Annotated in this window: 81 protein-coding genes, 2 tRNA genes and 1 pseudogene; 46 read left to right on the plus strand and 38 right to left on the minus strand. The window is 63.2% G+C overall.

The features are described from left to right. Positions 1-178 precede the first annotated feature (178 nt). The 13 genes from P5205_13505 (at position 179) to P5205_13565 (ending at position 27,760) form a co-directional block, all read left to right on the plus strand. Positions 179-3,187: a two-component regulator propeller domain-containing protein gene (locus P5205_13505; GenBank protein ID HSA11378.1), complete on the plus strand. Its 3,009-nt coding sequence runs from the start codon at positions 179-181 to the stop codon at positions 3,185-3,187. A 2-nt stretch (positions 3,188-3,189) separates the two neighbouring features. Then, the gene (locus P5205_13510) at positions 3,190-3,813 is read left to right on the plus strand and encodes a response regulator transcription factor (GenBank protein HSA11379.1); all 624 of its coding nucleotides are present in this window, start codon (positions 3,190-3,192) and stop codon (positions 3,811-3,813) included. An 83-nt stretch (positions 3,814-3,896) separates the two neighbouring features. Then, positions 3,897-6,701, plus strand: a complete 2,805-nt coding sequence (locus tag P5205_13515; GenBank protein HSA11380.1) for an Ig-like domain-containing protein — start codon at positions 3,897-3,899, stop codon at positions 6,699-6,701. A 3-nt stretch (positions 6,702-6,704) separates the two neighbouring features. Next, positions 6,705-7,691 carry a S1/P1 nuclease gene (locus P5205_13520; protein ID HSA11381.1) on the plus strand — a complete coding sequence of 329 codons (987 nt, stop codon included), beginning with the start codon at positions 6,705-6,707 and terminating at the stop codon, positions 7,689-7,691. Between the two features lie 121 nt (positions 7,692-7,812). Beyond that, positions 7,813-10,131 (plus strand): autotransporter-associated beta strand repeat-containing protein, encoded by a 2,319-nt coding sequence (locus P5205_13525; GenBank protein HSA11382.1) that lies wholly within the window; start codon positions 7,813-7,815, stop codon positions 10,129-10,131. Between the two features lie 134 nt (positions 10,132-10,265). Further along, positions 10,266-11,798 carry an arylsulfatase gene (locus P5205_13530; GenBank protein ID HSA11383.1) on the plus strand — a complete coding sequence of 511 codons (1,533 nt, stop codon included), beginning with the start codon at positions 10,266-10,268 and terminating at the stop codon, positions 11,796-11,798. 132 nt (positions 11,799-11,930) lie between these two features. Further along, complete coding sequence (locus tag P5205_13535) at positions 11,931-12,860, plus strand: PEP-CTERM sorting domain-containing protein (GenBank protein ID HSA11384.1); 930 nt, start codon at positions 11,931-11,933, stop codon at positions 12,858-12,860. A gap of 766 nt (positions 12,861-13,626) precedes the next feature. Further along, the gene (locus P5205_13540; GenBank protein HSA11385.1) at positions 13,627-16,050 is read left to right on the plus strand and encodes a sulfatase-like hydrolase/transferase; all 2,424 of its coding nucleotides are present in this window, start codon (positions 13,627-13,629) and stop codon (positions 16,048-16,050) included. A 485-nt stretch (positions 16,051-16,535) separates the two neighbouring features. Next, positions 16,536-20,750 carry an autotransporter-associated beta strand repeat-containing protein gene (locus P5205_13545; GenBank protein ID HSA11386.1) on the plus strand — a complete coding sequence of 1,405 codons (4,215 nt, stop codon included), beginning with the start codon at positions 16,536-16,538 and terminating at the stop codon, positions 20,748-20,750. Positions 20,751-20,812: 62 nt separating this feature from the next. Then, complete coding sequence (locus tag P5205_13550) at positions 20,813-21,565, plus strand: prepilin-type N-terminal cleavage/methylation domain-containing protein (protein HSA11387.1); 753 nt, start codon at positions 20,813-20,815, stop codon at positions 21,563-21,565. Between the two features lie 81 nt (positions 21,566-21,646). Next, entirely contained in the window at positions 21,647-24,604 is a 2,958-nt protein-coding gene (locus P5205_13555) for a sulfatase-like hydrolase/transferase (protein ID HSA11388.1), read from the plus strand. Beyond that, a complete protein-coding gene (locus P5205_13560) occupies positions 24,601-26,031 on the plus strand; it encodes a sulfatase (GenBank protein HSA11389.1) in 1,431 nt (476 codons plus the stop codon). The genes P5205_13555 and P5205_13560 overlap by 4 nt, the downstream gene beginning before the upstream one ends. Before the next feature lie 7 nt (positions 26,032-26,038). After that, positions 26,039-27,760, plus strand: a complete 1,722-nt coding sequence (locus tag P5205_13565; protein HSA11390.1) for an arylsulfatase — start codon at positions 26,039-26,041, stop codon at positions 27,758-27,760. Between the two features lie 74 nt (positions 27,761-27,834). Here the strand turns inward: P5205_13565 and P5205_13570 are convergent, their stop codons facing one another. From P5205_13570 to grpE, 4 genes are all read right to left on the minus strand, one after another. Then, entirely contained in the window at positions 27,835-29,259 is a 1,425-nt protein-coding gene (locus tag P5205_13570) for a sugar MFS transporter (protein ID HSA11391.1), read from the minus strand. A gap of 165 nt (positions 29,260-29,424) precedes the next feature. Then, positions 29,425-29,637 carry a hypothetical protein gene (locus P5205_13575; GenBank protein HSA11392.1) on the minus strand — a complete coding sequence of 71 codons (213 nt, stop codon included), beginning with the start codon at positions 29,635-29,637 and terminating at the stop codon, positions 29,425-29,427. Between the two features lie 6 nt (positions 29,638-29,643). After that, complete coding sequence (locus tag P5205_13580) at positions 29,644-30,672, minus strand: SPFH domain-containing protein (protein HSA11393.1); 1,029 nt, start codon at positions 30,670-30,672, stop codon at positions 29,644-29,646. A 511-nt stretch (positions 30,673-31,183) separates the two neighbouring features. Beyond that, on the minus strand, positions 31,184-32,047 hold the full coding sequence (grpE, locus tag P5205_13585; protein HSA11394.1) for a nucleotide exchange factor GrpE: 864 nt from the start codon (positions 32,045-32,047) through the stop codon (positions 31,184-31,186). 111 nt (positions 32,048-32,158) lie between these two features. Here grpE and P5205_13590 point away from each other — a divergent pair, with 111 nt between their 5' ends. From P5205_13590 to P5205_13620, 7 genes are all read left to right on the plus strand, one after another. After that, entirely contained in the window at positions 32,159-33,049 is an 891-nt protein-coding gene (locus P5205_13590) for a diacylglycerol kinase family lipid kinase (protein HSA11395.1), read from the plus strand. 84 nt (positions 33,050-33,133) lie between these two features. Next, on the plus strand, positions 33,134-36,007 hold the full coding sequence (locus P5205_13595; protein HSA11396.1) for a malectin domain-containing carbohydrate-binding protein: 2,874 nt from the start codon (positions 33,134-33,136) through the stop codon (positions 36,005-36,007). Positions 36,008-36,454: 447 nt separating this feature from the next. Beyond that, positions 36,455-37,165, plus strand: coding sequence for a DNA repair protein RadC (radC, locus tag P5205_13600; GenBank protein HSA11397.1), 711 nt, complete (start codon positions 36,455-36,457; stop codon positions 37,163-37,165). Positions 37,166-37,596: 431 nt separating this feature from the next. Continuing rightward, positions 37,597-39,393, plus strand: coding sequence for a hypothetical protein (locus P5205_13605; protein HSA11398.1), 1,797 nt, complete (start codon positions 37,597-37,599; stop codon positions 39,391-39,393). Between the two features lie 672 nt (positions 39,394-40,065). Then, a complete protein-coding gene (locus P5205_13610; protein HSA11399.1) occupies positions 40,066-40,749 on the plus strand; it encodes a hypothetical protein in 684 nt (227 codons plus the stop codon). Between the two features lie 79 nt (positions 40,750-40,828). After that, on the plus strand, positions 40,829-41,494 hold the full coding sequence (locus P5205_13615; GenBank protein HSA11400.1) for a PEP-CTERM sorting domain-containing protein: 666 nt from the start codon (positions 40,829-40,831) through the stop codon (positions 41,492-41,494). A 475-nt stretch (positions 41,495-41,969) separates the two neighbouring features. After that, positions 41,970-44,042, plus strand: a complete 2,073-nt coding sequence (locus P5205_13620) for a tetratricopeptide repeat protein (protein ID HSA11401.1) — start codon at positions 41,970-41,972, stop codon at positions 44,040-44,042. A gap of 230 nt (positions 44,043-44,272) precedes the next feature. On the opposite strand, the gene P5205_13625 is transcribed toward P5205_13620, so the two are convergent. The 4 genes from P5205_13625 to P5205_13640 all read right to left on the minus strand — a co-directional run bounded on the left by P5205_13625 (position 44,273) and on the right by P5205_13640 (position 52,092). Beyond that, positions 44,273-45,130 (minus strand): hypothetical protein, encoded by an 858-nt coding sequence (locus P5205_13625; protein ID HSA11402.1) that lies wholly within the window; start codon positions 45,128-45,130, stop codon positions 44,273-44,275. A gap of 120 nt (positions 45,131-45,250) precedes the next feature. Next, the gene (locus tag P5205_13630) at positions 45,251-47,287 is read right to left on the minus strand and encodes a tetratricopeptide repeat protein (protein HSA11403.1); all 2,037 of its coding nucleotides are present in this window, start codon (positions 47,285-47,287) and stop codon (positions 45,251-45,253) included. 171 nt (positions 47,288-47,458) lie between these two features. Then, entirely contained in the window at positions 47,459-49,465 is a 2,007-nt protein-coding gene (locus P5205_13635) for a tetratricopeptide repeat protein (protein HSA11404.1), read from the minus strand. A 209-nt stretch (positions 49,466-49,674) separates the two neighbouring features. Further along, complete coding sequence (locus P5205_13640) at positions 49,675-52,092, minus strand: tetratricopeptide repeat protein (GenBank protein HSA11405.1); 2,418 nt, start codon at positions 52,090-52,092, stop codon at positions 49,675-49,677. Between the two features lie 455 nt (positions 52,093-52,547). On the opposite strand from P5205_13640, the gene P5205_13645 reads away from it, so the two are divergent. After that, the gene (locus tag P5205_13645; GenBank protein ID HSA11406.1) at positions 52,548-54,458 is read left to right on the plus strand and encodes a hypothetical protein; all 1,911 of its coding nucleotides are present in this window, start codon (positions 52,548-52,550) and stop codon (positions 54,456-54,458) included. Positions 54,459-54,536: 78 nt separating this feature from the next. Here the strand turns inward: P5205_13645 and P5205_13650 are convergent, their stop codons facing one another. The 5 genes from P5205_13650 to P5205_13670 form a co-directional block, all read right to left on the minus strand. Further along, positions 54,537-55,727 carry a glycosyltransferase family 87 protein gene (locus P5205_13650; GenBank protein ID HSA11407.1) on the minus strand — a complete coding sequence of 397 codons (1,191 nt, stop codon included), beginning with the start codon at positions 55,725-55,727 and terminating at the stop codon, positions 54,537-54,539. Between the two features lie 24 nt (positions 55,728-55,751). Next, positions 55,752-56,954 carry a HEAT repeat domain-containing protein gene (locus P5205_13655; protein HSA11408.1) on the minus strand — a complete coding sequence of 401 codons (1,203 nt, stop codon included), beginning with the start codon at positions 56,952-56,954 and terminating at the stop codon, positions 55,752-55,754. A 93-nt stretch (positions 56,955-57,047) separates the two neighbouring features. Then, entirely contained in the window at positions 57,048-58,961 is a 1,914-nt protein-coding gene (locus tag P5205_13660; protein ID HSA11409.1) for a glycosyltransferase family 39 protein, read from the minus strand. A gap of 60 nt (positions 58,962-59,021) precedes the next feature. After that, positions 59,022-59,393, minus strand: a complete 372-nt coding sequence (locus P5205_13665) for a hypothetical protein (protein HSA11410.1) — start codon at positions 59,391-59,393, stop codon at positions 59,022-59,024. A 115-nt stretch (positions 59,394-59,508) separates the two neighbouring features. Continuing rightward, positions 59,509-59,583, minus strand: a tRNA-Glu gene (locus P5205_13670). A 201-nt stretch (positions 59,584-59,784) separates the two neighbouring features. On the opposite strand from P5205_13670, the gene P5205_13675 reads away from it, so the two are divergent. After that, entirely contained in the window at positions 59,785-60,189 is a 405-nt protein-coding gene (locus P5205_13675) for a hypothetical protein (protein HSA11411.1), read from the plus strand. A gap of 81 nt (positions 60,190-60,270) precedes the next feature. On the opposite strand, the gene P5205_13680 is transcribed toward P5205_13675, so the two are convergent. Then, a complete protein-coding gene (locus P5205_13680) occupies positions 60,271-63,369 on the minus strand; it encodes a phosphodiester glycosidase family protein (GenBank protein ID HSA11412.1) in 3,099 nt (1,032 codons plus the stop codon). Between the two features lie 932 nt (positions 63,370-64,301). Here P5205_13680 and trpD point away from each other — a divergent pair. From trpD to P5205_13720, 8 genes and pseudogenes are all read left to right on the plus strand, one after another. After that, complete coding sequence (gene trpD / locus P5205_13685) at positions 64,302-65,357, plus strand: anthranilate phosphoribosyltransferase (protein HSA11413.1); 1,056 nt, start codon at positions 64,302-64,304, stop codon at positions 65,355-65,357. 93 nt (positions 65,358-65,450) lie between these two features. Beyond that, positions 65,451-65,594: pseudogene (locus tag P5205_13690) on the plus strand (DUF4339 domain-containing protein). A gap of 87 nt (positions 65,595-65,681) precedes the next feature. Then, the gene (locus P5205_13695) at positions 65,682-65,936 is read left to right on the plus strand and encodes a TM2 domain-containing protein (GenBank protein ID HSA11414.1); all 255 of its coding nucleotides are present in this window, start codon (positions 65,682-65,684) and stop codon (positions 65,934-65,936) included. 105 nt (positions 65,937-66,041) lie between these two features. Continuing rightward, complete coding sequence (locus tag P5205_13700) at positions 66,042-66,548, plus strand: DUF4190 domain-containing protein (protein HSA11415.1); 507 nt, start codon at positions 66,042-66,044, stop codon at positions 66,546-66,548. Between the two features lies 1 nt (position 66,549). Further along, entirely contained in the window at positions 66,550-66,969 is a 420-nt protein-coding gene (locus P5205_13705; GenBank protein HSA11416.1) for a DUF2752 domain-containing protein, read from the plus strand. A gap of 81 nt (positions 66,970-67,050) precedes the next feature. Continuing rightward, the gene (locus tag P5205_13710) at positions 67,051-67,647 is read left to right on the plus strand and encodes a GYF domain-containing protein (GenBank protein ID HSA11417.1); all 597 of its coding nucleotides are present in this window, start codon (positions 67,051-67,053) and stop codon (positions 67,645-67,647) included. An 11-nt stretch (positions 67,648-67,658) separates the two neighbouring features. Further along, entirely contained in the window at positions 67,659-68,618 is a 960-nt protein-coding gene (locus P5205_13715) for a GYF domain-containing protein (GenBank protein HSA11418.1), read from the plus strand. Beyond that, complete coding sequence (locus P5205_13720) at positions 68,578-68,937, plus strand: hypothetical protein (protein ID HSA11419.1); 360 nt, start codon at positions 68,578-68,580, stop codon at positions 68,935-68,937. Before P5205_13715 ends, P5205_13720 begins: the two co-directional genes overlap by 41 nt. 31 nt (positions 68,938-68,968) lie before the next feature. On the opposite strand, the gene P5205_13725 is transcribed toward P5205_13720, so the two are convergent. Then, positions 68,969-70,111 (minus strand): type III PLP-dependent enzyme, encoded by a 1,143-nt coding sequence (locus tag P5205_13725; protein ID HSA11420.1) that lies wholly within the window; start codon positions 70,109-70,111, stop codon positions 68,969-68,971. 1 nt (position 70,112) lies between these two features. Further along, the gene (locus tag P5205_13730; GenBank protein HSA11421.1) at positions 70,113-71,570 is read right to left on the minus strand and encodes a saccharopine dehydrogenase C-terminal domain-containing protein; all 1,458 of its coding nucleotides are present in this window, start codon (positions 71,568-71,570) and stop codon (positions 70,113-70,115) included. A gap of 468 nt (positions 71,571-72,038) precedes the next feature. On the opposite strand from P5205_13730, the gene P5205_13735 reads away from it, so the two are divergent. The 3 genes from P5205_13735 to P5205_13745 all read left to right on the plus strand — a co-directional run bounded on the left by P5205_13735 (position 72,039) and on the right by P5205_13745 (position 76,540). Next, positions 72,039-73,418, plus strand: a complete 1,380-nt coding sequence (locus tag P5205_13735) for a hypothetical protein (protein ID HSA11422.1) — start codon at positions 72,039-72,041, stop codon at positions 73,416-73,418. A 497-nt stretch (positions 73,419-73,915) separates the two neighbouring features. Further along, positions 73,916-75,034: a hypothetical protein gene (locus tag P5205_13740; GenBank protein ID HSA11423.1), complete on the plus strand. Its 1,119-nt coding sequence runs from the start codon at positions 73,916-73,918 to the stop codon at positions 75,032-75,034. A 72-nt stretch (positions 75,035-75,106) separates the two neighbouring features. Continuing rightward, positions 75,107-76,540 carry an NAD(P)-dependent oxidoreductase gene (locus P5205_13745; protein HSA11424.1) on the plus strand — a complete coding sequence of 478 codons (1,434 nt, stop codon included), beginning with the start codon at positions 75,107-75,109 and terminating at the stop codon, positions 76,538-76,540. Here the strand turns inward: P5205_13745 and P5205_13750 are convergent. The 9 genes from P5205_13750 to hoxE all read right to left on the minus strand — a co-directional run bounded on the left by P5205_13750 (position 76,537) and on the right by hoxE (position 84,720). Continuing rightward, positions 76,537-77,007 carry a hydrogenase maturation protease gene (locus P5205_13750; protein HSA11425.1) on the minus strand — a complete coding sequence of 157 codons (471 nt, stop codon included), beginning with the start codon at positions 77,005-77,007 and terminating at the stop codon, positions 76,537-76,539. The genes P5205_13745 and P5205_13750 overlap by 4 nt on opposite strands. A 1-nt stretch (position 77,008) precedes the next feature. Beyond that, the gene (locus tag P5205_13755; GenBank protein HSA11426.1) at positions 77,009-77,983 is read right to left on the minus strand and encodes a sugar phosphate isomerase/epimerase; all 975 of its coding nucleotides are present in this window, start codon (positions 77,981-77,983) and stop codon (positions 77,009-77,011) included. 33 nt (positions 77,984-78,016) lie between these two features. Continuing rightward, positions 78,017-79,237 carry a hypothetical protein gene (locus tag P5205_13760; GenBank protein HSA11427.1) on the minus strand — a complete coding sequence of 407 codons (1,221 nt, stop codon included), beginning with the start codon at positions 79,235-79,237 and terminating at the stop codon, positions 78,017-78,019. 137 nt (positions 79,238-79,374) lie between these two features. Next, on the minus strand, positions 79,375-79,578 hold the full coding sequence (locus P5205_13765; protein ID HSA11428.1) for a hypothetical protein: 204 nt from the start codon (positions 79,576-79,578) through the stop codon (positions 79,375-79,377). 153 nt (positions 79,579-79,731) lie between these two features. Then, entirely contained in the window at positions 79,732-81,162 is a 1,431-nt protein-coding gene (locus P5205_13770) for a Ni/Fe hydrogenase subunit alpha (GenBank protein HSA11429.1), read from the minus strand. Between the two features lie 7 nt (positions 81,163-81,169). Next, positions 81,170-81,763 (minus strand): oxidoreductase, encoded by a 594-nt coding sequence (locus P5205_13775; GenBank protein ID HSA11430.1) that lies wholly within the window; start codon positions 81,761-81,763, stop codon positions 81,170-81,172. A gap of 1 nt (position 81,764) precedes the next feature. Further along, entirely contained in the window at positions 81,765-82,484 is a 720-nt protein-coding gene (hoxU, locus tag P5205_13780) for a bidirectional hydrogenase complex protein HoxU (GenBank protein HSA11431.1), read from the minus strand. Between the two features lie 21 nt (positions 82,485-82,505). Continuing rightward, on the minus strand, positions 82,506-84,197 hold the full coding sequence (locus P5205_13785; protein ID HSA11432.1) for an NADH-ubiquinone oxidoreductase-F iron-sulfur binding region domain-containing protein: 1,692 nt from the start codon (positions 84,195-84,197) through the stop codon (positions 82,506-82,508). Further along, positions 84,187-84,720 (minus strand): bidirectional hydrogenase complex protein HoxE, encoded by a 534-nt coding sequence (gene hoxE / locus P5205_13790; protein ID HSA11433.1) that lies wholly within the window; start codon positions 84,718-84,720, stop codon positions 84,187-84,189. The genes P5205_13785 and hoxE overlap by 11 nt, the downstream gene beginning before the upstream one ends. Before the next feature lie 412 nt (positions 84,721-85,132). Between hoxE and P5205_13795 the strand changes: the two genes are divergently transcribed. After that, positions 85,133-86,050 (plus strand): TIM barrel protein, encoded by a 918-nt coding sequence (locus P5205_13795; GenBank protein ID HSA11434.1) that lies wholly within the window; start codon positions 85,133-85,135, stop codon positions 86,048-86,050. Positions 86,051-86,236: 186 nt separating this feature from the next. Here P5205_13795 and P5205_13800 read toward each other — a convergent pair whose 3' ends face one another. The 6 genes from P5205_13800 to P5205_13825 form a co-directional block, all read right to left on the minus strand. Continuing rightward, positions 86,237-87,154 carry a PEP-CTERM sorting domain-containing protein gene (locus tag P5205_13800; GenBank protein ID HSA11435.1) on the minus strand — a complete coding sequence of 306 codons (918 nt, stop codon included), beginning with the start codon at positions 87,152-87,154 and terminating at the stop codon, positions 86,237-86,239. Between the two features lie 636 nt (positions 87,155-87,790). Beyond that, the gene (locus P5205_13805) at positions 87,791-88,915 is read right to left on the minus strand and encodes an SUMF1/EgtB/PvdO family nonheme iron enzyme (GenBank protein HSA11436.1); all 1,125 of its coding nucleotides are present in this window, start codon (positions 88,913-88,915) and stop codon (positions 87,791-87,793) included. A 391-nt stretch (positions 88,916-89,306) separates the two neighbouring features. Continuing rightward, positions 89,307-89,954 carry a hypothetical protein gene (locus P5205_13810; GenBank protein HSA11437.1) on the minus strand — a complete coding sequence of 216 codons (648 nt, stop codon included), beginning with the start codon at positions 89,952-89,954 and terminating at the stop codon, positions 89,307-89,309. After that, a complete protein-coding gene (locus tag P5205_13815) occupies positions 89,941-91,749 on the minus strand; it encodes a hypothetical protein (GenBank protein ID HSA11438.1) in 1,809 nt (602 codons plus the stop codon). The genes P5205_13810 and P5205_13815 overlap by 14 nt, the downstream gene beginning before the upstream one ends. 21 nt (positions 91,750-91,770) lie before the next feature. Further along, complete coding sequence (locus tag P5205_13820) at positions 91,771-92,388, minus strand: hypothetical protein (GenBank protein HSA11439.1); 618 nt, start codon at positions 92,386-92,388, stop codon at positions 91,771-91,773. Next, positions 92,385-92,912: a prepilin-type N-terminal cleavage/methylation domain-containing protein gene (locus tag P5205_13825; GenBank protein HSA11440.1), complete on the minus strand. Its 528-nt coding sequence runs from the start codon at positions 92,910-92,912 to the stop codon at positions 92,385-92,387. The genes P5205_13820 and P5205_13825 overlap by 4 nt, the downstream gene beginning before the upstream one ends. Positions 92,913-93,388: 476 nt before the next feature. On the opposite strand from P5205_13825, the gene P5205_13830 reads away from it, so the two are divergent. Further along, positions 93,389-93,910, plus strand: coding sequence for a response regulator (locus P5205_13830; GenBank protein HSA11441.1), 522 nt, complete (start codon positions 93,389-93,391; stop codon positions 93,908-93,910). Positions 93,911-93,931: 21 nt separating this feature from the next. Here P5205_13830 and P5205_13835 read toward each other — a convergent pair whose 3' ends face one another. After that, complete coding sequence (locus P5205_13835; protein HSA11442.1) at positions 93,932-94,300, minus strand: hypothetical protein; 369 nt, start codon at positions 94,298-94,300, stop codon at positions 93,932-93,934. Positions 94,301-94,339: 39 nt separating this feature from the next. Between P5205_13835 and P5205_13840 the strand changes: the two genes are divergently transcribed. Beyond that, positions 94,340-94,828 carry a hypothetical protein gene (locus tag P5205_13840; GenBank protein ID HSA11443.1) on the plus strand — a complete coding sequence of 163 codons (489 nt, stop codon included), beginning with the start codon at positions 94,340-94,342 and terminating at the stop codon, positions 94,826-94,828. 42 nt (positions 94,829-94,870) lie between these two features. Here P5205_13840 and P5205_13845 read toward each other — a convergent pair whose 3' ends face one another. Together P5205_13845 and P5205_13850 are read right to left on the minus strand one after the other, a co-directional pair. Beyond that, positions 94,871-95,218, minus strand: a complete 348-nt coding sequence (locus P5205_13845) for a LysR family transcriptional regulator (protein ID HSA11444.1) — start codon at positions 95,216-95,218, stop codon at positions 94,871-94,873. Positions 95,219-95,572: 354 nt separating this feature from the next. Beyond that, positions 95,573-95,839, minus strand: a complete 267-nt coding sequence (locus P5205_13850; protein HSA11445.1) for a hypothetical protein — start codon at positions 95,837-95,839, stop codon at positions 95,573-95,575. Positions 95,840-96,331: 492 nt separating this feature from the next. Between P5205_13850 and P5205_13855 the strand changes: the two genes are divergently transcribed. The 9 genes from P5205_13855 to P5205_13895 all read left to right on the plus strand — a co-directional run bounded on the left by P5205_13855 (position 96,332) and on the right by P5205_13895 (position 105,830). Then, a complete protein-coding gene (locus P5205_13855; GenBank protein ID HSA11446.1) occupies positions 96,332-97,165 on the plus strand; it encodes a succinylglutamate desuccinylase/aspartoacylase family protein in 834 nt (277 codons plus the stop codon). Positions 97,166-97,194: 29 nt separating this feature from the next. Further along, positions 97,195-98,157 (plus strand): cysteine synthase A, encoded by a 963-nt coding sequence (gene cysK / locus P5205_13860; GenBank protein ID HSA11447.1) that lies wholly within the window; start codon positions 97,195-97,197, stop codon positions 98,155-98,157. Between the two features lie 27 nt (positions 98,158-98,184). After that, positions 98,185-98,439 (plus strand): DUF2061 domain-containing protein, encoded by a 255-nt coding sequence (locus tag P5205_13865; protein HSA11448.1) that lies wholly within the window; start codon positions 98,185-98,187, stop codon positions 98,437-98,439. 15 nt (positions 98,440-98,454) lie between these two features. Beyond that, complete coding sequence (locus tag P5205_13870) at positions 98,455-100,149, plus strand: NADPH-dependent assimilatory sulfite reductase hemoprotein subunit (protein ID HSA11449.1); 1,695 nt, start codon at positions 98,455-98,457, stop codon at positions 100,147-100,149. A gap of 5 nt (positions 100,150-100,154) precedes the next feature. Beyond that, positions 100,155-100,820 (plus strand): phosphoadenosine phosphosulfate reductase family protein, encoded by a 666-nt coding sequence (locus tag P5205_13875; GenBank protein ID HSA11450.1) that lies wholly within the window; start codon positions 100,155-100,157, stop codon positions 100,818-100,820. Between the two features lie 41 nt (positions 100,821-100,861). Next, positions 100,862-101,764 carry a sulfate adenylyltransferase subunit CysD gene (cysD, locus tag P5205_13880; protein ID HSA11451.1) on the plus strand — a complete coding sequence of 301 codons (903 nt, stop codon included), beginning with the start codon at positions 100,862-100,864 and terminating at the stop codon, positions 101,762-101,764. Positions 101,765-101,791: 27 nt separating this feature from the next. Continuing rightward, positions 101,792-103,111, plus strand: a complete 1,320-nt coding sequence (locus tag P5205_13885) for a GTP-binding protein (GenBank protein HSA11452.1) — start codon at positions 101,792-101,794, stop codon at positions 103,109-103,111. A gap of 12 nt (positions 103,112-103,123) precedes the next feature. After that, positions 103,124-104,830 carry a uroporphyrinogen-III C-methyltransferase gene (gene cobA, locus P5205_13890; protein HSA11453.1) on the plus strand — a complete coding sequence of 569 codons (1,707 nt, stop codon included), beginning with the start codon at positions 103,124-103,126 and terminating at the stop codon, positions 104,828-104,830. 169 nt (positions 104,831-104,999) lie between these two features. Next, complete coding sequence (locus P5205_13895; protein HSA11454.1) at positions 105,000-105,830, plus strand: PAS domain S-box protein; 831 nt, start codon at positions 105,000-105,002, stop codon at positions 105,828-105,830. A gap of 36 nt (positions 105,831-105,866) precedes the next feature. Here the strand turns inward: P5205_13895 and P5205_13900 are convergent. The 4 genes from P5205_13900 to P5205_13915 form a co-directional block, all read right to left on the minus strand. Beyond that, a tRNA-Ala gene (locus P5205_13900) sits at positions 105,867-105,942 on the minus strand. 84 nt (positions 105,943-106,026) lie between these two features. Next, positions 106,027-107,211, minus strand: coding sequence for an alpha-L-fucosidase (locus tag P5205_13905; protein HSA11455.1), 1,185 nt, complete (start codon positions 107,209-107,211; stop codon positions 106,027-106,029). A 19-nt stretch (positions 107,212-107,230) separates the two neighbouring features. Next, complete coding sequence (locus P5205_13910) at positions 107,231-107,482, minus strand: hypothetical protein (protein HSA11456.1); 252 nt, start codon at positions 107,480-107,482, stop codon at positions 107,231-107,233. 11 nt (positions 107,483-107,493) lie between these two features. Beyond that, a complete protein-coding gene (locus tag P5205_13915; GenBank protein HSA11457.1) occupies positions 107,494-108,354 on the minus strand; it encodes an alpha/beta hydrolase in 861 nt (286 codons plus the stop codon). 137 nt (positions 108,355-108,491) lie between these two features. On the opposite strand from P5205_13915, the gene P5205_13920 reads away from it, so the two are divergent. After that, entirely contained in the window at positions 108,492-109,433 is a 942-nt protein-coding gene (locus tag P5205_13920; GenBank protein ID HSA11458.1) for a sugar phosphate isomerase/epimerase, read from the plus strand. The last annotated feature ends 867 nt before the right edge of the window (positions 109,434-110,300 follow it).

The following is a 110,300-nucleotide window of genomic DNA, read 5'->3' on the forward strand; positions in this document are numbered from 1 at the left end:
TGTTCGCCAAATCCCCGGTTTCCTGGCGCTCTCCAGCTTGAAAAGGTGCGTCCTACCTTCCAGCAAGGCCTGGCACAATTTGGGGTGACGGTCGAGAACCTTCTGGTATGCTTGGGCCGTTATGCTGCGGTTGGCCCCGCCCGCGCGAAGCGGGCGGGATCTCCGTCGGCTTGTCGTTGTGAACCTGACCAGACCAGCGTTGACGTGGATCGTGGTAATTGGGGCGGTGAGCCTGCCGTTACTGAGTGCGGCAGCGGCCCCTGCCCGGCGGGAAGAGCCTCCGCCACCGCCGGTGCGTGCCCCGGCGGACGCGGGGGCCGAGTTCGTGATCAGCTTCTGGAGGACAGGGGAGGGATTGCCGGTCAATGACGTGCGGGACCTCGCCGAGACGCCGGACGGCTACTTGTGGCTGGGCACACACCACGGACTGGTGCGATTCGATGGCGCGCGCTTTGAGACATTCCTGCGCACCCCGACCGGTCAGCGTTACGGCACCCGCGTCGGGCCTTTGGAAATTGATGGCCAGGGCCGGCTTTGGCTCGCGCCGGATGAGGTCGGGCTCATTCGCCTGGATTCGAGTGGGTTCTCCGAACTGCTCACCAACGGCGCATTCCTGCGGAACCGGGCGGAAAGTCTTTGCAGCGACGGGACCAATACCATCCTGTGGGTGGATGATGAAGGCGGTCTGGGGCAGGTTTCCACCGAGCCGCCCAACAAAGCGTCGCACTTGGCCGGACCCGCTTCCGGGGCGTCGCGCTGGGTGCGGGACTATGCCGGGCAACTCTGGCTGGCAAGCCCCCTGAGTTTGCAGCTTTATCAGGCAGGACAGTGGCGCGACGCTGCCGTGCCGGGGAGCGCGTCTATGGTGGTGGCTCCGCGGCGGGCCGGGGGCTTGTGGGTCGCGCGCGAAGCAAAGCTCCGGTTTGTGAGAGCGGACGGTTCGAGGGGCGAGGTGACCGACTTCCCATGGCGCGGCCAGTCACGGGTGACCTGCATGCGCGAGGACCGCCGCGGGCGGCTTTGGATCGGAACGGTGTCGCAGGGTCTGTATTGTTACGCTGCGAGCGAGTTCAGTCATGTCATGCCCACGGCGAGCAGCATTGCCTGCCTGCTGGAGGACAGGCAGGACAATATCTGGGTCGGCACCCGCGGCGGAGGGTTGGCTCGCGTGCGGCAGCGGCAGTTCTTCGTCTGCGACCTGCGCAGCGGCATGCGCAATGAATTTGTGCGCAGCCTCGCCCAGGACCGGGCCGGGCGGATGTGGATTGTGACGACCGAAGGCGCGTTGGGCTGGTGGCATGAAGGCGCGTGGCATGAGCTCGAGCGGGCCGGACGGCCCCGGCTTGACGCCTTGGCTGTCTGCCCGGGCCGCGACGGCGGGGTTTGGATTTCAACCGCCCGTCGCGGCCTCTGGCGCTGGTCCGAGGGACGGGCTCCCGAGCGCGCGCTGGACGCCGGAGCGCTCCAGGAACCGGCGGTTGATTTGCTGGAGGACCGGCGCGGGCGCTTGTGGATGGTAACGGACAGTTCCGGCATTTACTGCCTCAACGGCGCCAACCTCACCGGCTACAGGGCGGAGCAGGGGCTGCCCGGCCGCTTCGTCCGGTGTGTGATCGAGGACGAGGCCGGCCAAATCTGGGCGGCAGACTGGAGAGGCGGCATCGCTCGTTTCCAGGGCCCGGATTGGGAGTTGGTGCGCCAGCCCAGCGGCCACCGGGATATGGTGCGCAGCCTTGTGGCCCTGGATGGCGCGCTCTGGATCGGCACCGATGCCGGCGGCCTGTTGCGTTTCAAAGAAGGCCACACCGCCCGCATCTCGGTGGACCAGGGATTGCCGGATAATTGCATCCAACAGCTCCTGCCCGATGGCCAGGGGTTCCTCTGGGGCTGCACCCCCTACCGGCTCTTCCGCATCCCCTTGGATCAGTTGAACACCGTTATGGATGGGCGCCAGGAGGCGGTGCTGGCAATGACTTACGGCCGCGGCGATGGATTGCCCGAGACGTCGTTTGGTGACTGGCATGACCCCCGTTGCTGGCGCACCGCCGAGGGAGAACTTTGGTTCGCTACCGCCAACGGCGCGATTCACTTCAATCCCAACGATTTGGGCGAGGGCAAGTCGCCCCAGGTGCTGCTGGAGCAAGTGCTGCTGGGCGGCAAACCTGTCAGAGGCGAAGCCCTGCAACGTCTGCGGCCCGGCCGCGGGCGCCTGGAGTTCCAGTTCACCGCGCCTTGCTTGACCGCGCCGGAACGCATTCGCTTTCGCTACCAGTTGACCGGGGTGGACGCGGACTGGGTGGAGGCGGGGACTGCGCGATCGGCCACCTACGGCAGTCTGCCGGCCGGCGATCATGTGTTTCGTGTCCAGGCCTCGACCCCGGAAGGCGGATGGAATTCACGGCCCGCCACGGTCGCCTTATCCGTTCATCCCTATTTCTGGCAGAGTCATTGGTTCTTCGCCGCGGTCGTCGCCGCCCTTGCCGGCGGTGGCGTCTGGCTCTGGCGGCGTGCTACCGTGCGCCGGTTGGCGCACCGGCTCGAACGGCTGCGGCAGCAGCATGCGGTGGATCAGGAGCGGGCGCGCATCGCGCAGGATCTTCATGACGAGCTGGGCGCCAACCTGACCAGCATCGGCCTGCTGGCTGATATGGGGGCACGCCATAAAGCCGATCCCGCGGTGCTCACGCGCGATCTCGACCACATCTCCCAAACCGCACGCGAGAGCGTTTCCGCCATGGACGCGATCGTCTGGGCGCTCAACCCGCGCAACGATTCGCTGGATAACTTCGCCAACTATGTTGCCCAATTCACGCGGGACTTCTTCCGGCCCACCCAGGTGCGGACGCGGTTGGATCTGCCGGCGAATCTCCCAGAGCAGCCGATGGCCACGGAAACCCGGCACCAGCTCTTTCTTTTGGTCAAGGAGTCGTTCAACAACATTGTGCGCCATGCGGCGGCCACCGAAGTGCGCCTGGAACTGGCCTGCGCGAACGGCCAACTGCGCCTGACCATCGCGGATAACGGCAAGGGGTTGCCTGAGCAAGCAGCCGGTGCGGGCCAGAACGGCCTGGTTAACCTCCGCGAACGCATTGGGCGGCTGGGCGGGGCGCTCCGGGTCGAGAGCCAGCCAGGCCGGGGCACCCAGCTTGACTTTACCCTGCCGCTGGCGACATTCAGGGCGAGCTAAGTATGGCATTGCGAATTGCGATTGTGGAGGACGACCCGCGCTGGCGCTCGAACCTGGAAGCGCTGCTTCGCGAAACCGAGGGCCTGGAGTGCGTCGGCAGTTATCCTTCCGGCGAAGCGGCCATTGCCGATCTCCCGCAGCGCCGCCCGCAGGTCGTGCTGATGGACATCAACCTGCCGAAGATGTCGGGCGTGGAGTGCACCCGCCAGCTCCGCGCGCTGCTGCCGGAGGTGCAGATTGTGATGCTCACAGTCTATGACGACAGCGACCGCATCTTTCAGGCGCTGCAAATGGGGGCCAACGGCTACCTGCTCAAGCGCGCGTCCGCCGACGAGATCCTGCAGGCGATCCAGGATGTGCACCGCGGCGGCGCGCCCATGTCGGCTTATATCGCGCGCAAGGTGGTGCAGTCCTTTCAGCAGCAGGGGACGACTACCCGCCCGGACGAGGTGCTCTCCAAACGCGAAGCCGAAGTGCTCGGCTACGTCTCGCGGGGTTACAGCGACAAGGAAGTGGCCGAGGCCCTCGGCCTGACTCCCGCCACCGTTCGCAGTTATCTCAAAACCATCTACGGCAAGCTCCACGTGCATTCCCGCACCCAGGCCATCGCCAAAGCCGCCAAGTAGCCCCATGCCCTAATTTGAGGGTATTGTAAGCTGGCGGCGATAGGACGTAGGCTTGGAGCCGACTGAAACGTACCATTGCCACAATGAGAACCTGCTTCACGCCAGCCCTGCTGGCCAGCTCGCTGCTGACTTTGTTCGCCCTCGGCTCGGCATCCGGCGCTACAACAATCATCAGCGATAACTACACCGTCACCACCACCACCACAGGCTGGGCGCTCGACACCGGCGTCAACTTCGGCATCAATCCGCCCACGACCCGGCTGACCGGCACGGCGGCGGCCAACCTCCGATACATAGACACCATCACGGATGGGCGAGGCCCCGACAAGTATGGCATCAGCAACAACCGCCTGCTGGTCAAGCCTGGCGGCGGTGTCGGCCGGTTCGCCTTGGCGGCGGATGACACGACTCCTTTCGACTTCGCGACGGCGCTTGGGACAGTGGATGCCACGCCGGCCAATCCCGTGGTATATGACATCAAGATCGCCATGCGAAACGACGCCGACGGAATCGAGCGCCTGTCCTTCGGGCTGGCAACGGAGGAGGGCGATGTCAACAAGCTGGATTTCGGGGTGCAATTGGTGCATGCGGATGCCGCGGACAGTTTCTACACGATCTACAAGCGGATTGACCGAGGATCGTTCAATGGCACCGCCACTGCCGACGGTACCGGCGACGTCAACGCGATAATGGCGACGACGGCCAACAACACCACGGGCCAGTTGAACAACATCATGATTAGGGTAACGGACGCCGGGTCCGAAAGCGGAATGAATTACAACTCACGCGTTCAGGTGTCGCTCAACAACGGCAGCACGTGGGTCTACGACACCGACACCGACAGCGCGCTGCCCAATGGCTGGCGGCTGGACGGGCCGGGGCGGGTGTTCGTCTGGGACCAGGCCCCTAACGACGGAAACGTGTTTTACGACAATTTCTCTGTGGTCCGTCAGGGCACCGCCACCACCGCGCTGGTGTCGCCGCCGGATAACGCTCTGGGTCTCGGCCCAGTAGTCACGCTGACCGCGGCGGCCTCCAACTCGGTGCCGGGCGACCTGACGGTGACCTTTTACGCGCGCGAGGCGCCCAAGCCGTACCCGGGTTCGGACTTTTGCATCGCCGTGCTGCCCGACACGCAGAACTACGCGCGCGAGGCGGCTGGCAACGGCGATGCCAAGAAAGAGATGTGGTTCGCCCAGACCGACTGGATCGTCAGCCATCGGGTTTCCCACAACATCGTTTACGTGGCAGGACTCGGCGACATCGTGCAAAATGGCGATAGGAAAGACGGCAATCCCAATACCACCGAATGGCGCAATGCCACCAACGCGATGTATCGGCTGGAGAATCCGACCACCACCGGCCTGGCGGACGGCATCCCCTACGGCATGGCGGTGGGCAATCATGACCAGGAGCCGATGGGCGACGAGGACGGCACGACCACCCATTTCAACCAGTATTTCGGCGTGTCGCACTTTGCCGGCCGCTCCTATTACGGCGGCCACTATGGCGACAACAACGACAGCCATTACGGCGTGTTCAGTGCCAGTGGCTTGGACTTCATTGTGCTCTTCTTTGAATATGGCCGCTATGGTTCGGGTGTCCTGGACTGGGCCAATGGTGTCCTGGCGAGCCACCCAAACCATCGGGCTATCGTTGTGACCCATCACGCGGGCAGCGACCGGACCCCCAGCAGCTTCAGCGCGCAGGGGTCCGCCCTTTACAATGGGCTGAAGGCCAAGACGAACTTCTTCATGATGCTGGGCGGCCATGTCGCCGCAAATGGGGGTGAAGGCTCGCGGTCGGATACGTATCTGGGAAGAACCGTCAGGACACTCATCTCGGATTACCAAGGCTGGATGAACGGCGGCAACGGGTATATGCGGCTGATGTATTTCTCGCCGAGCAACAGCACCGTCACGATCAAGACCTATTCCCCCTGGCTCAATCAATACAAGACCGACGCCAACAGCCAGATGTCGTTCGCTTACCAGATGCCTTTGCCCAGCGGCCCCGGTTCTGCCGGGACACCCTACATCGCGGTGGGCACCAACACCGGCGTCGCCCCCAACACCCTTAGTAGTTTCCCGTGGACGGGGGTGCAGGCTAAGAAGTCCTATGATTGGTACGTGAAGGTAGCGGACGCAACCGGAAATACCGTGACCAGCGCGGAGTGGCAATTCACCACCCTGGCCAAGTTCGCCCCCAACGCCCCGCCCGTCGCCGGCAATCCATTCCTGATGATCCCCGGCGACGCCCCGGCCGTGTTGACGCTCCCGGCCACGGATCCCAACGGCGATCCGCTGACTTTCCAAATCACCAGCGAGCCGCTGAACGGCTCGATCATGGATTTCAATCCCGGCACCGGCACCCTCACTTACCTGCCCGTGCGGGGGTATCGCGGACCGGACCGGATCAGCTTCGTGGCCAGCGACGGCATGGACGACAGCCCGATCGCATCGGTGAACTTGAGCCTCTCCGCGCCGCCCGACGCAAATGCCAACGGCCTGCCCGATGCCTGGGAAACTCTCTACGGGGTTGCCGACCCGGACGCGGACGAAGACGGAGACGGCTCGAGCAACCTGGCGGAGTACCGGGCCAACACCAACCCCACCAACGCCGCCTCCGCGCTGCGCATTCTGTCCGTAGAGAACATCTACACCGGCGATATTGATCTGGTGTGGACTTCGGTCGGCGGCACGCGCTACCGGGTGCAATACTCGGATGGTGATGCCGGCGGCGGGCTCACCGGCCCCTTCATAGATATCCTCCGCTTCCTCTACGATGAAATGGATCCGGCCCCTTACGGCGAAGCCTCCCTGCAAAGCTTCTCCGATGTTGCGCCGGCCAGCAAAGCGCGCTTCTATCGCATCCGGACCGTTCCGTAACCAGTGTTTCTCCGTCGAAGCATGCTCATGCTGCTCCTGGCGGCTGGCGGAGCACTTGCCCTAATCCATTCAACTGCCAACGCCTGGAACGGCCTGGGACACCGGGCGGTGGCCGAGTTGGTCTGGCGCCAGATGGACGAGGCGGAGCGGCGCGCGGCCTCGGACCTGTTGCGGCAGCATCCGCACTACGCCCGCATCCTCACGGCGGACGTGCCCGCCGGGGCGGACACGAATAAATGGGCCTTCCTCACCGCCGCCGTCTGGCCGGATCGCGTCCGCCCGGCGGGACCGGGGCACCCGCCCAAGCCGGAGTCCGTCACGAAGTACAACGTTTACCCGCACGGGGTCGAGATGCCGTTTGCGCGCAGGGCCGATTCAACCCGCGCCTTGCTGAAACAGTATCCCGCCGTCGAACCCACCGCCCGGATCGCCCTGGCCGATTGCATTGCCACCCTCAAGAACCGGAAGGCCAGCCCGCACGACCGCGCGGTGAGCCTGGCCTGGACACTCCATCTGCTCGCCGACCTGCACCAGCCGCTGCACTGCGCCAACCTGGTGACGAAGGAGAGGATCCGCGACCTCTCCGCCGGCGGCGGGTTCCTCGTGCGCAACGGCGCTGGCAATGTTGTGAGCCTGCATGCCTTCTGGGATCAACTGCCCGGCGTGGATCAATCCTATGGCAGGGTCATCGCTCTGGCGGACGAATTGGCCCGCGACCCGGACCTCCAGCCGGCAGCGCTCCCGGAGCGCCGACGGCACCGCACCCTCGCCTCCTGGGTGCGGGAAAGCCATCGGATCGCCGTGGACTTCGCCTACGCGGCGAACCGCGTCCAGTTCGCTCATGCCGACGCCGTGGAATCCGGCAAAACCCCGGCCGCCGCCATCCCGGCCATAGCGCCAGATTACCTGGAGGCGGCGCAAGGAATTGCGCGGCGCCGGCTGGCATTGGCGGCCCTGCGCCTGGCAGACGTGCTGCCGCGAAAATGGTGAAGCGCGGGCGCGCGCCCCCGCCTGACGCCCACTTGCCGACTCTGCCCTAATTTTAGGGTATTCTCAGCCGCAGAGATCGGACCTAGGCTAGGTCGCAACCAGTACCAAGCACATTGCCCCTATGAGAACCTTGCTTAAGCCAAATCTGCTGGTCGGCTTGCTCCTGGCTGTCCTCGCGGCCAACTATGCCTCCGGCGTGGAGACGATTATCTACGATAATTACAATGCAGTTCCGAACACCATCGGCTTTGCGCTCCAGAAAGGTATCAATTCCGGGATCACTAATACCAGCGGCACGCGGTTGACGGGAACCCTCATCACCGTGGATAACCGGAACCTGCGTTATATCAATACAGGTTTGAAACCCGACTCGGTTTACTCGATGAACAGCGGCGGCACCAGGGCACGTGTCGGGACCGACAATCATTTCGGACAGTTCACTCTCTCTACAGGAGGGTCGTCGCCTACTGCGTTCGACTTTGCTTCGGCCATTGGCAGCGGCGGCGCGACCCCCGGCAACCCGCTCGTTTACGACGTTGCGATCGGCATGGAGAACAATGATGGTGCAATGGCGAGAATGTCGTTCGGCATCTCAACTACCGCACCCGCCCCTGATCCCAATACTATTGGGAATGATACTTTCGATTTTGGCGTTCAGATTTATAGAGCCGCCACTGGTGATGCCAACAACACGGTTGGAAAACTGATTGATTTCGGCTCATCAGGCGTGACTGACATAAAAGCACCCATCGAGACCACCACTGTGGCCATGGGGAGCCTGATTTCTTTCTTGATCCGCGTGACCGATGCGGGGTCGGAAAGTGGCGCCAATTATCACTCGCGGGTGCAGGTTTCACGGAACGCGGGCAGCACTTGGATTTACGACACTGACACAGATGAAAACCTTCCCAACGGCTGGCGGTTCGATGGCGCAACCCGTTATCTTGTTTGGGATGTTGCCCAAGATGTCAATTCGGCAACTTTCGAAAACTTCTCGGTCAAGGTCTATACCTCAACCTGGAACGGAGGCGGAGGCGGCAATGACTGGTCCACCGCCGCCAATTGGTCGAGCGACTTGGTTCCCAGTACGACTGTCGGCGAGCAGTTGACCTTCGCCGGTTCGACGCGACTGACTCCCAACATGGAGGGCGACTACAGCATCCAGGGGCTGAAGTTCGCCAGCGGCGCCGGCTCGTTTACCATCGGCGCGACGGCAGGGAAGACGCTCACGTTACACGGGGATATCCTCCAGAACTCGGCCAACGCGCAGACGCTCAACACGCCCATGGCCATCGCTGCCACGCGCACTGTCAACACGGCGAGCGGCGACCTGACGATCGGCGGCGCGATCAGCGGCGCGGGCGGGATCACCAAGACCGGCAGTTCCACGCTCACTTTGGGCGGCGCCAACACCTACTCCGGCAGCACTACCGTCAGCGCCGGCACGGTGCGGGTGAACAACACGAGCGGCAGCGGGACCGGCAGCGGGGCCGTAGCAGTTCAGACCGGGGCCACCTTGGGCGGCAGCGGCGCCATCAGTGGTGCCGTTACGGTAAATTCCGGCGGCACGCTCGATCCCGGCGCGGCCGCCAATTCCATCGGCACGCTGACGCTGAATGCCGCGCCGAGCTTGAGTGGCACCGTCGTCATGCAGATCCACAAGTCTGATTCGGTCTGCACCGCCGACAAGGTCAGCCTGACATCGGGAGGGTTCAACTACGGCGGCACGTTGACGGTAACGGAGCTTGCCGGGAGCGATGCACTCAGTGGCGGGGAAGTGTTCGACCTGTTCGATGCCGCGGAATTCACCGGCAGCTTCGGCACCATCAACCTGCCGACGCTCCCGACTCAAACGCCTGCGCTGAACTGGTACACGGGCAACCTGGCCGTGAACGGCACCATCGCGGTCAATCGCGCGCCGACGGCGGACGACTACGATCTCACCCGCGCCAAAGGGGTTTCGATGAAGATTAACAAAGCCAGTTTGAGCGCCGATTTGATAGATAAGGCGAGCGACGCGGACGACGGCGACACGCTCAGCTATGATGGGTTGGTGAGCCTGACCAGCAACCAGGGGGTGGCGGTGACGGAGACCACCGCTTACTACCTCTACTACCCAATCAACGACAATGCCGACTGGCTCGATTACAAGGTGAAGGACAACCGCGGGGGCCTGGTCACGAAGAAGCTCAACATCACCGTCGAGCCTTTTTATGGTTCCGTGCACATTCAACATTACGGTGGGGGGCAGGTAACGCTGTCATTCTGGGGCATTCCCGGTTATAGCTATTTCGTCCAACGCTCGTGTGGGGACACCTCTCACTTTGAAGACCTGGCGGTGAACAATCCGGTCATCTGTTCGGAGTCTGGCCTGGTCACCTACACCGACACGCCGGGATCGGAGTGCAACCCGGCCTTCTATCGGCTGCGAACCCCTTGACCGACACCTTGACGGAGACATGCGGATCCCAGTCTGTTGCGACGGTGCCAATGGAGCGCGGACATTCTTGTCCGCTCCGGGGTCAACCGGCGGCCAGGCGGACAGGAATGTCCGCGCTCCTGCCAGAAACTGAGATGCATCGCCGTGAGCAGGCCGGGGTCATGCAGCCGCGAATGAAATCCATTGGCGCGGTCTTGCTGGCAGCGCTCCTGGCGGGCTCCGCCTTCGCCGGTCAGCGGCCCAACATTGTCTTCTTCATCGCCGACGATCTCGGCTACGGCGACTTGAGCTGCTACGGCCAGCAGCGGTTCCAGACGCCCAACATTGACCGCCTCGCCCGCGAGGGCATGAAGTTCACCGCGCATTACTCCGGCCACAACGTCTGCGCGCCCTCCCGCTGCGTGCTCATGACCGGCAAACACCCGGGCCACGCTTACATCCGCGACAACCGCGGCGGCCTCGGCCCGGAAGGCGAAGGCCAGGAGCCCGTCCCGGCGGGCGAGCTCAAGCTCCCGCTCACGCTCAAGAGCCTGGGCTATACCCTGGGCGGCTTCGGCAAGTGGGGCCTGGGAGCGGTCGGCACCACCGGCGAGCCGGCCCGGCAGGGCTTCGACGTGTTCTTCGGCTACAACTGCCAGGCCGTCGCCCACAACTACTACCCGACGCACCTTTGGTCCAACGACACGCGGGTCGCCCTGGGCAATCCCGCCTTCAGCGCCCGCCAGAAGCTGCCCGCGGGGGCGGACCCCAACGCGCCCGAGAGCTACGCGAAGTTCTCCGGCACCCAGTACGCGCCCGACCTCATCGGCGCCCAGGCCCTCAAGTTTGTTCGTGACAACCGAGACCGCCCGTTCTTCCTCTACTTCCCCACGACCGTCCCCCATCTCGCCTTGCAGGTGCCCGAGGACTCGCTCCGCCCATTCGCGGGCAAGTTCCCCGAGACCCCTTACCCCGGGGACCGCGGCTACCTGCCGCACCGCGCGCCGCGGGCGGCCTACGCGGCCATGATTGCGCGCATGGACCGGGAGGTCGGCCGCATCCTCGACCTCGTCAAGGACCTTGGCCTGGAGGAGAACACCATCTGTGTCTTCACCAGCGACAACGGCCCGCTCTACGACCAACTGGGAGGCACCGACGCCGAGTTCTTCAACAGCCACGCGGGCTTGCGGGGCCGCAAAGGTTCTTACTACGAAGGCGGCTTTCGCGTGCCGTGCCTGGTGCGCTGGAAAGGGAGAATCACGCCCGGCTCTGTGAGCGCCCGCGTGACCGGCTTCGAGGACTGGCTGCCAACGCTGCTCGAACTGATCGGCGAAAAGTCCAGCACGCCCGGCGGCATTGACGGCATCAGCTTCGCGCCGACCTTGCTGGGAAAGAGGCAGGAGGCGCGTCCGTTCCTGTATCGCGAAGCCCCCGGCTACGGCGGCCAGCAATGCGCGCGCATTGGTGACTGGAAAGCCATCCGCACCAACCTGAACCCCCGGCCCCGCGCGCGCGACACGCAGCCCGCCCCGCTGGAACTCTACGACCTTGCCCGGGACCCCGGCGAAACCAACAACGTGGCGCGGCAACACCCGGAAGTCGTTAAACGGCTCAGCGCCCTCATGCGACAGCAGCACGTCAAGTCCGCCCTGTTCCCCATCCGGGCGCTGGACGGCGTCGCCGAGTGATTACGCCCGCGGGTCGCCCCCGTGATACCCTAATTTGAGGGTATTCCCAAGCAGCGGGCTTTGTGGCTAAACTTCGCAAGATAATGTGACAGGGCGACCGAATGCGCCCATAATACAACGCGTAGTACAACTATGAAGAACCTGATACAAGCTATTGCCGTCCTCCTCCTGGCCTGCGCGACCGCCCAGGCCGAGGACATCCTCCTCATCTCCGATAATTACGACGTGACGGATTCCGCCACCGGTTTTGGAGCGAACAGCGGTGTCAACAAGCAGATCGCGACTCGGATGACAGGCAGCGCGGCAACCGGCCTCAGCTACATCCAGACCGCGACCGACAAAAGTGCCGCGGCCTTCAGCATCACAGGGGGCAAGATTGCGGTTAAGCGGAGCCCCAACTCGGGCCGGTTCACTCTTTCCGCGGATGGAACAACGGCTTTCAACCTGGCTTCGGTGCTCGGGACGGCATCGGCCACGCCAGCCGCTCCAGTGATCTATGAAATCACCATGAGCATGGCCAACACCTACCAGAATACCACGCGCTTCTCCTTCGCGCTCGCCACGGTGGAAAGCAACGCCAACGTCTGGGATTTCGGCATTCAGCTCTATCGCGCTGACGGCGCGGATGATTTTTACCAAATCGGGAAGCGTATTGACTCGGGATCACGTGTGGGTGCCCAAACTCCTGATGCTGCGGGTGACATTAATGAGTCCATCATCGCGACTGAGGCCGGAACTTACGGCAGCGAACTGAACTTCCTCATGCGAGTTACAGACGCAGGTGCCGAAAGTGGAGCCAACTATCACTCACAACTCCAACTTTCGCTTGATGGGGGCAACAGTTGGTTTTATGACACCGCCAAGGATGAGGATTTGCCCAACGGCTGGCGATTGGATGGCGCGGGCAGGTATTTGAGTTGGGATCAGGCTGGCGCCGGAAGCGGTATCACCGCTCCAACGGTCACCTACGACAACTTCTCGGTGACGATTGTTCCGGAACCTTCTTCACTGGCGCTGGGGCTTCTGGCGGGTGCCGTCGGTCTGATCTGGCGTCGCCGGTAACGACTGGGATAGCAGCCGTTCTCTTTCACGCACCGTCTTCGGGCGGTGCTTTTTTTTTGGTTCTTCACGGAATTCCAGGAAGTGCCAACGGTGGTCTTCTCCCGCATAACCCGGATCGTCGAGGCACAGGAAACATGAGGCCATCATGGCTCCCCAACCTGTACCAGATGAGCATATGAACCCCTGACCCGCGCACTGTCCAGTTTTTGGACAGTGATGCTGCCTGCCTGCCTTCTCCAGTTCCCGTTGACCCCGGCACCTTTGGCTTGGGGATACGGTGACACCATGGCGGTGCTACGGTGTGGTTCCCATGGGGGCCGACCCCCATGGGAACCACACCGTAGCCTGACCGCATTGACAAGCCATCGTCCAGCCAACGCCAGCGTTCGGCCACCGCAACGGCACGGTCGCCCGTCCGGCGGGGGTTTTGGAGGCAGGAAGGGGAGTGGGCGACGCCGAATCGCTACGGGTGCGGCCCGGAAAGCCGCGAAACAAGGCCTCAGCCATGGGTGTGGCCGCCTCGCCCAGGCGGCCAAACGGTGGCGCTCCCGGCGAAAGGGCCCTGCCAGGCTGAGGGATCAGGCCGCGGAGGTCTTTCTTCTTGCTGGCAGTGGGCCAAAGATCGGGGCCGTATCCGGCGTCGGCAGACCAAACTACGCCTGCCTACCCTAATTTTCGGGTATTCCCAAGGGATGCCCTTTAGGCTTAACCTCGCGACCAGCTTAACGTGCCTAAATTCATCTCTTCTCTACTCCTCGTTCTGAGTGTGCTCGTTGGATCCGCCACCGCCGCCCAGCCTCCCAACATCCTTTTCATCTTCGTTGACGATAGCGGCTGGGGCGACTTCTCATGCTACGGCAGCCCGGTGACCACCAAGCAGGGCCAACCGATCACCCCCAACCTGGACCGCCTGGCCTCGCAGGGCATCCGGTTCACCCAGGGCTACGTGGCCTATCCCATCTGCTCCCCTTCGCGCACCGCCGTGCTGACCGGCATCGAACCCGCCCGATACGCCATCTACAGCTTCCTGAATAGCAAGACGGAAAACGCCGCCCGGAACATGGCCGACTGGGTACAGCCGGACACCGTCACCGCGCCCCGCCTGTTCAAGCAGGCCGGCTACGTGACCGGCCAGTTCGGCAAGTGGCACATGGGCAACGGGCGCGATGTCAACAACGCCCCGCCGCCCAGCGCCTACGGGTTCGATGAATCCCTCGTGGCCTTCGAGGGCAACGGCAACCGCCTGCTCTACTGGAACAACGATGGCAGCAAGTACGGCCTTTCCGCGCAAAACGAGGACGCCACGGTGGGCAGCTTCCAGTATCTCTATTGGTATGAAGCCGCAGCCAAACACACCGACGCCGCCCTGGCTTTCATCACCAATGCCGTCAACGCGGGCAAGCCCTTTTACATGCACGTGCCCTACAACGACACCCATTCGCCCTACAACGTGCCCCCCGGGCAGGAGGATGACTTCGACCACATCACCTCCAACACCGAAGGCAAGACGTTCCTGGGCGAGCTGCACAACCTGGACAAGCAAATCGGCCGGCTGATGAGCGCGGTGGATGGCCTGGGCATCAGCAACAACACGCTCATGGTTGTGGTCGGCGACAACGGCGCCCCGAACGACGGCCTGGAGGACCTTCTCAACCGCAACGGCGGCTTGCGCGGCGGCAAAGGCAACCTCTACGAAGGGGGCATCCGCGTAGCGTTCCTCATCCGCTGGCCGGGCACGGTGCCCGCGGGCGTCGTCAACTCCACCACCGCGGTCTCCACCCTCGACCTGCTGCCGACTTACTGCGCCTTCGCCGGCATCACCCTGCCCAACGCGCCCTTCGCCGGGGAGGACATGAGCGACGTGTTCCGCGGCTCCACCCGTTCCCGGGTTCGCCCGCTGCTCTATGAGTACGGCACTGTCTCGGCGATCTCGACCGCGGCCCCCAAGCTTGCCATTCGCAGCGGCCAATACAAATTCATGCGCGATCCGGATGGCTCGCAGCGCGAGCTTTATCTCCTCCCGCAGGACCACGAGGAAGCCTCCAACGTGGTGAATCAGCCGGCCTATGCCCAGGTCGTCACAAATTTGGAAGCCCAACTGATGGCCTGGTACGACCAGATCGTCCTGGGCAATTTGGGCGAAGCCTATCCCTGTGCCACGACGAATTTCACTGGCCCGGTGCTCGCCGACACCTATGACGTCCCCGGCGGCAACTCGCCTGGCACGGGTTTCGGAACAGGCGTCGGCGTCAATTACCAGCTTGCCGGCCGGTTGACCGGCGCAGCGGCCGGGAGCCTGATGGGATACCGGCTGGGCGGAACGGGCGGGACATCACCGCGGCAGGACTCCGACTTCAGCATCGCGGGCAACCGCCTGGCGATCGCGGCCCGCAACGGCAATGGGCGGTTTGAGTTCAGTGCGGACGGCGCCAGCGCCTTCAACTTCGGCGGCTTCCTGGCCGGCCGCACGTATGAGCTGTCGGTGCAGATGGACATTAGCGTGGTGGGCTCGATCGCGCAGCGGATGTCCCTCAGCCTTGCGGATGCAAGCAACCTGCCGGTCGGCGACGTGGACCTGGGCCTCCAAATCGGCACCGACGGCCTGGGAGGTCTGGGTGTGTTCAAGCGCGTGGATGGCGCCTCCAGAAGCGGCGGCACCGACATCAACACGGATCTCGTCACCGGCCTGCCCATCGGCGTGCCCATCACAATCCAGGTGCGCGTGGTGGATTTCAACGGCAACCTCACCGATTACAACTCGTCCTACGAAATCCTCGTGAACGGCGCGACGGTCAACACCGGCAACTTCCGGTTCAGCGGCTCGACCACCGACCGGTACCTGATCTTCGACGTCGCCGCCCATGATGGGCCGGTGTACTATGACAACCTGCAAGTCACCGTCACGGAAGGCAGCAGTGGCAGCCTGACCTGCCGCAAGCCCGTGTTGAGCTTGTCCGAGCTTGTGCTTCAGCCCCCTGGGGCCAGCAAAGCCCGGTTGTATTGGACTGCGCAGCCGGGGCTCGCGGTGTACCCCGAATACTCCGCCGACCTGGCCGCGTGGTTGCCCGTGACCAATGGCGCGGGCGGCCCTTTGAGAGTCGCCACGCCCCACGGATCCATGCAGTGGCTGGAAGTGACCGCCCCTGCGGCCAGTGACCACACCTCGTTCTTCCGGCTGCGGAAGGAATGAGGCTGCGGCGGACTCGCGCAAGTCCTGGACTGCGGCGGGAAGCGAAGCGCCACGCCGCTTTGCGGAGAAGGCCCCCACGCGGAAAGCGGTGTCGCCGCTGCGCTCTGCCACCGCACTCCATATTGATGGCCGTTTGGGCGCGAAGTGACGGCATTAGCGTCCTGGACTGCGGCGGGAAGCGAAGCGCCACGCCGCTTTGCGGAGAAGGCCCCCACGCGGAAAGCGGTGTCGCCGCTGCGCTCTGCCACCGCAGTCCAAATTATGGCCGTTTGGGGGCCGAGTTGCGGCATTGCACGTGGCATGGAGCGGAAGCCGGAAACCCGCGCGACGAGGAGCTGTCGCACTACCCTAATTTTCGGGTATTCTCAAAGGCCCCCCTCCGGTCGTAACCTTGCCGCAGACTGAAACAATGCAGTGCCGTCTGAGCCGTTATTACTTTGCCGTGCAATCTGCAAACTCGAAACCTCAACCATCCAGAATGTAATATGAAAAATCGAATCCTGTTCTCCCTGGCCGCGTTGCTGCTGGCAATGTTTGTCGGTGGCACAGCCTTTGGTCAAACCAACATCATCATCAGCGACACTTACGACGTCAGCTCCTCCACCACGGGCTTCGCGCTGAATAACGGCGTGAACTTTGGCATTGACCCGCCCACGACCCGCATGACTGGGCCGGCGGCCGCCGACCTCCGATACATCCAGACAGCTACCGACAAACCCGCGTCCCAGTACAATATCCCCAGCACCAAGTTGATCCGCATTCTTGCGGACACCGGCTCGGGCAAGATTGGGCGTTTCACCCTCTCGGCCAACGGCACGACCCCATTCAATTTTGCCTCCGCCCTGGGCTTGGCTGGTGCCTCGCCCACCAATCGCGCGGAGTATGACATCAAGATCTCCATGCAAAACAACTCAACGGGCACCGCGAAACTCTCTTTCGGACTTGGCACCGTGGAAGGCAACGTTGACTCCTTCGATTTCGGCATACAGATCAACCGTGTCAGCGGCGAGAACTATTACAGCCTCTCAAAGCTGATTGACAACGCCTCGTCGGGCGTCGGCGACATTAAGGTGGCGGTGACCGACCTTGCCGCCGGAACCTGGAAGACGCTGGTGCCCTTCCTGATTCGGGTCAATGATGCCGGGGCGGAGGCCGGCACCAACTACCACTCGCGGGTGCGGGTTTCCATCGACAACGGCACGAACTGGATTTACGACACTGCTACCGACGCTGCTCTCACGAACGGTTGGCGGCTGGACGGGCCGGGCCGGGTCATCATTTGGGACCAGGCCGGGAACACCGGTGGCCCCACCTACTACGACAACTTCTCACTAGTCTCGAACTATGCGCCGCCGGCGCCGCCCGAGCGGGTTTGGACCGGCGCGGGCACGGATGACAACTGGTCCACCGGCGGCAACTGGGGCGGCACCGCCCCCGTCAGCGGCGAGCCGTTGCTGTTCGGCCTCTCCGCCCGGCAGGCGAACTTCAACGACCTCACGCTCACCACGCCCAGTCTGACGTTCTCGAACGGCGGCTTTTCGTTAAGCGGCAACCAGCTCGAGGTCGAGTCCGACATCAACAACCTGGTCGGGAACAACACGATCGGGTTGGCTCTGGCGTGGCCGCTCCCCTTTGCGAAGACCTGGCAGCTTGCGAACGGAACCGAGCTCAACCTGAGCGGCTTCTCCACCTTAAACATCGGCGGGGATCACACCTTTTACGGCGGCGGCACACTGCGGATCACCGGGCAATTGGACATTGGCCCCGCCACCCCGGCCATTAACCTCACGGAAGGCAAGTTCGTGGTGGATGGCGGGACATTTAGCAGTGACGGCGGCTTTCGCATTGGTTCGGGAAACATCGCCACTGCCCCGGTCGAGGTGGTGGTTACCAATGGGGCAAGCCTGGTGCTCAGGCTGTCTGCGGGGAACCTGCGCGTCGGCGACGGGGCCACGGCTGCGCCCAGCCGCCTGATCGTGAACAACGGAACCGTGGACATGGCTGCCGGGAGGATGGGCATCCCCTACGCCGCTGGTTGCACAGCCGAGGTCTTGCAGACAGGCGGATTGGTTACCGACTGCTATATTGTCTTCAACGACGAAGGCGCGGGGGTGGGCACTTATGTAGTGGACGGCGGAACTCTCGAGCCGTGGCAAATCCGCAAGGACAACTCGGGGGGAACGACCACCATGCGGTTCAACAACGCGATTCTGCGTCCGGCCGCCGGCGCGAACGCCAACTTCATGAGCGGATTGAACGTGGCTGAAATCCAGTCCGGCGGGCTGACGATTGATGCGCTATACGATCCGGTGGCCATATCTCAGAAGCTGGTGGGGGCAGGCGGCTTGTCCAAGAGCGGCTCGGGCGCGGTGACGCTGTCCGGCGCGAATACCTACGCCGGCGACACCCTGGTTCTCCCTGGTGGCGGCAAGCTGGTGCTCCCCAACGTGCAAAGCAACACCGCCAGCATCCAGGTGGCCGACGGGACCGAGCTGGGCGTGCTGCAGGCCGCCCAGAATGCGTCCCTTGCCGCGGCAAGCCTGGCCCTGGGCTCCGGGATCTTGAGCTTCGATCTGGGCGCGTTGGGCAATCCCACGGCTCCATTGGCCAAGGTGACCACGCTGAGCGCCAGTGGCGGCGCGGGCAGTGTGCAGGTCAATGTCAGTGGCGGCGTCGGCGTGACGCCTGGCCAGTTCACCCTGGTGGACTACAGCGGCGCGATCAGCGGCGGCTTCAGCTCCTTCACCCTGGGAACCTTGCCGCCCGGTGTCACCGCCACACTGGTGGACAACGTGGCGAATTCCTCTATAGACCTGAACATTACGCTGGCACCCGGGCTCGTTTGGAAGGGCCTGAACGGCAGCAGTTGGGACTATGGCACGGTGAACTGGTTGGATTACGGGACGGCCGCTAATGGCCTTTACGCCGATAACCTGCCCACCTGGTTCCTCGATGGCGCGGCCACCGGGATCGTAAACCTCGCCGGGGCATTCACGCCCGGCTTGCTGACGGTCAACAACGACTCTCTGGCTTACGTGTGGACGGGCGGGGCCATTAGCACACCGGTGCTGAGGAAATACGGAGATAACGCGCTCGTCCGTGTCAATGGCGAGAGCGATGCGATTCCCACCCTGGAGCTGAACGCGGGGTCCTATGTCGTCTCCAATGCCACCGCCGCGGACTTCAAGTCCGTGCTGCGCGACGAAAGCGGCGCGACCGGCACCTTTGTCAAGCGTGGCGTCGGCACCCTCACGGTCCTTTCCAACAGCCCCACCTATCATGGCGCGACCATGATTCAGGAAGGCATCCTCAAGCTCGGTGATACCCGGTCCCTGGGCGCCGCCACGGCGCTCATCGTGATCACCAACGGCGGCACGCTGGATGTGGTTGATCACCAGCCCAAGCAGCCGGTCATCGTCTCGGGTGACGGCACCGGCGGGGTGGGCGCCATTATTGATTCCACAACCGACGGCGGTGTCGAGGAGAACTTCCTGGATGTGGCCCTGGCGGGCGACACCACCTTCGGCTGCCCTAACGCCGGGCGGTGGGACATCCGCGTCAACGGCGGCCTGAATGGGACCGGGCCTGGACCCGGCCTGAAGGGAAACGGTTACAAGCTGAGCAAAGTCGGCTCCGGCAGCGTGAGCATTGCTTGCCAGCGCAGCACGACGGGCTATTGGGATCTCAATCTGGGCGACGTGCTGATCAAGGAGGGCGGGCTGACCTTTGCCGAATCCCTCACGCCGGGCAACTCCGCCGCCGCGCTGGCGATTTATCCGGGCGCCAACCTCAATCTCTTTGACCTGAACATCACCAACCCGCTGATGCGGAATATCACCATGACCAACGCCTTGATCCAATGCGGCGGCGAGCGTAACCACACCAACGTCATCCAGGGGAACATCCTCATGAGCGGCAACTGCCGCTTCCAGGCCGATGACGCCCACTTGATCATCAACGGCAGTATCAGCGGGGCCGCGTCCGTTGCCTTCAACGAGGACGGGCCAACCGATACCGGCACGTTGCTCTTGAACGGGGTCAACACCTACACGGGCGAGACCACCATTACCAACGGCACCCTCGGCGGCACAGGCGTCCTGGCCGGCAACCTCGTCATGCTCGGCGGCACCAACGCTCCGGGTTACGGCGGTGTCGGCACCCTGACGGTCAACGGCAACGTCACGCTCGCCGGGGTGACTCGCATGGAACTCAACCGCGGCCTCTCGCCCAACAGCGACCGGCTGGTGGTCGGCGGCGCGCTGACCTTCGGCGGCGCCCTGCGGGTCGTCCTGGGCGCCGGCGCCCCGGCGCCGGAGGCGGGCGACGTTTACCAGTTGTTCAGCAAGGGCAGCGCGGCCCCGTTCACCGCGGTCAGCCTGCCTGACCTCTCGGGCCTGCCGGGCGGCCTGACGTGGGATACCACCCAGCTCCAGATTGACGGCAGCATTTCGGTGGCGGGAGGCGCGCCTCCGCCGCCCATCGGGACGGTGCAGATCAACGGCGGCAACTTCACGCTCAGCGGCACCGGTGGCGTCGAGGGCGCCGGCTACATCGTCATCTCGTCGCCGGATGTGACGGTTCCCCTGGCGAACTGGACGCCGGTCGCCAGCGGCGTGTATGGCGCGGGCGGTTCGTTCAGCTTCACGACCAACGTGGTGACTGGCGGGCCAACGCTGTTCTTCACGCTCAAGAAACCATAGAGCGGAACGGAGCGGGGGCGCCGGTGTGGAGTCGCCGGCGTCCCCCCGCTCGCTTAGAAACCATGAGTCATTCCTCGACAAGACACCGGTTCCAGAGAAAGGGACGGCGCGCGGCCTTCACCCTGATCGAATTGCTGGTGGTCATCGCCATCATCGCCATCCTGGCCGCGCTGTTGCTGCCCGCCCTGGCGCGCGCGAAGGCCAAGGCCCAGACCGCCAATTGCATCAGCAACCAGCGGCAGGTTGCCTTGTCCTTCACCATGTGGGGTGACGACAACAACGACGGCAAGTATCCCTGGAGCGCCGGGCCGGGGAAGATCGGGCCCGACCCCCTCCGGACCAATTGGTTTGCCTTGCAGCCGTATTTGAAGAATCCCAGGGTGCTGACCTGTCCGGCTGACAGGCAGCGCAGCCCCCTGACGGATTGGAACCCACTCAGCGTCGTCTGGGACTTCCGCACCAACCTCAGTTACATGTTTTGCATTGATGCGTTGCCCACGCGTCCGCAGGCCATTCTGCTGGGCGACAACTATCTTTCCAGCGATCACCCGGCCAACAAGACTCTCGCGCTGCCCGACAATCCTGCCAGCGGTTCGCGCCATTCTTTCAGCCGCGCCGTGCTCATCCGCCGCGGATGGTTGGATAAGACCCGGCACCAGGGGCAGGGGATCCTCAGCTTCTGCGATGGGAGCGTCAGCTCGTTGAAGACCCCCAAGCTGCAGATCCAGTTGCGAGTCATGTTTGATGCGTATCTGCCCGGTGCGACGGACAACTTGAAATTCATGCTGCCTCAGTACACGAAGGTGCAGTATTAACGCCCTGCCCGCACGGGTCTGAAGCGCCCTGGTTCGTCACAATCGCATGCCAGCAAGCCACCCACACCCGGGCGGATGCCTGTGAACCCAATCTTCAGGCTCTCGGCCCTGTTCTGCTGGGTGGCCTGCCTGGGCCTCGCAGATGCCGCATGCGCTGCCATTGCGCAGGCTCCGCGGCCCAATTTCATCTTCGTGCTCATTGATGACATGGGCTATGCGGATCTGTCCTGCTACGGCCAAACACAAGTCGAGACGCCGCACCTCGATCGCCTGGCCCGGGAAGGCATCCGGTTCACCCAGTTTTACGTCAACGCGCCCATTTGCTCTCCCTCCCGCACGGCCTTTACGACGGGCCAGTATCCCGCGCGCTGGCGAATCACCTCCTTCCTCGCCTCCCGGGCGGAAAACGACCGCCGCGGCATGGCCCAGTGGCTCGACCCGAAAGCTCCCACCCTGGCTCGCACGCTCCAGCAAGCCGGCTATGCCACCGGGCACTTCGGCAAGTGGCACATGGGCGGCCAGCGGGATGTCGGCGAGGCTCCCCTTATCACCGAATATGGCTTCGACCAGTCGCTAACTCAGTTTGAGGGCCTGGGCGAGCGCATCCTGCCGTTGGGCGATGCCTTCGACGGCCAGCCGCCGCGCCGCCACGCCCTGGGCAGTGACCAGCTCGGGCGGGGTCCCATTCAGTGGATGGACCGGTCGCAGATCACCGGCGCATTTGTCGCCCGGGCGCTGGAGTTCATCCGGCAGGCTGAGCAGGCTGGCAAACCCTTCTACGTCAATGTGTGGCCCGACGATGTCCATTCGCCGTTTTATCCCCCCAAGGCGCTTCGGGGAGATGGCAGCAAGCGGGAGCTGTATCTCGGGGTGGTCAAAGCGATGGACCGGCAGTTGGCGCCGTTGTTCGATTACGTCCGCCAGCAACCGGCGCTGCGCACCAATACCGTGGTCCTGGTGGCCAGCGACAACGGCCCGGAGCCCGGCGCCGGCTCGGCAGGGTCGTTCCGCGGGCACAAAGGAACTTTGTATGAAGGCGGCATCCGGGAACCTTTCATCGTGTGGTCCCCGGGGCTGGTGGAGGAATCCGCTCGCGGAACGGTTAATGCGGCCACCGTGGTATCCGCCGTGGATGTGTTCCCTTCGGTGGCGCGCCTCGCGGGGCTTGCGCTGCCGGCGGGGATCGCGTTCGATGGCGAGGACCTGAGCCGCGTCCTGCTTGGCAAGTCCTCCGGCCCGCGGTCCAAACCCTTGTTCTGGAACCGCCCGCCGGATCGGCGCGGAGGCAATGGCGCGATTTTGCCCGACCTGGCCGCGCGCCAGGGAAACTGGAAGCTGCTCCTCGCACGGGATGGCACTGACCCGCAGCTCTACGATCTGGCGGAGGACCCGGGAGAAACCCGCAACCTGGCTGCGGCGCGTCCCGCAGTCGTCCGGAACCTGAGCCGGCCGCTGCTGGCCTGGTGGCGTTCGCTTCCCGGCGCGCGTGTCGCGCCCGCTCAGGCGCGAGCCCAAGGGCGGGTGTTTGCCAATCCGATTGCCGAGGGCGCAGATCCCTGGATGATCCAGCATGGCACCAACTACGTCACCTGCTTGTCCGAGGCCAACCGCGGCATTGCGCTCTACTGCTCCGACCGCCTGACCGCGCTGGGCGCGAAGCATGTCATCTGGCAGGCTCCCGACGAGGGACCGTGCTCGCGCGAGGTGTGGGCGCCCGAGATCCATTTCCTGGATGCCCGCTGGCACGTTTACTTCGCCGCGTCCGACGGCCAAAACCGCAATCATCGCATGTGGGCCTTGCGGTCCGAAAGTCCTGACCTGTTCGGAAAATACACTCTCCACGGACCGCTTTACACCGGGGACCATCCCGAGACCGGAGCGGACAATCGTTGGGCGATTGACGGCACCATCCTCGAGCAGGACGGCAAGCGCTGCTTTCTCTGGTCCGGCTGGGAGGATGCCCGGGACCAGCAATGGCTATACATCGCTCCGATGAGTGATCCGCTGGCCGTCGCCGGCAAACGTGTGCGGCTCTGCGCCAATGATGACTACCTGTGGGAACGGGTGGGTGAAACCGCCGCCGGCCGCGGCCTGCACGAGGCGCCGCAGGTGTTGCAGCGCAACGGCCGGACGTTCGTCATTTATTCGTGCAGCGCCTCCTGGCAGCCCAGTTACAAGCTCGGGTTGCTCGCCTTGCGCCCGGGCGGCAATCCGCTTGCGCCATCCGATTGGACCAAGCATCCCCAACCGGTCTTCCAGCCCAACGACACCACCTTCGGTGTGGGCCACCTCAGTTTCGTGAAGTCACCGGACGGCACCGAAGACTGGATGCTCTACCACGCCAAGATGGACCGGCGCGACGGCTGGCGGCGGGCCATCCACGCCCAGCCGTTCCGCTGGACAACCGGGGGACTGCCGGACTTCGGCTCGCCTCTGCCGACTTCAAGCCAGCTTCCGCTGCCAGCCGGCGAAAGGACTGTGGCGGCAACCGCGCCCTGGCGCTCGGCTCTGGGCTGCGAAGCCGACCTGGCCTGCTTCAACTACTTTGGCCACCACCAGTTCTGTCAGCTCAAGGAGGGACAGTTGCATCTGGGCATCGTTCCAGCCGAGCCGGTGAATGATTTCCGCGCCGGCGAAAAGCTGGTGCTTGCCAACCGTTACTGGCGCGACCTGGCCTGCTCGGTGCGGCTGAAAGTCCTTGACGGGGGACGCGACGCCGGCCTGCTGTTTCGCTGCTCCCTGCCCGCAGTTGGTTACGATTCCCAGGAGGGCTACTTCGCCGGGATCATACCGAACGCCCGGAAAGTCGTGCTCGGCAGCACCGATGGCGAGAGCTGGCGCGAACTCGGCCTGGCCGACGCAGATGTCCAGTCCGGCCGCGACCACTTGCTGAGCGTGACTGCCCGGGGTCCGGAGATCGTCCTCTCCCTGGACGGCAAAGAGGTGATGCGCAGAACCGATTCTGAACACCGCGGGGGCAGCGTCGGTTTGCGGGTCGTGGACACGCACGCCGCTTTCTCCGACCTGACCATACAATGAGCGTCCGGCGGGGTTTAAACTGGAGGGGGGCGGTCCGGCATACCCTGGCGCTGCTGCCCTTGGCCACCCTGCTGGTGCTCGGCTTGCCGGCTGCGGCCAAACCGAACATTGTCTTATTCGTGGCCGACGATCATACGGCGGCCGATTGCGGCGCCTGCGGCTCCGGGGAGGTTCGCACCCCGAACATTGACCGGCTGGCGCGTGAAGGCATGCTATTCCGCCGCGCCTTCGCCGGGTCGCCCACTTGCATGCCCTCGCGGGCGGTCCTCTACACCGGCCTGATGCCTTTCCGCAACGGCGCGCACGCCAATAACCTGGCAGGTCAATCTCAATGCCGGCCAGAAACCCGATCCCTGCCGCATTACTTGAAGGACCTTGGCTATCGGACGGCGCAAGCCGGCAAGACCCATTTCGGGCCCAAAGCCGTCTTTCCTTTCGAGCGCATCCAGAACTCCGAAGTGCCGGAACCGGGCTTTGAGAAGAACCCCGGCCTTCGTATGGACTTGAACATGACTGCCGTGGAGGAATGGCTGGGGAAGGCCTCGGACGGGCAGCCCTTCTGCCTCGTGGTCTGCGACCATAGTCCGCATGTCATTTGGCCGGAGAAAGCGAGCTATGAGCCGGCGGGCATCAGCGCGCCGCCCAACCACATTGACACGCCGGACCTGCGGAAGTCCCGCGCGCGTTATTACACCGACATTACGAAAATGGATGCGAACCTCGGCCGGTTGTTCGCCGGCCTCGCGCAACATGGTTTCGCGTCCAACACCATCTTCCTGTACTGCTCCGATCAGGGCGCCCAGTGGCCCTTCGCCAAATGGGGCCTCTACGACCAGGGGATTCGCGTGCCGTTCATCGCCCGCTGGCCGGGCAAGATCCAACCCGGCGCCCGCACCGACGCGATGGTCTCGCTGGCGGACGTGCTGCCGACCCTCATCGAGATCGCGGGCGGCCAGGCGCATGCCGTTTTGGATGGGAGAAGTTTCCTCCCGGTGCTCGAGGGCCGGACCAACGCGCACCGCGAGGTGATCTTCGCCACGCATTCGCAGGACATGGGCATGAATTTCTCCCCCATGCGCTGCGTGCGCACGGCGCGCTACAAATACATCTTCAACCTCTCGCCGGAGAACAAATACACGACGCACATGGACAAGGCCAAAGACCACGACGGCGGGCGGGAGTACTGGGATTCCTGGCTGCGCGCCGCCGAGGGCGATCGGCGCGCGGCTGCAGTGCTCCAGCGGTATCATTGGCGCCCGCGCGAAGAGTTGTTCGACACCCTTCTCGACCCATACGAAGTCAACAACCTGGCCGGCAACCCGGCTTACGCCGACCTGAAACGTGATTTGCACGAGCGCCTGGTTGCCTGGCGAGAACAGCAGAACGACCACAAGACCGGCCCCGATCCTGTGCCGGCAAAGAAGTAACGCCCTTATGAGACTTCCCGGTGAGCTCAGCCCAATCGCCGCCCTGCTCGCGATCTTCTGGACCGGTGTCGCGGCCGCCGCCGAGCGCCCCAACATTCTGCTGATCATGTCCGACGACATGGGCTTCTCGGACATCGGGTGTTACGGCGGCGAGATTCAGACGCCGAATCTCGATTCACTGGCCAGGGACGGGGTTCGATTCACACAATTCTACAACATGGGACGGTGCTGCCCCACCCGCGCTTCGTTGCTCACGGGGCTTTATCCCCACCAGGCCGGCGTGGGCCACATGACGCGCGACGCGGGCCACGAGGGTTACCGGGGTCAGCTCAACCATCGGAGCGCCACTATTGCCGAGGTGCTGCGTGGCGGAGGTTATCGCACCTATATGTGCGGCAAGTGGCATGTCACCCGCTTCGACGGGGCCAATGCCCCCAACAAATCCAGCTGGCCCGTGCAGCGCGGCTTCGACAAGTTCTACGGCACCATCCGGGGCGGCGGCAGCTTTTACGATCCGACCGGCCTCTGCCGCCAGAATACCTTCATCACGCCGGAGAACGATCCCGAATACAAACCGGCCAGGTTCTACTACACCGACGCCATCAGCGACAACGCAGTCCGGATGCTGGGTCAGCATGAGCAGGAGTCGCCCGGCAAGCCCTTCTTCATGTATGTCGCGTACACGGCGGCCCACTGGCCCATGCACGCGCTGGAGAAGGACATCGCCAAGTACCAAGGCAAATTCGATGGCGGCTACGGGCCGATTCGCAAAACGCGTCTCGAACGCCTCAGGAAGATGGGCCTGGTGGAGCCACAATGGGACCTCGCGCCCCAGGCGGGAGACTGGTCCAAGGTCGAGGACAAGGCCTGGGAAGCCCGCTGCATGGAGGTCTACGCGGCGATGGTGGATTGCCTGGACCAGGGCATCGGCCGCATCGTGGCCCAGTTGAAACAGTCCGGGCGCCTTGATAACACCTTGATCTTCTTCCTGCAGGACAACGGCGGTTGCGCCGAGTTGATGGGCCGCACTGTGCCCACCGACCAGCCGACCACCGCCTGCAAGCCGATGGCGCCGGATGAGCTCCAGCACCGGACCTGGCCGCCGATGCAAACCCGCGATGGCCGCTGGCTGCGGCGCGGCCCTGGCGTGATGCCCGGACCGGAGGACACTTATGTTGGATATGGCCAGGATTGGGCCAACGTTTCCAACACGCCCTTCCGCGAATACAAGCATTGGGTGCATGAGGGCGGCATCAGCACTCCTTTGATCGCGCATTGGCCGGCCGGTATTCCCCGGAAACGCCGGGGCGAACTGGAGCCCCAACCCGGCCACCTGATTGACATCATGGCGACCTGCGTTGATGTGGCCGGGGCAGTATATCCCACCGAGTTGAACGGACGGAAGATTCAGCCGCTCGAAGGGGTGACGCTTCGGCCGGCGTTTGCGGGGCGATCGCTCAAACGCCCGGGACCCATCTTCTGGGAACATGAAAACAACCGCGCGGTGCGCCAGGGCAAATGGAAGCTCGTCGCCAAGGCCGGCCAGCCGTGGGAGTTGTACAACATGAAGAAGGATCGCACCGAAATGCACGACCTGGCCTCCAGCCAACCCGGGATGGTCGCCGAGCTTTCCGCCCAATGGGACGCCTGGGCCAGGCGCGCGAATGTGTTGCCGCTCGGCGGCTGGCGCGACCCTGCGCCCCGCGCCAAGGCAGGCAAACAAGAATGACCGCTGCCCGCCGGCGCGGGCCTGTCGAATCTCCACTTTCCGCAAGGCTTGAGCCTCCTGGCGGGCGTGCTGCGCTACCCCTGACCCGGTTGGACATTCCGGCCAATGCGATGCCCCTTCCAGCCGTAAAACGCCACGTAGGCATAGGCAATCAGCGGGACGATGAAGGAGAATTGCAGGCTCTGGGTAACGTCGGCGATGCGCCCCTGAACGGGGGGCAAAACGGCCCCGCCGAGAATGGCCATGACCAGCAGCGACGAGGCCTGGCTCTTGTAAATGCCGACGCCTTCGATCGCCAGCGCGAAGGTGTTGGACCAGCCGATCGAGGTAAACAGACCCACCCCCACTACGCACCACATGGCGAGTCTGCCGCCGCCGATGATGGCGGTCGCCAACAGCGCGACGACCATCGCCGAGAACATCATCAGCGTGCGGCCGGCCAGGGATTTGCCGAGCTGGAACAGCAGCCAGCACAGCGCGAGGAACGGCAGGTACATCCGCACCACGGCCCAGCCGCGCAGGGCCCACAGGACGAGGAAGCCCGCCAGCGGCAATGCGGCCAGCCAAAGCTGTTTGTTGCGGGGCCGCATGTCGCTCAGCTCAACGGCGCCCATGAACCGCCCGATCAGCATGCCGCCCCAGTATAGCGACACATACTTGCTCGCCTCCAGTTCCGGCAGCCCGGCGATGCCTGGTTGGCCGAGGAAGTTGATGATCACGCTGCCGACCGCAACTTCGCCACCCACATACATGAAGATCGCCATCACGCCGAGCACCACATGCGGATACTTCAGCGCGCCGACGCCGCGCTCGATCCTGCCCTCGCCCACATGCGGCAGGTGAATGAACCAGAACGCCGCCGCCAGCAGCAGGAACACGATGCAAAACCACAAGTAAGGCATCCGGACCGACTCGGCCCCATGCGCGCCGGTCCGGGCGAAATACTTGAAGATGAGATAGCCGCCGATCAGCGGGCCGGTGGTGGTGCCGACCGAGTTGAACGCCTGCGCCAGGTTCAACCGGCTCGAAGCGGTCCGCTCGGGGCCGAGTATCGTCACGTAAGGATTGGCGGCGATCTGCAGCAAGGCGAAGCCGATGCCCACGACAAACAGCGCGAGCAGGAACAACGGATAGGCACGGGCGCTGGCGGCCGGCCAGAACAGCGCGCTGCCGCCCGCCGAGATCAGCAAGCCCAGCACCACGCCGTTCTTGTAGCCCATCCGCGCGATAGGGTCGCCGGTGAAGGCGGAGGTCAGGAAATAGAACAGCGCCCCGGTGAAGTAGGCCCCGAAGAAGGCGAACTGCACCAGCATCGCCTGGAAGTAGTTCAGCTCGAAGGCCGACTTGAACCGCGGGATGAGGATGTCGTTGAACACGGTCATGAATCCCCACATGAAGAAAAGGATGGTCATGATCGCGAACGGCCCGCGATAGGTCGGGCCGCTGGCCGGCTGGGAAATCGGCGCCGCCGAACCGGCGGAGGTGCCACTGTTCGCCATAGCGGGGTTCCTTAGAACACGAATCTGCGCTCGTGTCCAGCACCCATCTCGAGCGCCGGCCGGCGCCGGGCGCGCAACTCGGCGGTGCCGCAGCCGCCTGAATGTCGCGCGCCGCGGTCGCTGCGCGGCATCGGCGCTCGCCGGTCTTTGATCCGAACGCGCCGCCTATCCCGCAGGCCCGCTTCCGCCGCCTTCCGGCGGCGCGGCCGAGGGTGCGCTCGCCGGCCGGCTCGCGGAATGCTTGCGCTTCTGCAGGGCCTGCCGGAGCAGGTACTCGATCTGGCCGTTGACGCTGCGCAGCTCGGCCTGTGCCCAGGCCTCCAGCTCGGCCCAAAGCGCCGGGTCAATCCGCAGCAGAAACGGTTTGCGCTGGCCCATGCCGGATCACGTGTAGAGGGTGCCGGTGTTCAGCACGGGATGCACCTCGGACTCGCCGCACAGCACCACCATCAGGTTGCTGACCATGGCCGCCCTTCGCTCATCGTCCAGTTGCACCACGTGCTTGTCGGCCAGTTCCTTCAACGCCATGTCCACCATGCTTACCGCGCCCTGGACGATCTTCTGCCGTGCCGCGATCACCGCCTCGGCCTGCTGCCGGCGCAGCATCGCCTGCGCGATCTCCGGCGCGTACGCCAGGTGGGTCAGCCGGGTCTCCTCAACCACCACCCCCGCCTTGGCGAGCCGCTCCTGGAGTTCCTTCCGCAGCGCCTGGGAAACTTCCTCGACGCCGCTCCGCAATGTCGTCTCGTTGTCCTCGCCATGATCGTAGCTGTAGCAGCTGGCCAGATGCCGCAAGGCGGACTCGCTCTGCGTCTCGACATACTTCTCGTAATCATCCACGTCGAACGCGGCCTGCGCGGTGTCCTGCACCCGCCAGATCACAATTGCGGCGATCTCGACCGGATTGCCGCGCTTGTCATTGACCTTGAGCCGTTCGCCGTTCAGTGTGCGCGCCCGGAGCGACATCTTGTGCCGGGATGGCGCCTTGGCGGCCCCGGAGCGCGCTCCCCCCTGCCGTCCCCCTGGCACGCCGCCCAGCTTGCCTTCCCCCGCCGACACTTGCAGTGCCGCCACGTTTTGGCGGCCGCCATTGGAGTAAAACGGGTTCCCCCACCAGAAACCGCTGGCTCGAACTGTACCCTTGTATTCCCCGAACAGGATCAACACCCGTGCCTCGTTCGGCTGCAGAGTGAAAAGCCCCACGGCGAAGATGATCCCGGCGATCTCCATCAATATCCCGAGTGCAAAGAGCGCCCACAAAGGATGCCCGACAGTGTTCGCGCCCGCTGCGATCGAGTAAATAAACACTGCCGGCCCGCCGATTATCAGCAGCAGCACCACGGGAAGCATCACCCACCCGCTGAGAAGCTTGACCGTTCGTTCACGATTAATCGAAGTGACTTCTGCATTCATGTATTGCCTTTCGTTTGTTCTTTTCCAGGTAGCATTGTGCTATCTTTATGATATCATACTGCTATCGCATCGCTTCGCAAGCGGAAAATGTAAGGAAATAGCCAGCCAGCCTGACGGTCCTCCAAGGCGAAGTTGGCCTGATTACCGCAGGATTCCAGCAGAATCCTCTATTCCTGGACCGCATAGCCACCCCGGTGAGGCAACGCTGTGACACCCGTTATTGCCCCGTGTGTATCCCATGGGGCCCGACCCCCATGGGAACCACACCGTGTCCCCGCCGGATTGGCACCGTCCCATCGCCGTATTTGGCGCTGGGGCAGGGTGCCTCAGGCGTGGGGGACGGATGGGGCCAATCGTTGGGGTGGCTGTTGGTGGGCGTGGCCGGGTAAACCCTGCTTGCCGCCCATATCTTGAGCCCACCTGCCCGGTGAAACGATGCTAACCGATACGGGTCAGGTTGGAACCCGCGCTCTGGGCAGGCAATACGTCAGTGGATTTGCGAAATCACCCGCTAAGGCGATTTCGACTCCGACGCGTCCAGCGGCAAGCTGCTCTGTTGGCCGTCCTGAACGTTGGGCGTGCCCGGGGCGCCCGGCGCCGCCTCCCCGCGCAGGCGCACCAGCGCGGGTCGAAGGAGCTGGCCCTGGAACGTGTATCCAGTTGCGAGAGTCTCGGCGATAACGGCGTCGGCGGGCGGCGGGGCGCCGTTCCCGGCCCGTTGATGGCGCCTGGCGTCGAACGGCTCCGACTCGCTGGCCGTGAACGGGGTCAGCCCGATGCGCCGCGCGGCGTCCCGGCAGGCGTTCTGGAAGTTGCCCAATTGCTCGATCAGGTTCGGCTGGCCGGACCTGACGGCGCCGAGGTGCAGCGCATACACGTGGTCGAGCACGCGCACCAACACCTGCAGCCACTCGCTCTCCGCGCGGCGCAACTTCTCGACCTCGAGCCGCAGGTTCGCCCGCTCGCTGTCGTTGGCCCGCTGCATGAACTCCGTGAACGCGCGCGCTTCGGTGGTCAGCCGCTCGGCGATCTCCCCGGCGGCCCGGGAGGTCTTGTCGGCGGCGTCCTGCGCATCCTGCCATCGGCTGGTGGCGCCGCTGATCTGGGCGGCGATGCCCTCCAGGTCCTTCAGTTGGGAAACCACGCTGGTCAGCGCGTTCGCCTCGGTCACTTTGATCAGCGCGTCATATTCGATCAGGAAGGGCACGATGCCCAGCACCGCGCCGCCCGCCACGCACAGGACCACAAACGCCATCTCCCAGCGCCCCAGCGCGAAGTTGCACTGCCAGGCGATGAAAAAGGCCATTCCCAGCAGCAGGGCGTCCCCCAGCAAGAAGGGCCACTTGGACAGCTTCGGCGCAATCGAGTCGCTCATTGCCGCATGGTTTAGAGCAAACGCGCCTCAACTTCAAGACCGGTTGTAATAACCGGGTCGGCGACCCCTTTCTGCTCGACTCCCGGCCCGGACACCCCCAAACAATGGGGCGTGCGGACGTGCGTCATCTTCAACCCGGTTGCTCGCGGAGAAAAGGCCCGGCGTTTCCGGCGCCACCTCGATGCCATTGGCGGCGAATGCGCGCTCAAACTGACGGCTGCCGCCGGCGACGCCCGCCGCCTGGCCGCTGAGGCCGTCGGCGAAGGCTTCGACACCATCGTCGCCGCCGGCGGCGACGGCACGCTCAACGAAGTGATCAACGGCATGAGCGACGCGCCGGACGGCTTCACGCGCGCCCGCCTGGGCCTGCTGCCGCTCGGCACGGTGAATGTGTTCGCCCGCGAACTGGCCCTGCCGACCCGGCTGGAGGCCGCCTGGGCCGCCGTCCGCCAGGGACGCGAAACGCGCATTGACCTGCCCTGCGTGGAGCACGGTGCCAGCGGCACCCGGCAGCGCCGCTGCTTCGCGCAGTTGGCCGGCGCCGGGCTCGACGCGCGCGCCATCGAACTGGTCCAATGGCAGTTGAAGAAGAAGATCGGGCCCCTGGCTTACGTCGTGGCTGGCCTCAAAGCCCTGGCCGGCGCCCAGCCCAAAATCACTGCCGCCGGCGGCGGGCATTCCGTCACGGGCGAACTGGTGCTGATCGGCAACGGGCGTCTCTACGGCGGGCCGTACAGAATATTCCCGACCGCCGATCTGCGCGACGGACTGCTCGAGGTATGCGTCTTTCCGCGGGCAAACTGGTTCACGCTGGCCCGCTGTGGTCCCGGCCTGCTGCTCCGCAACAAGCTGCCGGCCTCGGCCGTGAAGTCGTTTCAGGCCGAATCCCTTGCCCTCTCCAGCCCCAACCCGGCCCCGCTGGAAGCCGATGGCGAACTCATCGGCCACTTGCCCGCATCCTTCTCCCTCCGGCGTTCCTGCCTCCGCGTCATCATTCCCTGATCGCGCGGCGGAAAGCAGCCTGTCATCCCTTCGCGCGGGTCGAATCTCCTTTCCGCCAATGCCGGCCCCATATAGCCTGCTTCAATGCGCTCGATGCGTCTTGAACGGTTTGCGTGTGCCATCCTGCTTTGCGGATTGTGCCTGCCCGCGCCCGCCCAATCCCTCAGCGGCAGCAAGCTCAGCGCTCATCTCATCAACGCCTGCACGCCGGGTTCCTCGATCATTATCGCCGGCAAGCCGCGCGTGCTCAAGGTCCTGGCGCTGGACTCCGGCTTCCCCTCGGGCATGGTCCAGGCCATGCGCGACTACAAGGCCAGCGCGCCCGCCGGCAAAGTCGTCGTGCGCGTTTACACCCCCAAGTCTTACTCCCTCGCCAATGACGCCACCGCCAGCGCGCTGGACTTCTGGACGACCGTCCTCCAGCCCTCGCTCAACAGCATCTCGGCCTCCGACCGCGCCCTGATTGACTACCTGGAAGGCCCGAACGAGGGCGACACTCCGACCCTCGGCTACCCGACCTCCCCCGCCGGCGCCGCCTCGCACTGGTTCAACCAGTTCTGGACCAACCTCACCCCGCTCATCGTCAGCGCCGGTTACAAACCCTGCGTCGGCAGCATCGCCGTCGGCAACCCCGGCAGCCTTGCCGATCTTGACCCCTTCGTCCCCGCCTTGCGCCAGGCTCAAGCGGCGGGCGGCGCGTGGAGCTACCACGCCTACACCATCCAATACACCACGGACGCCGGCGTCGAACACTGGTATTCCCTGCGCTACCGGCAGTTCTACTCCTACTTCGCCCAGCAAGGCTACTCGGACCTGCTGAACCTGCCGCTCATCCTGACCGAGGGCGGCGTGGATCAATCCGGCACGCCGGCCACGTCCGGCTGGCAGGCCCGCGGCACCGCCGCGCAATACGAGCGCTGGCTCAATTGGTTCGACCGCCAGATGAGCCAGGATTCCTGCGTGCTCGGCTGCACGCTCTTTCAGAATGGCGATCCCGCGGGCTGGTCCTCCTTCGACCTGGAACCCATCGCCGGCTGGTTCGGGAACTACCTGGCTGGCCCGTCCACCTGGCCGTCGCCTCCCGCGGGCGTTGCCGCCGCCGCCGCCGGCGGCGCCGTGCTGCTCACCTGGACCAACGCCCCGCTCACGCCGGTCGCCTATGCCGTCAAGCGCGCCACCAACAGCGGCGGCCCTTACACCCTGCTCGGCCAGAATCTCACCGAAGGCATGCCGCTGACCGCCTTCACCGACGACGCTCCGGTGCATGGCGCCACCAACTACTATGTCGTCACCGCCGTGAACGCGGTCGCGGAGAGCGACAACTCGGTTGAAGTGCCCGTCGGCATCGGCCTGTTCGCCGCGGCCCCGGCCGCGCCGTCGGCACTCACCGCTGCGGCCGGCCCTGGAAACATCACCCTCAACTGGACCGCCCCCGCCAACGCGGCCAGCTTCAACGTCAAGCGCTCTACCACCAGCGACGGCGCCTATACCGTGATCGCCGGCAACGTCTCCGCACCGCCCTTTTACGACACCTCCTGTGCCGTCGGCACGCCCTATTACTACTATGTCTCCGCGGTGAACAACGCCGGCGAAAGCACCGACTCCAACCAGGCCGTTGCCACTCCCACCAACGCCTTGCCCGACGTTGTCGTCACTGCCATCGCCTGGACCCCCGCCGCCTTCTACCCGGGCAACAACGTCCTGTTCACCGCCACCGTCAAAAACCAAGGCAGCGCCCCGGCCCCCGGCAATGGCGAGACCATCGGCATCGGCTTCAATGTGGACGGCGTCGGCGGCTTCTGGTCGGGCGGCTACACCGGCCCGCTCGCGCCCGGCGCCTCGGTCAACCTCGCCGCCAGCGGCGGCAGCAACGGCGGCTACTGGCCCGCCACGCCCGGCGCCCACACCGTCACCGCCCATGTGGACGACATCAACCGCTTCCCCGAAGGCAGCGAGGACAACAACCTGTTCACCGCCGCCTTCGAGACTTCCATCTCGAACTACTCCTTCAACTGCGGCGGCCCGGCCGTGGGCGGTTTCAACCCCGATGCCCCTTACACCTCTTCCCTCAGCACCCGCGCCGTCACCAACGCCATTGACCTGAGCGCCGCCACGTATCCCGCCCCGCAGGCCGTGTATCAAAGCGAGCGCTGGCGCGGTTTCACCACCATCCTGCCCGGGCTGCTGCCCGGCAAACTCTACAAGGCGCGCCTCCACTTTGCCGAAATCTCTCCCTCCGTGACCGCCCCCGGCGACCGCCAATTCAACGTCGCCCTCAACGGCGTCCAGGTCCTCGCCAACTTCGACGTCCTCGCCGCCGCCGGCGCCAAGTTCCGCGCCACCACCCGCCAGTTCAACGTGGCGGCCGATAGCGCGGGCCGCATCACCCTGCAATTCTCCCGCGGCGCCGCCTTCGAGCCAGCCTGCTCCGGCCTTGAAATCTTCCCCTACACCAACACCGCCCCAATCCTCGCCGCCATCCCCAACCGCACTGTCAACGCCGGCGGCTTCCTCACCTTCACCAACACTGCCGCCGACGCCGACCTGCCGCCGGACATCCTCACCTTCAGCCTCCTCGCCGGCCCCGCCGGCGCCGCCCTCTCCGCCGATGGCGTGTTCTCCTGGACCGCCCCGCAGCTCTCCACGCCTCAGACCAACAACGCCGCGATTCGTGTCACCGACAACGGCACGCCGCCGCTGGCTGCCGCCCGGGCCTTCAAAATCGTGGTCATCCCGCCGCCCAGGTTCGCCTCCTGCCTGCTGAGCAACCTCGCCCCGGTCCTGACCTGGAGCACCTACCCCGGCCGCACCTACCGCCTCCTGTACAAGGACGACCTCAGCGCCCCCGCCTGGACGCCGCTGGGCCTCGACACCGTCGCCTCGGATTCCCTGCTCTCCGGCACCGACACCAACGCCGCCGGAAGCCAGCGGTTCTACCGGGTATTGCAGCTCAATTGAGGGCGGGAACGGGGGATGATGAAGCGAAGGAGTGTCGGTCTCCTGCCACGCCGCATCACTCCACCACCCCATTCCTCGGTCCTGGCCGCGGACGCTTTGTCGACTTCCTTTTGGTTCTTGACGGAATTCCGGGGAGTAGCAACGGGCGAGGCAGAACGCCAACGGCGTTCGATCAATCAGCCCAGGGTTGCGCGAAGGCGCTACCCTGGATTTCCGGCGCGAGAGACGTCAGCCCTGAAAGGGTTGCATCCTCTCGACCCCGAACAGGCGATCCCGGGGGCGATCCAACTCTTGCAGGGTTGTTCGTCTCCTCGGTCCCACCCAGGGTAGCGCGTTCGCGCAACCCTGGGCTGCTGGACTGGAACGCCGTTGGCGTTCCCCGCATATCCGTGATAAACCTCCTTTTTTTCGTGCCTTTTCCTCCGCCGGCCATAAAGTCTCCCCCCCATGATCGGCTCACGCATCAAGGACCAACCCGCCAGCGAACGCCCCCGCGAGCGGCTCGCCGCCCTCGGCGCCGACTCCCTCAGCCCCGCCGAGCTGGTCGCCATTCTCCTGCGCACTGGCCTCAAGGGCGCCAACGCCGTGGACGTCGGCAAAGAACTGCTCAGCAAACACGGCTCGCTCCAGGCCCTCGCCCGCGCCTCGCTCGAAGACCTGCAGACCGTCAAAGGCATCGGCCGCGACAAGGCCGTCACCCTCGCCGCCGCCTTCGCCCTCGCCCGCCAGATGGCCGCCGACCTCCGCCGCGAAGCCCCCGTCCTGGACACCCCCGAAGCCGTCGCCAACCTCATGCGCGAGGATGCCCGCCTGCGCTCCGTCGAGACCTTCCATGTCCTCCTGCTCAACACCCGCCGCCGCCTGATTAGCGTCGTGAAGATCTCCGACGGCACCCTCGACACCATCCTCGTCCACCCGCGCGACGTCTTCAAAGCCGCCATCGCCGCCAACGCCGCCGCCATCGTCCTGCTCCACAACCATCCCTCCGGCGAAGCCACCCCCTCCGAAGCCGACATCAAAGTCACCCGCGACCTCATCCGGGCCGGCCAACTGCTCAAGATCGAAGTCCTCGACCACGTCATCCTCGGCCGCGCCACCCAGGACCGGCCCAAAGACTACATGTCCCTCCGGGAACTGGGCTACTTTGCCGGCTCTTGAGCCGCCCCGGGGAGAGGGTGCCCGGCCCGTCCGTCGCTCGCAATGCCTGAACGACTTGACTGGCCGCAGCGCGGCCAATGGTCCTCCCTCTCCCCAAGGGCTGGGCATCAACCACAACTTGAGGCCGCACATCCGTGAATCCCAAAGGGATGAATGACCATAGCCCAACGTTTCAACGTTGGGTGGCCGACGCGCAATGAATCCCAGTCCCGCAGGGACGGCTGAACGGGAACGGAGGCCTTCACCCTTCAGCCGTCCCTTCGGGAGTGGCCTGCGACGATGTTTAAATATGCGCGCAATGCTCAGCCACGGGAGAGGCCGTCCGTCGCTCCGGTCCGATTCCGACTCTGTCACTCGCCGTGATGATCCTCCATCCGTGGCTCGAGTTGCCCTTGCGCAACGCGAGGCGTTTTTGTAGAACCTCACCCGCTATGCGAATGAAGTGTCTTGGTTTGGGATCATTGGCCGCGCTCCTCCTTGTTTCGGGTGCCGGCTGCAAGAAGTCCCCCTCAGAAGCAGCCCGCCCCTCGGTTGCCAAAGCTCCGCCCGCGACCATCGCCCGGGTGCATTGGGTGGGCAAGCAGCATATCGTGACCGGGAAGAGCACCAATTACCTGGTCAACGCCTGGGCGCTGCCCAGAGCCGAGAGACTCGAAGCGCAGACGCTGGACAAGCTCGCGCTGGCGCTGACCGGCGAGCAGCCCGCCGGATTCACCAACATCCTGCTGGTGATCAGCAATCAACTAACGGTGGCTGGTTCCCCACCGGCCGGCACCAATCTCCCCACCCAGGTGGTGATCAGCAATCAGCCCGTCATTGCCAGCCACCAACTGGCCGGCAAGCTGCGCCCGTTGCTGCATGACCTGCTGCGGCAGGAGTGTTATGCGCAAATCCAGCACCAGCCAAATCAATCCGCCGAATTGGCCCTGGCGGTCCGGCTCGATGCCCCCCGCGCGGAACTCTGGTCCTCGAACCTCACCGCCGTATTGGGAGCCATGACCAACGCGCAATCCCTTCCCGCCCCCGCCGGCCGCCTTGCGTGGCGCCTGCCCCTCGCCCCGCCGCGCCCCTCGCGCCTCGACCTGGCCCGCGCCGGCGACTGGACGCTGCTGGGCTTGGCGGGCGAAACAAACGTCCTCCTGGCCGAACTGGCCCAGCGTGTTCTCACCGCACCCCCCGGGCTGCCCGCGACCAATAACTGGCTTGACGTGGACGTTGACCTGCGGCGGGTCTCCAGCGCCCTCTCGCTGGGCTGGAAGCTGCCGGACTCATGGCCGCGGGTCGCCGCGTCCTGGGCTGCAAAGGCCGGCTTCGTGCGGACGGCGGGCCAGTTGACATTCCCCCAGCCGCTTAACCTCCAGCTCGAACCGTGGAACATCCCCACCAACCTCATCCGCGAACCCCTGGTCAGCTTCGCCGCGATCCGGGGCGTCCGATCCTGGCTTGCCGGGCTAAGCTGGCTAAAGAAATTCCAAATCGAATCACCGCCCAACCAGTTTTGCGCCTGGGCCTCAACCGCTGCGCCCACGCCTTCCTTTGCCGCTGCGCCTCTGACCAACGCCGCCGCGTTGCTTCGGGCCATTGGCCCCCAAATCCAGGCCGAATACAACCCCTGGGTCACCAATAACGCCTTCGGGGCGCTCGAGTTCGCCAAGGAACCGCTGTGTCTTCGCTGGACGGGCATCCCCATGTTCTCGCCGATGCTGGAAGCCTACACCGCTTCCGGCGGGGATTTTCTGCTGGCCCGGCTCGGGCCGAAGCCGCCCGAAAAAAGCCCGCCCGCCCCAGCCGAGCTGTTCGCCCAGTTGACCACGCGAACCAACCTGGTTTACTACGATTGGGAAATCACTCCGGCCAAAGTCAATCATTGGGTCTATCTCGGCCAGACCGCCCGGCTGGCGCTCTACCTGCCGCAAATGCAGCCCAGCACTGCCGCCTATGGCTTGTTGCTCGAGGTTGGGCCCAGCCTGGGCAACTCGGGCACTGAAGTCATCCAGGACGGGCCCGCCAGCCTCAGCTTTCTGCGCAACTCGCAGCTGGGATTCACAGGGAGCGAACTGCACCTGTTGGCCGACTGGCTGGAGTCCCCCGCCTTCCCTCGTGGATTCCGCAGTCTCCTCGCCCCGAAGCCCCAGAAAGTCCGCCGCGGCAAGCTGGGCACCAATGCCATTCCAGCCAGGGCCATGGCGCCGCAACGCCCCGCCAACGCGCCTGCGCCTCCGCGGTGACCCGCCATTCCGTGAACGGCTCGGCTGCCTCGCCTCCTGTTGAGCCGCCCGGGGCTGCCCCACCAGGCCATCTGTTATTTCCCAGCCAGCCGGCCGCCCGTTGGCAGGTGCTGGCCGTCCCCCCGGCCGTCTCCCGGCCGTCTAGTGGCCATCCAGTGGCCATCCAGTGGCCGTCCTCCCTCCGTATCCTAACCGTATCCACACCAGATACACACCGTAGGTACACAATTGGCACCCCGTCAGATGGAATCCAGCGTAACATGCTGATTTCATTCTACTTAAATAGGAAATCACCCCCTCATTAACACCCCGCTTCAGCGGGGTGTGGGGGATGGTCTCAGCCTTGGAACCGCTTCAGCGGTTTATCCACCGCCCTGAACCGCTGAAGCGGGGTGTTAATGACAGGCCGGCCGCCAACTCCGAAGAAACCTGTCGTGCGCCCGTCTTGCCTCGCGTACCCATTCGCCCTTGACAAATGGCACGAAAAGCGCTTGAAATAGGCCAGTTATGGCCTGGTCCGGATTAGCGGTAATTGGCCTGGAAACGGCAAAAAGGGTCTAGTTCATGACCCTGAAATTGTTCAAAAAAAGTTTAGAAAACTGTTGACAGGGGCCCGCTCTTTTGTGATAGTGAGCGCACACACGGTAAACACATAACTACATAATAGAAAAAATGAGAACAAAAGTACTACTCGGTGTGGCTGCCTTGGCGGCCATGCTTACTTCGGCTGTGGCGCAGAACGTTTACTCAGCCAACGTCGTTGGCTATGTAAACGTCTCGCTGGAAGCTGGCAAGTTAGCGTTCCTGTCGCTGCCGTTGGCTCCGGTTGACGGCAACTACGGGATCAACAACACCATCAAGATGGACAATGGCGACGGCTCCCAGGACTTCAGCTCGCTGTATTTCTGGAACGAATCAGCGGCCACTTGGGACAACAGTAACCCGTTGTGGCTGGGCGGGGCGTGGGACAACAACGTCACCATCAGCAATGGCATCGGCTTCTTCGTCCTGCCCAATGCCACCGGCACGCTGACCTTCGTGGGCGAAGTTCCGCAAGGGACCATCCCCTACAGCACACCTAATGGTCTGTTCCCTCTGGCTAATAAGGTTCCCGTTGCTGCGAATTGGCCGGGAGCGGATGTCGGCAACGACTTCGACAGTATCTACACTTGGAACAAGTCGGCTGCGACTTGGGACAATGCTCAGTTCCTCTACCTGGCTGGCGCATGGGATAACGGCGGTGCCCCTGGCAACAACGTGGCGGGCCCGCTGCTGAACCCAGCCGACGCGGTGTTTTATCTGAACGGATCGGGCGCGACCTACAACTTCACCCGCACGTTCACCGTTGCCCCATAACATTGACCCTCAACAAACATAACCAACAAACCAAAACATATTTAAGAAAGACCCCACAACAAAAACAAAAACATAACCTATGAAGAAACTACTTGGTATATTGGCCCTGACCGCGCTGACGACATCGCTCTTCGCGCAGGGAACAGTCAGCTTCGGTAACCAAACCGGGCTGGTAAAGCAATGGACGAGTAAAGATAACTCGACCGTCATCACCCTGCCGAAAGGCACGGGCTACGTTCAACTCTTCGCCGCGCCGAAGGGCAGCGAAGTGGTGGCCCCGATGTTCACGGCGGGTGCGGATGGCAAGCAGTTCGCGAACTTCAGCTCGCTGGCGGCCTTCCTGGCGGCAAATCCGCCCTTTGCTGGTGGACTCGGTGCTTCTGGTGCTCCGTCCGCAGTATTAGTAAATACTGGTAACGGCATTTTTAACGGCGGTACGTTCACCCTCCAGGGTGTCGCCGGGGGTGCCAGTGCCAGCTACTTCGCGCTGGGCTGGACTGGTGCGGCAACCACGTTTGACCTCGCTCTGGAGCAAGCTCTGGCCGGCAACGCGCTGATCGGCATGTCTGGCGTCTTCACGACCGCGACGGGCGACCCGCTCGCAACTCCTCCGGGGGCTGCGGCGATTACTCGGAATACGTTCGGTGGGATCACCTTGGCGCCGGCGTTTATTCCTGAGCCGAGCACGTTCGCTCTGGCGGGCCTCGGCATTGCGGCCATGATGATCTTCCGTCGCCGCAAGTAAGCCAAATACTCTTAATTAATCACGAAAGCCGCCCGCAAGGGCGGCTTTCCTTTTGTACCGCTGCCGCAGGGCAATCAGACCGCAAAATTCCCCCTGGTAGACCTGTCTATAGAACCGCCACCAACCGCCATCCATTTTGTTTCCAGCGGCGCGCGTCATGTTTGGCCCGGCCAACCGCTGCCCCCGGCGGACACGCAGCCTGCCCGTTCCAACCTTCGCCTCATCGCGCCGCTGAAAAACAAATGGAATCATGTGGGCATTGCCGAGCCACCCCTGACGGTGTTTCCCGGAGGGGATATCTGCGCCTGCGTGCCTTGGCAATCTCCACGTTCTATTCCGCGTCTTTGTGCCAAAGCGCTTCGATTCCCGCCGCAGTCCAAAATCACGCTCTTCGGCTTCGTGTGAATTCGTATCTCGGCTTTGCGCGAGACACGAACCATGCCATGCTGGCGCGGCTGAAATGAATGCTGGTGGATTGAAAGACTTTATAGCGTCTCGCCGCACGGAACTGGTCTGCCTGCTGCTGGCGGCGGCGACGCTGGCGGTGTACTGGCAGGTCACCGGGTTTGAGTTCACCAACTACGACGAGTTCACCATGATCCTCCAGAACCCGCACGTGCTCAGCGGGCTGACGCTACAAGGACTGTGGTGGGGGCTGACGACCTCGTGGTTCGAGTATTGGCATCCGGTGACGTGGTGGTCGCACATGCTGGATTGCGAGCTGTTCGGCTTGAACGCGGGCTGGCATCATCTGGTGAGCCTCGGGTTCCACGTGGCCAACACGCTGCTGCTATTCGGGGTGGTGAAGCGGATGACGGGGGCGTTCTGGCGCAGCGTGATGGTCGCCGCGCTCTTCGCCCTGCACCCGCTGCATGTGGAGTCGGTGGCGTGGGTGGCCGAGCGCAAGGATGTCCTGAGCGCCTTCTTCTTCCTGTTAACCCTGTGGGCCTACGCGCGCTATGCGGAGGGAGGGAGACTGCAGGCTGAAGTCTGGAGGCTGGAGGAAGCGGGAAGAATCCAGGAGTCCGGAGCCGACGCCACTCACCACGTGCGCCCTCCACAGTTCCGCGACGGAGAACGGGCACCACGTGCCACCGCTCCAGCCTCCAGCCTCCAGCCTGCAGCCTTCTATTGCCTCGCCCTCCTCTTCTTCACCCTCGGCCTGATGAGCAAGCCGATGGTGGTGACGCTGCCCTTCGTGCTGCTGCTGCTCGATTACTGGCCACTCCGGCGCCTCCAACTCTCAACGCTCGACGCTCAACTCTCAACTCTTCGGCCCCTCCTCCTGGAGAAGCTTCCTTTCTTCGCTCTGAGCGCGGCCTCCTGCCTGGTCACTTATCTGGGGGTGAAGGCCGGCGGCAGCATTCTCTCAGCCGAAGCGGTTCCCTGGACCCTTCGACTTGGCAATGTGCCGGTATCCTACGTGCGGTATTTGTGGAAAATGATCTGGCCGGCGGACCTGGTCGCGCTGTATCCGATGCCGGACCACTGGGCTTGGTGGCAAGTGACCGGAGCGGTGCTGGTGCTGGCGGTGATTTCTGTGTGGGTGGTGCGGCGGGCGCGGTCGGCGCCCTACTTGATTGTCGGCTGGCTTTTCTTCCTCGGCGTGCTCGTTCCTACCATAGGTCTTGTCCAGGCGGGGTACCAGGCCATTGCCGATCGTTATACCTATGTGCCTTTCATCGGGCTGTTCATCGCGCTGGTGTGGTGCGCCGCTGACCAAGTAGCGCGGGCGTCCTCGCCTGCGGGTTTGCCGGGCGTCCCGCCCGGCGAGGGCGCCCTACGTGGCAGCGGGACGCAGCCAGAACTCGCAGGCGAGGACGCCCGCGCTACCTGTTGTCACTGGCCCCGCGCCACCATAACCTGGGTGATGGCGGGGGTGATTCTGGCGGCATGCGGTTGGCTGACGTGGCTGCAGGCTGGGGTGTGGCGGAACGGTGAGACGCTGTGGCGGCATTGCGTGGCGATTTACCCGGACAGTTTCATCGCCCGCTACAACCTGGGCTACGTATTCCAGCACTCGAACCGGACCAGCGATGCCATCGAGCACTACCGGGCGGCGTTGCGCCGCAAGCCGGACCATGTGGACGCGAACCTCAACCTGGGTATTGCCTTGATTGCGAGCGGGCGGTCGCAGGAAGCCACCAACTGCCTGGGAAAGGCGGTTCGGCTGAAGCCCGGTTATGCCAAGGCGCAGAATGCCCTGGGGCTGGCGCTGCTGGAATTGGGCGATTACGCCGGTGCGATCGCGCATTGCGCGGAGGCCGCCCGCCTCGATCCGGAGGAGTTCGGTCCCTACATCAACCTGGGCCGGGCGCTGAGCGCCCAGGGCAAGTCCGACGATGCGCTGCGCAATTTCGCGGAAGGGCTGCGGCTCCAGCCGGCCATCCCCCAGAGCCATTACTACCTCGGCCTGGAATGGATGAAACGCGGGGCGTTCGAGCAAGCGGCCGCCAGCTTCAGCGAAGCGCTGCGCCTGGCGCCGGGCTGGGCCGAGGCGCGTGACGCGCTGCAACGCGCGCGTGAGAAGCTTGGCAAACCCAGCTGAAAAGTCGCAGCAACCGGGGTGAGGGTGAGTCATCAGAAACTCGTGAGAATGCCAAGGCACCCTGGTCCGGAGCCACACCTTCAACTCTGCAAACGGATTCCGCAACACGCCCAGGAAGAGGCTTAAGCACCCTCAGCCGCTCAAGACTAATCACCGCATCCTACTGGCGGCGGCTGCTGGAAACAAGCGTTTGGACTCGCCCTTGGCGTTCCGCACTCCCCAGCCTGCAATTACTGAGGTAGGGGTGGTACCTCGGGCGGCCACGTTACCCCCTGCTGCCTCATCTTCTCCCGGTAGGCCTCAATCAGAGCCGCCCTTTGCTCAGGGGGTATTGTGGATGTGGACCGAGTGCCCGGTTGAGTCTGCGTTTGGGACTGGGCCGCACCGGAGCCAGTGAGCGGCACAGACAAACCGCCGACCGCCAGGTTGGCCGTCCTGCCACCATAGGCGGGAGCACCGCCGGCAGGGGAAAAGTAGGTGGGTGTGGCGCCCATCGAGGAGGGTGCGGCAGCAGCCGGGGTTGGCACGGTCATGGTGTTGGCCGTAGTCGGCAGACGCACGGGACGGTTAAAAGGCGAAGCGCCACCGGCCGGCGCAACCGGATTTGCGCCTGGCGACGGCACGAACCCAGGCGGGGTGGGCGCCGCCCCCGGAGCGGGGCCCGCAGGCGCCTTGATGCCATTCTCCTCGAAATTCAGGTCGGTGATCGTGCCGGAGTTGTTGACCTTCACCGTGCGCGCATCGGGGTTGATCTCCAGGATTTCTATGTCGCCGTCTCGTTGGCCCTCGGCCAGCACATAGGACTGATCGCCCGCGGGCTTCTCGCCGGGCTTGGCCGGCGGCGCCATCTTGAACAGCACGCGCTTGACGCCGCCGAAGGTGGTGATTCCCTGAAGCAGGATTTTGGAAGGCGGTGGCTTGTTGGCTTCCGGGTCGGGCGGCGGCGCGGGCGGTTTGAGGGCAAAGACGTTGCGCTCGACGATGCTCAGGTAGGGGTTGCCGGGCGAATCGCTGGTAACCGCGTTGGCGGCCAGGCAGAAAGCCAGGCCGGCCAGCGTGCCGATGACCATTTTTTCACCGTGCTTCATAAGCGTACTATACTGTCCTGCGAGAATAACACCAGCGCCAAATCAAAGTTGCGAGGCAAGGGCGTTGCGCCGAAACGCCCGCGGCCGGCGGCTCGGGACGGACGCCTCGGCGAGGCGTCCCTACCGGGTGAGCGCCGCTGGTTCATGAAACGGCTTCCCGGCACGATATAGCTCCAGCAACTGCCGGTTCCTGGCCGCGAGCTCTTCACGACCGAAGGCGGCGGCCAGTGCCTGCGCTTGCTCGGCGGTCTTGATCGCGTCGTCGAACCGACCCGCTTCGGCATACGCAGCAGCCAGAGTGCCAAGGAACAGGGGTTCCTGGCGCTCGGTCAGGCGGCACGCGCTCTCCGCCAGGTCCACGGCGGCGGCACCGTTGCGATACTTGGGATCGGGGTGAGTGGCCCTCAGCCAGGCCAGGTTGTTGATGGCTTCGGGGAAGTTCGGCTTGAGCCGCAAGGCGGCCTCGTAATGCTCGATGGCTTCATCAAACCGCCCCTGCCGGGTGCGGGAATGCCCCACAACCATGTGGGCGACGGCATGCGCCGGGTCCAGTCGGATGGCCTCCAGGAGTTGCTGGATGCCGGCCTCGGTTTCTCCCTTGTCGGCGAGGGCCATGCCCAGATTTGCGTGGCCCCGGGCGCTCTCGCCCATGGCCGCAAGAGCGTGGGTGAAGACGGTCACACTGTCCTGCCAATGACCGATTTGCCGGCGGGAGAGCGCCGCGCAACAGACCAACGCGGCGGCGGACGCCGTGATGAGGAACAGGCGCCGTCGGCGCCAGCCGCGGGTGAGTTCTTCCGCGGTCCAGATCACCAGCAGAAGCAAGCCCATCAACGGCACGTAGGCGAAGCGGTCGGCCATGGCCTGCTCGCCCGCCTGGATCAGCCCCGAGAACGGCACCAGCACACCGGCAAACCAGAACCAGCCGACCAGCAGGTGTGGACGGCGGCGGGCGGCGATCAGGGCAAGGCCGGAGATGACCACGAGCAGCAAGCCGCAGCCGACTGCCCGCCAAAGGGGGAATTGTTCCGGATAAGGATAGAAGACGGCGAGGTTAACCGGCCAGAGGGATTTCCCAATATACTTGGCGTAGGAAAAGAGAGCGTTTTGAAGACGAATCTGGATGGGGAACCCGGCCGCGGCGTCCAGCATCGCCCCCACCGCGCGGTTGCCGGCGACGGCAATGAAACACGACGCGGCGGACAGGACGAAAAAGGGGAGCTTCTCCAGGACCAGGCGACGGAGGACCGCAAATTGTGGTTCCTCATCCTTTCCGCGGCTCGTTGACAGGGCGTAGCCGCCGACGTCAGTCGGCGCCATCCGCCCTGCCGGGTGAACGCGCCGACTCTCGTCGGTGGCTACCCGGTGCCGCATTAGCCGGGCCAGCGGCCAATAGTCGAGAAGGAGGAGCACGAAGGGCAGGGTGACCAGCACCGGCTTGCACATCAGTCCGAGCACGAAGAAGAACAGGGCCAGGCAATAGAAGGCTGGAGGCTGGAGGCTGGAGGCTGGAGGGGTGGCACGTGGTGCCCGTTCTCCGTCGCGGAACTGTGGAGGGCGGACATGGTGAGTGGCGTCGGCTCCGGACTCCTGGATTCTTCCCGCTTCCTCCAGCCTCCAGACTCCAGCCTGCAGTCTCCCGCCCTCGGCATAGCGCGCGTAAGCCCAGATGGTCAGCAGCCAGAACAACGCGCTCAGCAGGTTCTTGCGTTCGGCCACCCAGGCGACGGTGTCCACCTGCAAAGGATGCAGCGCGAACAGCGCGGCCAGCAGCGCGCTCCGCCAGAACGCGCGGGTCAGGCGCCGGAATATCACGAACACCAGCACGCTGTTGAGGGCATGCCATAACAGGTTGACCAGATGATGGCCGGCCGGCTTCAGCCCGAAGAGCTGGCAATCCAGCATGTGCGACACCCACGTCAGCGGATGCCAATAAGTGCCGTCGCCGTGGAGCCGGCCGAAGGCCCAGGCCAGGCCGGGCCAGGTCAATCCAGCTTGCACGTGGTAGTTCTGAACGACGTAACAGTTGTCGTCGTAGTTGATGAACTCATGGTGAACCGCCGGCCAGAATACCGCCAGCGTCACCGCCGCCAGCAGCAGGCACACTACCAGGGCGCGGTGCGATGCGAGGAAGCTCTTGTGGCCGCCAGTGTTCATTTCAGTCCCGCCAGCATGGCATGGTTCTAGTCTCACGCAAAGCCGAGACATGAATACAAAGGAGCCGAAAAACAAGAACTTGGACTGCGGCGGGAAGCGAAGCGCCACGCCGCTTTGGCAGGAAGGCACGTATTCCAGGAGCGGTATCGCCATTGTCCCCTCTCCGCCAGGCTAACGACGAGCAGGACCGGCCTCTGCCGGAGCGTTCTTCATTCCCAGTGCGCGGGACAGGTTGTTCCGGGCGTTAGCGTAATCCGGCTTCAGCCGGAGGGCTTCCTGGAACTGGCGGATCGCCTCGTCAATCTGACCCTTCTTGAGGAGGGCGCTGCCGAGGTTGTTGCAGGCGAAAGGGTAGTTCCGTTTCAAGCGGAGCGCCTCCTGATATTGGCTGATCGCCTCGTCGTTGCGGCCTTTGCGGTAGAGAGCGAGGCCAAGGTTGTTGTGTGCTTCCGCGCTGTTCGGCTTCAGGCGGAGGGCCTCCTGAAATTGGCCGATCGCCTCGTCAGTCTGGCCTTTGCCGGCCAGGGCGATGGCGAGATTGTTGCGGACGGTGGCGTCAGCCGGTTTCAGGCGAATGGCCTGGTAATATTGGCTGATGGCATCGTCGGCGCGGCCTTTGCGGTGGAGCGCGAGGCCGAGGTTGTTGTAGGACTCGGCGCGATTGGGCTTCAGGCGGAGGGCTTCCTGGTATTGCTCGATCGCCTCGTCCACCCGGCCCTGCGTGATGAGCGCGTCGCCAATGCCTTTATGGCCAAGGTAATTATCCTTGGTGACCTCAATCGCATGCCGGAACAGAGTCTCACTGGTTTTCCAATACCCAAGCTGTTGGCGTGTTACGACCATGCAGAGGACGACTGCCGCGGACCCGGCTATCAACAATCCAGGTTGCCGCGTGCGGCCGCATCCCAGCAGACTGTGGGATCCCCACACGATCGCAACGATGATCCCGATGACCGGAACGTACATGAACCGATCCGCCATCGCTTGTTCTCCCGCCTGAACCAGCCCGATGAACGGCACCAGCACCCCCAGAAACCAAAACCAGCCCACGAACAACCAGGGACAGCGCCGGGCCGTGCTCAGAACCAGGCCGCAGATGACCATCAGCAGCAGCCCGCAGGTGACCGCTTCCCATGCCGGCCAGGCGGTGGGATAGGGATAAAAGACCGCAAGGTGCGACGGCCACAAGGCCTTGCCCAGGTAGCGAACATAGGATAGCAGGGCGTTCTCAATGCGCATTTCCCAAGGTGGGCCGGCAACAGATCCCAGTGTGCCCACACCGCGGTGGGCTATGATCGTGATCAGGCTCGAGGCGATTGCCAGCGCGAAGAATGGGAGCTTCTCCAGGACCAGGGGCCGAAGAGTTGAGAGTCGAAGGTCGAGTGTTGAGAGTTGTAGGCGCCGGAGTGGCCAGTAATCGAGCAGCAGCAATACGAAGGGCAGCGTTACCAGCACCGGCTTGCACATCAGTCCGAGCACGAAGAAGAACAGGGCCAGGCAATAGAAGGCTGGAGGCTGGAGGCTGGAGGCTGGAGGGGTGGCACGTGGTGCCCGTTCTCCGTCGCGGAACTGTGGAGGGCGGACATGGTGAGTGGCGTCGGCTCCGGACTCCTGGATTCTTCCCGCTTCCTCCAGCCTCCAGCCTCCAGCCTGCAGTCTCCCGCCCTCGGCATAGCGCGCGTAAGCCCAGGTGGTCAGCAGCCAGAAGAACGCGCTCAGCAGGTTCTTGCGTTCGGTCACCCACGCCACTGAGTCAACTTGCAGCGGATGAAGCGCAAATAAAGTGGCTAACAGCACACACCGCCAAAACGCGCCTGTCAGGCTTCGGAAGACCAAGAAAACCAGCACCGCATTGACCGTGTGGAATAGCACGCTGGTCATATGGTGACCCTGCGGCCTCAGGCCGAACAACTGGCAGTCCAGCATGTGAGAAACCCAGGTTAACGGATGCCAGTAAGTCCCCTCGCCGTGGATACGCCCGAAGGCCCAAGCTAGTCCCTCTCGGGTTAGACCTCTTTGGACGTGTGGGTTTTCGGTGACGTAATCCGGGTCATCGTAGTTGATGAACTCATGGTGAACCGCCGGCCAGAATACCGCCAGCGTCACCGCCGCCAGCAGCAGGCACACTACCAGGGCGCGGTGCGATGCGAGGAAGCTCTTGTGGCCGCCAGTGTTCATTTCAGTCCCGCCAGCATGGCATGGTTCTAGTCTCACGCAAAGCCGAGACATGAATACAAAGGAGCCGAAAAACAAGAACTTGGACTGCGGCGGGAAGCGAAGCGCCACGCCGCTTTGGCAGGAAGGCACGTATTCCAGGAGCGGTATCGCCATTGTCCCCTCTCCGCCATGCCTGCGGTGCAGGACGCTGGACTTGGATATCCGTGTCTCTACTGTCGGCAGGGCTTGCCGGCCTCGTACAACTTCAACAGCTCCCGGTTGCGCGCCGCCAGCTCCGCCTGCCCCGCGGCTTGCGCGGCTTCAATCGCCCTTTGGGCCGTGCTGCGCGCCTCCGCAAACCGGCCGGCTTCCGCATACGCCGCCGCCAGGGTGCCGAGCAGCAGCGGCTCCCGGAACTCGGTCAGCTTGCAAGCCCGCTCCGCCAGGCTCGCCGCCTCGGCCCCGTTGCGCGCGCCGTCGCTCGCATTGGCGGCCAGGACCCAGGCCAGGTCGTTCAGCACCGCCGGCACATCGGGCTTAAGCCGCAGCGACTGGCGAAACTGCTCAACCGCCTGCTCCGGTTGGCCCTGCTGGAGCAGCAGCGTCCCCAAATTGTAGTGCGCCTCCGCCCCGGGCCGCAGCCGAACCGCCTCGCGAAGGTGCGCGAGGGCCTCCTGCGTCTTGCCACTGTCGGCCAGCAGCAGGCCGTAGCGGCGATGGGCTTCGGCGTTGCCTGGCGCCCATTGCAGCGCCGCCTCGAAATGCCGCGCCGCCGCCTCGGCTTGCCCCAGGGCCAGCAGCAGGCTGGCATACTGAAAATGCGACGCGGCGTCATTCGGCTTGAGCTTGAGCGCCTCCTCGAAGACCTGGCAGGCCTCGTTCGTCCTGCCCAACTGCACCAGGACCGCGGCGAACGCGCCGCGCGTTTCGCTGGCGCCGGGTTCCAGCTCCAGGGCCGCTCGATATTCCGGAACCGCTTCGTCGAACTTGCCTTGCAGGCACAGCGCCCGCGCCAGGTTGTGGTGCGTCCTCCAGTTGCCGGGCTGAGCCGCGATTGCAGCCCGGTAAAGGCCGATGCCCTCCTCCAGTTTCCCCCGCATGACTCGTGTCAGCCCCAAATCGCTTAACGCCTCGGCATACCTCGGCTTGATCCGCACCGCCTCGGCGAAGTGAGTTTCCGCCTCTTCAATTCGACCTCGCTTGGCCAATATGTCCCCGAGCGAATGGTGGGCAAGTGCGTTGTTGGTGGTTACGGCCAAGACATGGCGGAACAGGGTTTCCGAATCTTGCCAATACCGGACCTGGCCTCGGGTCAGGGCCAGGCACGCCATTAGCGCCAGCACTGCAACGCCAAACAGGGCGATTCGTCGGCCCGGGCCACTGGCAGGGGTAGCTCCCAGCCAATCTGCCAGCGCCCAGATAACGCCAAGGAAGACGCCAATCAAGGGAAGGTAGGTGTACCGATCGGCCAGGGCCTGCTGTCCAACCTGCACGATCCCTATCACGGGGACGAGCGTCCCGAGAAACCAGAACCAGCCCACCGCAAGGTAAGGCTGCCGGCGAAGACTAATCAACGCCAGCACGGTCAGAATAATCATAGCCAGCACCGCGGCGGCCAGCAGTCCAGAGGACAGCTCATAGCGGTAGGGATAGAAGATTGCCAGCCCGGACGGCCACAGGGTCTTGGCCAGGTAAATGGCATAGGATACCACCGCGTTCTCCAACCGCAGGTCCAGTGGCAACACTTCGACGGCGGCAACCGCGCCGGCCCGTTGCTGCACGACAAATGTCACCACGCTCGACGCGGCGGCGAGGGCGAAGAAGGGGAGCTTTTCCCTGAGCAGCGGCCAGAGAGCTGAGAGTTGAGAGTTGAGAGTTGAGAGTCGGAGTCGGCGGAGCGGCCAGTAGTCGAGGAGGAGCAGCACGAAGGGCAGCGTTACCAGCATCGGCTTGCTCATCAGGCCCAAGGCGAGGAAGATGAGGGCGAGGCAATAGAAGGCTGCAGGCTGGAGGCTGGAGGCTGTAGGGGCGGCACGTGGTGCCCGTTCTCCGTCGCAGAACTGTGGAGGGCGCACGTGGTGAGTGGCGTCGGCTCCGGACTCCTGGATTCTGCCCGCTTCCTCCAGCCTCCAGACTCCAGCCTGCAGTCTCCCTCCCTCCGCATAGCGTGCGTAAGCCCACAGGGTTAACAGGAAAAAGAAGGCGCTCAGCACATCCTTGCGCTCGGCAATCCAGGCGACTGACTCGACGTGCAGCGGATGCAGGGCGAAGAGGGCGGCCACCAGGGCGCTGCGCCACAGGGCGCCGGTCATGCGCCTCAGCACGACGAACAGCAGCAGCGTGTTTGCGACATGCAACAGAAGGCTTGTGAAATGGTGCCCGCCGGCTTTGAGGCCGAACCACTGCACGTCCAGCAGGTGCGAAAGCCAGGTTAACGGATGCCAGTTGCCGGCGTAGCCGGTGGTAAAGGCCCAAACTACCGCCGGCCAGCTCAGGCCGGCCACGAGAGCCGGGTTTTCATACACGTAAGCCTGGTCGTCGCAGTTGACAAAGTCGTGATGAATCACCGGCCAGAAGGCGGCCAGGGTCGCGGCGGCCAGGAGCAAGCCAAGAAGCGGCGCGAGCCGCCTGTTGTTGATGCGGTTCATCGGGCACCGCTATCTTGCCCATTCCCGGGCGCGCCGACAACCGCCAAACGGAGCAGGCGGGTGAACCGCTGAAGCGCCAACGGTTTAGTGCAACCACAAATGGACACCAATTCAGGAAGAGGCACGGGACAGAATTCTTCGTTTCCTTCGTTTGCTTGGTGTAAGACAGGCGCATGCATCGGTTGTCCGGCGCGAACCGGGACGGAGGAATAACTTAACAGAAGAAGACAAAGAAAACGAAGCAGGTGGAAGCATCCTGTAATCAAAGCCATACACGGACGGGCCGACGTTCCGGTAAACAACTCTTTCTGAATATTTCTGTCATGCCCCCGACTACTTTGGTGAGTGGCGGATATGTTTGCGGGTGGACAAAACCCAGCCGGCCAGTAGCATCCGAGCGCCCTCGGACAGGCTGTCCGCGGGCGATTTACCATACTGGCGATCCTTTGCAGGCAATGCGACGTGTTTGGCTAACCGGCCTCGTGCTGTTCCTCGCGACCTTTGCGGTCTTCCACCGCGTGTTGTTCGCCGATTTCGTCCAGTGGGATGATGACGTCAACGTCTACGCGAATCCACACATCCAGGGGTTCAGCGCGGCGAATCTGCGCTGGATCTTCACGACGTGCGATTACCCGCCACGGTATGTGCCGCTGGGTTGGCTGAGCTGGGCAATCACCTGGCAGTTCAGCGGCCTGAATCCGATGGGGTACCACCTGACAGATCTTCTTCTCCATGCCGCGAATACCGTCCTGGTCTTCTTTCTGATCCAGCGGTTACTTCTGCTGGCCGCGAGGAACGACCCGGCCAGAACGGGGAACCGCCAAACCTGGCTATGCTCCGCTCTCGGGGCGCTCTTGTGGGCGGTCCATCCTTTCAGGGTCGAGTCGGTCGCCTGGGACGCCGGCCGCAACTACGTTCAGCCCTTTTTCTTCCTGATGCTCTCGGTCTTGTGTTACCTGCGCTCGGAAGCCGCGACCGCACAGAGCGGGCGTCGGAGGCTTTACTGGCTTTCCATCCTCAGCTATGGAGTGTCGCTGCTCAGCTTTCCGATTGGTCTTCCATTGGTCGCCGTGCTAGTGGTGATAGACTTCTACCCGTTGCGGCGGTTTCAGCCCGGGCTGGCCAATTTGTGGAATATCTCAGCTCGTCGCATCTGGCTGGAAAAAGCGCCTTACGCGTTGGTCTCGGGGGTCGTATTGGTGGTGACGCTGTTGCTGCGGGCTTCGAACACCATGCTCGGGCCTCCCGTGAGCCTGGAGCAGTTTGGCATGGGTGCGCGGGCCATGCAGGCATTTTACGGGTGGGCCTATTATCTTTGGAAACCCTGGCTGCCGTTTCACCTGTCGCCGGTTTACGCCCGACTGGTAGAGTTCAATCCCAACACCTGGCCTTTCTGGCTGAGCGCGGCGTTGGTCACGGGGCTGACGGCAGTGCTGGTGTCGCGCCGCCGCCGATGGCCCTGGGCGCTGGCGCTGTGGACCAGCCACCTGGCGCTGCTGGTGCCGATGTTGGGTTTGACCGAACACCCCCACTACACGTCCGACCGTTACGGGTATGTGCAAGGAGTGGTTTGGGCAGTCCTCCTGGCGGCAGCGCTTTGGAAGGCGAGTTCCCAGCCACGACTGTTTGCGGCAACCACCGCCGCGATGGCGGTTCTGGCTGTGTTCTGGGCCGGGCTGACGGTGCGCCAGGTGGGGATCTGGCGGAACAGCACTACCCTCTTCCAGCACATGATCCGCGAATTGGGTGATCACCCCTACCGCAGCGATATTCAGTGGCGCCTGGCCGGGGTCCTGGCCACCGCCGGCAAGACATCGGAGGCAGCGCGGCAGTATCAAGACTCGCTGCGCATCCGATCCACACCGGAAGCCCACTTGGGTTATGCTGAACTTCTGCAGCGGAGCGGAGACAGGCAGGGAGCACTGACCAATGTTCAGGCGGCGATGGCGTTGGGGCTCACGCCACTCAACCAAGTGAAGGCCGGCCAGGTGCTCGCCACGCTCGGGCGCGGCGCCGAGGCCATTTGCCAGTACCGCCAGGCGCTCAGCATCTCCCCTGACCTCGTTCCGGCCCTGAACAACCTCGCCTGGACGCTTTCCTCCGATCCTGACGCGGCGAACCGCAACGGGGCTGAAGCCGTCCGGCTAGCCGAGCGCGCTTGCGCGTTGACCGGGTACCAAATGCCCGTTCTGGTCGGGACGCTGGCGGCCGCCTACGCTGAGACCGGCCGGTTCGGCGAGGCGATTGCCGCGGCCGAGAAAGCGCGTGACCTGGCCGTTGCTGCCGGGCAACACGATGTTGCCGACAGAAATCGGCAATTGCTGAAGCTATACCAGTCGGGACGACCTTACCGGGATCCATCATAGTCAACCCTCTGCCCACCGCAGGAAGAGCGATAGTTGGGCGGGGATATCTGTAGCCCGCGACTCTGGTGCCTGCCTATATCATTGCGGCTGAGCCTGATGCGGGCGCACGGGCGAATGAATAGTGCGAATGTATAGGTACCAAACGCCAAAAGCGATAAGCAGCGGGTAATAACTCCACCAGAAGGGCGCCACCTCAACCACACCAGGGAGGGTCACCCGAGCCGCCGAAAAGCTTGCGAGAGCGACCAGCAACACTTTCTTGTCAACCACGGCCCGCTCGAAAACAAGGTAGGCAGGCACAATCAAAGTCATATAAGAGTAGTCCTTGAAGCGGACGCTGATCAATGCGAACACGCAGCAGCCCAATCCCACTAGCCAAATTGCTTTGTCCTGGACAGGCGTATCATAGAGCTTACGCGTCGCGCGCCAACTAACGCCCACGATGCACACGGCAATTACGCCATGCACGAAGTAGTAGATCCCGGCCAAAGGCGGCAGATCAAGCGCTTCAGCAGACGCGGCAAGCACCTGTCGCGCCAGCGAGAACGTTGATGGATTCTTAATACCTTCTTCGTTCATCGTGTTGCCTGCGTTTGCAATGAATCCGCTGAATAATGCTGGCGCGAGGACATATTCCAGAGCCAGCACCCCGAGGAATGCTGCCAAAGAAATCACAAGATGCCTCCATCTTCTTGCGCCAGGGACGACCAGCAGCAGGCACAGGAAGAAAACCGGCTGCACCTTGAACAGCGCGGTAGCTACAATGACTCCGCTGAAAAGCCCATAACAGCGCCGCAGGTAGAAGAGGAAGGCCAGCCACAGACCGTATTGCTCAAACAGCGAGATGTTCCCTGACTGCAGGTCAACAAAAATCGTTGCGTTGAAGCCAAACAGGCAGAGCGCATAGAATAAGTAATCCGTGCGCCTGCTAAGGAAAGCAGTGCTCCAGAGATAAATCAACCCAGCGAGTACAACCACCTTAAGAAACAAATACCCGCTATATGCCAACGCATATTCACAATAGGTGAACGGGAGGAAAGCAAACAAGGTTAGAGGCGGATAAACGAACGGAAGTAGCTCGGCTCCTGCCATCTGAGTCACCGCCTGTGTATCGTAGGGATTGATTCCTGACCGGAACGCCGTTGCGCACTGGTAATAACCGCGGAAGTCCCATTGATACACTTCCGGATGAATAAGAATGTGCAGGACAAGCAGGGTTGCGTAACCAACTAGGGCTAGCAAGAGAGCTCTTTCCCAGTATTTGCTCATGGCTGAGATTAGTCAGATAAACTTTCAATCCCAAGCCTTTCTAAACGGTGCAAGAATTTCATTTTCCCCGCTTGGCTTAATGCTTTCCAGCGCTTCCAACGCGGCAACGCGCACAGATTCTAGCTTATCCTGTACTAGTCGTGTCAGTCCTGGAATTGCGGCTTTAGCTGGGGGCCCGATCTTGCCCAGCGCCCGGGCCGACCATTCGCGGACCATCGGCGACTCGTCCCTCAAGCCTGCGACCAGGTTTGGCAAGGCGGGTTGCAGATTCCAGTGGCCTTGCGCCAGGGCCTTGAGGGCGGCGAGGCGTACCCCTGGAGCAGGGTCCTTGACTGCGCCGGCCAGCAACTTTGTGACCAGCTCGTTGGCCAGGCCGCTCGCCGCAAGGACTCCTATCGCCTGCTCGCGCGCGGCGGCCGTTTCGTCGGCAGTCGAGGTCCTGTCCGCGGCCAAGTGTGGTCCGGGCCGTCCGTAATGCTGGAGCAGCGCGGCAGCGGCAGCTTCTCTGGCAGCTCCTCTTTCGCGCACCAGCACGTTGATCAGCGGCGCCACGGCCGGGGTTCCAATCCTGGCCAGGCTTTGAGCTGCGGCCGCGCGTTCAGCCGGACTGTCCCGCGTGAGCATTTGAATAAGCGCCGGCACGGCTGGCGCGGATTCGGGGCCGGCTTCTCCCAGGCCGCGCGCGGCGGCGCAGCGCACGGTCGCATCCTCTTCTTGCAGCGCGCTGGTTAAGCCCGGCACCGCCGGGCCGCCAATCCGGCCCAGGGCGACAGTGGCTTCCCAGCAAGTGCCATTCACCTTGTCATGTAGCGCTCGGACCAGCTCGGGCGTCGCCGCTGCCGCTCGCGGGCCAAGATTCGCCAGGGCTCGCGCAGCCGCTGGACGGACCAAGGCTGCCTGGGGCGGACTCACGCGATGCAGCACCAGCGTTCGCGCGAATCGGGGCAGCCGGAACGCAATTCGGCGCATCACCTCCCGCCAGCGGGCATCTTCGACTCTCACCAACCTGGCCAGTTCGGGGACGGCGTTGGTGCCCAGGGTCTGGAAAGCCGCCTGGGCCTCGTGGCGGGCCTTGGGATCAGGCGCGGAGAGTTGCAGCAACCATGTCTTGACCGTCTTGCCTTGATAGAGCGGGCTCCGGGTGTTCGACCTGGAGACCAGGAGCCCCACCATCACGCAAAAACCGATGACGGCCAGCAGGGCGGGCAGATGCTTCTTTGCAGACACTGGATGCACCGCAAGCCTCGGTTGAAACCGGCGGCGATTCAAGGCTTCTTTGATAGCGCGAGTGTTGCGGCACGAGTGCCGGCCCGCGGTGCGTCACGGTTGGCTTGGTCCCCAGCGGAGGCCAGCCGGATCCGCTGCCGCGACTGGCTTCTGTTCGGGCGATGGTCTGCGCTTAAGAATCAGGATGTGTTTCACGGTCGAGGCGCCCGGCGCCGGTTTGTCCATGTCCGTCCCCCGTTCGTGTCCCTCTCGAACTTCGATCGTCATGACCAGGTCCAGGTTCGCAGCCCAGTAATCCGCCCACCACTCGGCGACCTTTCGCGCGGAAGCAGGCCGGGACAACCACGAGAAGTCGTCGTCAATGTAAACTACGTACTCGGGCCGGGCCCGCTCAACTTCGGCGATCATCTCCTCCTGCATTCTCAAGGCGAAGGGTTGAGCTTCCATCAGGGGATACATGTAGATGTAGCCCGTGGCCGAGCGCCGCCGGGACAGGAAATAGATCTGCGGTTCCGAGCCCAGCACGGCTACGCGCGTGTCCTTCGCTGTGTGCGCCCGAAGGTAATCTGCTGCCTGGGCCGTTCCGGCAAATAGCGTGGACCCGAAAACGCTGCGCAAAGCCCGGTCGCGTGGCAAGGTCAGCCAGACCGAGCCTTGCCCAATCAGGGCCGCGCCCAGGGCGATGGCAAACAGTCCCAGAATGGGCACGGCCAGAAACAGCTCAATGGTCTGGTCGTGCCGCAGCAGGTGCAAGCCCCGGCTGACCGCCACGCCCGTCAGCAATGCCAGCACAGGCAGTACGGTAATAAAATAATGCTCGCGAAAGTAGAGCCCCACGCTGGCGGAGGCGAACGAGCAGAAGAGCAGGGCCGTCAGGAAGAAACGGGGATGGGGAACTTGCGACTTGCGGATCGCGGCCTCCTCGCCGCCAGCCCCGGCTCCCGGCCATTGGCCTCTGGTTTTCGGGCTTCGCGGAGCGGACCTGGGGCTGGATTCGCTCAGCCTTTCATCCCACCACAGGACGAGCAGTCCGATCCAGGGCAGGAGCCATAGGATCAGGTTGGGGCCGACCGCCGCGCGCAGCCCGGCGCGCAACATGGCCGGACCGTTCACCGGGGAAATGGCCGAAGCGTATTCGCGGGCGTAACTGATCGTCCAGAACACGAATTGAGGAAATGCCCCGGCCCACCACAGCACCAGGCAGGTCAGGCCGTAGGGCGCCAGCCAGCCCAGCGCAAACCAGCCCAGGTCTGCGGCGATCCGCGCCGGACCAGCGAAGGAGGCTTCGCCGGTCCGCTCGCGCGGATTTCTGACGTCCAATCGCCGGCCCCGCGTACTGCCTGCCGCCAGCCACTCTCCCCCTCGCACCCACAGCAGATACAGCACTCCGAACAGGCCGAAGAAGATTCCATGCTGCTTCATCAGGAATGCCAATCCGAAGAGCAGGCCGCTGGCGAAAAGGAGCGCCGAGGGCTGAAAAGCCCAGTGCCTGGGGCGATGGATGGCAGGGTGCTCAAGGGCCCTTAACAACAGCCATATCCCGCCCAGGGCGGCCAGCACAATGAAATGGGTCGCATGGCCGGCCAGGCCCAGCACGAACGGGCTTAGCGACAGCAGCGCAAAGGCTGCCGCCGCGGAAATACCTGTCGCCTCATCCAGCAATCTCCGGCCCAACCGGAACACGAGCACTATCGAGACCGCGTTGACCAGGGCGAGGCCGAGGCGAATACCGGAGGGACTCTGCCCGAAGATCGCCATTATTACCGCATATGCGGCATAGGTTCCGGGCAGCTTCATGTTGTAAGCCACTTTGTACGGCGGCACACCCTGCAAAATGAGCTGGCCCGCGTAGGCGTATTCGCCCTCGTCGCGCTCCAGCGGCAATCCCCGCAGCCGCACACGCACGACCAGAACGAACAAGACGACGAGGGCCACCAACAGCCAGCCGCGGTGGCGCCAGAGGACATCCCGCCACGCGCAGGCACTGTTGGTATTTTGATTGAGCATCAGGCCATCAGGTATCACCCGCAGCCGGCGGCGGTGGCAAGGCGCAGGCCAAACAAGCCCTCAGCCCCTGGACGGGGTGGTCTTGGCGGCCTCGATCAGCTCCCAGAACTTCGGATTCTGCTGGAGCGCCTCGTCCTCCGGCGTCTTCAAGCCGGAACGGAAGAGAAAGTCCTTGAGGGTGTGGCGATTAAGGATGCGGTGCACTACCAGCCCAAGCTCGTGCCGCTCGAAATAGACGCGATAATCGCCCACTCGGAACCGGTGCAGGATTCGGCCCGCACGTTCCAGCTTCCCGAATTGGTCCAGCTCAGTGTGCATGACCTGTTGCGGCAGGCCGCGAAACTCGCCGAGGATGCGGAGTTGCAGCTCCTTGGGCATCCGCGCCAGTTCCGCCGCGCTGGTCGGATTGAAGATGATTTGAAACAAGCGCATTTCAGCTCCCACAACAGCGGCAGATGGACATACGTCCTGATTCCCCGGCGGGAGCCCGGAGCAACCTGCCGGCACGATTCAGCTTGTTCGTCTTGCTCATCCTGCTGCGAACGAATGGTAGCGCGTACGGGAATCGAACCCGTCTTTCAGCCTTGAGAGGGCCGTGTCCTAGCCGATAGACGAACGCGCCGCACAGCCATTCCCCCAAATGCTACCGGCTGCGGGCAGAATGTCAACGGGAGGCTTGAGAGGGTTGAAGTCTGCCTCAAATCAGGCAGCGATGGTCCGGTTTCTGGACAGGCTGCGCCTGGCCACGAAGAGTTTGTCTCGTCCGGCTGGCAGGCCATTCTTTGAGGCAGTTTGGCAGAGAAATTGCGGACGGCGGGGCCTGATGTTAAAGGCTCTCGCTCCGCTGCTGTTCCTGGCCTTCCTGGCCACTTCGTGTTCCACGCCACAATCCACTTCGGTGATGCGGTTTAACGAACAGGAGCGGGCTGATCTCATCGTTCGCTATTACTCCGATGATACCAATTACGTGCTGAAGCCGGAAGCAAAGGACGGCCCGTTTCTGTCTGTGCTCAAGAAGGACCGCGTCCTGGACCTGGCCAAACAGCAACCGAGTCGCGAGCTGGCCGTGATCGTTCTGATAAACCGCGGCAGCGAGGGCGAATCGGAACTAGTGCAGCAGAAGTGGTCAAATCTGTTGATGGAGGTCGGCTACCAGCGGGTCGTCTTTCTGCGCGCCATGAAAGGCATGCAGATCAACGGGTTGCCCGTTTTGGCGAGCGGGGGTTGAGCCGCCGCAATTACGGGACGTGCGGGCGCGGGTAAGTCGGTTAACGCCAGTTCCCGCGGGTCCGCCTTTCCGGCCTGGACATTATTGGACCCGGATACGATAGAACCGTTGCTGGCCGGACGGATTCGAGTCCGGCAGGCTGGCGACGGCACCCGTGCCCGGGGTGGAGGTAATTGTATTCCAGCTAATCGCACCGCTGAGATTGGTCGCGTACTCCAGGTAATAGGATAGACTTGCGTTGGCTGCCGTAGGGAAACTGAACATGAATCCGGCAGGATAGGAGCCCGAGATGGTCACGGTTGGCCGAGGCACGACTGCGGCGTTTGTCGGGGTAACGGTCATCACGAAAGCACGCGTCCTGGCGGGACTGTTCGTGTCCAGGCCAACCCCCGCGATCACCAGGTTGCCCGCCCCGTTCGTGCCCACGCTGTAGGCGCGGGTCAATCGGCTGAAGATGCCCAGGTTCTCCCCTGCCACCGCCAAAGCGGTGAGGTCGGTCACCGTCCAATTGGTCGCGCTTGCGTCGTGCGTATCCCAGAGAACCGCCCTTTCCGCGCCGCGGTAGTTCATTCCCACGGCGTACTTGCCGTCCGCCGTGCAGCCGTATGGGATCGCGAGGTTGGCCGAGCCGGCCGTATCGGGGAAATTGGGCAACACTTTAGTGCTAATCTGCGTGGCCGGGCCGGGATAAGTTGTATCGAACACCGCCTTGTAACCGTAGTTGGTCGCCGCGGTGCCACCGGGCTTTGGTGACAGGCCAAAGATGATCGTCCCATCGGCGCTGACGGCATAAGCCTGCCCCGCCGTGGTGCCATTCAAACCGGTAGGGCTCCAGGGCGCCAGGCCGGCGCCGTTCCAATCGGCAACATAGTTGATGTACACTCCCGAGTTCTGCCGCCAACCCACACCTCGGCCGTTGCTGGATATGCCATTCAATTGTGCGAAGCTGTTCGGCTTGGGAACAGATTTCTCACCCCAGGCCACCATCGCCGGCCAAGAGTTGGAGCCCCGGCCAATATTCAATACCCAGTTGTCGTTTGCCCCGGTGCCTTTATCCGTCCCCGCCGAGTAGAAGAGATCCGATGAGGTCCCGGCGAGTCCATTCGCGTCTGGAACCGTTGGGTTCTTGGCGGCATCGGACTGCACCTTTGCACCCCACGTCGTCCCGCCGTTGGCCGTCCTCCAGGCTGTAAACCAAGTGCCGGACAGGCCGGACACAATGACCTCTCGCTGGCCGCCGTCGGTGCGGTAACCCACGCCCGTCACGATGGCGGATTGCGCTCCATCCGAGCTGATTACGTTGACGAGGCTCGCGGTATTCAGGTCGCAGAGGAAGCCGCGCGAGCCGGAGAGGCCCACCACATACCGGCCGTCGGGCGTAATGGCGCGGGCCTCATTAGCAGTATCGCCGGGGAGGGTTGGCAGGTGGATGAGGGGGGACGATCCGAAAGGATTCGTAACCAGCGTCAACGTTGCGGGGCTGCTGATCGCACTCCCAAAATCGTTGGTTACCACGCAGCGATAGCTGGCCACGTCGTTACTGTCCACATTGCTGATTGCCAGCGTCGCCGTCGTGCTCCCGGAATAATGCCCTCCGTCGGCCAATCCGACCTCATTCTTCTGCCACCGATAGGCGAGGGGACTGGTGCCCGCGGCGAGGATGGTGAAGCTGGCATCGTCGCTCGGACCAACGTGCTGGCTTACAGGCTGTTGTGTGATCGTCGGGGCGTTGCTGGAGGAGGCCAGGAGGCTTTCCGCGATCCAACCAGAGCTCGTGCCGAAAGCGCACTTCCACCAATAGTAACCCTTGGCGTAGACGCCGTTGACCGAATGGCTTGCCACGGTTCCCTGCGTTCCGTTGGGTATTGTCGTGAAAGCGTAATAGTCCGTCCCCGGCCCCAGTCGCAGGTTGGCATTGGCCGTCGTCGTGACTGTCTTCCCGGCGCTGAACTCCGTCGAGACCTGCTTGGGCAGGAGGTTCACCATCATCAGCCCATTGGCCACGGCACGCTCGCTGCCGTCGGATGGGACATTCTTGATCACCCCATTTACCCACATCGCGGAGGAGCCGCCGCCGTCCATGTTCACCCCATAGGTAGCGCCCAGCGTGTCCCTGCAGAATACCCCCATCTCGTCGCTGGTCATCCCGATGCTTTGGGCGCTCCGCCCATCGCACACCATGAAGAAAATGTAGGTAGAGTTGTAGGCGACTAGCGTCCGCGGGTTCCGAGCAGTCATTCCAGCGTCGTCGGTCTCCTGGATCACGCCATTTTTCAGGAACTCGAAGTTCCCCTGGGCCAGCGCGTACGCCTTGTGGAAGGTGCGATTATCTACAACGGAGCAAAGATCGCCGCCGGGCGGGCCGTCATAGAGCCGGAATCGCTGGCTGATCGCAATGGTTTGGCCCACTTCGGCATAAGTCTGCAGGAAGGTCGCCGCCTCCCCCACCCCCGAAAGTACCAGATGGTCAAAAGGGATGCTGGTGGACCCCTGGTTGACGCGCACCTGTCTGATCGTCCCGGTGACTGTGCCGGGTGGGGTGAGGATCAGCAACGGCGTGGACAGCTCGACCAGCACCTCCACCCCGCCGGCAGAAGTCAAAGTGTTGTTGTTGTATTGCGGCGTAAAGAGGATCAATTGGTTTGATCCCCGGGCGATATTGATGCCGTCGAAAACACGCGATGATCCGCCAACTGTCACCGTGTGATCGTCGGGCAAATAATGGTAGCAAACGCCATTGAAATAGCTGCGGTCCATCTTCCACACAAAGCCCATCTGCCCGCCCCAGTCATCGAATCGCTTGGCATACCAGCCATCGTAGATATGCCCGCCGGTAATGATGCCACTGGTGCCGTTGAAGAAGCTGCCGTTGATGGCCACCACCACGTCGTTGCGTTTTCCCCAGGATTCTCCCCAGTAATTGATGGCATCCTCGTACCGGGGGGCCTGCGCACTGACCACTTCTCTGGCCCCGGAAACATGGTTCAAGGCGATCATGCTGCCGATTGTGCAGTTGGTGTTGGCCACTGCCATGCGTGTCACGAAGACATTGTTCGGGCCTGTCGCGGTGAACTTCTGGTAGTCAATTCCGACCCCAACGCTGGTCCATTGCGCGGGCGCGCTTGAGATGAGAAGGCTGAGCAAGAAGCCGGACAGTGTGAGTTGAGATCTGGTGTTCACGAGTGTTCTGTTGTGGGGCTGGGTTGGTGTGGCGCGAGGTATTAGAACGGTATGGCGCCGGAGAACCTCTGCGCGGTCTGGCCCCGCCACGAGCCGGGGCAGGCAAGCACACTCGACGCTCCCAACAGGAGCGCAGACGCATTCCAGGTCGAAGCGCAAACCCTGCTTCTCATCAGACGCCCTGGTCAAAGGTCTTCACGACAAGTTTCTCATACCATTTATGGCTCCGGATTACCAGCAAAACATGTCTCAGACCTTAGCTCAATTGTTGGGCATGGGAGTGTGAGCGCTCAGGAAGCGAGAGTTTTATTAGCTTTTTCGCGGATTCCCGGGGAAGCCCATTGGCGATTCATCGTTTCGCTCTCCTCTGCCTGCCTCCGGCACCCCCTCCGGGCAGACGCGACGGCACCGTTACGGGTGGCCGGACATTTGCGTTGGCTTGCGGCCGGCTGGGGGATGGCGTGTTAGTGCGGTCTGGCTACGGTGTGTATCCCATGGGGAGCACTCCCCATGGGATACACACCGTAGCACCACCATGCCGCCACCGGAATCCCAAGCAGGATGTGCCGGGGTCAGCGGGGATTGGAAAAGGCAGGCAGGCGGCATCACTGTCCAAAATATGGACAGTGCACGGGTTTCGGAGGTCGGGGAGGCGTTCCAGGTAGCGTAGATGGCAACCACCGTTGGCACTTCCCGGAAATCCGTGCCGAACCTCTTGTTAGCCCGCATCCCGCTCCTTGGGGTAACGACGCTTCCTGGGGCATATCTGCGGTGGAACGGCTGCGCTCACACATACTTCCACCGGGTGTTGCTATCTATGGCGCTCCCGACGGAACTTCCGATAGAGCCCCATTGCCGCAACAGCCACCGGTGTTCATCCGCCTCCGCGGTTCCCAATTGCAGCCGATCCAGTCCACCGTCTAGGATGAGTCATGCTTGAAAGTCTGACACGCCGGCTTGCGTTAGCGCATAATCTCACGGAGGACGAGGTTCGCCAGGCTGTTGGGGATTTGGTTGACGAGGCGGTGCCGGCGACGACCAAGGCTGAGTTTCTAACGCAACTGGCCCGGAAAGGTGAGACGGTGGATGAAATCGCGACGTTTGCCCGCGAGTTGGGCCGTCGGTCGGTTCGACCGGCGCTGGTGGAGGAGTTGCGCAGCGGCGTTCTGCTGGATGTGGTTGGCACGGGGGGCGATCACCTGAGCACTTTCAACATCTCGACAACGGTGTCCCTGATCGCCGCTGCGGCGGGTGTGCGGGTGGTCAAGCATGGCAATCGAGCCAGCACTTCGCTGGTAGGGAGCGCGGACGTGATGGAGGCCCTGGGCATCCCGTTTGACTGGGAACCGGAGCAAGCCGTGCGGTCGCTGTGCGAACACGGCTTTGCGTTCTTCTTCGCGCCAAAATACCACCCCGCCTTCCGGCACATTATCCCGGCGCGCAAGCTCTGCGCCGCGCAAAGCCAGAGCACGATCTTCAACTTCCTCGGACCGTTGCTGAACCCGGCAGCGCCGACGGCGGCCTTGATTGGCGTGCCGCGGCCGGACTTGTGCGCGCCGCTCGCGCGCGTGCTGCAGTCGCTCGGCATGCGCCGCGCGATGGTCGTGTGCGGGGCCGTGCCCGGCGAGGCCGGGACGGTCCGGTACTTGGACGAACTTTCCCCGCTCGGTCCGACGACAGTGGCGGAGTTCTACCAGGAACGGGCGTTAGCTTGTTCGACGGTGCGAACGGAGTGGTTCCCGCTGCAGCCGGCGGTGCTGGCGGACCTGCGCGGCGGCGATCGCGAGGTCAATGCCTCGATTATCCGCCGTGTGTTGAAGGGCGAGGAGCGCGGCCCGAAGCGGGACGCCGTTCTGCTCAACGCCGCCGCCGCTTTGTTCGTGGCTGACCGGGTGCGCTCGCTGGCGGAGGGTTGGGAGTTGGCGGGGCAGACCATTGACAGCGGGCGGGCCGCCGCAAAGCTGGCGGAGCTGCGAAGGCAGGCGTAGCAGGCGGGTGAGGCTCGCCATCCCACCGCCCCATTACAAAGGACGGCTGCTTTTCCACTTGGCGGGAGCGGCGTGGGGGATTAGAAGGACTGCATGTACAAGATTATTGGCAAGGACGGACAACAATACGGCCCGGTTAGCGCGGAGCAGTTGCGGGGCTGGATTGCCGAGAACCGCGCGAGCGCACAAACGCTCGTGCAAACCGAGGGCACGCAGGATTGGAAGCCGCTGGGCGCGTTGCCTGAGTTTGCGGCCGACCTGAGGCCGCCGCCGTCGGCCTCGCCGTCGAGCCTCGTGCCGCCAGCGTCTTCACCGCCGTCCTCCATCCCCAACCCTCGGGCGTCGAACAAGATTGCAGCGGGCATATGCGGCATTCTGCTGGGCTCGCTCGGCGTGCATAAGTTCATCCTCGGCTACACGGGCGCGGGGCTGATCATGCTGCTGGTCACGGTGCTCACCTGCGGTTTCGGCGGGTGCGTCATGGGCATTATCGGCCTCGTCGAGGGCATTATCTACCTGTGCAAGCCGGATGAGGAGTTTGTGCGGGTGTATGTTGACGGGCGAAAAGAGTGGTTCTAACCCCGATGCGTTCGATTCGTGCAGCCGCCGACGCGGGCTGCCGCCAGTCTGGGCGTGGAACGAGTGCGCCGGCTGATCTCAGCGCCAACACTCAGTAATGCGGTTATGTATAGAATCATCGGAGCAGACGGCAGGGAATACGGGCCGGTCCCGGCGATCCAACTCCGCGAATGGATCGCCGAAGGCCGGGCCAACGCGCTGACGCGAGCGCGGGCCGAAGGGGACACTCAATGGAAGCCGCTGACGGAGTACCTTGAATTCGCCGCATTGCTGAGCCGCATCTCCCCGCCCCCGGCGGCCCCGAGGCCAATCCACCTGGCGCCGACTCTTCGCACTAACTCGATGGCACTTGCCAGCCTGGTCATGGGGATTCTATCACTGACGTGCGGAATGTGCTGCTGCTACGGGCTGCCCTTTAATCTGCTGGGAATCATCTTCGCGCTGGTCGCCTTATCCCAGATCGGGAGGGATCCGCAGGCACAACAGGGCAGGGGCCTGGCCATCGCGGGCCTGGTGCTTTCTTGCTTTAGCCTCGTGCTGGCGGCTCTGGCGTGTGTGCTTGGTGTCGCGCTGAGCGCTTCGGACGTCATGCGCAAGATGGAAAGGCTGTAGGATGTCCGAATCCGCCACTTCATTCAGGGGCATCCGGCCGGTTGCCCTGGCAGGGTTGGTGTTGCTTGTGGCGGCGGGGTTGGTGCTGTTCTGCTTCGACCCCAGGCGGTACCATTTCTACCCGGTTTGCTTCTTCCACCAGACCACTGGTTTGCTCTGTCCCGGGTGCGGAGTGCTGCGAGCGCTGCACCAATTGCTGCATGGGGACCTGGCGGCAGCCTTTCGTTTTAACCCGATGCTGGTTGTTTCCCTGCCGTTCCTCATCTGGCTGGGCGCGTGGTCTGGCTTGAAGAAGCTGAGGAACCAACCGGCAGCTATCAGCTTGCGGCCGGGATGGTTGTGGCTGATGCTGGCAGGGGTACTGCTGGTCAGCTTGCTGCGAAACCTGCCCGGCGCACCGTTTGACCTGCTGCGGCCTTGAGGCCGCGCCAGCCGGAGCTTGCTCACAGACCGTCAATGGCATACAACCGGGTTATTCGGTAGTAAAGAAAGGCAAGAACCTATGTATAAAATAATCGGAGCGGATCAAAAGGAATACGGGCCTGTCTCGGCCGAGCAGCTGCGCCAATGGATGGCCGAAGGTCGCGTTACCGCGCAGACCCAAGTGCTGCCCGAGGGCGGAACCGAATGGAAAGCGCTGGGTGACCTGCCGGAATTTGCGACGGCGGCGTCCAGGCCGGTGCCGGGAATTTCCGTGGAGCCCACCCCGGGACCGAATGCCGCGGACCGGGTGAAAGGGCCGGCCACAGGTTTAATTGTGACGGCCGTCCTGGGGGTCATTGCGCAGATATTTTCCCTCGTCTGGCATTTCGCGGGGGCCTCCATGATGCCGAGCGACCGAATACCCAAAGAGGCATGGGCCAATATGTTCTCGGGCACGATCGGCGTGGTGTCCAGCATAATTGCGATTCTGCTAAGCGGCCTCATCTTCTTCGGCGCGATGAAGATGAAGAAGCTGGAGAGCTACGGCCTGGCGATGACCGCCAGCATCATAGCAATGATTCCCTGCCTCTCGCCGTGCTGCCTGATCGGCCTGCCGATCGGAATTTGGGCCGTCATGGTGCTGTCCAAGGAGGAAGTCAAGAGCGCGTTTCACTGAGACCGGACCTTATGTTCAGGATCATTGGCGGAGACCAAAAGGAATACGGGCCGGTTACCGCGGAGGACCTGCGCCGCTGGGCGGCCGAAGGCCGCGTCAATGCGCGAACCCCGGTTCAGGCTGAAGGCACCACGGAATGGCAGCCGTTGTCCGCTTTCCCTGAGTTTGCGGACATCGTGGCCTCCAGTCTCTCGACGCCGGGCGCGCTGCCGGTTGTTGGGGGACGTCCCGGGCTGCCGGAAGACATTCTCACTCGCGACTATGACCTGGACATTGGGGGCTGCGTGGGAAAAGCCTGGGAGTTGCTGAAGAACAACTTTGGCCTGGTTTTTGGGGGTGTCGCCGTTTACCTGCTGATCCAATGCGGCATGAGCATGGTGGCGCAGATTCCGATCGTTGGGATACTGGTGTCGGTGGGGAGTCTTATCATTACCGGGCCGCTGACGGGCGGCGTTTACTACTTCCTGCTCAAGGTCATTCGCGGGCAGGGGGCGGAGATCGGGGATGTGTTTGCCGGCTTCCGGCTGGCATTTGCGAACCTGTTGCTGGGCTATATCGTGGTGACCCTCCTCACTTGCCTGGCGATGCTGCCCGGCATCGCGATCATGGCTTTCCCGATCGCCATGATGGCTCAGAATAACGCCGCTGAGGTGGGCCCCGTTCTCCTGGCCCTGGTGGGCTTTATTGTCGTGCTGATTCCGGCCGTCTACCTGGCCGCCAGTTGGATGTTTTCGCTGCCGCTCATTATTGACAAGCAAATGGACTTCTGGCCGGCGATGGGCGCGAGCCGGAGGATGGTGGGCAAACACTGGTGGCTGGTCGTTGGTTTGGCGGTTGTATGCGGGTTGATCAACTGCGCCGGGTTCCTGGCGTGTTGCGTGGGCATCTTCGTCACCTTGCCGCTCACGTTCAGCGCCATGATGTATGCGTATGAGAGCATCTTCTCTGCGCCAGCCTCGCAAGCTGCTTAGCCGCTCCGCCGCCCGGAACGCCGCCCTTCTCAATCAATGCGCCACGCCGGGGCTGGGCTCGTTCATGGCCGGCCGGCGCCTGGCGGGCCTCGGGCAGTGTCTCCTGGCGCTCGCCGGGTTCGGAATGGTTATCGGCTGGTTTGTGCTGCTGGCCCTGCAAAGCTACAATGAACTTCTCAACGACGCCCCGCCGAAGTCCGTAGCCTGGCTGGGCGTTGCGGGGGGCGCAACTTTCATCGCCGCATGGCTGTGGTCGCTCATTACCAGCCTCAGCCTGTTGCGCGAAGCGCGCGCTGTCGAACTACCACCCGGCGGCTGACGCGCCCGCCCAGGCCAGGTAGCGTGGGGGTTTATTGGTTTATGTGCACCACCTTGGCCGGGGCGAAGCCGTTGAACCAGGTGGAGGAGGCGTGGCTGTAGGCGCCGATGTTCTCGCTGTAGAGCAGGTCGCCCCGTTCGAGGTTGGCGGGGAGTTGCTCGGCCAGCGACACCACGTCAAGCGCGTCGCAGGTGGGGCCGAACACGGAACAGATCTGCGTGGGGCCGCGTTTGAAGGCCTTGAGGTGGTAGTGGCAGTGGTCGAATATAACACCCGAGAAGGTGTGATAGACGCCGTCGTTGATGTAGTAGCAGAGCTTCCCGTCGCGCACGGCCTTGCCGATGATCTTGGAGACGGCGACAGCGGCGGTCGCAACCAGGAACCGGCCGGGTTCGGCCAGGATCTCGATGTTCCTGGGGAATAACCGGTCGATCTCCCGATTGATGATGCCGGCCAATTCGCGGAACGGTTTGACGCTGTCGTCATAGGGCGCGGGGAAGCCGCCACCGATGTCGAGCAAGTTCATCTTGGTGTAGCCGCGCTGCCGGGCTTCCCTGAAGAGGTTGGCCGCCAGGTTGATGGCGGCCACGTAGTTCTGGAAGTTCGTGGTTTGGCTGCCGACATGGAAGCTCAAGCCCTCGACGACCAGGCCCGCCTTGTCCGCCGCGAGGATCATATCAACGGCCTCGCCCGGTGAGGCGCCGAACTTGGAGGAGAGCTCGACCATCGCGCCGGTGTTGGGCACCTTGATGCGCAAGGCCAGCCCCGCCAGGGGGGCGTACTTCTTGATCTTCGTGATCTCCTCGTAGTTGTCGTAGGTCACCAACGGCTTGTACTGGTTGAGGTCCCGCAGGGTTTCGTTGGCCTTGATGGGATTCGCGTAGATGATCTTGTCCCAGATCCAATCCTGCCGCTGTTTGTCGGGCAGGTCCTTGATGTACTGGTAGACGATGCGGAACTCCGGCATGGAGGCGACATCGAAGCTGCCCCCGGCCTCGTAGAACGTCTTCACGATGGCCGGGTCGGAGTTGGCTTTGACTGCGTAGTAAGCCTGGACGCGCGGCAGGTAACGCTTGAACTGAGCGTAGTTGCGGCGCAGTTGCTCGTGGTCCACCACGAAGAGCGGCGTGCCGTGCTGCTCCGCGAGTCGCTTGAGAAGGCGGCGGTTGATCATTTCAGTCTCCGTCGGTAATGAGGAAGTTCTTGAATTGCCAGGGGTCCTTGCGGTCAATCTGCGGATTGTTGTGGCCCTGGAAGGCGTTGGTGTAATGCTTGAGCGGCGTCCAATCGGCCGGCTTGGAGATCCACTTGCCCAGGTAGGGCTTCGAGATCTTGAGCACGTAGTCATGCGGCAAGTCGTCGGGCACGAGCACGCCGCGGTCCGGGTTCTCGATGATCCACATGGCGGCGGCTACGACCGCGATGGCGACCTGCATGGTGGTCGCGTTCTGGTGCGGCACCAGGCGGCGCGACTCCTCGATGCTGAGGTCGCTGCCAATCCACCATGAGTTGTACGCATGGCCCATGAGCAACGCGCCCAGGATGTCGGAGCCGCTGATGATGTCGTCGTTGAGGATGCGCTGCTGCTCCACGAGCCGGTAGTCGTAGCCGCGCAACTCGTTCAGCGAGGCAATGGCCGAGTCGGACGGACAGTAGGCGTAGTGCACGGTGGGCCGGTAAATCGCCTTGCCGTTCTTCCACACCGTCAAACGATCGGAGATGGTGAAGGCTTCGCCGTGACGCACCACCATGCCGTGGATGCAGTAGTCGGGCACCCAGGAGGAGACCCACGTATTCATGCCCATGCGGGCGAGGCAAATCTGGTTGCGCGGCCCGTCCTTGTGCTCGTAGGCGAGCGGCGGCAACTCCTTTTCGTGCGTGCCCCAGCCCATTTCGGCCGTGGTGGTGCCTTCCTCGCGGAAGCCCTCGACGCTCCAGGTGTTGACAAATTCGTTTACCTGCTTCGGCTTGTCGGTGATCTGGGTGTCGCGTTCGCTGACGTGAATCACTTTCACGCCAAGCTTCATCGCCAGGTGGTTGAATTGCTGCTCCGCCATGAGCCGCCGGATTTCGTCGGCGGCCTTGCCTTTAACCTTGCGGTCCTTGATCACGCGTTTGCCGATGTCCAGCAAGCCTTGCTTGGTGAAGTGCGAGATGAGGCCCGGGTTCGCGCCGTGTTCCACGACCGCCGTCGGGCCGGGCTTGGACCACTTGGAAATCATGCGGCGGATTTGCATGTGCCGCCAGTAGAGGGTCATCTTTTGGGGCGGGGCGCCTTTGGCGTTCTCGTACGGGTCCCACAGCTCGACCGAGGCGTTGATGTAGAGGACGCCGTGGTCATGGCACCACTGGAGGATGTCGCAGCAGTCAATATTCCACGCCAGGTCAATCAACAAATCACCCGGTCCGAGGTACTTGCCCAGCCGCGCGCCCATGTTGGCGCGCGTGATGCGCTCCTGCGCAAACTTCACTCCGCGCTTGAGCCAGGGCGAAAGCAGGCTGCGGCGGTTCTCGAAGTCCACCACCGTAATCTGCTTTGCGGGCACCTTGATATGCTTGACCAAAATGGGGAGGGTGCATTGCGCCACCGCCCCATAACCAACGACTAGTATCTTCTGGTTGAATGCGAGCATAGCTATTGATTGATAAAAGACTCGGTGCCGTCAAGCCTGTTCCCTTCAAATGTTGATTGCCGCCCCGCAGCGCGTATGCATGAAGGTGTGCGGGCATTCTGCCCGCTTGTCTGGCCCGCCATCCGCAAAGCGGGCAAGATACCCACGCGCCTCCGGCAGCTTCATGCATGCGCGCTAGCCGCCCCGTCGCCGTCTTGCTTGCCCTTTGACATCGCAGCACTCGTTTGGCAGCCTCGGGGCTTGCTGAGCGAGATCCAAATGCAAGTTCTCCTCACCGGCGCAACGCCAATGCCATGCCGGTGCGCCAAGTCAAGTGGCTGTCGCTTGGGCCTCACTCGCGTGTCACCCGGTCTGCCGTCCACCCGCAGCGCGGTGATGTTCGGTGCCTGCAGATCGCCAGAACTCCTGGGCAAGATAATCAAGCCCCGGCCTGAGGCCTGAGATTGTGAAACTGAAATCCACACTGCCATGAATACTCTCATCCGGAAGCGCCTGCTCGTCCGCTCCTTCATGCTGCTCTTGCTCTGCGCCAGCGCCAGCCCTGCTCCGGCCCAGGCCAAAGCCCCGAAGCTCCCGGCTCGTTCACCCCTCCACTTCGCTGACTACAATTCCGAGCCGCGCAGCCAGGATGGCCACGTGGACGGTGACGCCCTGTTGGCGCGTCTCAAGGAGTTGCACGTGACCACCTATTACTGGCTGATCTGGCACGCCGCGACAGACTGGGACGACCTGAAGCTCTTCCTGCCTAGAGCGGCCCGAGCGAACATTGAAATCTGGGTCTATCTGGTGCCGCCGACCGAAAGCCCCCCCTTATACGGCACTAGCTATTCCGAACCGTTCCGGCTGGACTACGGGCGCTGGGCGGAGGAGATCGCGCGTCTCTCTCTCCAGCACACCAACCTGACCGCTTGGGTGATTGACGACTTCTACGGGAACCACCAGTTCTTCACGCCCGCGGTCGTCCGCGACCTGCAGCGACGGGGCAAGGGAATCAACCCACGGCTTGCCTTCCTGCCGCTGATGTACTTCGGAGAGATTCGGCGCCAGTTTGTCCAGGATTACCGTGAGGTCATTGATGGCGTCGTGGTCGCCTACCCGCGGGATCGCACGGAGATGGACCACGCGTGGGCAATTTTGAACGACGACGCCGTCGTCTTGCCGGGCGAACTGAGTTTCCCGGCGAACACGCCCTCGCAGCCGGGCGACTTTGTCGAAGCCAGCCTGCCCGCCAGGGTCTCACCGCTTGGACCGCGGCGGATCAGCTTCCAGGAGCGGGACGATTTCACCGGCCCGACCGCTGGGTACCACTTCAAACAGCTCCTGGTCAACAAAACCGTTGTGTGGGAGGAGGACGTGGCCGGGGGCACCAACGCCTGGCGACGCATCACGGTGGAACTGCCCGCGGCCGTACCGGGAGGCGACGAGTCCACGCTAGCGTTTCGTCTGCTGGACAAGAAAGGTGTCGGCAACTTCGGGGTGCGATGGCAGCTCAAGGATCTGCGGGGGGAGGGGATCAAAGGAACCGCCGGCCTCGATCGCCCGCAGAAATGGCAGGTGACCCAGCGCGGCCCCTTCGAAGCGGGCTTCGGGGACCGGTTGAAGACGCCCCAGCACCGCTTCCATGTCCCCTTCATCGTTATGACCGCCGGCCAGGCTGGCGAATTCAAGCTGCGCCACGGCGAGCCCGCCAGCCCCGAGCGCATGGCTGAGTGGCTCCGGTTCTGCCTCGAGGCGTGGAGTGAGGGCAAATGCGACGGGGTAGTCACCTACTGCCTCGACAAAACACCCGGCAGCCGGGTGTTCGACCTTGCCCGCGACTTGTTCGGCCAATACAGGCCGAAAAGGTAGGGCGGTCTCTGCCCTTTCACCGCCGGGTGAGTTGGTTCCGCAACTCGCTAAGCGCCGCAGTCCATTAGGGCAGTCCCATATCCCCAAATCGGATTGCCGCCCCCGGGGAAACCAGTGTTGTGTCCATTTTTGAGACAGTGATGGCTTCCGAGCGCAGCCCCCATAGCTCCGAGTGCCAGTGTGACAACGCTCTGACACCCGTGATACCCCAGTGTGTATCCCATGGGGAGCGCTCCCCATGGGATACACACCGGGGTCCCGCTGGATTGCCGCCGTCCCATCGCCGTGGCCGGCCTGGGTGGGGGGGGGATGCTGCGGGTTGTCATTTGCGGTTCGGCCAAGGACGCCGTCTCAAAACCTACCCGGCGAGCAGACCCCACCTCGCACCCCGGGCAAGCGGCGCTAGTCCGCACCAGATTAGCGGGATGGGATTCTCCTTGTGTTCCATTGTGAATTGTGCTAATCCTTAATCGTCGTTCCGAAAACGGACGCCACCCATGAAAGCACGAGCCTTGAGCGCCTTCCTCGCGTTTAGCTGTCTCATCACGGTCTCCGGGCAGAGCACCGTTGCCTACTTCAGCGGCCCCTCATTTCAAGTGCCTCTTGAGTTCGCAACTGCTATAGACCTCAACCAGGACGCCGCTGCCGACTTCTCGTTTTGGTCAACCCGCCCACTCATCACAACGGATTATCCAAGCAGTGGCGGCGCTTGGCCATATTGCGTTGGCGCGCTGGGCACCAACCAAATGCTGATTACGGGCTACGATGCGCTCCTCCAGCCTTTTGGCGCGGAAATCGGCAGCGATGCGCCGCCCACCAGCGGTTGGGCTACGCCGCCGTGGTGGGGTGCGGGGTTGGCCGCTTACTGGTGGAGCCGCTATGGAGCAATCATTGGGGATCAGATTGTTTATTCGGGCTGGAGTGGCCCGTTAGGGAACCTTGGGGTGGCCTATATGGGGGTCCGTGTATGTAGTACTGGCGGCCCCCGCTACGGTTGGGTTCGTGTTCGGTTGCCCCGACCATACGCTGGCCCAGGCATTAACCTGTTTGAGTACGCGGTTACAGTCGTGGACTGGGCCTACGAGACCTGCCCGGATAAGCCCATCCGCGCCGGGGACATTGGTTCAGCCGGCGAATCCGTCCAGTTCACAGTCGAATGGTCCAGCCCGCGCCACGAGGCAGGCAGTGCGAACCCGGAAGTTGGCACCGGCTCTTTCATCCTTACGGGCAATACGCTGCGCGGCGAGCTGGACCTGGCGGGTCAATTCACCTCCGCGCACATCGTCGGCCCGGGGAATCCTCGCCAGCGATCGGAGCCCTTATCTGACTTTGGCCAGCCGCTCGTCTCCAATGTCGGCCGCACTGCCTTCTTCAGCGAGGTGACTCTCACCTCTTCGCAGGTCAAGCACCTGTTCCAAGGCAAGTATTCTGTGACCGTTGACAGCGGCGGTCTTACAGGTCGAATTGAGCCTGTTGTACCTGTTCATAGGACTGGCAGGCATTCGGCAAACAGCGCCCGAGCCCCCAGGGAAGGTTGCGCGGTCTCGCCGAGACCGCAGCCGCATGGCCTACTCGGTCAACGAGTCACACCTCCCGTCCCAGGCAAGCGGCGCTAGTCCGCACCAGATTAACCGCTTGCCGGTCCCGCCAAACCGTGCGATAGACAGGTTGTGACTAATGGTCACGCGATGAGCGACACTGTTTCGCAACGGCCCAACCCGAAGTACGCGTGGCGCGAGGTGGCCCACGAGGGACTGCCCAAACGCTCCGCCTCGGAGCGGGTGGCCGATTTCCTCGAGATCTACGGCCTCTACGACGAGGCGACCGCCCGCGAGCAGGCGAGCCGCTGCATCCAATGTCCCAACCCGAGCTGTGTTACCGGTTGCCCTCTCTGCAACCCTATCCCGCAGTGGATGTTGCTGACCGCCGAGGGCCGGTTCCTCGAAGCCGCCGCCGTGCTGGGCTCCGTCACCAACCTGGCGGAAATCTGCACTCGGATGTGCCCCACCGAACGCCTTTGCGAGGGTTCCTGTGTCCTGAACGGCGTGTCCGAGCCGGTCTCCATCGGCGCCATTGAGCAGTTTCTCGCCGAGTATGCTTTTGCCCACGGGCAGGCTGGTGCGAGCACCGCCCCGCCCAACGGCCTGCGCGTCGCGGTGGTGGGCTCCGGGCCGGGCGGTCTTGCGTGCGCCGATGAACTTGCCCGGCGCGGTTATGCCGTCACCATCGTTGACTCGGCGCTCGTGCCGGGGGGGCTGCTGGTGAACGGCACGCCGGCGTTCAAGGTGGAATACTCCATCGTCCAACGCCGCATTGAAGTGCTGCGGAAGCGGGGCGTGGTCTTCCGCCTGGGCCTTAAGCTCGAGGAGAATCTTGATTTCGGACAATTGCGCAGCGAGTTCGATGCTGTCTTCCTTGGGTTCGACTCCCGCAAAGCCCGGACCTTGCAGGTTCCCGGCGCCGACCTCCGGGGCGTCATCCAGGCCCTGCCATTCATCCTCCAAAAGACCACGCCCGTGGTGCTGGACCTGCCGGTTATCGAAGTCTCCGGCAAGCGCGTCGTAGTCGTGGGCGCCGGCGACACAGCGATGGATTGCCTGCGCGCCGCCATCCGCTACGGCGCAAGCGAGGCCGTGTGCGTCTATCGGCGTGCCGAGCCGGATATGCCGTGCACCCGCCACGAATACGATAACGCCCGCGAGGAAGGTGCGCGATTTGTGTTCCAGGCGGCACCGGTGGCTGTGCTGGGAAACGACCAGCGCCAGGTCGCCGGCCTGCGGCTCATACGCACGGAGCTCGGCCTGGCGGATTCCAATGGGCTCCGCCCAATCGTGGTTCGCCCGGGCACGGAGTTTGACATGCCGGCGGATTTGATTGTGCTGGCGCTGGGCTTTGATCGCGTGCCCTGCCCGCACTCGGGCGAGCTCAGCGACCTCGCTGTCAACGATTGGGGGGGCGTGACAGTGGATTTGAACCAGATGACCAGCATCCCCGGGGTATTTGCCGGCGGTGATATCGTCCGCGGCCCGAGCCTCGTGCTGCACGCAGTCCGCGATGCTCGCCGGGCCGCCCAACAAATCCACGCTTACCTTTCCGAGCGGCACCAGCCGGCCCGCGCTTAACCGCTACGCGGATCGGCGGCGCGCTGCTTAACCTCTGCCACCGCGTGTTCGAAGCCGCGTTGTGCCAGCGGTGAGAGTTCCTCCCCGATGCCAATGTCCTCGACGGGGATGGTCAGCCACCAGGCCTCGGGCGCATGGCCAAACACGTCCCGCGCCACCGCCAGCAAAGTCGCCGGGCTGGCCGCGTGGGCCATGATTTGAGAACTCGCCGCGGGCAAGAGCTTGCGCATTTGCACTTGGCGTGGCGCATCCACTGCCGCATCCACAAAAATGACGAGGCGCGCTTCCGAAACCGCCTCCGCGAGTTCGGGCGTCAGCAACGGGCAAACCAGCGCGCGAACGCCCGGCAGCGCCAGCGATGCCACCGTTTCCGCCACCCTGGGCCCTACACCGTCATCCCGCCGCAGCGTGTTGCCGTAGCCGATGACCAGCAGGGCTGCTGGCAGTTCTGGTTCTGCCGGTGCCATCCTAATCGGGGTTGCGCCAGGAGCGGGGCGTGGGCTTGGGACCGGGTGGCCGGCCCTCGATCTGCGCGACCAGCCAGTCGAAACCGTCGAGGTTGTCCTGCAGGCGGACCTGGGCATCCTCGTCGGTGTGGTTCAGAATGCCAAGCGGGCCGTGCCAGCGGCTATCGCGTATGATGCGCAGCAGCTTCAGGTCAAGGTCCCCCTGGCCAAGGGGCAAAATCTTCTTGCCGAGCTTCTCCCCATCGCGGGTCATGCCATTGAGGTTGAGCGCGAGCAGGTGAGGTTTCATCTTACTCAGCAAGGCGGGGAAACGGTCGAGGTGATCATGGCCGTGGTGCAGGTTATAGACAATGCCCACATTGGTGACGCCCCGCTGCCTCAGAAACTCAATGACGGCGATTTGGTTTTCCGGGTCGCCAAGCCAAGCCCCGTGGTTATATAGGGCGACCGGGCTGCCCAGTTTGGCCCCCGCCTCGGCGATGAGACGGATGCGCGCCGCCTCCGCTTCAACGCGGGCTTCCTGCTCCGCATGGTTCCTGGTCGGCTGGCCCCCTCCACTGACCCAAAGCTGGACGCCGCGCAGATTGTGGCGCCGGAGCACGTCCAGGATTAGCCGCGCTTCGTCGTTCATCTCCCAGGGGAACCACCACGCCAGCAGTCGGACATCGTGACGCCTGAGCGCCTCGATTTCAGCATCGAACGTCGGGATGTGATTGGCGCGGTAATCGTAGGCGAACAACTTAAGGCCCAGCTTCTCGAGCATCGCCGCCCGTTCTTCCGGCCCGCGCGCTTTGGCGTCGAACGGCACAATGCACCAGGCGGCCAGGTTCGTCCGGGCAAATAGGCGGTAATCGCCCTTGTTTGGCAGGACCGGCTCAGCGGCGCGGAAGACGAGAGACGCTGAGGCGCAGGTCCAAATCAGGAGGCAGAGGATCACCTGCATCAGGGTGCCGATATTTCGGGAGTAAGGATTCATATGTTTCGCAGTCGTTGGATATCTCCGCGGGCGTCATCTGCCGGTCCAGACCGGCGCCAGCCAGGCGACTGGTTTGGCCGGTTTGGCGCCTGGCGCATCGCCGCCTCCGGCATTCCACACTCGTACAAAGAAGTACCTGTTGGTGGCATCCGTGATCGTGGGTTTCCACGTCACAGAATAGGCGGGTGTGGGAGTGTAAGCCTGCACTATCGCGCCGCCGTCCTTTACAATGTCTATCTTTGTGAGCTTGTCCCCAGGCCGGCCGGTGTCGGGATCACTGATGGAGATGTCAAACTGGAATGAGTCCGGGCGATGAAGTGTCGAGCCCATGATCGCGCCGTTCACCGTGTAGCGGCATTGGATGTTGCCTTCCAGCGAGGCATAAGTTCGCCGGTGCTTCATGGCGTCCAGAATGGCCGCCTTGGTCCGGGCGTTCGCCAGTACGAACGTGCGGGAAGTATGATGCGTGATGCCCCAGAAACCGTGGTTGTCGAGGCCGCATACGGGCGACACTTTCCAACCCTTGTCCAAGGCGTTTACAAAGGCTTCATAGTGGACCCGGTTGTTGGAATTGATGACCTCCAACAGGGTGAGGATGTCCGCGACTTGAGGGTCGCACCAGGCCCAGTCGTTATAGCCGTGGGGCCCAGGGTGATTAAAGCTGGCAACCACCGGGCCATCACCATTGGGCGGGACGGTCTTGAGCCACTGGTATAAGTAGGGGAGGTCCACGCCTGGCGCCAGGGCGTTCAGGTATTCGCTGCTGTTGATGACATTCAGGTGCCCGGTCCCGTTCGGGCCGTTGTTTTCCGAGTGCTCATAGCCGGCGATGGCCACGAAACGGGCATCCGTGGCGGCGGCGGCGTCACGCTTGGCGGCTACCCAGGCCGCATTAGTGCGGCTCGGCGGTTGAAAGGTGGCTTCCTGGGAGTGATCGGTTGTGGTGTAGAAATCGTAGCCCTTGGACTTGGCCAAGGCATAGTGCGCCGAGGGCGGGCCTTGATATTTCTGCCAGTCCGGTTTCAGCACCTTGGCCTTCGCTGCCTTCTGCTTGCTCGCGCCCGGCTCCGGAACGGGTTTGCCATACTGCTCGCCGTGGCCCCAGGTGTTCGCGGTGTGGGAGTGCGTGTTGCCGGCATAGATATGGTATTGAGGCAAAGGCGCGCCGGCCTGGCCCAGGGCGACGCCGCCGGCGACCGACAGGCCGGCCAACGCCGCAATCAAGGAAAACGCCTGAGCGTTCGAGCGATTCATCCGTCATATCTATACTGCCCAAGCGATGCCGGCAATCCGAGAGAGCCCGCCGTTGCCCGGCCAGGCAACCGCGCGATCCGACTTGGGCGCCGAGCGTGGTTGGACGAAGAACAACATGACGGCGCGCGTGAAGCAGCTCAGGTTCGGGCGTGGAGGAAAATGCGCCGCACCTCGGCGTTGAGTTGTTCTTCCGTCCGATCCGGATGCTGGGCGCGCAGCCCCGCCAGCTTCAGCTTGCGCGCCGACCAGTCGAGTTGCTCCGCAAGCCGCAAGCGCCGCTCGCCCGGCATGCCGCGAAAGATCTTAACCTGCTTGGGACCGCTTGTTTCGTCAGGCAGCATCAACCACAGGATGCGCCCGAACCTGCAACAAAGCAAGCGTGACGCCCGACTGAACGGCCTCCCAAGCCGCGCAGTTTGCAGACTCCCCGCCCCTATTATTACCCGAGCAATCGTCGTCCTCGTTCGCCGTCTAACCCTCGATAACCGCCCAAGTCAACCGCGTGCCAGTTCGTCCAGGACTGCCCCGCCGGGGCCAATGAGCCGGATGTGCAAGGGCATCTGTCCGACGGCGTGCGTGGAGCAGCTCAGGCAGGGGTCGTAGCAGCGGATGCCGTGCTCGACGCGGTTGAGCATGGGCTCGGTTATCTTGTTGCCGCGCACGTAATGGCGCGCGATCTGAGCGACGGTCTGATTCATCGCCAGGTTGTTCTGGCCGGTGGCGACGATCATGTTGACCTTCTTGAGCAGGCCGTCGCGGTCCACGGTGTAATCGTGGAAGAGCGTGCCGCGGGGGGCCTCGCTGACGCCCACGCCGCGGAGGCTGTTGATGCCAGCGTCGGCGCGCAGGTCTTCGCTGAGCAGGTCGGCATCGTCCATGTAGGCCTCGACGCGCTCGATTGAGGTCAGGATTTCAATCAGACGCGCATAGTGATAATGGAAGGACGAGATCACCGCGTTGTCGCCGCGTGTCAGCTTCTTGAACTTCTTCAGCTCGGCGTCGGCCTTGGGCGTGCCCATCTGCTCAGCCACGTTCAGGCGGGCCAGCGGCCCGACCCGGTACATGCCGTCCGGGATGCCCAGGGGCGAATAATAGGGCGACTTCAGGTAGGAGGACGTTTGCACCGATTCGCTGATGTATTCGTAGTACTTCTGCGGATCGAGCTGGTCGGCGATCACACTGCCGCTGCTATCGGTGAACCGAAGCTTGCCGCCGTGATGTTCCCAGCCGCCATCCGGATCCACCAGCCCCATGAAGAGGGAGGGGAAGTTGCCAAAAATCTGGACTTCCTTCTTGTGCGTTTCGAGCACCTTCTTGAAGAGGTCGAATGCCGTCGCAATGGTGGCATAGGCTTCGGGCAGCCAGGCGCGGAGGCGCGCGCGGTCTTGCTCGGTGATGGAGCTGCGGACACCGCCGGGCACCGCCCAGGCCGGGTGAATCTTCTGGCCGCCGAGCACCTGGATGATCTCCTGGCCGAATTGGCGGAGTCGGATGCCGGCGCGGGCCAGGTCGGCGTTCGAGGCGATCAGGCCAAATACGTTCCGCGTGGCCGGGGGCGTGTCCCAGCCGAGCAGGAAATCTGGCGCGCTCAGGTGGAAGAAGCTCAAGGCATGGCTCTGGATGATCTGGCCGAGGTTCATGAGCCGGCGCAGCTTGTCGGCGGCGGGCGGGATATCAACGGCCATGATGGCGTCGCCCGCCTTGGCCGCAGCCAGCAAGTGGCTCACGGGACAGATACCGCAGATGCGCGGGGTAATGCCGGGCATCTCGCTGTAGGGCCGGCCCTCGCAGAACTTCTCGAACCCGCGGAACTCCACCACGTGGAACTCGGCGTCGGACACATTGCCGGCGTCGTCCAGGAAGATGCTGATCTTGGCGTGGCCCTCGATGCGGGTCACGGGGTCAATGACAATACGTTGAGCCATAACGATCCTATCCAAATTTGAGCTGGGGACCTTCAAGCTGCGGCTCCTTGCCTTCGAGCACTTGGACCAAGAAGGCCTTGATGCGGTCGGCCGGCGGGGGGCAGCCGGGCAGGAAGTAGTCCACCCGCACGGCTTCGTGCACGGGTATCACCCGGGGCAGGAGCACCGGGACGATGCCCGGCTCGTTGGGCAGGCTTGGGTTGTTCTGAGCGCACTCGATGTAGGCGCGCTGCAGGACGCTTTCCGCGTTCCCCAGGCCGAGTTGGTTGCGGATGGCGGGCACGTTGGCCGTGACCGCGCAGTCGCCGAACGAGACAAGGACTTTGGTCCGCTCCCGAACTTTGTGGAGCAGCTCCAGGTTATCCGCGTTGCAGATGGCGCCCTCGATCAGGCACACGTCCACGGCCTCGGGGTATTCCTTCACGTCGATGACGGGGCTGTATACCAATTCGACCCTGGTGGCCAGTTCGATCAAGAACTCGTCCAGGTCCAGAAACGACATGTGGCAGCCGGAACAGCCGCCGAACCAAACTGTGGCCAGGCGCAGGAGCGCCGGCCGGCCGGTGTCCGGCTTCGCTTCCATTTCGTGCTTCGTTTGCATACTAGTCGGCAATCCACTGTTTTTTCTCGCGGGCGGTGACGATGAATTCGAGCTTGGTGCGGTCGCGCTCCATCTCGGCCACCGTCGAGCCTTTGTTGAACAGGGCACCGGTCGGGCAGGACATCACGCACTTGCCGCACTTGGTGCACGTGTCCGAGGCGCCCCAGGGCTGATTGAGGTCGGTGATGATGCGGGCGCGGCTGCCGCGGCCGGAGACGTTCTTGGTGCCCGCGCCTTCGATGTGCCAGCAGACGCGCACGCACCGGCCGCAGAGGATGCACCGGTTGTGGTCCATCCCAAAGAGCGGATGCGTGATGTCCACCTCCCACTGAGGGAAGCGGTAGTCGAAGCGCACGTGGTCCATGCCCTGGCTGTAGGCCAGCGCCTGCAGTTCGCAACGGCCGTTGGACACGCAGACCGCGCAGACATGATTCCGCTCGGCGAACAGCAGCTCCAGCGTCATGCGCCGGTACTTGCGCAGCCGTTCGCTGTTGGTCTTGATATCCATTCCTTCGCTCACCTTGGTGGTGCAGGCGGGCAGCAGCTTCGAGACGCCCGTCACCTCCACCAGGCAAAGCCGGCAGGCGCCGACATCATACACGCCTTCCAGGTGGCAGAGCGTCGGGATGGTAATGCCCGCGTCCCGAGCGGCATCCAGGATGGTTGCGTTCTCGTCGGCGCTGACTTGTTTCCCATCAATCGTTAAAGTTTTTGCAGCCATAGGTTAGCTCCAGTGCGTGGGTCAGGTTGCCGGGGCCGGCGCCGGTTTGGGCGCGCTGCCGTTTCCGCCGGGCCCGCCGTGAATATCGGCCTTGAGCAGGTCGGTATACTCCTTGCGGAAGAACCGGAGCGTGCTCAGCACCGGGTTGGGCGCGGTCTGGCCCAAGCCGCACAGGCTGGTGCTCCGCACCATCTCGCAAAGGTCTTCAAGCTTCTGCAAGTCGCGCGCGGTGGCCTTGTGTCCCAGGATTTTCGTCAGGAGGCCGTGCATTTGCACGGTGCCGGCCCGGCAGGGGATGCACTTGCCGCACGACTCGTCCATGCAGAATTCCATGAAGAAGCGGGCTACGTCCACCATTTGCGTGGTCTCGTCCATCACGATCATGCCGCCCGAGCCCATGATCGAGCCGAGTTTGGTCAGCGAATCGTAGTCCACCGGCGTATCGAGCGCGTCGGCCGGGATGCACCCGCCGGACGGCCCGCCCGTTTGCACCGCCTTGATCCTGCCGCCGTCAGGGGCGCCGCCGCCCATGGTCTCGACGATCTTGCGCAGGGGCGTGCCCATCGGCACCTCGATCAGGCCGGTGTTGGTGATCTTGCCGGCCAGCGCGAAGACTTTGGTGCCTTTGCTCTTCTCGGTGCCAATGCTCGTGAACCAATCGGCGCCCTTGCGAATAATCGGCGCCACGTTGGCGAAGGTCTCGACGTTGTTGATCAGGGTCGGGCAGGTCCACAGGCCGCTTTCGGCCGGGAAGGGCGGGCGGGGCCGCGGGGCGCCGCGTTTGCCTTCGACCGAGGCCATGAGCGCCGTCTCTTCGCCGCAGACGAATGCGCCGGCGCCGATGCGCAAGTCAATGTTGAAGTTGAAGGGCGATTCGAAGATGCCGGAGCCGAGCAAGCCTTGCTGTTTTGCCTGTTTGATGGCCGCCTGCAGACGGCCAATGGCCAGCGGATACTCCGCGCGCACGTAAATGAAACCCTGGTTCGCGCCCACGGCGTAAGCCGCGATCGCCATGCCTTCCAGCACGCAGTGCGGGTCGCTTTCCAGCACGCTGCGGTCCATGAACGCGCCGGGGTCGCCTTCGTCCGCGTTGCAGATGACATACTTCTGCGGGCTGGCCGTCTTGGCGACCGTCGCCCACTTCAGGCCGGTCGGATAGCCCGCGCCGCCCCGCCCGCGCAGGCCGCTCTGGACCATTGTGTCCAGCACTTCTTTGGGAGTCATCTCCCGCAGCACATCGTGCAGGGCCTGGTAGCCATCCGCCGCGATGTAGGACTCGATGCGTTCGGGGTCCACGATGCCGCTGTTGGCCAGCACGATGGGAAACTGCCCGGTAAAGAACGGATGGCTGGGATCGCCGCGCTCCACCTTGGTCTTTCCGCCCTTCAGCGTGCCGATTAGCGACGGCGCATTCTCCGGGGTGACCTTCACGTATAGCGGGCCCTGGCCTTCGGGGCTGACCTGGACGGTTGCGCCCGGCTCGTGGGTGTCCACTTGCACCAGCGGACCCTGGCAGCACAGTTTCATGCAGCCGACCCCGCGCACCTCGACCTGGTCCTCCAGGCCCGCTGCTTTGACAGCCTTGTCCAGGGCATCCTTGACGCCTTTCGAATCGGACGACATGCAGCCGGCCGCCATGCAGCAGCGGATGACGTGCTTCTTCCGCGAGGCGCGTTCCTTCCTGGCTATCTCAACTAGGTCATCAATGTCCATGGCCGGTCCATCCTTTCACATATTGGAGCGCCGATTCGGGGGTTTGACGCGGGGTGACGGTTCCGTCGTAAACCACCGCCGGGGCAATGCCGCACGCCCCAATGCAGCGGGCCGTGAGCAGCGAGAGTTCGCCGTCCGGCGTTGTTTCGCCGGCCTTGATCTTTGCCTTGTTCTCGATTGCGGCCAGCACCTTGTCCGCCCCTTTGACATAGCAGGCGGTGCCCATGCAAACGACGCAGCTATGCTTGCCCTTCGGTTTGAGGGTGAAGAAATGGTAGAAGGTGGCGACTCCATACACCCGGCTGGTGGGCAGTTTCAGCCGGTAAGCGATGAACAGCAGCAAGTCGTCTTCGAGAAAGCCGAACAGCTCCTGCGCTTTGTGCAGCACCTCGATCAGCGCGTCCTGCCGGAACTGATGCTTCTTGATGTGCACTTCAAGAATCTTGAAGCGTTTATCGCCGCTTGCGTGCTCCAGGACGCTGGGCAGCCGGTTCTTCTTCTTTCGGGATAGCGTGGCAATCATATCGCTTAACGGGAAGGGTATGGTATTCGCCCCTGTCGTTCAGGTGCAGAGGCCTTCATCCATTCCCGAGCAGCAAGGTAGCACCGGCAGTTAGTTACGCTGTGCATGGATTGTCATTTGATAATCCTTTTTTGTGCAGCGCGAACCGCGCAAGAGCAGCGATGGCATTGTGCTGCGCGGGTGTGGCACGCAAGGGAACCTCGCCAGATGCACCCCGGACCCACACCGTGGGTGCACACCCGACAAATTGGGGATTCACGGCGTATGTCGTTGGTTCCACAGGGTTTACACGCCTGCCACCAGAACCTGCGTTGCGGCTCCCGTGCCAACCTAACTGTCTGTAATACAAGGACTTAAGCGGGCGCCAAACATTTTCTATCTTCCGGGCCGCCCGCGGTGTAGGGTGTGCGCCATGAATACCAACCTTTCCCGCCGTTCAGCCATGCGCAGGATTGCCGGCGGCACCGCGGCCCTGGCTGCGGCTGCCAATTTGCCCTATCGCCTCGACGCCGCCGATGACGCCAGCCGTCCCCGGCTTAATGGACACATCCGCCATTCCGTCTCCGCCTGGTGCTATGGCAGCTTATTCAACGGTGGCAAGGACAAGCCCGCCAAAATGACATTCGAGGACTTCTGCCGCGAGTGCCACAAGCTGGGCCTCGAATCTGTCGAGCTGCTCGGGGCGGACCAATGGCCGGCAGTGAAGAAGGCGGGTCTCACCTGCGCGATGTGCAACGGCCCGGACAGCATCCCCTACGGCTGGAACCGCCAGGAGCACCACGACGACCTGCTCGCCAAATTCGAGCAAGCCATTCCCCAGGTGGCCGCAGCCGGCTTCGACAACATCATCACCTTTTCCGGCAACCGCAGAGGCAGGAGCGACGAAGAGGGCCTGGAGAATTGCGTTAAAGGGCTGAAGCGCCTCGCGCCGATTGCCGAGCGGCACAAGGTGACTGTGGTCATGGAGTTGCTCAACAGCAAGCGCGACCATAAGGACTACATGGCCGACCACACCGCGTGGGGCGTCGAGGTCTGCAAACGCGTCGGCTCCGAGCGCCTCAAGCTGCTCTATGACATCTACCACATGCAGATCATGGAGGGGGATGTCATTGCCACCATCCGCGAGAGTTACCCCTACATCGCCCACTACCACACCGGCGGCGTCCCCGGCCGGAACGAGATCAACGAGACCCAGGAGATCAATTATCCCGCCGTGATGAAGGCCATCCTGGCGACGGGCTACAAAGGGTTTGTGGGCCAGGAATTCGTCCCCAAGGGCCCCGATCCCCTCGCGTCTCTGAAGCAGTCCGTCCTCATCTGCGACGTGTAAGCCCTCTGGGCAGGACCCACGCTCCCCTGCGCGCCGCGCCTGGTTCAGCCGGCAGCGGATTCGCCCACCTGGCTCTGCTGCTTTACCTGGGGCCTTCCTTGTTCCTGGAGTCTGTCTGTACGGCGCAAGGGCCGCCATTTCCGGCGGCCCTTGGCTGTGTAGTTTAGAAGAACCTGCTGCCGATACTCACGCCGTCCGGCGACGGGCGATCCACATCAGCCCCAGCCCGCCGAGCAGCCCCAGCAGAGCGGAGGAAGGCTCGGGAACAAGGGTGGTAAAGTTGTACTCCGTTCCCCCCGCCAAGCGGTCAACGTTCCCGGCATCAATCCGCCAGAAATACTGGGTGCCCAAAGACAGCGGCGCCAGGGATTCCGGATCCCACGAGGTTGTGCCTTCGGCGAGAGTCGCCACCTTCGTCAGCGAGCCGGACGTGGTGCCGAACCACACATCGAAGAACGAGTTGTAGCTTCCTGCCGTCCAGCTCAGGTCATTGCCGGCGCCGGTCAAGGCGATGTCCGTCGCGTCGTCGGGAAGAATCGCGTTGTAGGTGACGGCTGCCGGGGCGCTCGCCGCCCAAGCGACCGAGTCAAAAGAGGCCCGCTTGCCCCCTGTCCCCGTTCCAGGAGTAGCCAAACGCGTCGAGTAGGCCGTGCCCTGGTTGAACTTCAGACCGGCTCCAAGCAGATTCCAAGCATTGCCTCCGGATGTCTGAGCCGGCGACACGACCACCGCCGCACCCGCGTTGTTGACCGTCCAAATCGGGGGCATATTCTGGGCTACCGTGACGTTCACCCAAGTTGCATATACGTCGTAGTAACCGCCGTAACCGGTCCCCGGTGTAAACGACCAGTCTCCCCACTTGATTGGGGTGGTGTCCCCAGCATAATAGGTGCCCGTTCCCGACAGAACTCCTCCCGTCCAGCCGGCCAAGGGGGCTGCCGTGCTCTTCGCGGTACTAACGGCAGGACCGTTCATTGTGAAATTCGGCGTATTCTGTGCGCCGCCGGTTGCGCGCGCTTCGAGCACATTAACGTAAAACGCGAGCGACTCACAGGCGAACGAACTCACCAGCGCTGCGGTTACAAGGACAACTTTAGTTCTCATAGTTGCAGGTTCTTCGATTTCGTGTTGTTCACTGAAAGACGCCCTCGGTCAAGCTACGCATCTCGACCGCGACGCCACATTCGTACTAAATTTAATGCGAGCATGGCCAAAACCGCCCTGGCATGCAAGAAGAATTTTCATAAATTTTGGGGGACCTGCATCGCAATTCAGTTCCGGGGTGGTACGGTAGGGGGTCAATGGTCAGGGATTGCAACCTCCTGTGCTCCGACGGGCAAAAGAGGGCAGGCCGGAGAGGGGGGGAGGCTGACCGGGTGGCCCTGTGCTGAAGGCTCCGCTGGCAGGCGACAATGCCAACTGCGCCGACAAGGTCGGTTGGGAACAGTTTGAGTGCCGTACGAGCCAGGGGAACGGCGTGAGAGCGGCACTGAGACGGCCACTAGACGGCCACTAGACGGCCACCCCATGGCCACTAGATGGCCGGGAGCAATTTTGGGACCCAGCCATCGGCGGCTTTAGGGCGGGCTGTCCGGCCTGCTTCTGAGGGGCAGACGGCTGACATTGTGATGCTAAAGTCCCCCCCCGGCCGTGCCTGCTCTCCTGCTCCCTGGGAAGTTGGGGACTCCTTACGAGGAGCAGGGGACTGGAATGAGGGGCTGCGCCACTGAGGATAGAGGTTCAGGGCGCTTTGACGCAGCGGAAACCGTAGGCGTTGAAAAAGCCGAAAGGGCTTTCGAAGCCTCGCTTGGCGCAGCGGGCAAGGGTGTAGTCGTCGCTCCATGAGCCGCCCCGCAGCACACGGTATTCCCCGGAGTTCGGCCCGCGGGTGTCATTGTTGGCGGCGGCGGGATTTTCGTACCAGGCGGGGTCGTACCAGTCCCAACACCATTCCCACACATTGCCGGCCATGTCATACAAGCCATAGCCGTTGGGGGGGAACCAGCCGACGGGGCTGGTGTGGGGATAGGGGCCGGTATCAAAGATGGGGTTTTGCACGACATTGGCCCGATCATGGAAGAACTGGTCCGAGTCCTGCCAGGGGTAGTTGTGGCCGACGGCGCCGCCGCGAGCCGCTTTCTCCCATTCGGCTTCGGTGGGGAGGCGATAGCCGGTATTCCACTTGACCGAGGCGCTGTCCAGGTCGAGCTGGCCGGTGCGATAGACGTGGTTCTGGGTGGAATCAGTCCAGTAGGCGGGCACCAGGGATTCCTTTTCGGAGCGGGCATTGCACCATTTGAGCACGTCATGCCATGAAATTTCGATCACCGGGTGGTTGGGCTCCTTGCCGAACCCGGGGTTGTCGAACTCATAATCGTGGACGAGCGCCCATTGATAAACCTCATCCCAAAGCGCCTGGGTGACGAGGTTGGTCTCCATATAGAAGGCGCTGACGAAGGTCGTATGGAGCGGGAGTTCATCCGGCTCGGTGGTTCCAAGTGGATTACCCATGCTGAAGGGGCCGGCAGGTATGAAAGCAATCCCGGCAGGTTGCGAAGGCGCCAGGACTTGCACGCGGTAGAACCGCGCTTCGGCGCGCGGGGGCAGGGGGTCGAGGACGGAATAAGGGCTTTGGGTGACGAAGTGGTTGGTCAGGAGCAGCCAGTCGGGCTCGGTGAGGCTGGTGGCGTAGAAGACGAGGTTGGAGACACTGGCGTCGCTCTGGATGGTGAGGCGCGGCACCAGGGCATTGTCGGGCGAGCGGGGGACGAGGGTGATTTCGCTGATCCGGGGCGCGCTGGCAGCGTGTGCCGCGGCATGAAACCCGACCAGCAACAGAGTTATCAGCAGGCAGGTGTTTTTCATAGCATGGGCATTTTGTGGCTGTGAGTTCAGACTAACGTCCAGAGTGGCATAAGCCAGGCGTCCAGGCGAGCATTATCCTCCACGCGCGGTGGCGGTTGCTGGCGCGCATGCATGAAGCTGCCGGAGGGGCGCGGCCGCCTTGTCCGCTTTGCGGATTGTGGGCCAGACAAGCGGGCATGATGCCCGCGCGCCTTCATGCATACGTGCTGGCCGGCTATGCTCCGTGGCTTGAGGGGAGGCATGGCGGGGGGGCGGCAGCGGTTGCGGCCTAAGAGCCTGTTTGAAAATGTTAGACTAACGCCGGGTGTGGACACCCGGCCTACAGGGAATCGGCGAAATGGGGCGATGCTGCAGGCCCGGTCCCCTGACCGGGCGAATTCTCAAACAAGCTCTAAGTCTTGTCGGAACGCGTGATGATCTCCAGCTCGCCTCGCTCGTTGGAGCGGAAGGTGAGCAGGACCGCGTCCCAGGCAGCCGTGCCAGCCGCGGCATTCCTGGCATCAGCGTTCAAGCTGAACTCCAACGTTCCCGCCCGGAAGGGCACCCGGAGAACGCGAATGAGGCGGCTCCCCACCCTGGGCACCTTCTGGAGCAGTTGGAGGCCGGTTCCCTCCTGGTCGGCAACGTGGGCGTCGAACTCTTCCAGGTCGCTGGCGTCGGGGTATTGGCTGGCGAGGGTTTCGCGGAGCGTGGGGCCGGCGCCCGGATCGGCGGCCGACGGCTCCACGATGCGCAACGTCAGGTAGAAGCTCAGATCGGGACTCGTCAGCAAGAACAAGTCCTCGGAGGCGCGCTCGGGCCGGAGGCTGGACGGCACCATGAAGATGAACTCGTTGGTTCCGCTGCGGATGAACTGGCGGACCACCTGTTCATTGCCCACCACCTCGCCTGGGCAAATCCTGACCTCGAGCCGCGGCGGCTGATTACTGTCGGCATCGGAAGCACTGTCAGATTGACCGGCCAGGCGCGCCGGCACGAGCGCGGCGGCAACCACCAGGCAGGCCGACAGGACTCGAACGAAAGCCTTAGGGCTGCACATTGTAGGTGACCGTGTTGGGGGGAGGAGCGGCCCAGTTCAGGCGCACCAGCACCAGGGCGCAAGGAATGCCCGGGGGCTGCTTGGCCGGGTCCATGTAGTTGAGGTCATAGCTGAAGTCGCGGGTTGGGGGATCGTAGTAAGTGCCGGGGTTGACGAATTGGTGCGTGGCTTTCTCGCTCGTGAAGAGTTTCATGATCGCCGTGTTGAGGGTCAGCGTCCTGGCCGGATTACTCCAGTTCCAGTCCTCGAGCAGGCGCGTCAGGTTATGGATCCCGCCGCTGAATTGGGAGGCGGAAGAGCCGGTGGAGAGCACGTTGCCGGTGAGGATGGCCGCATTGATGGTCGTGTTCGCCGCATCACGAGCGGTGTAGCTGCCGGTGCTCTGGCTGTCCTGCCACGACGGGGAGAGAATGGTCAGGGCATCACTCATGACGGCGGCGGGCATCGCGGCGGTCGTGTTGGTGGTGCCCAAGTGGCTGTTATTGGGGCAGTTGTAGTGCCCCTGGATGTAAAGCGGATCCGGGGTGGCGACGGACCAGCCCAAACCTCCGTTGGCCGGCAAGGTGCGCGCATTGGTCAGCCTGACTGCGGTCAGTTGGGAGGCGGTCGTCGTGCGATTGTCCGCCACATAGAGAATGGTGGGGTAGGCTCCAGAGCCGGCCGCGAACTTGGAGAGAATGCTGCTGTTGGTTTGAATCCACTGGCCGTATTGCCCGACGTCAATCTGGGCAGCCTTGATCAGCTTATTTTCCCGCTGGTCTCTAAAGGTGTTCGTGGTGGTGAGAAACGGGAAGTTCGTGGCCAGCGCGGACGGGGTGTTCGTGGATGTGATGTAGATGGGCGTGGGATCGGCACCGGGCACCTCGTAGTTGACGGAGGCCTGAATCTTCATGGTGATCGTATCGTTGGTGACGATCAGCACCGTGTGGGCCTGGTTGTAGAGGCGGGACTGTCCTTCGAAGGACGTCGGGCTCAATCCCGCCGGCGGCACCTCGATGCAATCATGGACGTTGGTTATGCCGATGGACAGCGAGACGGTTGGCACGTTGGTGCGGTAACCGGGGTTGCCACGGTAGGTGCCGCGGTCGTCCCAACCCGGGCCCTGGCCGTTCCATCTGGGCGAGGAGATTGTCCCCGTGGCGGTCACGGTCCCGTTGAAGGTCAGGGAGGCGCTGGTCCCGGTGTAAATGGAGCCATTGGCGTGGGTGCGCCCATTCACAACCATCCTAGCGCACGTGCTGAACTCCAGGAGGCCGTTGCAGAAGATCGCGTAGTGAGTTAGCGGCACCAGGGCTAAGAGCACGTCTTCCTGCGCGGTGCCGGTCACTATGCCGCCGCTTGCGAGGCGGGCATTGGAGACGACACGGTACATCGGCGCGTTTGCGGTGCTCAGGCCGGGATACTGGGAGGGCAACGGTCCCGAGTAGCGGTTGGTGAGCAGGGCTACGTAGGTTTGATTGGCGTTCCCGTTGCCGTCCGAGAACGCGAAATTGCCCCAGTAGGAGTCCTCGCTCGTGTTCGGGATGCTGGACCGGTAACTGTTGACGTTATTAAAGACCGCCCCCAGCCCGTAACTCTGGAAATCGTAACCTATTCGCGCCACCACCTTTTCGACCGCCGCTTCCGCCGCATTGGCGGTGACGCTGTATTCATTGCTGCGGTGGTTCGCCCGGGCGTTGGTGAGGGAGCGGTTCATGGTGGCCGCCAGCACCAGCGAGGCGATGCCCGCCATCGCCATGACCATGACCAGCGCATAACCGGCGCTCGCGCCTTGTTTGGGGGTCTCAGTTTTCATTGGAATTCCTGTGGCTTTCGGTCAGGGGCCATCCGGGATGTGGGGTGTCACCAGCAGCTCCACCCGGTAATAATCGTAGAGGCAGCCAGGGCCGATTCTGGTGATTGGGTATTGGTACTGGCAGAACTCCATCACGACGTTGATCACCCCTTTATGGGTCAGGTCGGTCTGGTTCGTGCCCGCAAAGTCCTGCGCCTGGAAATACATGTTATTGGTGAGGTACTGCGCGATGCACTTGGTGGCGGTGCTGCCGCTGCGGCCGCGAAAGAGGAACGCATTGGTAAAGTAGTAGAGGTAGTAGCTGTTGGTATCGGTCGTCATGCTGAGCTTGAGGGCGTTGCCGCGTTGGTTCTGGCCCAGCGGAATTCCGGTGAAGGAGGCCAAGTCTCCGTTGCCGATCTGCCAGATTTTGGCCGACCGGATGTCGTTGCCCAGCTCGTTGAAACCCAGGCGCGCCAACTCGGAGGCCCCCACCTTGCTATTGACCCATTGGTCCTGGCGCATTCCGAACAACTGGCCGTAGACCAGCCCGGTGATGGCCATGATGAACACCGCCGAAGCCACCAGCGTTTCGGATAGCGTCAGTCCGGCTTGCCGCCGTTTTCTCGTCAAGGCTGTGGTCCGGTGCCGCAGAATCATAGGCTGGTCGTGTCGCGGTTGTCGGGGGCGAAGTAGGTGGCGGTGCGATTGGTGAACAGGCGCACGCCCCCGAGGGTGAGGAAAGGCCAAACGGTATCCACGGTGACCATTTGCACCTGCACCAGCGGCGAGCCGCTGAGGCTGAACTGTTTCAGGGTGACGTAATTGGTCGCGATAACTATGTTGGTGCCCGAGATGGGGATGTCCAGTTGCCGGGTGGTGAAGCCCCTCCACACTTTTGTGCCGGAACTGTTATGGTAGCTCGGGGAGGAGAGGTTTGTCACCAGAGTGATCAGTTCGTTTTTGTTGATCGAGTAGTCCCACACCGCCGAACGGGCCTGCTCGATCTGGTGAATGCTGAGCGCTTGCGCCGCCAGCGAGTATCCCGCCCACTCGGCATGCCGGCCGGACTGGATGTAGGCGGTCAGGATGCCGGCCAACAGCAGGGTAAGGAGGGCAATGGCGATCACCACCTCGACCAAAGTGAAGCCGCCCCTCGCTCCCGCGCCTGGCTTGCGCGCCAAACCCAACGCGGCGCCCCCGGGCTGCCCGCGCAGGGTTAGCCGCTGCGAGTTGGATGCGCCCGGCGGCCGCCTCAGCCGGAGGCTCCGGGTGCCTCGTTCCGTTTGTCCACAAGTTTGGTGCGTAGGATTCATCGCCGGCGACACAGATCTGGTAATAATGTTGTTTCGCAGCAGCATATGCAGTGCCGCATGGGCCCGCTGCGCACGCTTCTTGCTTCGTTGGCCGAGTTGCTTGCCGTTTCATTGGAAACCGGACGGCAGGCCCAGTCCGAAGGGCCCTGTCCCGACGGACCGAGTGTCCAGTTCAAGAGCTGGCCTGACTGATTATTGGACAGTGACACTGGAAGCTGATTCGTAGGATCCCCGGGGCGAGAATAAGGGTAACCCCGGCACGTTAACCGGGCTCACCCCGATTGTCCTGTGCATGCGCGAGAGCTATGCTGGCCGTAGAAGAATGATAGTGATCGGAGTAGTGTATGAAGAAATTTAAGCTTTTCGGCCTTGGCCGCGGCGGGGAAACAACCGCGGCATGTGAACCTGATTCATTCAAAGAGCAAACCCCAGCCAAGCCGGGCAGCAAACGGGTGCTGATCATAGATGACGATCCGGTCTTCTCGAAGGCAACGGCGATGGCGCTGCAGTCAGCCGGCTGCGAGGTCAGGCTGGCACAGGAAGCCTCCGAGGCGATTGCCGCGCTGGCGGAGGAGCCGGCAGACGTGCTCCTGGTGGATATCAACTTCCCGCCGGACGTGACCTTTGGGGGCAGAACATCGTGGGACGGCTTTCAGACGATAGAGTGGCTGCGAGGGCTTCCGGGCACACTCGGCGCGCGCTTTATCATTGTGTCCAGCTCGGACCTGGCATCCGACCGGCAGCGTGCCAGGCAAATAGGAGCAATGGCCTATTTGCAGAAGCCACTGGACCTGAATCAGCTATTGGCGGTGGTGAATGAGGCCTGCGTGCCGGCCGGGCAAGCGCATGTCACGCCCGCCGCGTGAGGGCGCGCGGCGCGGCGATGCTCAAGGTGACAGCCGCAATCGGTAGAACCTTGCGCGGTTGGTCACGGTATCCACAAACTCAGCCTCATCGTCAAACGTCTTCGCCGGGACCGTGAACAGGTTCGACCAGCCCGCCGCCGGCAGACTGCTCGCCCCCTGCACCACGTGAACCCAGTTCGAGGCCGTGTTGAAGCGGATCGCCACCTGGTTCATGCCGACGCGCTCGATCGAGCCGATGCTCGCCGCCGGCCTGGCCGCCGCCGTCACTTGCAGGGTTGGCCGCGCGTTCGCCGCGGGGAAGCTCCGTGAATTGAAGGTGAAGCCCACCGACGCGCTGGCGGCTGTGAGGTACAAATTCAGGTTGGCCCCCGCCAGAATGTTCGATGCCACCGAACCTCGAACGCGCCGACTCCCCGGTTAAAAATCGCATTGTTCGGCGCGCCAACCTCCGTCAGCACCAGGGCCACGCCCGTCACCACCCACCCGTTGCTGCCAAACGACCCGTTGAAAGAGGTCTCCACGCCCGAAAGCGGAAACCGCATGAGGCTGTCAAGCAGTCCATTCTGCACGCCTGACCCGTTCACCGCGGCTGCCCCTGAAACGGACAACGCACCCGCCGCCCCGTGGTTGCTCGCCGGAGCCAGCGACCGCACAAACGCATCCGCCGACGGCTACGGCATCAACGTGCGCCCCTGGACCCGGAACGAGCTATCCATCGTCGGCCCTGCCGGCGATCCCGCCGGCATCCGCGGCATGACCAACGGCGCCGCCGCGCTCCGTAAGCAAAGAAGTTCCCCAACGCCAACCACGCCGGCGCGCGCGCCCTGGCTGACTTTCTCCTCTCGCCCAAAGTCCAGAACTTCCTCGCCGACTTCGGCCAGAAAGCCACCGGCCGCGGTCCCCTATTCCATCCCGTAGAGACTGCCACCGAGCCGGAGTAGCCGCCGGGCTGCGGCCAGGTCACCGTTTCAGCAACTTTTGGAAATCGCGAAAGCCTTCCCGGATCGCCGCATGGCTGCGCGCTTCCATCTCGTGGTAAAGCCGCACCACCCGCCGCCCCGTTTTCGTCAGCACCGCTCCGCCGCCGGCCTTCCCGCCGCGCTTGCTTGCCACCACTGGCGACCGAAACCGCCGATTCAAAACTCGCACATGTGTCCAGGCCGTCATGTAAGCCATCCCCATCCGGGCGGCCGCCGATCGCAAGCTCCCCAGCTCGCCAACCAACTCCAGCAACCGAACCCGGCCCGGCCCCAAGGCCGCGTCCCGCCCGCACATCACGCGCAGCCGCGGCAATATCGAAGCCCGCAAAGTTCCACTCTTTCCAGCTTTCGCCACGGCCGAGTCTTGACTGAAACGCGCCCTTGTTGAAAGTCAGTTCTGACCCGGCAAACGGGCGCGGCCTGTTCGGAGAGAGTTTCGGCGTGGGAACCCGGCGCCAAATAGAGTTCGCTACTGGCAGATCGTGGCTGGCGGAACAGGGCGTTGAGCAAGGGCTATCGCCTGCGGTTGGTAGTCCCTCGGTCGGGTAGACCAATTTCGCTGAAAGCGCCAGCGTTTGGCCGCCTCGGCGAGGCGGTCCTGCCCAGGACGGAGGCCTTGCTGCGGCTGTCCAAAATAGGTACAGCGGCGCGGCTCAAAAGCGCACCCGGTGGCCTGTCCAGCTCAGGCAAAGCGGCACTTCCGTTGTTCCTTCAGGTTGGATTTGGGGGGCAATAGTCCGAGCAGGAAATTCTCAAATGGAGTGGCGTTCACGGGCTCGGGGCCGTCCAGGGAGAGGACCAGCTCCAGGTCGGGGGTGCGCAGTTTGCGGGCAAGCTTCATGGCCCTGGAGACAACTCCAAAGTCATAGGCCTCGTCGCGATCGGACGTCCACTTCTCCGGCGATTGGAAGTACCGGCGGGTCGTCATGTCTCGTAAGAATGTTTTCATAGGACAGGTTTGGTTTTCCGTTACGTATTCGTGTGGGCATAACCTGTGCCAATCGTTGTCATCAGGCATCGTGGCAGTTCGGTAATCCCTGAGTCTGGCAGGACACTTTCGCCGAAAGCGCCTCCGTTTGGCCGCCTCGGCGAGGCGGCCCCACCCAAGCTGTCTCCGCCGATGTCAAGGCTGTATCCACGGTGTGGATACGGTGTGGATACGGTTAGGATACGGTGAGACTCCCATGTGAATGGCTGCGCCATAAGCCTGCAGGGAAGCCGAGGCAGCATAAGGCAATATAACGCAATTAGCCAATAGAATCAGGCTATATTTAATCTATAGTATTCCGATTGACATATATATGATAAGGTGTATAGTGTCGCCCATGCTAATGCAAAATGACTTTGAAACGGACTGGGGTAGGGCGGCGGTTGCCAGCCGTTTGCCCCGACTCTCTGCCGGGCGGCAGGGGGTTATCGCGGACCTCAGTTTTCTGGCTTTATGAATACCTTGTCCATGCCTGTGCTGGAAGCGCCATCAGCGAAGCGACGGGGCTTGATCCGTCGCTCGATCCCCGATTTGCTCGCGCCACTGGATCGAATTGCAGCGTCGTCGCCAAGCATTGTGGCGAACCACGAGGCGCAGTTTGTGGTCGGCGGGCAGAAGTATTCGCTGCCACGTTACCTGTTCATCGGCCCCAAGGGCGGCGACGAGCAAATCCGCCTCGGGCTGTTTGCCGGGATACACGGAGATGAGCCGGAAGGGGTGCATGCGTTGATCCAGTTGCTGGAGCTGCTCGAGCGCAAGCCGGAATTGGCGGTGGGGTATTGCCTGTTTATCTACCCGATCTGCAATCCAACGGGGTTCGAAGATCGGACCCGACATGCGCGCGGCGGGAAAGACCTGAACCGTGAGTTCTGGATTGAATCCGCGGAGCCGGAGGTGAAGCTGCTGCAGTCGGAGCTTCTGGCGCACGCCTTCCAGGGGATTATCTCGCTGCATACGGACGACAGCAGCCACGGCTTCTATGGATTTGCGCACGGGGCCACGCTGACCAAACACCTGATCGAACCGGCTCTGCGGGAGGCGGAGCACTTTCTCCCCCGCAACGAGCACGAGACGATTGATGGTTTTCGCGCGCGCAACGGGATCATCCGCGACAGTTATCCCGGCGTGCTGAGCGCGCCGCCGAACGTGCGGCCGCGCCCGTTCGAGATCATCCTGGAAACGCCGCAGCAGGCGCCGGCCTATCTGAAGGAAGCGGCGTTGGTCGCAGCGATCCGGACAATCCTGACGCGCTACCGCGAGTTCATGGCTTACGCACCCAACCTGTAATATCGGACAACCAAGAAAGGAAGATAGTTATGCCAGTATATCCAGACATCATCAGCACGGTGGGGCGAACCCCGCTGATCAAACTCAATCGTATCACCAATGGCGCGCCGGCGAGGATCGCGTTGAAGGGAGAGTTCTTCAATCCGTTGGGCAGCGTGAAGGACCGAATCGGTTACGCGATGATCTCCGCGGCGGAGCGAGAGGGCATCCTGACTCCCAGCACTACGATTATCGAGCCGACCTCGGGCAACACCGGGATCGCCCTGGCGTTCGTGGCGGCTGCCAAGGGATACAAGCTTATTCTGACCATGCCCGAGAGCATGAGCGTGGAGCGGCGCACCTTGCTGGCGTTGTTGGGGGCGAACCTGGTGTTGACCCCGGCGACGGCGGGCATGAAGGGGGCTATCAGCAAGGCTGAGGAGTTGCACAAGGAAATAGCGGACTCGTGGATTCCGCAGCAATTCAATAACCCGGCCAATCCCGAAATCCACCGCCAAACTACCGCCGAGGAGATCTGGAAGGACACCAACGGCGAGGTGGACATCCTTGTCTCGGCCGTCGGCACCGGTGGCACCCTCACGGGTGTGAGCGAGGTGGTCAAGTCACGCAAGAGGGCATTCCGCGCGATTGCGGTGGAGCCGAAGGACTCGCCGGTTATCACCCAGACACGCAACGGAGAGCCGCTCAAGCCGGGCCCGCACAAGATTCAGGGCACCGGAGCGGGCTTTGTGCCGAAGAACCTCAACCTGCAGGTCGTGGACGACGTGGTCGCCGTTAGCAACGAGGACGCGTTTGTCATGGCCCGGCGGCTGGCGCAGGAGGAGGGGATCCTCGCCGGCATCTCGACGGGCGCGAATGTCTGGGCCGCGTTGGAGGTCGCGAAACGGCCTGAGAACAAGGGCAAGCTGATTGTCACCATCGGCTGCAGCACGGGCGAACGCTACCTGAGCACGGCACTGGCGGATGAGGCGCGCAAACAAGTGCAAACCTAGGCCTACGCCGCTTTCCAATGCGCTTGCATGTCGCCCAAGCCTCCCCCCCTCGCCCCGGTGGACAACCACCTCCGCAGCTTCGCCAAAGCGGTGTCGTGGCGGGTCACCGGAACGCTCGATACAATTTTGGTTTCCTTCATTATCACCGGGCGCATCAAGCTGGCATTGTCTATTGGCTGCCTCGAACTCGCCACCAAAACTCTGCTGTATTATCTGCACGAGCGCGTATGGAACCGCGTGTCTTTCGGCAAGGTGCATGCGCGCCCGGATTACGAGATCTAGTTCCAGGCAACTTGCATGAGTGAATCCACTGCTATTCTCAAGGCGTCGCCGGTCGAGGTGGCAAAGGCAAGCGACCCGACCCTGAGCGGCACGATTGCTCAGACGCTGGCCGACGGGCAGGCCGACCACTTTGGAGAGGACGACTTGGTCTTCCTGAAGTCCCACGGCATCTACCAGCAGGACGACCGGGACCTGCGCAAGACGGGCAAGAAGTTCATCTTCATGGTGCGCTGCCGCATTCCCGGCGGCCGGCTCACCCCCGACCAGTACCTGACTTGCGATCGGCTCGCCGCCCGGTACGCGAACGACACCCTGCGGGTGACTTCGCGCCAGGGATTGCAGTTCCACGGTGTCGTCAAAGGCGGCCTGCGGGCGCTGGTTAAGGAGATTAATGGCGCGTTGCTGGGCACGCTGGCCGCGTGCGGGGACAACAACCGCAATGTCATGGCGCCGCCGACGCCAGCCTGCAGCGCGCTGGGGCTGCAGGTGCAGGAACACGCGCGGCAGGTTGCCGCCGCGCTATTGCCCAAAACCAGTGCCTACCATTCCATCTGGATTGATGGTCAGGCGCTGGACCTGGAGGAGCCGGCTCACAAGAACTTTGTTGACCCCCTTTACGGCAAAGCCTACCTGCCGCGTAAGTTCAAGGTTGCCTTTGTGGTCCCGCCCCGGAATGACATCGACATCTTCACCAACTGCTGTGGCTTCATCGCCATCGGTAACGACGGCGGCGACCTCGCCGGCTACAATCTCACCGCGGGTGGCGGCATGGGCCGGAGCCATGGCAACGAGCAAACCTTCCCGCGGCTGGCCGATGTGATCGGCTTTTTGCCGCCGGACAAGGTGGTGGATGTGGCCGGGGCGGTGCTGACCATCCACCGCGACTTTGGCGACCGTGCCAACCGCAAACACGCGCGGCTCAAGTACGTGCTCGAGGATCGGGGCGTGGGGTGGTTCCGCGAGGAACTGGAGCGCCGGGTAAAATTCCGGTTGGCTGAACCGAGGCTCTTCAAGTTTGAGAAGCAGGGCGATGCGTTCGGCTGGAACCGGCAGGCGGACGGGCGGCTGTTCCTCGGCTTGTTCGTGGAGACTGGTCGCATCAGGGACCACGACGGCCGGCGGTTGAAAACGGCTTTGCGGGAGGTGGTCACCAGGTATCAGCCCGAGATTCATCTCACCCCCGCCAACAACGTGGTGCTGGTGAATTTGGCCGAGACGCTGCGGACTGAGATTGACAGTCTCTTCGCGGCTCATGGGGTGCAGACCGCACCTCAGCATCAAGGCAGCATTCTGCGGCGCGCCTCGATGGCTTGCGTGGCGCTCCCGACTTGCGGCCTGGCGCTGGCGGAGGCCGAGCGCTACCTCCCGGGTTTGATTACCCGCCTGGAGAGATCGCTGGCGGAAACGGGGCTGAGCGGGCAGGAGATCACAATTCGCATGACCGGCTGCCCGAACGGCTGCGCGCGGCCTTACGTGGCCGAGGTGGGATTCGTCGGCAAGGCGCCCGGCCGCTACCAGATTTGGCTCGGCGGCAATGAGGCCTGCACCCGCGTCAACCGGCTTTATCGCGATATGGTGAAAGACCCGGATATCGTCAGCGAACTGCGCCCGCTCTTTGTTCGCTACGCGCAGGAACGGCTGCCGGAGGAACGTTTCGGCGACTGGGTCGCCCGCGTGCTCTGGCACGAACAGCCGACTCCAACCCTTTGAGACCCATGAACCCTGAGCAACTTGCTCATTGGAACACTGAACTCCGTCACCAATCTCCGTGCGAGATCACCCGCTGGGCCATCGCACAGGCGGGCGGGCGCGCGATTGTCTCAACCAACTTCCGCCCCTACGAAGCCGTGATTTTACACCTCTGCGTGCAGGAGCAGCCCGACATCCCGGTGCTCTGGGTGGACCACGGCTACAATCGCCCCGCGACCTACAGACACGCCGAACGGCTGCGCGCCCTGCTGGGGCTGAACCTCAGCGCTTTCCTGCCCCGCATCAGCGCCGCCCACCGGGATGCAGTGTGGGGACCACTCCCCGCCCTGGATGACGAATCAGGCCTGAAGGAATTCAGCACACGGATGAAAATCGAGCCCTTCCAACGCGGCATGAGAGAACTGGCCCCCACCCACTGGCTCACCGCGCTGCGCCGCGTGCAAAACACGAATCGCGCCGGCCTGGACATCGTGTCGCTCGACCCGAACTTCGGCACGCTTAAGGTCAGCCCGCTGTTCTACTGTAGCGACGCGGACTTGGAGTTGTATCTCGCAGAACACAACCTCCCCAATGAGTGGGATTACTTCGATCCTGCCAAGGCCGACGAGAAGCGCGAGTGCGGGCTGCACGCGGCATGGGGCGGCAAGTTGGTGGGCACGGCGCGGCGCTGAGGCAAAGGCCGCCGCCGGAATCCAGAATCTGAAATCAACGAATGCATAGTTACCACTTGGACCACCTCCAGTATTTGGAAACCGAGGCTATCCATGTGATGCGCGAGGTGGCCGCAGAATTTGAGCGGCCTGCCCTGCTGTTCTCCGGGGGCAAAGACTCCATCTGCCTGTTGCGCCTGGCGGAGAAGGCCTTCCGCCCTTCCGATATCCCGATGCCGCTGCTCAACATTGACACCGGGCATCACTTCCCGGAGTTGAACGAGTTCCGCGACCGCCGGGCCGCTGAGTTGGGCTGCAAACTCATCGTGCGAACCGTCGAGAGCGCCATCGCCAACGGCACCGCCGTGCCTGCCCCCGGCGAGGTCAGCCGCAACCGCCTGCAAATCCCCACGCTGCTGGCCGCCATCGAGGAGTTCCGCTTCGATTGCTGCATCGGTGGCGCCCGCCGGGACGAGGAGAAGGCCCGCGCCAAGGAACGCTTTTTTAGCTTCCGCGACAGCTTTGGCCAGTGGGATCCAAAGAACCAGCGCCCGGAAATCTGGAACCTCTATAACGCGCGCCTCAACCACGGCGAGAACATGCGCATCTTTCCCCTCAGCAACTGGACCGAGATGGATGTGTGGGAGTACATCGGCAAGGAGGCCCTCCAAGTGCCCGGCATTTACTTCAGCCATCCCCGCAAGTGCGTTCGCCGTCAGGGGCAATGGCTGCCGGCAAACGATCTCGTACCCCCAAAACCGAACGAGCAAGTCAAAGACCTCGTCGTGCGCGTCCGCACGATCGGCGATATCATAAGCACCGGCTGCATCGAGTCGCCCGCACACACGGTTAGCGACATCATCGCTGAGATCGCCGCCGCGCGCGTCACCGAACGCGGCTCCCGCGCCGACGACAGAACTTCCGAAGCCGCCATGGAAGATCGCAAACGCGCCGGGTATTTCTAGGTCGCTCACCCTTTGAACACGCTTCCCATGCCCGTCTCCGCTCATCATCCAATTGACATCCTCCGCCTCAACACCTGCGGCTCGGTGGATGACGGAAAATCCACGCTGATCGGCCGGCTGCTCTATGACTCTCGGTCGCTGATGGAAGACCAAATCGAGGCGCTGCAACGCTCCGCCGACCTCACCGGGGCGGGCCGGATAGACCTTTCCACTGTCACCGACGGCCTTCGGGCGGAACGCGAGCAGGGCATCACCATTGACGTCGCCTACCGCTACTTCGCCACCCCACGCCGGAGGTTCATCATTGCCGACACCCCTGGCCATGTTCAATACACCCGCAACATGGTCACGGGCGCTTCCAGCGCCAACTTGTCCGTTGTTCTGGTGGACGCGCGCCAGGGCGTCACCGAGCAGAGCCGCCGTCACACTTGCATCGCTTCTCTGCTGCGCATCCCTCACCTTGTCATCGCCGTCAACAAGATGGACCTGGTGGACTGGAGCGAAGATCGCTTTATCGAAATCCGGGACCAGTTCGAGGCGTTCCTGCCACGACTGGATGTGAAGGACGTGCAGTTCATCCCGTTGAGCGCGCTCACCGGCGACAATGTTGTCGAGACCTCCCGAAACACGCCTTGGTACCCCGGCCCGACGCTCCTGGGCCAATTAGAAACCGTCCACATCGGCAGCGACTGGAACCTCAACGGTTTCCGACTCCCTGTCCAATGGGTCAACCGTCCCAACCGCCCGACTGACCCCGAACTGCACGACTTCCGCGGCTTCAGCGGGCAGATCGCCGGCGGCATTGTGCGCGTGGGGCAGAAAGTCATGGCGCTGCCTAGCGGCCTGGTCAGCACTGTCAGGCAAATCTGGACCTACGATGGCCCGCTCCTTGAAGCCTTTTGCCCGCAATCCGTCACCCTGGTGCTCGCCGATGACATTGATGTCAGCCGCGGCGACTTGATCGTCGGCCCGGACAACCTCCCCGGCGCCAGCGCGGACCTTCGCGCCAAAATCTGCTGGATGCACTCGCGCCCGCTCCAGCGCGGCCGAAAGTACCTCCTGCGCCACACCACCCGAACGGTTCCGGCGGTGATTGCGGATATCGAAGACCGCATTGACATGACCACCCTTGAACCCGAGCCCGCCCCCCACGAACTCACTCTCAACGACATCGGGGAAGTCCGCCTCAGGACCCCCGCACCGCTTGTCTTTGATGGCTACGGTACTAACCGTCTTACCGGCTCGTTTATCCTGATCGAGCCGGGCAACAATGCGACCGCCGCGGCTGGCATGCTCTTCCCGTCCAAGGAAGTCGTGAAGCCGGAGTACAGCGATTTCGCGATCTAACCCACAGCGCTGATGAGTAATAGCGGCATCGTTCATCTGGTAGGGGCTGGCCCTGGCGACACCGGGCTGTTCACCCTGCGCGGCAAGGAAGTTCTGGGGCGTGCCGAAGTGGTGATCTACGACGGCCTGGTTAACCGCGAACTCCTGCGCCTCGCTCCGCCCACCGCGGAGATCATTTACGGCGGCAAGCACGATCGCACCCGTTGCGTGTCCCAAGCCGAGCTGAACGCCTTGCTGTTGTCCAGGGCCCTTGAGGGCAAACGCGTCGTGCGCCTCAAAGGCGGCGATCCCTTCATGTTCGGACGTGGCGGCGAGGAAGCGGAAGTGCTGGCCGCGGCAGGCCTTCCGTTCGAAGTGGTCCCTGGCGTCTCCTCCCTCTACTCCGTGCCGGGCTATGCAGGCGTTCCGCTCACGCACCGAGACCGTAGCTCCAGTGTCACCGTCATCACCGGGCACGACGATCCGCGCTCCCCGGCCAACCATGTGGACTGGCCCAGCCTGGCCAAAGCCCGCGGCACCTTGGTGGTGCTGATGGGCTTGAAGAACTTCCCGGTGATCGCCACCACGCTCATCGCGCACGGACGTTCGCCTGATACCTCGGCCGCCGTCATCAGCCGCGGCACCACGACTCGCCAACAGACTGTCGTCGGCACGCTCGCTACCGTGGCCGGACTGGCCGACGAGGCGGGCATCTGCCCACCGGCCGTGATCGTAATTGGCGAGGTGGCCGCTTTGCATGAGCGGCTGAATTGGTTCGAGCAGCGCCCGCTCTTTGGGCGCCGTGTGGCCGTCACCCAGCGCTCTGATCTCGCCCAACCGCTCGTGGCGGCTCTGCGCGAGCACGGCGCGGAGGTGCTGGAAGTTCCCGCCACCCGCTGGATGCCGCATCCCGACCGAGCGAAGCTGGACTGGGCGTTGGCAAACCTTGAGTCCTATGATTGGATCCTGTTCGCCAATCAGGTGGGCGTGGACTTCTTCTTCGAGCGCTTCCTCCAGGTTCACCGTGACCTGCGTCAACTCGGCCCCGCTCTCCTTGGCGCGTATGGCCCCAGAACTGGCCGGAAACTGCGCGAATGGCACCTCCAGCCCGCTGCAATCGCCGCCGACCACAAGACTCCGCTAATCCTCGAAGCCATCACCCGATGCGGCAGCGTGCACGGAAAACGCGTCCTCGTACTGCGCGGCGATGTCGCCAGCGAAAGAGTCCCGGAAGCGCTTGAGGCTCTGGGTGCCGTGGTAGATGTCGTGCCCTGCTACGCAGTCCAGCCGGAGACCGACGACCTCACGGGCGGGGCTGCATCGCTGGCCGAAAGAGGCGCGGACTGGATCATCTTCGCCAGCGGGCTGGCTATTGAACACCTCCACGAGCGCTTGGACCTGCCTGGCTTAGTGGCGCGCTTCCCGGCCATGCGCCTCGCCATCGCCAGCCAAACCGTCCAATGGGCGCTGGACAAACTGGGCCTCGCCCCTTCGGCCATTGCCCAGCCCGACAACGTCGAGGACCTTGTGAACGCAATTATCCGAGCTGGCCTCGAATCGCCCGCAACCCAACCCCGTTCCAATGGGATCCTCTCCGTATCCACACCAGATCCACACCGTATCCACACCGTGGATACAGCCTTGACATCCCCGGTGGAAATCGGCGTAACATGTTGTAATTGTAAGACTTATGCGAGTTCAGCCCCAAAATCGGCCCATTCCCTGCTCCCATCGCTATAACTTGTTGTAAACATTCAACTTACGCCAGTCTTGGAGGTTGTTTGGTCTTTTCCGTGGGTGCCCGGAAACGCTTTCTCCGGGTGATTAAGGGCTGCTTATTTGACTCTTTAACCATGACGGCCTATGGTAAGTTTAGGCTGCCGAACAGGTGCCTGTAGTGAGAGACGATATGATGACTGGGCCGTTGCGAGTCTTGATGGTTGAGGATTCCGCGGACGACACGTTGCTGATCGCCGCCGAACTCCAGCGCGGCGGGCTTGACCCCGTGTTTGAACGCGTGGAGACAGAGGCCGCTCTGCGGACGGCGCTGGAGGCGCACAGTTGGGACCTGATCATTTGCGACTACGCCATGCCTCGGTTTGGAGGCCCGGAGGCCCTGGCAATCTACCGTGAAAAAGCGCCGGACGTTCCATTCATCAGCGTCTCCGGCACCGTCGGCGAGGAAACTGTGGCCGAGATGATGAAGGCCGGGGCGCATGACTACGTCATGAAGAGCAAGCTGGGCCGGTTGGTGCCGGCGGTAAAGCGCGAGCTCCGCGCGGCCCAGGAACGCCGCGAGCGCCGCCAAGCCGAGGCCATCGCCTCCTATCTCGCCGCCATTGTCCAGTCTTGCGACGACGCCATCATCGGCAAGACGCTGGACGGCACCATCGTGAGCTGGAATCAAGGCGCGGAACGCCTCTACGGCTATACCGCGGCGGAAATGCTCGGTCGCCCGATTTCTGCCCTGATTCCCAGCTACCGGCCGGCGGAGCTTCCAGAAATACTGGACTCGGTCAGGCGAGGCGCGGGCGTGGATGGCTTGGAAACCGTGCGCCTCCGCAAAGACGGATCGCCGGTGGAAGTCTCGCTCACCGTATCGCCGATAAGGGACTCCAGCGGCCGGATTGTGGGCGCTTCGACGGTGTCGCGGGACATTACGCGCCGGAAGCAGGCGGAGAACGAGCAACTCGCCCTCATCAAAGACCTGACCGCGGCATTGGCACACGCGCATCCCTGACCAGCGCGGAGCAGCCTGACTGAAGAGGGACAGTGGTGGTGGAGCCGAGGGGATTCGAACCCCTGACCTGCTGATTGCGAACCAGCCGCTCTACCAACTGAGCTACGACCCCATGCCACTCATGTCAGGACAGGGATAGTTCTGCCACAAGAGAATGCCCTGCGCAACAAAGATCGCAGCAAAGGCGGGACGACTACTACAAAGCTTTGGTGTCGGAAGGAAATCCGCTTCGGCGAATCCGCTCGCCGATGGCACGCAGCACACGGGCGTGCTGCGGAGGAATGGAACCGTCGGGCAGCGGACCCGTGTTGAGCAGAAGGTTGGCCCTGGCGGCGCGGGCGGCGGCGAGCTTCGCCCACGCCTCGTCGGTCGTCACATGCCGCTTCTGCTCGTGGTAGCCCCAGCTTCCTTCCTGCAAGGTCGAGCAAATCTCCATCGGCTTGTCGCCGCCGAAGGCGACGGCCTTGTGCTCGGGCGCAAAGAAGTCTTCGGAGCCCAGCAGTCCCTGTTTGTAGGAGACGAGCACCTGCGGCTGCAGGCGATGGATGAGGTCGTAGAGTTCCTGGCAGCGAAACTCGGGCGCATTGCCGGGCTGGCGCGGCGGCTGCGGGCAGGGCGTCTTCGTCTTGTCCGAGAGCGGCGTGCCGATGCCGTCCAGCCAGATGGCGGCGATCGGCCCGTAGTTCGTGAGCAGCTCGGTGATTTGCGCCGTCATGAAGTCCACATACTTCCGCAAGTCGTGCTCCGCTCCGGTCGCGTACGACGGCTCGGGCGGCGCATAGCCAGGCCGGGCACTGCCGCCCCAGCGGTCGTTGTTGGGCGCATGCGGATGCCGCCAGTCCCGGCCATGCGAGTAGTAAAGACACAGGCCGAGACCTTTCTTTTGGCACGCCTCCGCCAGCTCGCCAATCAAGTCGCGCCGGGCGGGGCTGTTGACACTGTTGAAATCCGTTTGCTTCGTGGCAAACAGGCAGAAACTGTCGTGGTGCCGCGTGGTGATGTTGACGTATCGCATCCGGGCCGCCAGCGCCAGGTCGGTGATGGCGCCCGCGTCAAACTTCTCCGCCGTGAACCGGTCCTTGAGCCGGGCGTATTGGGCCACGGGAATCTTCTCGCGGAATTGCAGCCACTCGTGCCGGCTCTCGAGCGAGTAGAGCCCATAATGGAGAAACAACCCGAACCTGGCGTCGCGAAACCACTGGCGGGCCGCGCCCCGCGGATCGCCGCGGTAAAGCCGCTTGTAGCCCTTGAGGTAACTCGGCAAGGGCAGCGCCGGCCCAACCTGCGCCGAGAACAATCCGGCCGGCAGGTGGATCGCCGAGGCTGCGGCGGCGGCCGTGGCGGAGGAGATCAGGAAGGTGCGTCGGGTGCAGGTTTTCAAGGTGAAGTTGGAAGGTGGTTCATTTTGGGGAAGCCAGGGCCTTGATGCGCTCGACCTCCTGGTCCAGCCCCGGCAGCCAGACCTGGCCGGACCGCTGCTGAGCCTGCTGGGCTTGCAGCAGCCACCGCTCTGCTTCGCGGTAGTTGCCCATGTTCCAGTGAGCGGCCCCGATGGCGAACAGGGCGTGCGTGACACCCTCGTTGCGGACGACGGCATACTCCCGAGTCCAAAACCCTTGGGCAAGCGATTGCCGGGTCGGAAGGACAGTCACGTGGAGAGCGACTATCTGGCAAATCCCTGCGCTTGCAGCCAGAAGGCGCAGTCGCGTGTCCAGGGATGCCGCTTCTCCGGCTTCCAATCGCGTGTGCCCAGGCCCAGGCCGTGCGGCCCCTTTTGATAGACGTGCAGGTCGAAGGGAACTCCCGCGCGGCGTAGCGCTTCGGCAAATTGCAGGCTGTTCTCCACGGGCACTCCCTTGTCTTCGTAGGTGTGCCAGATGAAACACGGCGGCGTCTGACTGGTCACCTGGAGTTCGTTGGACAACTCGCGGATCAACTCCGGCGATGGGTCCTTGCCCAAGAGGTTATTCGCCGATCCCCGGTGGCCGAACTCGCCCAGGGAAATAACGGCATAGCACAGAATGCCCAAATCGGGCCGTGAGCTGTGTCGTTCCACGGGGTCGGGAGCGTCGGGTTTGCCCGCGTCGAAATGCGTCAGCAGCGTGGAGGCAAGATGGCCGCCGGCGGACGAGCCCATGATGCCGATGCGCTTGGGGTCCAACCGCCATTCTTCGGCCCGGGCGCGCACGGTGCGCACCGCGCGCGCGGCATCTTGCAGCATCGCCGGATGCCGATAGCCGTCTGTGCCCAGCCGGTATTTCAGGACAAAACCCGCGATGCCGGCTTCATTGAGGAAGCGGGCGTAATCACCGCCTTCATGCGGAGCCAGGTGGCCGTAACCGCCGCCGGGGCAGATCACCACGGCGGCGCCGGTCGCTTTGGCGGCGTCGGGCAGGTGCGGAGTGAGCGTGGGAATATCCTTCTCGGCTTTGCCGAGCGCGCCGGGGGCTCCATCCGGCCAGAGCGGAAACGAATTGGTCGGTTGCGCTTGAGCTGAGGCGAACCATCCTAAAAACGCGGCCATAAGCAGGCGGAACTTCATCCTCCCCAGAATAGCCAAACCGGGAGGAACCTGGCGATGCAAATTATCGCTTGGCAGCAACGCCCGGGAAGGCACAATGCCCGCGTGACAGGCCCGATCCGCCTCCCGTTAACTGCCCAATGAACGCCTTGAATCGCCGTGATTGGCTTAAACTTGCCGGCGCCGCGGCCGTCGGTCTGCCCTTGACTAGCCACGCCGCGCCGGACCTGCGCGCCAAAGCCAGAAAGAACCTCAAACTCGGCGTCTTCATGGGCGTCTATGCCAGCCTGCCGCTGGAGGAGGCGGCGCGCCGCATCGCGGACGACGGGTTCCACGGCGTTGTCTTCGAGTCCGGCTTCGCCGATGTGCGCTTCGATCCCTGGGCGCCAGATTGGGACAAGGCGCGCCTCATTACGCGCACCCTCGCCAGGCACCACATACAAGTGGTTGGGCTCTACGGTTACTACAACGTCGTTGACCCGAACCCGGACCGGCGCAAGCGCGGGGAGGAGCGGATGCAGGTGCTCATTGATAACTGGAAACAGTTGGGCTCCCCGGTGATCACCACGGAGACGGGCACGTTCAACGAGAAGAGCGAGTGGGCGGAATCGCCGGAGAATGCGACCGAGCAAGGTTACCAGGCTTGCCGCGCGGCGCTGGAGAAGCTGGTCCGCGCGGCGAAAAGAACCGGCGCGGTCCTCACGATCGAAACTTACTGGCGAAACGTGATTGACTCGATTGCGCGCGCGGAGCGCATTCTGCGCGATGTGCCGGAACTGAAGCTGACCATGGACCCGTGCAACTACTTCCGCAAGGAGGAGCTGCCCCGCATGGACCCCATGCTCGAGGAGATGTTCCGCGTGCTGGGCAGGAAGATCGTGCTGGCCCATGCCAAGGACGTAAAAGCCTCGGCCAGCGGCACGGACCTGCCGGCAGCCGGCACGGGCGTGCTGAACTACCCGCTCTACCTGCGGTTGCTGGCTGGCCTGAACCGGGAGCTATTCCTGGTCCTCGAGCATCTCACCCTGCCCGACGTGCCGCGCGCCCGCGATTACGTGCTGAGCCAGTTCGCGCTGATCTAGCCCCTCAACAAGCGTGATTTTTTCACGCGCTGTGAATAAAAAGCTCGAAATGCCCTTAAATACTGGTTGAAACGCATGTTGTATCAAGACAGCAACAACCAACAAAAGGCCATTTCGAGTGAATAGAACTTACCGCAAAATACTCCGCAACCGCCAGCAGAGAATCGAGCGCCGGCTCCAGCCCAAAACCTGGGAAAACCAACCTCGCCCCATGCTCAAAGCCAGTAAGATTCATTATGAAATGGCCGAGCGCACCGGGGCGATGAATTGTGGCGGTATCGGCGCCATGCACTTGATGGTGCAGCGACTGGGGTTAGTGGCAAAGCCGTTTAGGGATTCGCATAGATACCGGAGGATGTATAAGAGTGCAAGTGGCGTATTATCAGAGGTTTATCCTTGTACTTTTTTGTGCAGTACCCCATTACGCTGGGGATGCGAAACCATACAATCGTTCCGGCGGCTACCTTCCGGGCTCTGTTCACAGAGTTGATCCCATGACCGTGATCTTGTCCTCGGGCATGGCTGCGCTATGCGGTGGACGCCTCCACGATTTTGATTTCGGCGTCGGTGAGGCCGTAGCCCATGCTCGGTTCGGAGCCACCTGGGCCTTCGTTCTCTGGCTCGGGGTCATCACATAGAGGTTGGCTCAAGGACGGCTGGCTCTTTGTGCAGCCAACGCCGCTAACCCACTCGCCAGTGGACGGGTCGAAGATTATGAAGCGGGAGAGGTCAAAGCCTGGGGGGCAGATGCACAGCGGCACGGTGCTGCCGGTGCCGTCGGCCCGTCAGCCCTGCTTCTGAATCGGGGCACGCGGACATTCCAGACTGCCGGTGTACAGGCAGGGGCCTACTCCTTCGTTGGGTTGC

The sequence above is a fragment of the Candidatus Paceibacterota bacterium genome (assembly GCA_035452965.1).
In the GTDB taxonomy this organism is placed as follows: Bacteria; Verrucomicrobiota; Verrucomicrobiia; order Limisphaerales; family UBA8199; genus UBA8199.

Bases quoted from the DNA above. Each gene is read 5' to 3' on its own strand.
- P5205_13675 (HSA11411.1), top strand. From the start codon at position 59,785: ATGTTAAAGGCTCTCGCTCCGCTGCTGTTCCTGGCCTTCCTGGCCACT.
- P5205_13535 (HSA11384.1), top strand. From the start codon at position 11,931: ATGAAGAACCTGATACAAGCTATTGCCGTCCTCCTCCTGGCCTGCGCG.
- P5205_13635 (HSA11404.1), bottom strand. From the start codon at position 49,465: ATGAACACTGGCGGCCACAAGAGCTTCCTCGCATCGCACCGCGCCCTG.
- P5205_13630 (HSA11403.1), bottom strand. From the start codon at position 47,287: ATGAACACTGGCGGCCACAAGAGCTTCCTCGCATCGCACCGCGCCCTG.
- P5205_13530 (HSA11383.1), top strand. From the start codon at position 10,266: ATGCATCGCCGTGAGCAGGCCGGGGTCATGCAGCCGCGAATGAAATCC.
- P5205_13830 (HSA11441.1), top strand. From the start codon at position 93,389: ATGAAGAAATTTAAGCTTTTCGGCCTTGGCCGCGGCGGGGAAACAACC.
- P5205_13895 (HSA11454.1), top strand. From the start codon at position 105,000: ATGATGACTGGGCCGTTGCGAGTCTTGATGGTTGAGGATTCCGCGGAC.
- P5205_13545 (HSA11386.1), top strand. From the start codon at position 16,536: ATGAAAAATCGAATCCTGTTCTCCCTGGCCGCGTTGCTGCTGGCAATG.
- P5205_13715 (HSA11418.1), top strand. From the start codon at position 67,659: ATGTTCAGGATCATTGGCGGAGACCAAAAGGAATACGGGCCGGTTACC.
- P5205_13765 (HSA11428.1), bottom strand. From the start codon at position 79,578: ATGCTGCCTGACGAAACAAGCGGTCCCAAGCAGGTTAAGATCTTTCGC.
- P5205_13775 (HSA11430.1), bottom strand. From the start codon at position 81,763: ATGCAAACGAAGCACGAAATGGAAGCGAAGCCGGACACCGGCCGGCCG.
- P5205_13770 (HSA11429.1), bottom strand. From the start codon at position 81,162: ATGGCTCAACGTATTGTCATTGACCCCGTGACCCGCATCGAGGGCCAC.
- P5205_13810 (HSA11437.1), bottom strand. From the start codon at position 89,954: ATGTGCAGCCCTAAGGCTTTCGTTCGAGTCCTGTCGGCCTGCCTGGTG.
- P5205_13645 (HSA11406.1), top strand. From the start codon at position 52,548: ATGCGACGTGTTTGGCTAACCGGCCTCGTGCTGTTCCTCGCGACCTTT.
- P5205_13870 (HSA11449.1), top strand. From the start codon at position 98,455: ATGAGTGAATCCACTGCTATTCTCAAGGCGTCGCCGGTCGAGGTGGCA.
- P5205_13640 (HSA11405.1), bottom strand. From the start codon at position 52,092: ATGAACCGCATCAACAACAGGCGGCTCGCGCCGCTTCTTGGCTTGCTC.
- P5205_13580 (HSA11393.1), bottom strand. From the start codon at position 30,672: ATGAATGCAGAAGTCACTTCGATTAATCGTGAACGAACGGTCAAGCTT.
- P5205_13625 (HSA11402.1), bottom strand. From the start codon at position 45,130: ATGAAGCACGGTGAAAAAATGGTCATCGGCACGCTGGCCGGCCTGGCT.
- P5205_13665 (HSA11410.1), bottom strand. From the start codon at position 59,393: ATGCGCTTGTTTCAAATCATCTTCAATCCGACCAGCGCGGCGGAACTG.
- P5205_13610 (HSA11399.1), top strand. From the start codon at position 40,066: ATGAGAACAAAAGTACTACTCGGTGTGGCTGCCTTGGCGGCCATGCTT.
- P5205_13595 (HSA11396.1), top strand. From the start codon at position 33,134: ATGCGCTCGATGCGTCTTGAACGGTTTGCGTGTGCCATCCTGCTTTGC.
- P5205_13550 (HSA11387.1), top strand. From the start codon at position 20,813: ATGAGTCATTCCTCGACAAGACACCGGTTCCAGAGAAAGGGACGGCGC.
- P5205_13915 (HSA11457.1), bottom strand. From the start codon at position 108,354: ATGGCCGCGTTTTTAGGATGGTTCGCCTCAGCTCAAGCGCAACCGACC.
- P5205_13785 (HSA11432.1), bottom strand. From the start codon at position 84,197: ATGGACATTGATGACCTAGTTGAGATAGCCAGGAAGGAACGCGCCTCG.
- P5205_13660 (HSA11409.1), bottom strand. From the start codon at position 58,961: ATGCTCAATCAAAATACCAACAGTGCCTGCGCGTGGCGGGATGTCCTC.
- P5205_13735 (HSA11422.1), top strand. From the start codon at position 72,039: ATGAATACTCTCATCCGGAAGCGCCTGCTCGTCCGCTCCTTCATGCTG.
- hoxU (HSA11431.1), bottom strand. From the start codon at position 82,484: ATGGCTGCAAAAACTTTAACGATTGATGGGAAACAAGTCAGCGCCGAC.
- hoxE (HSA11433.1), bottom strand. From the start codon at position 84,720: ATGATTGCCACGCTATCCCGAAAGAAGAAGAACCGGCTGCCCAGCGTC.
- P5205_13575 (HSA11392.1), bottom strand. From the start codon at position 29,637: ATGGGCCAGCGCAAACCGTTTCTGCTGCGGATTGACCCGGCGCTTTGG.
- P5205_13570 (HSA11391.1), bottom strand. From the start codon at position 29,259: ATGGCGAACAGTGGCACCTCCGCCGGTTCGGCGGCGCCGATTTCCCAG.
- grpE (HSA11394.1), bottom strand. From the start codon at position 32,047: ATGAGCGACTCGATTGCGCCGAAGCTGTCCAAGTGGCCCTTCTTGCTG.
- P5205_13750 (HSA11425.1), bottom strand. From the start codon at position 77,007: ATGGCACCGGCAGAACCAGAACTGCCAGCAGCCCTGCTGGTCATCGGC.
- P5205_13510 (HSA11379.1), top strand. From the start codon at position 3,190: ATGGCATTGCGAATTGCGATTGTGGAGGACGACCCGCGCTGGCGCTCG.
- P5205_13795 (HSA11434.1), top strand. From the start codon at position 85,133: ATGAATACCAACCTTTCCCGCCGTTCAGCCATGCGCAGGATTGCCGGC.
- P5205_13705 (HSA11416.1), top strand. From the start codon at position 66,550: ATGTCCGAATCCGCCACTTCATTCAGGGGCATCCGGCCGGTTGCCCTG.
- P5205_13710 (HSA11417.1), top strand. From the start codon at position 67,051: ATGTATAAAATAATCGGAGCGGATCAAAAGGAATACGGGCCTGTCTCG.
- cysD (HSA11451.1), top strand. From the start codon at position 100,862: ATGCATAGTTACCACTTGGACCACCTCCAGTATTTGGAAACCGAGGCT.
- P5205_13760 (HSA11427.1), bottom strand. From the start codon at position 79,237: ATGAATCGCTCGAACGCTCAGGCGTTTTCCTTGATTGCGGCGTTGGCC.
- P5205_13725 (HSA11420.1), bottom strand. From the start codon at position 70,111: ATGATCAACCGCCGCCTTCTCAAGCGACTCGCGGAGCAGCACGGCACG.
- P5205_13605 (HSA11398.1), top strand. From the start codon at position 37,597: ATGCGAATGAAGTGTCTTGGTTTGGGATCATTGGCCGCGCTCCTCCTT.
- P5205_13525 (HSA11382.1), top strand. From the start codon at position 7,813: ATGAGAACCTTGCTTAAGCCAAATCTGCTGGTCGGCTTGCTCCTGGCT.
- P5205_13755 (HSA11426.1), bottom strand. From the start codon at position 77,983: ATGAATCCTTACTCCCGAAATATCGGCACCCTGATGCAGGTGATCCTC.
- P5205_13875 (HSA11450.1), top strand. From the start codon at position 100,155: ATGAACCCTGAGCAACTTGCTCATTGGAACACTGAACTCCGTCACCAA.
- cobA (HSA11453.1), top strand. From the start codon at position 103,124: ATGAGTAATAGCGGCATCGTTCATCTGGTAGGGGCTGGCCCTGGCGAC.
- P5205_13885 (HSA11452.1), top strand. From the start codon at position 101,792: ATGCCCGTCTCCGCTCATCATCCAATTGACATCCTCCGCCTCAACACC.
- P5205_13820 (HSA11439.1), bottom strand. From the start codon at position 92,388: ATGATTCTGCGGCACCGGACCACAGCCTTGACGAGAAAACGGCGGCAA.
- P5205_13515 (HSA11380.1), top strand. From the start codon at position 3,897: ATGAGAACCTGCTTCACGCCAGCCCTGCTGGCCAGCTCGCTGCTGACT.
- P5205_13800 (HSA11435.1), bottom strand. From the start codon at position 87,154: ATGAGAACTAAAGTTGTCCTTGTAACCGCAGCGCTGGTGAGTTCGTTC.
- P5205_13615 (HSA11400.1), top strand. From the start codon at position 40,829: ATGAAGAAACTACTTGGTATATTGGCCCTGACCGCGCTGACGACATCG.
- P5205_13560 (HSA11389.1), top strand. From the start codon at position 24,601: ATGAGCGTCCGGCGGGGTTTAAACTGGAGGGGGGCGGTCCGGCATACC.
- P5205_13565 (HSA11390.1), top strand. From the start codon at position 26,039: ATGAGACTTCCCGGTGAGCTCAGCCCAATCGCCGCCCTGCTCGCGATC.
- P5205_13745 (HSA11424.1), top strand. From the start codon at position 75,107: ATGAGCGACACTGTTTCGCAACGGCCCAACCCGAAGTACGCGTGGCGC.
- P5205_13855 (HSA11446.1), top strand. From the start codon at position 96,332: ATGAATACCTTGTCCATGCCTGTGCTGGAAGCGCCATCAGCGAAGCGA.
- P5205_13720 (HSA11419.1), top strand. From the start codon at position 68,578: ATGAGAGCATCTTCTCTGCGCCAGCCTCGCAAGCTGCTTAGCCGCTCC.
- P5205_13865 (HSA11448.1), top strand. From the start codon at position 98,185: ATGTCGCCCAAGCCTCCCCCCCTCGCCCCGGTGGACAACCACCTCCGC.
- P5205_13920 (HSA11458.1), top strand. From the start codon at position 108,492: ATGAACGCCTTGAATCGCCGTGATTGGCTTAAACTTGCCGGCGCCGCG.
- P5205_13700 (HSA11415.1), top strand. From the start codon at position 66,042: ATGTATAGAATCATCGGAGCAGACGGCAGGGAATACGGGCCGGTCCCG.
- trpD (HSA11413.1), top strand. From the start codon at position 64,302: ATGCTTGAAAGTCTGACACGCCGGCTTGCGTTAGCGCATAATCTCACG.
- P5205_13815 (HSA11438.1), bottom strand. From the start codon at position 91,749: ATGAAAACTGAGACCCCCAAACAAGGCGCGAGCGCCGGTTATGCGCTG.
- P5205_13740 (HSA11423.1), top strand. From the start codon at position 73,916: ATGAAAGCACGAGCCTTGAGCGCCTTCCTCGCGTTTAGCTGTCTCATC.
- P5205_13730 (HSA11421.1), bottom strand. From the start codon at position 71,570: ATGCTCGCATTCAACCAGAAGATACTAGTCGTTGGTTATGGGGCGGTG.
- radC (HSA11397.1), top strand. From the start codon at position 36,455: ATGATCGGCTCACGCATCAAGGACCAACCCGCCAGCGAACGCCCCCGC.
- cysK (HSA11447.1), top strand. From the start codon at position 97,195: ATGCCAGTATATCCAGACATCATCAGCACGGTGGGGCGAACCCCGCTG.
- P5205_13805 (HSA11436.1), bottom strand. From the start codon at position 88,915: ATGAAAAACACCTGCCTGCTGATAACTCTGTTGCTGGTCGGGTTTCAT.
- P5205_13850 (HSA11445.1), bottom strand. From the start codon at position 95,839: ATGAAAACATTCTTACGAGACATGACGACCCGCCGGTACTTCCAATCG.
- P5205_13650 (HSA11407.1), bottom strand. From the start codon at position 55,727: ATGAGCAAATACTGGGAAAGAGCTCTCTTGCTAGCCCTAGTTGGTTAC.